The 111910-nt window shown below is 75.4% G+C and carries 104 protein-coding genes, 3 pseudogenes and 1 riboswitch (2 of these 108 running past the window's edge); of the genes and pseudogenes, 47 read left to right on the top strand and 60 right to left on the bottom strand.

The window, feature by feature from the left end:
• Positions 1-667, top strand: partial view of a PucR family transcriptional regulator gene (locus ACZ462_RS24895; protein WP_467808342.1) — the 3' portion only. It extends 530 nt beyond the left edge of the window; only the last 667 of its 1197 coding nucleotides appear in the window; the start codon falls outside the window, past its left edge; the stop codon is at positions 665-667.
• Between the two features lie 48 nt (positions 668-715).
• On the opposite strand, the gene ACZ462_RS24890 is transcribed toward ACZ462_RS24895, so the two are convergent.
• Positions 716-1888 (bottom strand): DUF7847 domain-containing protein, encoded by a 1173-nt coding sequence (locus tag ACZ462_RS24890; RefSeq protein ID WP_467808343.1) that lies wholly within the window; start codon positions 1886-1888, stop codon positions 716-718.
• A 232-nt stretch (positions 1889-2120) separates the two neighbouring features.
• Here ACZ462_RS24890 and ACZ462_RS24885 point away from each other — a divergent pair, with 232 nt between their 5' ends.
• Positions 2121-3350 carry an FAD-dependent oxidoreductase gene (locus ACZ462_RS24885; protein WP_467808344.1) on the top strand — a complete coding sequence of 410 codons (1230 nt, stop codon included), beginning with the start codon at positions 2121-2123 and terminating at the stop codon, positions 3348-3350.
• Between the two features lie 37 nt (positions 3351-3387).
• Here ACZ462_RS24885 and ACZ462_RS24880 read toward each other — a convergent pair whose 3' ends face one another.
• The 8 genes from ACZ462_RS24880 to ACZ462_RS24845 form a co-directional block, all read right to left on the bottom strand.
• Positions 3388-4437 (bottom strand): DUF6083 domain-containing protein, encoded by a 1050-nt coding sequence (locus ACZ462_RS24880; protein ID WP_467808346.1) that lies wholly within the window; start codon positions 4435-4437, stop codon positions 3388-3390.
• Positions 4438-4534: 97 nt separating this feature from the next.
• Entirely contained in the window at positions 4535-4978 is a 444-nt protein-coding gene (locus tag ACZ462_RS24875; protein ID WP_467808348.1) for a DUF2267 domain-containing protein, read from the bottom strand.
• A gap of 112 nt (positions 4979-5090) precedes the next feature.
• The gene (locus ACZ462_RS24870) at positions 5091-5519 is read right to left on the bottom strand and encodes an Hsp20/alpha crystallin family protein (RefSeq protein WP_467808349.1); all 429 of its coding nucleotides are present in this window, start codon (positions 5517-5519) and stop codon (positions 5091-5093) included.
• Between the two features lie 223 nt (positions 5520-5742).
• Complete coding sequence (locus ACZ462_RS24865; protein ID WP_467808351.1) at positions 5743-5922, bottom strand: hypothetical protein; 180 nt, start codon at positions 5920-5922, stop codon at positions 5743-5745.
• Between the two features lie 236 nt (positions 5923-6158).
• Positions 6159-7010 (bottom strand): hypothetical protein, encoded by an 852-nt coding sequence (locus ACZ462_RS24860; RefSeq protein WP_467808352.1) that lies wholly within the window; start codon positions 7008-7010, stop codon positions 6159-6161.
• 216 nt (positions 7011-7226) lie between these two features.
• On the bottom strand, positions 7227-8012 hold the full coding sequence (locus ACZ462_RS24855; protein ID WP_467808354.1) for an ABC transporter ATP-binding protein: 786 nt from the start codon (positions 8010-8012) through the stop codon (positions 7227-7229).
• Positions 8009-9139 (bottom strand): FecCD family ABC transporter permease, encoded by a 1131-nt coding sequence (locus tag ACZ462_RS24850; RefSeq protein WP_467808355.1) that lies wholly within the window; start codon positions 9137-9139, stop codon positions 8009-8011. Before ACZ462_RS24850 ends, ACZ462_RS24855 begins: the two co-directional genes overlap by 4 nt.
• Positions 9136-10185: an ABC transporter substrate-binding protein gene (locus tag ACZ462_RS24845; RefSeq protein ID WP_467808357.1), complete on the bottom strand. Its 1050-nt coding sequence runs from the start codon at positions 10183-10185 to the stop codon at positions 9136-9138. Before ACZ462_RS24845 ends, ACZ462_RS24850 begins: the two co-directional genes overlap by 4 nt.
• Before the next feature lie 30 nt (positions 10186-10215).
• A riboswitch (cobalamin riboswitch) is annotated at positions 10216-10393 on the bottom strand.
• A 345-nt stretch (positions 10394-10738) separates the two neighbouring features.
• On the opposite strand from ACZ462_RS24845, the gene ACZ462_RS24840 reads away from it, so the two are divergent.
• Together ACZ462_RS24840 and ACZ462_RS24835 are read left to right on the top strand one after the other, a co-directional pair.
• Entirely contained in the window at positions 10739-10942 is a 204-nt protein-coding gene (locus ACZ462_RS24840; RefSeq protein WP_467808360.1) for a cold-shock protein, read from the top strand.
• Between the two features lie 74 nt (positions 10943-11016).
• Positions 11017-11241 (top strand): hypothetical protein, encoded by a 225-nt coding sequence (locus ACZ462_RS24835; RefSeq protein WP_467808361.1) that lies wholly within the window; start codon positions 11017-11019, stop codon positions 11239-11241.
• Positions 11242-11277: 36 nt separating this feature from the next.
• Here the strand turns inward: ACZ462_RS24835 and ACZ462_RS24830 are convergent, their stop codons facing one another.
• Positions 11278-12552, bottom strand: coding sequence for an alpha/beta hydrolase (locus ACZ462_RS24830; RefSeq protein WP_467808362.1), 1275 nt, complete (start codon positions 12550-12552; stop codon positions 11278-11280).
• A 403-nt stretch (positions 12553-12955) separates the two neighbouring features.
• On the opposite strand from ACZ462_RS24830, the gene ACZ462_RS24825 reads away from it, so the two are divergent.
• Complete coding sequence (locus ACZ462_RS24825) at positions 12956-13516, top strand: hemerythrin domain-containing protein (protein ID WP_467808363.1); 561 nt, start codon at positions 12956-12958, stop codon at positions 13514-13516.
• A 203-nt stretch (positions 13517-13719) separates the two neighbouring features.
• Here the strand turns inward: ACZ462_RS24825 and ACZ462_RS24820 are convergent, their stop codons facing one another.
• The 4 genes from ACZ462_RS24820 to ACZ462_RS24805 form a co-directional block, all read right to left on the bottom strand.
• Complete coding sequence (locus ACZ462_RS24820; RefSeq protein WP_467808364.1) at positions 13720-15945, bottom strand: catalase; 2226 nt, start codon at positions 15943-15945, stop codon at positions 13720-13722.
• Between the two features lie 116 nt (positions 15946-16061).
• On the bottom strand, positions 16062-17855 hold the full coding sequence (locus ACZ462_RS24815) for a thiamine pyrophosphate-requiring protein (protein WP_467808366.1): 1794 nt from the start codon (positions 17853-17855) through the stop codon (positions 16062-16064).
• A gap of 100 nt (positions 17856-17955) precedes the next feature.
• Positions 17956-18660, bottom strand: a complete 705-nt coding sequence (locus ACZ462_RS24810) for a DUF6766 family protein (protein WP_467808368.1) — start codon at positions 18658-18660, stop codon at positions 17956-17958.
• 82 nt (positions 18661-18742) lie between these two features.
• The gene (locus tag ACZ462_RS24805) at positions 18743-19198 is read right to left on the bottom strand and encodes a hypothetical protein (protein WP_467808369.1); all 456 of its coding nucleotides are present in this window, start codon (positions 19196-19198) and stop codon (positions 18743-18745) included.
• 330 nt (positions 19199-19528) lie between these two features.
• Here ACZ462_RS24805 and ACZ462_RS24800 point away from each other — a divergent pair, with 330 nt between their 5' ends.
• Genes ACZ462_RS24800 through ACZ462_RS24785 form a run of 4 tightly spaced genes read left to right on the top strand, consistent with a single transcriptional unit; the run spans position 19529 to position 24205 of the window.
• Positions 19529-20710, top strand: a complete 1182-nt coding sequence (locus ACZ462_RS24800) for a polyprenyl synthetase family protein (protein ID WP_467808371.1) — start codon at positions 19529-19531, stop codon at positions 20708-20710.
• The gene (gene crtI, locus ACZ462_RS24795; protein WP_467808373.1) at positions 20707-22206 is read left to right on the top strand and encodes a phytoene desaturase family protein; all 1500 of its coding nucleotides are present in this window, start codon (positions 20707-20709) and stop codon (positions 22204-22206) included. Before ACZ462_RS24800 ends, crtI begins: the two co-directional genes overlap by 4 nt.
• Positions 22203-23192 carry a phytoene/squalene synthase family protein gene (locus ACZ462_RS24790; protein ID WP_467808374.1) on the top strand — a complete coding sequence of 330 codons (990 nt, stop codon included), beginning with the start codon at positions 22203-22205 and terminating at the stop codon, positions 23190-23192. Before crtI ends, ACZ462_RS24790 begins: the two co-directional genes overlap by 4 nt.
• Positions 23189-24205: a DUF5914 domain-containing protein gene (locus tag ACZ462_RS24785; RefSeq protein WP_467808375.1), complete on the top strand. Its 1017-nt coding sequence runs from the start codon at positions 23189-23191 to the stop codon at positions 24203-24205. Before ACZ462_RS24790 ends, ACZ462_RS24785 begins: the two co-directional genes overlap by 4 nt.
• Positions 24206-24215: 10 nt before the next feature.
• Here ACZ462_RS24785 and ACZ462_RS24780 read toward each other — a convergent pair whose 3' ends face one another.
• The 3 genes from ACZ462_RS24780 to ACZ462_RS24770 are packed head-to-tail and all read right to left on the bottom strand — an operon-like array spanning position 24216 to position 27767.
• Positions 24216-25802 (bottom strand): FAD-dependent oxidoreductase, encoded by a 1587-nt coding sequence (locus ACZ462_RS24780; RefSeq protein ID WP_467808377.1) that lies wholly within the window; start codon positions 25800-25802, stop codon positions 24216-24218.
• The gene (locus ACZ462_RS24775) at positions 25799-26545 is read right to left on the bottom strand and encodes a class I SAM-dependent methyltransferase (RefSeq protein ID WP_467808379.1); all 747 of its coding nucleotides are present in this window, start codon (positions 26543-26545) and stop codon (positions 25799-25801) included. Before ACZ462_RS24775 ends, ACZ462_RS24780 begins: the two co-directional genes overlap by 4 nt.
• Positions 26511-27767 (bottom strand): lycopene cyclase family protein, encoded by a 1257-nt coding sequence (locus tag ACZ462_RS24770; protein WP_467808381.1) that lies wholly within the window; start codon positions 27765-27767, stop codon positions 26511-26513. Before ACZ462_RS24770 ends, ACZ462_RS24775 begins: the two co-directional genes overlap by 35 nt.
• 226 nt (positions 27768-27993) lie before the next feature.
• Between ACZ462_RS24770 and ACZ462_RS24765 the strand changes: the two genes are divergently transcribed.
• The 3 genes from ACZ462_RS24765 to ACZ462_RS24755 all read left to right on the top strand — a co-directional run bounded on the left by ACZ462_RS24765 (position 27994) and on the right by ACZ462_RS24755 (position 31120).
• The gene (locus tag ACZ462_RS24765; RefSeq protein WP_467808382.1) at positions 27994-29013 is read left to right on the top strand and encodes an SDR family NAD(P)-dependent oxidoreductase; all 1020 of its coding nucleotides are present in this window, start codon (positions 27994-27996) and stop codon (positions 29011-29013) included.
• A gap of 72 nt (positions 29014-29085) precedes the next feature.
• Positions 29086-29532: an SRPBCC domain-containing protein gene (locus ACZ462_RS24760; protein ID WP_467808383.1), complete on the top strand. Its 447-nt coding sequence runs from the start codon at positions 29086-29088 to the stop codon at positions 29530-29532.
• On the top strand, positions 29525-31120 hold the full coding sequence (locus ACZ462_RS24755) for a phytoene desaturase family protein (RefSeq protein WP_467808384.1): 1596 nt from the start codon (positions 29525-29527) through the stop codon (positions 31118-31120). Before ACZ462_RS24760 ends, ACZ462_RS24755 begins: the two co-directional genes overlap by 8 nt.
• Before the next feature lie 15 nt (positions 31121-31135).
• Here ACZ462_RS24755 and ACZ462_RS24750 read toward each other — a convergent pair whose 3' ends face one another.
• Complete coding sequence (locus ACZ462_RS24750; protein WP_467808386.1) at positions 31136-32686, bottom strand: FAD-dependent oxidoreductase; 1551 nt, start codon at positions 32684-32686, stop codon at positions 31136-31138.
• 90 nt (positions 32687-32776) lie between these two features.
• Here ACZ462_RS24750 and ACZ462_RS24745 point away from each other — a divergent pair, with 90 nt between their 5' ends.
• A complete protein-coding gene (locus tag ACZ462_RS24745) occupies positions 32777-34186 on the top strand; it encodes a M20/M25/M40 family metallo-hydrolase (protein WP_467808387.1) in 1410 nt (469 codons plus the stop codon).
• A gap of 149 nt (positions 34187-34335) precedes the next feature.
• On the opposite strand, the gene ACZ462_RS24740 is transcribed toward ACZ462_RS24745, so the two are convergent.
• Positions 34336-35604, bottom strand: coding sequence for a preATP grasp domain-containing protein (locus tag ACZ462_RS24740; RefSeq protein WP_467808388.1), 1269 nt, complete (start codon positions 35602-35604; stop codon positions 34336-34338).
• Positions 35605-35902: 298 nt separating this feature from the next.
• Here ACZ462_RS24740 and ACZ462_RS24735 point away from each other — a divergent pair, with 298 nt between their 5' ends.
• Positions 35903-36514, top strand: coding sequence for a 2'-5' RNA ligase family protein (locus tag ACZ462_RS24735; protein WP_467808389.1), 612 nt, complete (start codon positions 35903-35905; stop codon positions 36512-36514).
• 12 nt (positions 36515-36526) lie between these two features.
• Here the strand turns inward: ACZ462_RS24735 and ACZ462_RS24730 are convergent, their stop codons facing one another.
• Positions 36527-37099 (bottom strand): GNAT family N-acetyltransferase, encoded by a 573-nt coding sequence (locus ACZ462_RS24730; RefSeq protein ID WP_467808390.1) that lies wholly within the window; start codon positions 37097-37099, stop codon positions 36527-36529.
• Positions 37100-37206: 107 nt separating this feature from the next.
• Here ACZ462_RS24730 and ACZ462_RS24725 point away from each other — a divergent pair, with 107 nt between their 5' ends.
• Positions 37207-37878 carry a lipoprotein gene (locus tag ACZ462_RS24725; protein ID WP_467808391.1) on the top strand — a complete coding sequence of 224 codons (672 nt, stop codon included), beginning with the start codon at positions 37207-37209 and terminating at the stop codon, positions 37876-37878.
• 62 nt (positions 37879-37940) lie between these two features.
• Here the strand turns inward: ACZ462_RS24725 and ACZ462_RS24720 are convergent, their stop codons facing one another.
• The 4 genes from ACZ462_RS24720 to ACZ462_RS24705 form a co-directional block, all read right to left on the bottom strand.
• Complete coding sequence (locus tag ACZ462_RS24720; RefSeq protein ID WP_467808392.1) at positions 37941-38351, bottom strand: DUF7144 family membrane protein; 411 nt, start codon at positions 38349-38351, stop codon at positions 37941-37943.
• Positions 38352-38440: 89 nt separating this feature from the next.
• Positions 38441-39193 (bottom strand): ribonuclease BN, encoded by a 753-nt coding sequence (locus ACZ462_RS24715; RefSeq protein ID WP_467808393.1) that lies wholly within the window; start codon positions 39191-39193, stop codon positions 38441-38443.
• Positions 39194-39225: 32 nt separating this feature from the next.
• Entirely contained in the window at positions 39226-40593 is a 1368-nt protein-coding gene (locus tag ACZ462_RS24710) for a hypothetical protein (protein WP_467808395.1), read from the bottom strand.
• Positions 40594-40751: 158 nt separating this feature from the next.
• On the bottom strand, positions 40752-42332 hold the full coding sequence (locus tag ACZ462_RS24705; protein ID WP_467808396.1) for an MFS transporter: 1581 nt from the start codon (positions 42330-42332) through the stop codon (positions 40752-40754).
• Between the two features lie 288 nt (positions 42333-42620).
• Between ACZ462_RS24705 and ACZ462_RS24700 the strand changes: the two genes are divergently transcribed.
• Entirely contained in the window at positions 42621-42848 is a 228-nt protein-coding gene (locus tag ACZ462_RS24700; RefSeq protein ID WP_467808397.1) for a hypothetical protein, read from the top strand.
• Between the two features lie 14 nt (positions 42849-42862).
• Here ACZ462_RS24700 and ACZ462_RS24695 read toward each other — a convergent pair whose 3' ends face one another.
• The 4 genes and pseudogenes from ACZ462_RS24695 to ACZ462_RS24680 all read right to left on the bottom strand — a co-directional run.
• On the bottom strand, positions 42863-43513 hold the full coding sequence (locus ACZ462_RS24695) for a response regulator transcription factor (protein WP_125541021.1): 651 nt from the start codon (positions 43511-43513) through the stop codon (positions 42863-42865).
• The gene (locus ACZ462_RS24690; RefSeq protein WP_467808399.1) at positions 43477-44772 is read right to left on the bottom strand and encodes a sensor histidine kinase; all 1296 of its coding nucleotides are present in this window, start codon (positions 44770-44772) and stop codon (positions 43477-43479) included. Before ACZ462_RS24690 ends, ACZ462_RS24695 begins: the two co-directional genes overlap by 37 nt.
• Entirely contained in the window at positions 44759-45592 is an 834-nt protein-coding gene (locus ACZ462_RS24685) for a CPBP family intramembrane glutamic endopeptidase (protein WP_467808401.1), read from the bottom strand. The genes ACZ462_RS24690 and ACZ462_RS24685 overlap by 14 nt, the downstream gene beginning before the upstream one ends.
• A gap of 108 nt (positions 45593-45700) precedes the next feature.
• Positions 45701-46582: pseudogene (locus tag ACZ462_RS24680) on the bottom strand (carotenoid oxygenase family protein); the annotation flags it as partial.
• Between the two features lie 183 nt (positions 46583-46765).
• Between ACZ462_RS24680 and ACZ462_RS24675 the strand changes: the two are divergent.
• Positions 46766-47707, top strand: a complete 942-nt coding sequence (locus ACZ462_RS24675) for a GNAT family N-acetyltransferase (protein ID WP_467808402.1) — start codon at positions 46766-46768, stop codon at positions 47705-47707.
• Positions 47708-47892: 185 nt separating this feature from the next.
• Here ACZ462_RS24675 and ACZ462_RS24670 read toward each other — a convergent pair whose 3' ends face one another.
• Positions 47893-48084: a hypothetical protein gene (locus ACZ462_RS24670; RefSeq protein ID WP_467808404.1), complete on the bottom strand. Its 192-nt coding sequence runs from the start codon at positions 48082-48084 to the stop codon at positions 47893-47895.
• Positions 48085-48287: 203 nt separating this feature from the next.
• Here ACZ462_RS24670 and ACZ462_RS24665 point away from each other — a divergent pair, with 203 nt between their 5' ends.
• On the top strand, positions 48288-49763 hold the full coding sequence (locus ACZ462_RS24665; RefSeq protein WP_467808406.1) for an aminotransferase class I/II-fold pyridoxal phosphate-dependent enzyme: 1476 nt from the start codon (positions 48288-48290) through the stop codon (positions 49761-49763).
• Between the two features lie 153 nt (positions 49764-49916).
• Complete coding sequence (locus ACZ462_RS24660; RefSeq protein ID WP_467808407.1) at positions 49917-50849, top strand: SigB/SigF/SigG family RNA polymerase sigma factor; 933 nt, start codon at positions 49917-49919, stop codon at positions 50847-50849.
• A 209-nt stretch (positions 50850-51058) separates the two neighbouring features.
• On the opposite strand, the gene ACZ462_RS24655 is transcribed toward ACZ462_RS24660, so the two are convergent.
• The 4 genes from ACZ462_RS24655 to ACZ462_RS24640 form a co-directional block, all read right to left on the bottom strand.
• Positions 51059-51541 (bottom strand): ATP-binding protein, encoded by a 483-nt coding sequence (locus ACZ462_RS24655; protein ID WP_467804178.1) that lies wholly within the window; start codon positions 51539-51541, stop codon positions 51059-51061.
• A 115-nt stretch (positions 51542-51656) separates the two neighbouring features.
• Positions 51657-52049 carry an STAS domain-containing protein gene (locus ACZ462_RS24650; protein ID WP_467804176.1) on the bottom strand — a complete coding sequence of 131 codons (393 nt, stop codon included), beginning with the start codon at positions 52047-52049 and terminating at the stop codon, positions 51657-51659.
• Positions 52050-52260: 211 nt separating this feature from the next.
• Entirely contained in the window at positions 52261-54780 is a 2520-nt protein-coding gene (locus ACZ462_RS24645; protein WP_467804175.1) for a SpoIIE family protein phosphatase, read from the bottom strand.
• Between the two features lie 46 nt (positions 54781-54826).
• A complete protein-coding gene (locus ACZ462_RS24640; protein ID WP_467804174.1) occupies positions 54827-58867 on the bottom strand; it encodes a HAMP domain-containing protein in 4041 nt (1346 codons plus the stop codon).
• A 265-nt stretch (positions 58868-59132) separates the two neighbouring features.
• On the opposite strand from ACZ462_RS24640, the gene ACZ462_RS24635 reads away from it, so the two are divergent.
• The gene (locus ACZ462_RS24635) at positions 59133-59429 is read left to right on the top strand and encodes a WhiB family transcriptional regulator (protein ID WP_467804172.1); all 297 of its coding nucleotides are present in this window, start codon (positions 59133-59135) and stop codon (positions 59427-59429) included.
• A 130-nt stretch (positions 59430-59559) separates the two neighbouring features.
• Here the strand turns inward: ACZ462_RS24635 and ACZ462_RS24630 are convergent, their stop codons facing one another.
• Both ACZ462_RS24630 and ACZ462_RS24625 read right to left on the bottom strand, forming a co-directional pair.
• Positions 59560-61167, bottom strand: a complete 1608-nt coding sequence (locus tag ACZ462_RS24630; protein ID WP_467804171.1) for an ADP-ribosyltransferase domain-containing protein — start codon at positions 61165-61167, stop codon at positions 59560-59562.
• A 55-nt stretch (positions 61168-61222) separates the two neighbouring features.
• Positions 61223-61900: a macro domain-containing protein gene (locus ACZ462_RS24625; protein WP_467804170.1), complete on the bottom strand. Its 678-nt coding sequence runs from the start codon at positions 61898-61900 to the stop codon at positions 61223-61225.
• Positions 61901-62062: 162 nt separating this feature from the next.
• Between ACZ462_RS24625 and ACZ462_RS24620 the strand changes: the two genes are divergently transcribed.
• The 7 genes and pseudogenes from ACZ462_RS24620 to ACZ462_RS24590 all read left to right on the top strand — a co-directional run.
• Positions 62063-62467 (top strand): VOC family protein, encoded by a 405-nt coding sequence (locus ACZ462_RS24620; RefSeq protein ID WP_467804169.1) that lies wholly within the window; start codon positions 62063-62065, stop codon positions 62465-62467.
• A 116-nt stretch (positions 62468-62583) separates the two neighbouring features.
• Entirely contained in the window at positions 62584-63198 is a 615-nt protein-coding gene (locus ACZ462_RS24615; RefSeq protein WP_467804167.1) for a hypothetical protein, read from the top strand.
• Positions 63199-63203: 5 nt separating this feature from the next.
• Positions 63204-63689 (top strand): MSMEG_6728 family protein, encoded by a 486-nt coding sequence (locus ACZ462_RS24610; protein ID WP_467804166.1) that lies wholly within the window; start codon positions 63204-63206, stop codon positions 63687-63689.
• 101 nt (positions 63690-63790) lie between these two features.
• Positions 63791-64213: a hypothetical protein gene (locus tag ACZ462_RS24605; RefSeq protein ID WP_467804165.1), complete on the top strand. Its 423-nt coding sequence runs from the start codon at positions 63791-63793 to the stop codon at positions 64211-64213.
• Positions 64214-64359: 146 nt separating this feature from the next.
• Positions 64360-64521 (top strand): annotated as a pseudogene (locus ACZ462_RS24600) (NF041680 family putative transposase); the annotation flags it as partial.
• 137 nt (positions 64522-64658) lie between these two features.
• Positions 64659-65765 carry a hypothetical protein gene (locus ACZ462_RS24595; RefSeq protein WP_467804164.1) on the top strand — a complete coding sequence of 369 codons (1107 nt, stop codon included), beginning with the start codon at positions 64659-64661 and terminating at the stop codon, positions 65763-65765.
• Between the two features lie 6 nt (positions 65766-65771).
• Positions 65772-66290: pseudogene (locus tag ACZ462_RS24590) on the top strand (NF041680 family putative transposase); the annotation flags it as partial.
• Between the two features lie 8 nt (positions 66291-66298).
• Here the strand turns inward: ACZ462_RS24590 and ACZ462_RS24585 are convergent.
• From ACZ462_RS24585 to ACZ462_RS24575, 3 genes are all read right to left on the bottom strand, one after another.
• The gene (locus ACZ462_RS24585; RefSeq protein ID WP_467804187.1) at positions 66299-67456 is read right to left on the bottom strand and encodes an RNA polymerase sigma factor; all 1158 of its coding nucleotides are present in this window, start codon (positions 67454-67456) and stop codon (positions 66299-66301) included.
• 8 nt (positions 67457-67464) lie between these two features.
• Positions 67465-67872, bottom strand: a complete 408-nt coding sequence (locus ACZ462_RS24580; RefSeq protein WP_467804186.1) for a YciI family protein — start codon at positions 67870-67872, stop codon at positions 67465-67467.
• A gap of 144 nt (positions 67873-68016) precedes the next feature.
• Positions 68017-69282: a cation:proton antiporter domain-containing protein gene (locus ACZ462_RS24575; protein WP_467804163.1), complete on the bottom strand. Its 1266-nt coding sequence runs from the start codon at positions 69280-69282 to the stop codon at positions 68017-68019.
• 71 nt (positions 69283-69353) lie between these two features.
• Between ACZ462_RS24575 and tsaD the strand changes: the two genes are divergently transcribed.
• Entirely contained in the window at positions 69354-70424 is a 1071-nt protein-coding gene (gene tsaD, locus ACZ462_RS24570; RefSeq protein WP_467804185.1) for a tRNA (adenosine(37)-N6)-threonylcarbamoyltransferase complex transferase subunit TsaD, read from the top strand.
• An 11-nt stretch (positions 70425-70435) separates the two neighbouring features.
• Here tsaD and ACZ462_RS24565 read toward each other — a convergent pair whose 3' ends face one another.
• The 6 genes from ACZ462_RS24565 to cutA form a co-directional block, all read right to left on the bottom strand.
• Complete coding sequence (locus tag ACZ462_RS24565) at positions 70436-70957, bottom strand: DUF4142 domain-containing protein (protein WP_467804162.1); 522 nt, start codon at positions 70955-70957, stop codon at positions 70436-70438.
• A 127-nt stretch (positions 70958-71084) separates the two neighbouring features.
• Positions 71085-71300, bottom strand: a complete 216-nt coding sequence (locus tag ACZ462_RS24560) for a hypothetical protein (RefSeq protein ID WP_467804160.1) — start codon at positions 71298-71300, stop codon at positions 71085-71087.
• Positions 71301-71377: 77 nt separating this feature from the next.
• Positions 71378-72622, bottom strand: a complete 1245-nt coding sequence (locus ACZ462_RS24555) for a M20 metallopeptidase family protein (RefSeq protein WP_467804159.1) — start codon at positions 72620-72622, stop codon at positions 71378-71380.
• A 102-nt stretch (positions 72623-72724) separates the two neighbouring features.
• The gene (locus ACZ462_RS24550; RefSeq protein WP_467804158.1) at positions 72725-75136 is read right to left on the bottom strand and encodes a glycoside hydrolase family 65 protein; all 2412 of its coding nucleotides are present in this window, start codon (positions 75134-75136) and stop codon (positions 72725-72727) included.
• The gene (locus tag ACZ462_RS24545) at positions 75133-75876 is read right to left on the bottom strand and encodes a beta-phosphoglucomutase family hydrolase (RefSeq protein WP_467804157.1); all 744 of its coding nucleotides are present in this window, start codon (positions 75874-75876) and stop codon (positions 75133-75135) included. The genes ACZ462_RS24550 and ACZ462_RS24545 overlap by 4 nt, the downstream gene beginning before the upstream one ends.
• Positions 75877-75928: 52 nt before the next feature.
• Entirely contained in the window at positions 75929-76264 is a 336-nt protein-coding gene (gene cutA, locus ACZ462_RS24540) for a divalent-cation tolerance protein CutA (RefSeq protein ID WP_467804155.1), read from the bottom strand.
• A 167-nt stretch (positions 76265-76431) separates the two neighbouring features.
• On the opposite strand from cutA, the gene ACZ462_RS24535 reads away from it, so the two are divergent.
• The 6 genes from ACZ462_RS24535 (at position 76432) to ACZ462_RS24510 (ending at position 84201) form a co-directional block, all read left to right on the top strand.
• On the top strand, positions 76432-77109 hold the full coding sequence (locus tag ACZ462_RS24535; RefSeq protein WP_467804153.1) for an esterase/lipase family protein: 678 nt from the start codon (positions 76432-76434) through the stop codon (positions 77107-77109).
• A gap of 249 nt (positions 77110-77358) precedes the next feature.
• A complete protein-coding gene (gene cseB / locus ACZ462_RS24530; protein ID WP_467804184.1) occupies positions 77359-78045 on the top strand; it encodes a two-component system response regulator CseB in 687 nt (228 codons plus the stop codon).
• Between the two features lie 14 nt (positions 78046-78059).
• Positions 78060-79334: a sensor histidine kinase gene (locus tag ACZ462_RS24525; RefSeq protein WP_467804183.1), complete on the top strand. Its 1275-nt coding sequence runs from the start codon at positions 78060-78062 to the stop codon at positions 79332-79334.
• A gap of 130 nt (positions 79335-79464) precedes the next feature.
• The gene (locus ACZ462_RS24520) at positions 79465-80247 is read left to right on the top strand and encodes an ABC transporter ATP-binding protein (RefSeq protein WP_467804152.1); all 783 of its coding nucleotides are present in this window, start codon (positions 79465-79467) and stop codon (positions 80245-80247) included.
• A 75-nt stretch (positions 80248-80322) separates the two neighbouring features.
• Positions 80323-82884, top strand: coding sequence for an ABC transporter permease (locus tag ACZ462_RS24515; RefSeq protein ID WP_467804151.1), 2562 nt, complete (start codon positions 80323-80325; stop codon positions 82882-82884).
• A 219-nt stretch (positions 82885-83103) separates the two neighbouring features.
• A complete protein-coding gene (locus ACZ462_RS24510) occupies positions 83104-84201 on the top strand; it encodes a translocation protein TolB (RefSeq protein ID WP_467804150.1) in 1098 nt (365 codons plus the stop codon).
• Between the two features lie 171 nt (positions 84202-84372).
• Here the strand turns inward: ACZ462_RS24510 and ACZ462_RS24505 are convergent, their stop codons facing one another.
• The 3 genes from ACZ462_RS24505 to ACZ462_RS24495 form a co-directional block, all read right to left on the bottom strand.
• The gene (locus ACZ462_RS24505; RefSeq protein WP_467804182.1) at positions 84373-84801 is read right to left on the bottom strand and encodes a DUF6098 family protein; all 429 of its coding nucleotides are present in this window, start codon (positions 84799-84801) and stop codon (positions 84373-84375) included.
• A gap of 174 nt (positions 84802-84975) precedes the next feature.
• On the bottom strand, positions 84976-85428 hold the full coding sequence (locus ACZ462_RS24500) for a hypothetical protein (RefSeq protein ID WP_467804149.1): 453 nt from the start codon (positions 85426-85428) through the stop codon (positions 84976-84978).
• Positions 85429-85503: 75 nt separating this feature from the next.
• Positions 85504-85998, bottom strand: a complete 495-nt coding sequence (locus ACZ462_RS24495) for a MarR family winged helix-turn-helix transcriptional regulator (RefSeq protein WP_467804148.1) — start codon at positions 85996-85998, stop codon at positions 85504-85506.
• A 68-nt stretch (positions 85999-86066) separates the two neighbouring features.
• Between ACZ462_RS24495 and ACZ462_RS24490 the strand changes: the two genes are divergently transcribed.
• Positions 86067-88142, top strand: a complete 2076-nt coding sequence (locus tag ACZ462_RS24490; RefSeq protein ID WP_467804146.1) for an MMPL family transporter — start codon at positions 86067-86069, stop codon at positions 88140-88142.
• Positions 88143-88274: 132 nt separating this feature from the next.
• Positions 88275-88589 (top strand): hypothetical protein, encoded by a 315-nt coding sequence (locus ACZ462_RS24485; protein ID WP_467804145.1) that lies wholly within the window; start codon positions 88275-88277, stop codon positions 88587-88589.
• Between the two features lie 37 nt (positions 88590-88626).
• Here the strand turns inward: ACZ462_RS24485 and ACZ462_RS24480 are convergent, their stop codons facing one another.
• Positions 88627-88851: a hypothetical protein gene (locus tag ACZ462_RS24480; RefSeq protein WP_467804144.1), complete on the bottom strand. Its 225-nt coding sequence runs from the start codon at positions 88849-88851 to the stop codon at positions 88627-88629.
• Positions 88852-88954: 103 nt separating this feature from the next.
• Positions 88955-90160 (bottom strand): spore photoproduct lyase family protein, encoded by a 1206-nt coding sequence (locus ACZ462_RS24475; RefSeq protein WP_467804143.1) that lies wholly within the window; start codon positions 90158-90160, stop codon positions 88955-88957.
• 260 nt (positions 90161-90420) lie between these two features.
• Between ACZ462_RS24475 and ACZ462_RS24470 the strand changes: the two genes are divergently transcribed.
• Positions 90421-91812: a helix-turn-helix transcriptional regulator gene (locus ACZ462_RS24470; protein WP_467804142.1), complete on the top strand. Its 1392-nt coding sequence runs from the start codon at positions 90421-90423 to the stop codon at positions 91810-91812.
• Positions 91813-93200: 1388 nt separating this feature from the next.
• Here the strand turns inward: ACZ462_RS24470 and ACZ462_RS24465 are convergent.
• The 3 genes from ACZ462_RS24465 to ACZ462_RS24455 form a co-directional block, all read right to left on the bottom strand.
• Positions 93201-93398 (bottom strand): DUF2795 domain-containing protein, encoded by a 198-nt coding sequence (locus ACZ462_RS24465; RefSeq protein ID WP_467804141.1) that lies wholly within the window; start codon positions 93396-93398, stop codon positions 93201-93203.
• A 119-nt stretch (positions 93399-93517) separates the two neighbouring features.
• Positions 93518-94306, bottom strand: coding sequence for an ANTAR domain-containing protein (locus ACZ462_RS24460; protein WP_467804140.1), 789 nt, complete (start codon positions 94304-94306; stop codon positions 93518-93520).
• 12 nt (positions 94307-94318) lie between these two features.
• The gene (locus ACZ462_RS24455) at positions 94319-94762 is read right to left on the bottom strand and encodes a DUF4383 domain-containing protein (RefSeq protein ID WP_467804139.1); all 444 of its coding nucleotides are present in this window, start codon (positions 94760-94762) and stop codon (positions 94319-94321) included.
• 586 nt (positions 94763-95348) lie between these two features.
• Here ACZ462_RS24455 and ACZ462_RS24450 point away from each other — a divergent pair.
• The 4 genes from ACZ462_RS24450 (at position 95349) to rox (ending at position 100584) form a co-directional block, all read left to right on the top strand.
• Complete coding sequence (locus tag ACZ462_RS24450; protein WP_467804138.1) at positions 95349-96527, top strand: PP2C family protein-serine/threonine phosphatase; 1179 nt, start codon at positions 95349-95351, stop codon at positions 96525-96527.
• A 43-nt stretch (positions 96528-96570) separates the two neighbouring features.
• The gene (locus ACZ462_RS24445) at positions 96571-97527 is read left to right on the top strand and encodes a GlxA family transcriptional regulator (protein WP_467804137.1); all 957 of its coding nucleotides are present in this window, start codon (positions 96571-96573) and stop codon (positions 97525-97527) included.
• Between the two features lie 134 nt (positions 97528-97661).
• Positions 97662-98657 carry a type I glyceraldehyde-3-phosphate dehydrogenase gene (gene gap / locus ACZ462_RS24440; RefSeq protein ID WP_467804136.1) on the top strand — a complete coding sequence of 332 codons (996 nt, stop codon included), beginning with the start codon at positions 97662-97664 and terminating at the stop codon, positions 98655-98657.
• A 457-nt stretch (positions 98658-99114) separates the two neighbouring features.
• Entirely contained in the window at positions 99115-100584 is a 1470-nt protein-coding gene (gene rox / locus ACZ462_RS24435; RefSeq protein WP_467804135.1) for a rifampin monooxygenase, read from the top strand.
• Here the strand turns inward: rox and ACZ462_RS24430 are convergent.
• The 3 genes from ACZ462_RS24430 to ACZ462_RS24420 all read right to left on the bottom strand — a co-directional run bounded on the left by ACZ462_RS24430 (position 100565) and on the right by ACZ462_RS24420 (position 101682).
• The gene (locus ACZ462_RS24430; protein WP_467804134.1) at positions 100565-100942 is read right to left on the bottom strand and encodes a hypothetical protein; all 378 of its coding nucleotides are present in this window, start codon (positions 100940-100942) and stop codon (positions 100565-100567) included. The two genes, rox and ACZ462_RS24430, sit on opposite strands and share 20 nt — an antisense overlap.
• 198 nt (positions 100943-101140) lie before the next feature.
• Complete coding sequence (locus ACZ462_RS24425) at positions 101141-101500, bottom strand: PRC-barrel domain containing protein (protein WP_467804133.1); 360 nt, start codon at positions 101498-101500, stop codon at positions 101141-101143.
• A gap of 56 nt (positions 101501-101556) precedes the next feature.
• Positions 101557-101682: a hypothetical protein gene (locus tag ACZ462_RS24420; RefSeq protein WP_263406993.1), complete on the bottom strand. Its 126-nt coding sequence runs from the start codon at positions 101680-101682 to the stop codon at positions 101557-101559.
• Positions 101683-101846: 164 nt separating this feature from the next.
• Between ACZ462_RS24420 and ACZ462_RS24415 the strand changes: the two genes are divergently transcribed.
• The gene (locus ACZ462_RS24415) at positions 101847-102602 is read left to right on the top strand and encodes a class I SAM-dependent methyltransferase (RefSeq protein ID WP_467804132.1); all 756 of its coding nucleotides are present in this window, start codon (positions 101847-101849) and stop codon (positions 102600-102602) included.
• On the opposite strand, the gene ACZ462_RS24410 is transcribed toward ACZ462_RS24415, so the two are convergent.
• The gene (locus tag ACZ462_RS24410; RefSeq protein ID WP_467804131.1) at positions 102586-104586 is read right to left on the bottom strand and encodes a heavy metal translocating P-type ATPase; all 2001 of its coding nucleotides are present in this window, start codon (positions 104584-104586) and stop codon (positions 102586-102588) included. The genes ACZ462_RS24415 and ACZ462_RS24410 overlap by 17 nt on opposite strands.
• Before the next feature lie 95 nt (positions 104587-104681).
• On the opposite strand from ACZ462_RS24410, the gene ACZ462_RS24405 reads away from it, so the two are divergent.
• The 3 genes from ACZ462_RS24405 (at position 104682) to ACZ462_RS24395 (ending at position 106654) form a co-directional block, all read left to right on the top strand.
• A complete protein-coding gene (locus ACZ462_RS24405) occupies positions 104682-105068 on the top strand; it encodes an ArsR/SmtB family transcription factor (RefSeq protein ID WP_467804130.1) in 387 nt (128 codons plus the stop codon).
• A gap of 105 nt (positions 105069-105173) precedes the next feature.
• Positions 105174-105728: a cysteine hydrolase family protein gene (locus tag ACZ462_RS24400; protein WP_467804129.1), complete on the top strand. Its 555-nt coding sequence runs from the start codon at positions 105174-105176 to the stop codon at positions 105726-105728.
• 110 nt (positions 105729-105838) lie between these two features.
• Positions 105839-106654 carry an SDR family oxidoreductase gene (locus ACZ462_RS24395; RefSeq protein WP_467804128.1) on the top strand — a complete coding sequence of 272 codons (816 nt, stop codon included), beginning with the start codon at positions 105839-105841 and terminating at the stop codon, positions 106652-106654.
• Positions 106655-106705: 51 nt separating this feature from the next.
• Here the strand turns inward: ACZ462_RS24395 and ACZ462_RS24390 are convergent, their stop codons facing one another.
• The 3 genes from ACZ462_RS24390 to ACZ462_RS24380 form a co-directional block, all read right to left on the bottom strand.
• Positions 106706-107182: an Imm21 family immunity protein gene (locus ACZ462_RS24390; protein WP_467804126.1), complete on the bottom strand. Its 477-nt coding sequence runs from the start codon at positions 107180-107182 to the stop codon at positions 106706-106708.
• Positions 107183-107215: 33 nt separating this feature from the next.
• Positions 107216-108160 (bottom strand): RNA polymerase sigma-70 factor, encoded by a 945-nt coding sequence (locus ACZ462_RS24385; protein ID WP_467804125.1) that lies wholly within the window; start codon positions 108158-108160, stop codon positions 107216-107218.
• 260 nt (positions 108161-108420) lie between these two features.
• Positions 108421-109626: an FUSC family protein gene (locus tag ACZ462_RS24380; protein ID WP_467804123.1), complete on the bottom strand. Its 1206-nt coding sequence runs from the start codon at positions 109624-109626 to the stop codon at positions 108421-108423.
• Positions 109627-109831: 205 nt separating this feature from the next.
• Between ACZ462_RS24380 and ppk2 the strand changes: the two genes are divergently transcribed.
• Positions 109832-110878, top strand: coding sequence for a polyphosphate kinase 2 (gene ppk2 / locus ACZ462_RS24375; RefSeq protein ID WP_467804122.1), 1047 nt, complete (start codon positions 109832-109834; stop codon positions 110876-110878).
• A 63-nt stretch (positions 110879-110941) separates the two neighbouring features.
• Positions 110942-111604, top strand: a complete 663-nt coding sequence (locus tag ACZ462_RS24370; protein ID WP_467804121.1) for a carbonic anhydrase — start codon at positions 110942-110944, stop codon at positions 111602-111604.
• A gap of 75 nt (positions 111605-111679) precedes the next feature.
• On the opposite strand, the gene ACZ462_RS24365 is transcribed toward ACZ462_RS24370, so the two are convergent.
• Positions 111680-111910, bottom strand: partial view of a hypothetical protein gene (locus ACZ462_RS24365; protein WP_467804119.1) — the 3' portion only. It continues 669 nt past the right edge of the window; 231 of the gene's 900 nt are visible here — the last part of the coding sequence; its start codon lies beyond the right edge, outside the window; it ends in the stop codon at positions 111680-111682.

Here is a 111910-nt window from a genome sequence, read left to right as displayed (position 1 = left end):
CTGGGAGGCTGCCGACGTGCTCGGACTGCCGACGGGCGGGCCCTACCTGGTGGTCGCCGCCGAGGCGCCGGGCCCCGGCCGGGAGGCGCTGCCCGGGGTGGAGGCCCGCCTCGCCGCCGAGGAACTGCGGTCGGCGTGGCGGCTGCTGCCGGACGTCCACGTCGGCGTGGTCGCCGTCCGGCGGCCCGGTGCCGACGAGGCGGTCCAGCGGGTCCTGGAGCGGTCGCTCGCCGTCCGCGTGGGCGTCAGCCCCGCCTACCGCGACCTGCGCGACACCCCGCGCGCCCTCCGGCTGGCCCGCCTCGCGCTCACCGGCCTACGGGGCCGGCCCGCGGGCATCGCGCGCGTCGACGACAGCCCGGCCGCGCTGCTGGTGGCGGCGGCCCCGGACGAGGCGGGCCGGATCGCACGGGGCGTCCTCCACGGGGTCCTGCTGCTGCCGGCCGACGAGCGGGAGCGGCTGCTGGCCACCCTGGAGTGCTGGTTCGAAACGGCCGGCTCGGCGGCCGACGCGGCGCGGCTGCTCTACTGCCACCGCAACACGGTCCGCTACCGCCTGCGCAGGCTGGAGGAGCTGACGGGCCGCTCGCTGCGCGACCCCCGGGCGGTGGCCGACCTCGCGCTGGCGATGCAGGCGCTGCGCCTGCTGCCCGGCGGGACGGCGTAACCGGGCGCGCCCGCCCTGATGCGGAACGGCCCGCTCCGGCTCGGGCGGCTACCGGCCGTCCTCCGGGGTGTCCCGCCGCGGCGGCTCCTCAGGGGCCTGCGCGCCGGGCTCGCCGGCCGGGGCCGCCGACGGCATGGCCGGCGCGGCCGGGGGCGCCGCACGCCCGGCGAGGAGGGCCTCCGCGAGGCCTTCGCGGCGGATCCGCTGGTCCACGTACAGCAGGCCCGCGACCAGCTGCATGAAGCCGACCTGGAACAGCTGGCCGGCGATCGCGCCGACCAGCGTCAGCAGGAGGACGACTCCGAGCATGGCGATCGCGCCCGCCGGGGAGACGCCGTCCTCGGCGATCGCGAAGACCGGCACGATCCCGAACGACGCGATGAGGTTGAACGGCAGCTGGATCGCGTAGCCGATCGCGAACGCCAGCATGCTGCCGACGAGCGTGATGCCGAAGACCCGCCACCAGTCGCCGCGGACCAGCGAGGCCGACCGGCTCAGTGCGGCGACCGGGCCCGCGTCCTCCAGGACGACGGCGGCAGGGGCCAGCGTGAACCGGACGGAGAGCCAGCACGCGACCGGGAACGCGGCCAGCAGCCCCAGGACGAGGGGCACCAGCAGCGCCCCCGGGGCGGCCTCCGAGGCGGTGGCGACGGCCAGCGGCGCCCACACCGCGAGGACGGCGAGTACCGGGAGGGCGGCGACCAGGGAGCTGAGGACCATCGCGCCCGCCACCGCCGGGGCCCGCCGGAACGCGGCGCGGCGCACCGCCGCGAACGTGGTGGGACTGCCGGACACCGCCTCCCGCAGGGCGGTCATACAGGCGGCGGAGGTCACCGCCATGCCCAGCATGCCCAGCACCATGAGCGCCACCAGCAGCACGGCGCCGGCCACGAGCAGCGGCACGGCGTGCTCGCGCGTCGGAGTCTCGCCGTACGGCGGGTCGAAGACGGGCTCCAGGTGCGGGACCACCGCGGCCACGGCGGCGGCCACGGCGAGGCCCGTGACGAGGACGAGCACCGCCTGGACGAGCAGCGCGACGCCGGCCATCTTCTTCCAGTGGAGGCGGAGGGTGGAGAACGCCCCGTTGACGATGTCCCCGAGGGCGAGGGGCCGCAGGGGTATCACCCCCGGCTGCGGCGGCGGGGGCGGTGCCCAGCCTCCCCAGTGCGGGGTGCCGCCCGTGCTGCCCCCGTGTGCTCCCGGCCAACTGCCTTGCGTCATGAACATGCTCCGTAGCTCGTCCCCGTGCTGAGAGACCAACCTATCCCGGCAGGTCAGGAGCATGACACTCCGTTCGGGCGGGGGCGGGCGCCTCCCCGGCGCGGGCGGCCGGAACGGCACCGGTGCCCGCGTCGACGCCCGGCCGGCTCCGGCCGCCGCCGCCCCGCGTGCGGTATACGTCCTGTGGGCGTCCGGGATCCGCCCGCGACGCCCGCGAAGGGAGTGGTGGCCCGTGGAGCGCACGACCTGCTGCGTGGTGGGCGGCGGCCCGGCCGGCATGGTGCTGGCCCTGCTGCTGGCCCGGGCCGGGGTGGAGGTGACGGTACTGGAGAAGCACGGCGACTTCCTCAGGGACTTCCGCGGCGACACCGTGCACCCGACGACGCTGTCCCTGCTGGAGGACATCGGCCTCGCCGAGCGGTTCGCGCGGCTCCCGCAGCGCCGCGTGACGACCGTCCGGCTGCCCATCGGGCCGGACAGCAGCCTGGTGACCGTCGGCAACATCGGGGCGCTGCACGGAAAGTACAACTACATCGCGATGGTGCCCCAGTGGGACCTGCTCGACCTCCTTGCCGACGAGGCCCGCAAGGAGCCGTCGTTCCGCCTGTGGACGGACACCGAGGCGGAGTCCTTCCTGGTCGAGCGCGGCCGCGTCACGGGCGTCCGCTACCGCACCGCCGACGGCGTCGCCGGCGAACTCCGCGCCCACCTGACGGTGGCCTGCGACGGCCGCGGTTCGCTGGCCCGGAACCTGCCCGAACTGGGCCTGCGGGGCTTCCCCTGCCCCATGGACGCCTGGTGGTTCCGGCTGCCGCGCCGCGAGGACGACCCCAGCGGGCTCGTCGGCGGGCTGGGGGACCGGTTCTTCAGCGCGCTCATCGACCGCGGCGACTACTGGCAGTGCGCGGCCCTCATCCCGAAGGGCGCGGACGCGCGGCTGCGCGCCGAGGGCCTGGAGCCGTTCATGGAGCGCTTCACGGGGGCGGTGCCCTGGCTCGCGGACCGCGCGCACGCGGTCGCCTCCTGGGACGACGTCAAACTCCTCGACGTCCGCCTCGACCGGCTGCGCCGCTGGCACCGCCCCGGGCTGCTGTGCATCGGGGACGCCGCCCACGCCATGTCGCCCGTGTTCGGCATCGGCATCAACCTGGCCGTGCAGGACGCCGTGGCCGCGGCCCGCCACCTGGTCGGCCCGCTGCGCGAGCACCGGGTGGGCCTGCACGACGTACGCCGGGTGCAGCGGCGGCGCTGGCCCACCACCGTGGCCGCGCAGGGCCTCCAGCGGGCCGCCCACGCCAAGGTCATCGGGCCGCTGCTGGCCGGCCGGTCCGCGTTCGACGACCCGCGCCGCGCCGCCCGGCTGGCCTCGCTGCTGACCGAGAGCCGGCTGAACCGGCTCCCGGCCTACTTCCTCGCCTACGGGGCCCTGCGCGAGCGGCCGCCGCGGGAGGCCCTCCGCTGACCGGCCGCGCCGGAACGCCGCCGTCCGCCGCGGCCGGTCAGGGGCGGCGCAGGCGGCGGTGCGTCCGCTCGCGCCGTACGTGCCGGGGACGGCACTGCCAGCACAACCAGCCCACCCCGTCGACCAGTTCGTGCGCCGGGACCGCGCCCTCCTTGCCGTTGACGCACCCCCGGCCCGCGCAGCGGATGCGCGGCGCCGCCGGCGGCCGGTCGTCCGCGCCGCGCCGCGCCGCCCTCGGCCGGTGGGTGAGGATGTACCGCTCGTCGCGGAACGGGGAGAAGCGGACCCATTCCGCGGGCACTGCGTCAGGGGCGGTGCTCACGGTGCCGCCGTGCCCGGGGCACCGCTGGTTCTTCCACCGCGTCCGCTCGGCGTGGTCGAGGCCCTCCAGGACGTACACCCACATCATCCGGCCCGCCCACACGGTCTGCTGCCCGGCGCGGTCGGACGGCACGGGGATCTCCGTCTCCACCCACACGCCCTGGCAGGGGGCGTTCGGGTCGTGCACCGTGGCGGAGCACCGGCCGCCGTCGCCGTCGGCCGCGACGCAGCGGATCCGGTCGATCCCGGCCGGCCCGAGCAGCAGGGCCCCCGCGTACGCCAGGATGTGCCGCTCGCCCGCCTCCGCGGGGCGGGCCGCGCCGCCGCCCTCGCCTCCGCCGGCCTCGTCGGGGGAGACCGGCACAGAGGCGGCGAAGCGCCCTTCGGCGACCGCCTTGCGGGTGCGCCAGGCCAGGGCGCGGCGTGCTTCGGCGAGGCCGTCGCCGTCCCCGCCGTCGTGCTCGATGCCGGGGCAGACCGCGGGGTGGGCGATCCAGCACCGGCCGCGGCCCATGTCGCCGGGCCGGGCGATGCCGCTGTCCACGCTCCAGCGCGCCCGCGGCGGCACGGCGCCGGACGGGAACTCGTAGGGGACGAGCGGGATCCGGCCGCCGTCGTACCGGTCGAAGTACCAGACGTGGTGCCCGCAGAAGGCGCAGGTGTCCGTGTTGGGGCGGCGGAGCGCCTTGGAGGGGCTGTGCGGGTTGAGCCGGAGGCCGGGCAGGCCGCCCGGCGGCTCGTCCCAGGGGGCCGGTGGCGATGTCACGCATCCGTTGTAGGCCCGCCGGCCCCCGCTGCCGCCGCCGCTCACCCCGCCGGGTGAACCGGCTCTGCCGATCGGTTGAGGTCCGGGTGCCGCGGGGTCATGCGGTGCGGCTCGCGTTGAGGTCGATCTGGCCGAAGAGGAGCGCGTAGCCGGCGGGAAGGCTCCGCAGGATGCGGGCGAGGAGGTCGGGGCCGGCGAGGCGGGCGACCACCGAGAGGACGGCGCCGGTGTCCCAGCGGGCGGTGGCCGGGCTGGTGCCGGAGCGGGTCGCGAGGTCCTTGACGAAGCCCCAGCCGGTCAGTTCCTCGTGCGAGGGCACCTGCGCGGTGAAGGCCAGTGCGGCCTGGAGGGGCAGCCGGGCGGCGAGGTCCGCCCGTTCACCGCCGGTCAGCCGGCGGCCGAGCGCGGCCAGTACCCGCTCGACGGTTTCGGCGGCGCGCTCGCTGCTGGGATAGGCGCCCTCGTAGCGCACGGCTTCCAGCATCTGCTCGTAGGTCATGTCCGGGGCCGGCCGGCGGAGGACTGCGGGCTGGTCGAACACGGTGTCTGCCTTCCTTTCGGGTCGCGGGGGATACGGTCCGGAAAGCCGGCCGGCGGCGGGGGGAGGGCCGGCCGGCGAGGGGAGGGCGGGCGGCGCCGCAGGGTTCGGCTGCTCAGCTGCCGAGCTGCTTGGGCTCGCCGCCGCCGATGGCGATCTTCCGCGGCTTGGCGCGCTCGGCGATCGGGATGCGGAGGGTCAGGACACCGGCCTCGTACTCGGCTTCGATGCGCTCGGTGTCGAGGGTGTCCGCCAGCATGATCTGCCGGGAGAAGACGCCGATGGGCCGCTCGGAGAGCTCCATCTGCGCCCGGTCCGACCGGGGCGCGGGCCGCCGCTCGGCCTTGACGGTGAGCATGTTCCGCTCGACGTCGATGTCGATCGCGTCCTTGCCGACGCCCGGGATGTCGAACGCGACCACGTACGCGTCGCCGTCGCGGTAGGCGTCCATCGGCATCACGGACGGCTTGGACCACGTGCCCTGGCCCGTGAGCTGCTGGGTGAGGCGGTCGATCTCACGGAAGGGGTCGGTGCGCATCAGCATGGGGACACCTCCTGGTTGCTCGGTAGCGGCTGCCAGTGCGCTTCGGCCCCTGTTGTAGCATGTCGTCGAAATGATGACAACACGGCGGTTCGCCGAATGGATGACATGGATGATGTCAGCGGGCTGGTGACGCACGGGACGTTGGATGAGGGTACTGACGCGCAGGCGCACGCGGCCGGTGGTGTCCGGCGGCCGCGTGCGTCCTGGTTGCGGGGTGGTCCGGTCAGTGCCGGTGCCTGAGGGCGTCCTTCCCCTTCTCCTTCGCCAGCCGGGCCTTCCCGCGGAGCTGCAGGGCACCGCCCTTCATGGTGGTGGACCTGTCGCCGAGCGCGTGCCCGACCTTCCGCATGGTCTTGCCGACGGCCTGCTCCGTCTTCGCCTTCATCTTCTCGCGGGCGCTCATGCCGGCCCCCTTCTCGTCGGGTCCCGTGCTCATCCCCGGCCCGTCCCGGTGCCCCGGCCGGCTTCCAGGAGCGGCTGCCGGTGGTGCGTCGCGGATCGCCTCGGTGAGCTCTTCGACCAGTGTTGCCGACAGGGGCGTCGGCCGCCCGGCGGGAACCCGTACGGCGAACGCGGGGTCGGGAGACCCGGATGCCCGCGGGCTCTCCGGCCGCGCGGAGCGGGTCCGCAAGCCGCGGGTCAGTGCGGCCGGCGGCCGAGGGCGCCGCGCAGGGTGGTCCCGTACCGGGTGCGCAGCCGCCGCAGCTCCCAGGCCGACAGGGCGGTGACCGAGAGGGGCGCGCCCGCGAGGAAGGCGAACCAGACGGCCTGCGGGGCGTTGACCGGAGGCCCGTCGACGGCCTGGAGCACCGACATCACCAGGACGACGACCGGGGAGAGCAGCGGCGGCAACACCTCGTGGACGTCGCCGGTCCGGAAGGCGTGGTGGACGCACAGCACCGAGGAGGCGAGGAGGAACGGCAGCAGGAAGAGGCTGCCCAGCTGGAACAGCAGGCCGAGGAGGAAGCCGACGTCGCCGGCGCCGGCGAAGAGCGGGTCCCGCAGGTCGGGGCGGAGCGCGAACCACTGGAGGCCGGCCGCCGCGATCAGGCAGCCCCACGCGGCGAGCGGGCCGCCGAGCCGCCGGCGGTAGCGGGCGCGCAGGGGAGGGCGGGCAGCCGCGAGGAAGGCCGCCACCGCGACGGGGCCCACGACCGCGAGCACCGCCGCACTGATCAGCAGGTCGGTGAGCCTGTCGTCGACGACGGCCTTGGCCTCCTCGCGCAGGGTGAACGCGTAGAACAGCCAGGCGGTGGCGGCCAGTCCGACACCGGTCCGGGCGAGCGCAACCCGGCGTATGACCGGGTCGGCGAGCCGGTCCGGCCGCCCGGGGCGGTGTACGCGGGCCGCGAGGGCGAAGGGGGCCGCGATGACGGTCACGCAGCCGTGGCGGCGGTCTCCCGGCCGGCCGGCGGGCATGCCGGGCCCCGCGCCCGCCGCCGGCCCCGGCCCCGCGCCCGTCCGCTGTCCGTACCCGCCCTGCCGTGCCACGTCCTTCTCCCGCCCCCGCCACCGTCAAGATCAACGGCAGACTGTACCGCCCCTTCCGGCCGGCGGTCCGAAGCGCCGGGGAGGCAGGGGGAATCGGCGCGGCGTGCGGTGACCGGATCCGGTGCTGCGGCCGCCATCCTCGCCGTCGCGGCCACGGGCCCGCGACGGCGGGCGGACCCGGCCGGCCGGGCCGAAGCCCGCGCCGGCGCCGCACGTTCACGGGCCGGACTGAACCGGCAGGAAGGTGACCTGCGGCGCCCCCGTCCGCGGGTGCACGGCGACCTCGCCCTCCACCCCGTACACCTCGGCCAGCAGCTCCGCGGTCAGCACCTCCGCCGGTGTGCCCGAGGCGGTCACCCCGCCGCCGCACAGCACGTAGAGCCGGTCGCAGTAGGAGGCGGCGAGGTTCAGGTCGTGCAGGGCCACCAGCACGGTCGCCGGCAGCCGCCGCAGCAGCCCGAGCACCTCCAACTGGTGCCGGATGTCGAGGTGGTTGGTCGGCTCGTCCAGGACCAGCAGAGACGGCTGCTGGGTCAGCGCCCGGGCGATGAGCACCCGCTGGCGCTCGCCCCCGGACAGCTGCCCGAACGGGCGCTCCGCCAGCCCGGCCGCGTCCACCGCCTCCAGCGCCCGGGCGATCAGGCGGGCGTCCTCGGCGGTGTCGGCGTCCAGCAGCCGCTTGTGCGGGGTGCGGCCCATGGCGACCACCTCCCGCACCGTCATCTCGAAGTCGCCGCCGGGCTCCTGCACCACCGCGGCGACGGTGCGGGCGAGTTCCCGCACCGGCAGCGCCCAGGCGTCGGAGCCGTCCACCAGCACCTGCCCGGCCCGGGGGCGCAGCACCCGGTAGACGGAGCGCAGCAGGCTGGACTTGCCGCTGCCGTTCGGCCCGACCAGGCCGACCACCTCGCCGGGCCGGGCCGTCAGTGACACCTCCCGCACCAGCCGGTGCGCGCCGGCGGTGAGGGTGAGCCGCTCCACAGCCAGATCGGTCGCGTTCATGCCGCCCCCCGGGCGTCCCGGCGGCGGGCGTCCCGCCGCATCAGCCACAGGAAGAACGGGCCCCCGCACAGGGCCGTCAGCACGCCGACGGGAATCTCCATCGGTGCGGCGACGGTGCGGGCGGCGATGTCCGCCCAGACCAGGAACACCGCGCCGGCCAGCGCCGCCGTCGGCAGGACCCTGCGGTGGTCGCTGCCGACGAACAGCCGGACGGTGTGCGGCAGGATCAGGCCGACGAACCCGATGGGGCCGGCGGCCGCCACCAGCACCCCGGTGACCAGCGAGAGCAGGACGAACATGCGGGCCCGGAAGCGGGCCACGTCCAGCCCCATGGTGGTCGCCGGCTCCTCGCCGGTCAGCAGCAGGTTCAGCGGCCTGGCCTGGACGAGGAGTACGGCGGTGCCGAGCAGCAGTGCGGCGGCGGGCAGCCACAGGGTGCTCCACTGCACGCCGCCGAGTCCGCCCAGCGTCCAGGCCAGGACCGTGCGGGCCTCGTTGCCGCGGCCGGCGGTCAGCAGCAGCAGGTCCATCACCGCGGTGAGCACCGACGCGAAGGCCACACCGGAGAGCACCAGGCGCACCGGCGTGATCCGGCCCCCGGCGCGCGCCGTGGTGTAGACGAGCAGCAGCGTCACGAGCGCGCCGGCGAAGGCGGCCAGCGACAGCGACACCGCGCCGAACAGCGTGAACCCGAAGACGATCACGGCGACCGCGCCGAGGGAGGCCCCGGAGGACACGCCCAGCAGGTACGGCTCCGCGAGCGGGTTCCGTACGAGGGCCTGCATCGCGGTGCCCACCACCGCGAGCCCGGCCCCGGTGACGGCGCCGAGCAGGACGCGCGGCGCGCGCACGTCCAGCACGATGTGCTCGCGGGCCCGCGACCACGCCGGCTCGGACCGGTCGGCGCCGAGGGCGTGGCCGACGATGCCCCAGACCTCGCCGGGCGGCACGTGCACCGAGCCGATGGCGAGTCCGGCGGTCACGGACAGGAGCAGCAGGACGCCCAGGCCCGCGAGGACGAGCGGGAACCGGGCCCGGCCGGTGCGCCGGGCCGGGGCGCGGCCGTCCTCCCCGGCCCGGCCGGCCGGGGCTTCCTCCCGCGGCCGGGCCGCGGCGGCGGCCGTCACCGGAAGCGCTCGGGGTGCAGGCCGCGGGCCAGGTCCTCGACCGCGTACGGCGGGCGCACGCCGACGAGGGTGGCGGTCAGCGGCACCACCACGAAGCGCTTGTTCCTGATCGCGGGAACGTCGGCGAGGGCGGGCTGGGAGAGCAGGAAGTCCTTCTTCTGCTGCACGCTGCCGGCGCCGGCGTAGTCGTAGATGGCGATGACCTCGGGCCTGCGCTCGACGACCTGCTCCCAGGAGACGTCGCCGAAGACCTCGCCGAGGTCGTCGAAGACGTTGCGCCCGCCGGCCAGCCTGATGATCTCGGTGCCGAGGCTCTTGCCGCCGGCGGTGAACGCCGCCTTGTCGCCGCTGTCGTAGACGAACACGGGCACGGCGGGGGCGCCCTCCACGGCCTTGCCGGTCTTCTCGATGCGGGCCCGCAGGTCGGCGACCAGGGCGTCGGCCCGGTCCCTGACGCCGAAGATGCCGCCGATGGTGCGGATCTCCTCGTAGGCGTCCTCCATGGACACCTGCTTCTTCCCGCAGTACTCGCGGTTGAGGTAGGTGTCGATGCCGGCGTCCGCGAACGCCTTGCGCGACCGTCCCTCCTTCTCCGCGAAGGCGCTGCCGTAGCCGCCGTACACGAAGTCGGGCTCGGCGTTGACGACGGTCTCGAAGGAGGGCTCCTTCGCCGCGAGCTGCTTGATGCCCTTGAAGTCCTGCTCGTGCTGCGGCAGGACGGGCGAGTCGGGGAAGGCGGTGCCCGCCATGCGGTCCTTCAGTCCGAGCGCCAGCATCAGCTCGGCCGGGTGCTGGTGGATGGTGACCGCCCGGGCGGGCGGCCTGTCGTAGGTGGTGCGGGTGCCGCAGTTGTCGACGGTGAGCGGGAAGCCCGCCGCCGGAGCGGCCGCGGGCCTGCCGTCCTCCCCGGCCGGATCGGTGCCGCCGCCGCAGCCGGCGGCCAGCACCGGGACCAGGGCGGCGGCCGCGGCCGCGCGCAGGGCGCGGCGGTGCGACGGGCGGCGGGACGGGGGGAGTTGCAGGGAGCCGGGCATGCCGACGTACACGTAGAGCCTCCTGGGGAGTCCGCGCTCCTCGGAACGGGCCCGCGACAGGCCAGTTTCCTGACTCCCGGATCGGCGTTCCCCCCGCCTTCCCACGCCGTGCGCGCAGTGGCTTCTGAGGGGCTGCTCCCCGGTCACAGTGGCGGGACCGTGCCGGACTTGCACCGGCTTCCTGTCTCCCGTCGCGGCGATGACCTGGAGATATTACATTCCGGTCACTTGGGCGTGAAGGGCGCACATGCCGGGGCTCGCGCCGGGGACGTGCGCCGCTGCGCCGCAACCCGCGCCGACGGGCCCGCCCGTTACCAGCGGCACCCCGACCGCGGCAAGCCGCTGCACGAAGTCCTCACCCGGCGGCGCCCGCCCCCGCCCCTCGGGAGGCGCGGCTCCCCACCCCGTCCGCCTCCCCCTCGGACGGCGCGCCCGCCCCCCGAAAGGACGCCCGGAGCGTGTGACCTGTCGGTGTGGCAGCCGCGCCGCGGGCGCCGTGCGCGGTAGGTCTGGGGGTCGCCGCCCGGAGCAGGGCGGCCGCCCGCAGTTCGCAGCAGGAGGCAAGATGGCCAAGGGCACGGTCAAGTGGTTCAGCGCGGAGAAGGGGTTCGGCTTCATCGCCCAGGACGGGGGAGGACCGGACGTCTTCGCCCACTACTCGGGAATCGCCGGAAACGGCTACCGCGAGCTCATGGAGGGCGAGCAGGTCAGCTTCGACATCACCCAGTCGGACCGGGGCCTTCAGGCGGAGAACATCATCCGCCACTGACGGCCCTCCGGTACCGGCGGCAGGTCTTCCTGGTCACAGCACTAGGCGGGGCGTTCCGTGGGTAGGGGCCTGCCGTGGACAGCGAGCACCGTGCCCTGCAAGCGGCCCGCCTCATCGAGGAGATCCTCCAGGCGGCGCACCGCGGCGACGACCGCCGCATCGACACCCTCCTCGCCCGCCTGGCCCAGGTCGGCAAGATCCGGGACCTCTTCGCCCTGCGCGAGCGGCTCTACGGGCTGCGGCCCGCCCTGCCGCCCGCCCGGCCCCCGGCGGCCCCCGGCGCGCTCCCCGCACGCTGAGCCGCCGGGGAGCCGGACCGGCCCCCGGCGCGCCGGTCAGGGGGCGCACTCCGTGTCGCGGGCGGGCAGTATGCCGTCCCGCAGGTAGTCGTTCGCCGCCTGACGGGCGCACGGGCCGTGCGGCGAGCCGAGGATCCCGTGCGTGCGGACGGGGACGGTCACCAGACGGGAGCCGCGCATCCTGCGGTGCATGCCCAGCCCGCCCTCGTACGGGGTGCGGGTGTCGCCGGCGGCCTGGAGCTGGAGGGCGGGCACGTCGTTGCGGATCTCCGGGAACCCCTCCCGCGGCCTCTCCCGCCAGAAGGCGCACGGCACGGGGCCGTTCACCAGCGGCCCGAACACCGGCTGTTCGGGGCGCGCCCGTTCGACGGCGCGCCGGTACCAGTCGGGGTCGCGCGGGGTCGTGACGTCGCCGCAGACGGTCGCCATGGCGGCGGAGAGGTCCGTGTCGGCCCCCGTGGCGCTCGGCCGCAGCAGGGCCGTCAGTACGGCGCGGAGGTCCTCGGAGGCCTCGACCGGCCGCCCCTCCGCCGCGTCGAGGAGTTGGCGCAGCGCGGCGGCGTACAGCGCGTTGTCGGCCTCGTCCATGCCGTACGCGTGCAGGACGAGCGGCAGTACGTGGTCGTCCACGTGGAAGCCGGCCACGGGTACGGGCCGCTCCGCCGCCTTCCGCACCAGGCCCTCGACGGTGGCGCGGACGGCCGCCGCGGTGGATCCGAGGCCGTGGCCGGGGTGCCGGGCGGCCCAGGCGGCGAAGTCGTCGAGCGCCCGCTCGCCGGCCGGGCCCATGGCCTGCTGTGCCCGCATCCAGTACGCGGCGGGGTCGGGCGCGCTGTCCAGCACCAGCCGGTCGACGCGTCCGGGGAACATCTGCGCGTACACCGCGCCGAGGACGGCGCCGTAGGACTGGCCGAAGAACGACGTCTTCCGCTCGCCCAGCACACTGCGGACGAGGTCCATGTCCCGGGCCGTGTTGCGGGTCGTCAGGTGCGGCAGTACGTCCGGGTGCTTCTTCCAGCAGGCGTCCGCGTCGGCCTTCGCCATCCGCAGGCCCTCCTCGAAGCCCGCCCGGTCCGCGCCCGCGGACCGCAGCCACGTCCCCCGCTCCAGCCCGCAGTCCAGCGGACTGCTGGCGCCGAGGCCGCGGGTGTCCATCCCGATGACGTCGTACGCCGCCGCGGTGTCGGGGGCCATCCAGGACCGCACGTCGGCCGGCACGGCGAGGCCCCGGGTGCCGGGCCCGCCCGGATTGGTCTGGAGGATGCCGCGGCGCTTCGCCGGGTCGGCGGCCCGGATCCGCGAGACCGCCATGCGGAGCGTGCGTCCGCGGGGGCGCGTAGTCCAGGGGCACGGTGACCGCCGTGCACTCCAGCCCTTCGGGGGCACGGTCGAGCCCGGGGCAGGCGGCCCAGGAGAGCGGCTGGCCGCGGAACCGCTCCAGGCCGTCGGCGGGGGCCGCCGAGGCGGCCGGGGCGGCGCCGGGTGCCGGTCCGGCGGCGAGGGAGAGGGCGAGGGCGGCGACGGCCGCGGGGCGCTTCATGGCCCTCACGCTAGGGACGGACCGGGCCGTCCCTCCATGGGGTGCGGCCCCCGCCGCGGGCTGCGGCGGGCCCCCCGCCGCCGGTGGGGTGAACCCCCGCATGGGGACCCGGCGGCGGGGCAGGCGGCGGAGGAGTCCGGACACCCGGTCCGGACTGCGTCCGGGAGGCAGACCATGGGACACGGTGGAGACGTGGTGCAGGAGCTCACCGCCGACCACGACGAGGTGAAGGAGTTCTTCGGCCGGCTGCAGACCGCCGCGGACGGCCGCGAGCGGCGGCGGATCGCCGACCGGCTGACCATCGAACTCGTACGGCACTCGGTCGCGGAGGAGCAGTACCTCTACCCGGCCGTGCGCGAACACCTCGACGGCGGCGACCTGATCGCCGACAAGGAGATCGCCGACCACACCCGCGTCGAGGAGATGCTGAAGGAGCTGGAGGCGATGGACCCGGGCGAGGCGCGGTTCGCGAGCTGCGTGGACGCCCTGCGGACCGAGGTCCTCGCGCACATCCGGGACGAGGAGGAGAACCTCTTCCCGACGCTGCGCCACAACTGCTCCCAGGAGGCGCTCGACGAACTCGGCGACCGCATCCGCCGGGCGAAGAAGACCGCCCCGACCCGCCCGCACCCGGGCAGCCCCTCCACACCCCCCGCGAACAAGCTCCTCGCGCCGGGCATGGGCATGGTGGACCGCGTCCGGGACTTCGTCACCGGCCGGGGCAAGACGGACTGACCGCAGCGCGCCGAGCCCGCCGCCCAGCCGCGCCGCCGACTCCCCGAAGCCGGCGGCGCGGCTGTCGGCGGCAACGCGCGTCCTCCGCGCCCTCCACGGCCCGGCGCCCCGCTGCCGCCGGGCTCCGTCACCGAGGACGTGCAGCGGCCCGCCCCCGGGCGACGTACGCAGCCGGGGGCGGGCCGCAGCGCGGGCAGCGTGCCTCAGCCGGCGCCGAAGCGCCCCCACACGCGGTGCTCGGGCAGCAGCCGGGCCAGCCGGCCGAACGCGTCCGTGCCGTCCGATCCGAGGGCGACGCCCTCGGCGCCGGCCGGCACGCCCGCGGCTTCCAGCAGCCGTTCCGCGCCGTCCCAGCCGCCCAGCGCCTTGCCGTGCCGGTACGCCTCGCCCAGCAGCAGCACCATGCGCGGGTCGGCGCCGTCGGCCTGCGGCAGCGCCGCCTTCGCGTCGAGGGCTCCTGCCGCGTCCGCCGCCGGAGCGGGGACACCGGCGAAAAGCAGGGCGTCGTACTCCACCGAGCGGGCCGTGGCGAAGGTGCGCTGGACGGTCAGCGCGTCCCCGTCGGAGCCGACGGTCCCGCCGGACGGCCCGATGACCAGCGGCAGCATGCCCGCCTCGGTGGCGGCGTCGCGGGCGGCCCGCACCTCGGAGAGGTCCCCCGTCCCGTCGGTGACGATCCCGAGGGTGCGGCCGTCGACCGGCCATGTGGAGCCCACCTGGGAGAGGGCCGGGCTGGGCTCGGGGTCGGCGAGCGGAACGGTCGCTTCGGGCGCCGGCAGGCCGAGCCCCTCCGCGACCCTCGCGCACAGCACCGGGTCGATGTTCGCCAGCACGCCCAGCTGCCGCTCCTTGACGGCCTGCTCGTAGCACTTGCCCAGTTCGAAGGTGTACGCGGCGATGATGTGCTCGCGCTCCGGCTGCGACATGCTCAGCCAGAACTGCCTCGGCTGCGTGAAGTGGTCCGCGTACGACAGCGGCGCCTCGCGGACCTTGCTCGCGGCGGGGACGGTGACGGGCGTCTCCACAAACGCCCCCGCCTCCGCGCCCGCGAGGAACGGGCAGCCCCCGTCCAGGCTGTTGGGGTGGTACGGGGCCACCCCGGTGTGCACGGCGGTCTGGTGCATCCCGTCGCGCAGCATGTCGTTGACGTCCGTGTGCGGGCGGTTGATCGGGAGCTGCGCGAAGTTGGGGCCGCCCAGGCGGGTGATCTGCGTGTCGAGGTAGGAGAAGAGCCGCCCGGCGAGCAGCGGGTCGTCCGTGACGTCGATGCCCGGCACGAGGTGGCCGACGTGGAAGGCGACCTGCTCGGTCTCGGCGAAGAAGTTCTTCGTGTTGGCGGTGAGCGTCAGCAGCCCGATCGGCTGCACCGGCGACAGCTCCTCCGGCACGATCTTGGTGGAGTCCAGCAGGTCGATACCCTCGAACGCCTGTTCGGGTGTGTCGGGGAAGACCTGCACGCCCAGCTCCCACTGCGGGAACGCACCCGCCTCGATCGCGTCGAAGAGGTCCCGGCGGTGGAAGTCCGGATCCACGCCGCCGAGGAGCTGCGCCTCCTCCCACACCAGGGAGTGCACGCCCAGTTTCGGCTTCCAGTGGAACTTCACCAGGGCCGTCCCGCCCGAGGCGTTGACCATGCGGAAGGTGTGGACGCCGAAGCCCTCCATCATCCGGTACGAGCGGGGGATGCCGCGGTCCGACATGTTCCACAGCGTGTGGTGGGCTGCCTCGGTGTGCAGGGAGACGAAGTCCCAGAACGTGTCGTGGGCGCTCTGCGCCTGCGGGATCTCCCGGTCCGGATGCGGCTTCCCGGCGTGGATGACGTCCGGGAACTTGACGGCGTCCTGGATGAAGAACACCGGGATGTTGTTCCCGACGAGGTCGAAGGTGCCCTCCTCGGTGTAGAACTTCGTCGCGAAGCCCCGGGTGTCGCGCACGGTGTCCGCCGACCCGCGGGAGCCCAGCACGGTGGAGAAGCGCACGAAGACGGGCGTCTCGACGTCCTTGGCGAGGAAGCGGGCCTTGCAGATCTCCGTGGCCGTGCCGTAGCCGGTGAAGACGCCGTGGGCGCCCGCGCCGCGGGCGTGCACCACCCGCTCGGGGATCCGCTCGTGGTCGAAGTGCATGATCTTCTCGCGCAGGTGGTGGTCCTGCAGCAGGACCGGGCCGCGCGGGCCCGCCTTCAGCGAGTGGTCCGTGTCGTACAGCCGGGTCCCCTGCGCGGTGGTCAGCCAGGGCCCGCCCTGCGCCCGCCGGTCCTGGCCGGCGCCGGTGGGCTGCCCGGTCGGTCCGACCGTCGCGGGCCCCTCCTGGTCGGGCTTCGGGGGCAGGGGCCCGCCGGGCTCGGTCGGCTCGGGCACCTGCGGCGGGACCGGCCCCGGGCTGCCGGGCACGGGGGCGCCGGCGGCGTTCGCGGGGTTCTTCTCTGCCATGGAGTGCTCCAGACGTCGCGGTGGCATCGGACGGCCGCCGGGGAGATCCCCCGCCGGCCCGGGTCCCCGGGCGCCTGCCCCGGCAGGCCGCCCCGATGCGTCCCCGGCCGCCGGACCTACCTGCGCGTCCCGCCGCCCGGCAGGAACTCCCGGACCTTGGCCTTCAGCCCCTGCCGGACGACGGCCCCGCGGTCGCTGTCACCGCGCAGCACCGCCTCGGCGGCCGCGGTGATCTGGTCCCACGTCGCGTGCGGCGGGATCGGCGGCACGGCCGGGTCGGTGCGGAAGTCGATGACGTACGGCCGGTCCGCGTCCAGGGCCCGGCGCCAGGCCGGCACCACGTCCTGCGGGTCCTCCACCCGCTCGCCGCCCAGCCCGAACAGGGCGGCCGCCTCCGCGTACGGCACGTCCGGGATGCTCTGCGAGGCCTCGAACTGCGGGGCGCCCTGCAGGGCCCGCATCTCCCACGTCACCTGGTTCAGGTCGCCGTTGTTCAGCACCGCGACGACCAGGCGCGGGTCGGACCACTCGCGGTGGTACTTCGCGGCGGTGATCAGCTCGGCCATCCCGTTCATCTGCATCGCCCCGTCGCCGACGAGCGCGATGGCCGGCCGGTCGGGGCAGGCGAACTTCGCGCCGATCGCGTACGGCACCCCCGGGCCCATCGTGGCGAGCGTCCCCGACAGGGAGCCGCGCATCCCGTCGCGCAGCCGCAGGTGCCGGGCGTACCAGTTCGCGGCCGACCCGGAGTCCGCGGTGACGATGGCGCCCTCCGGCAGCAGCCCGTCCAGCGCGTGCACCACGAACTCGGGGTTGAGCGGGTCCGCCGTCGCCTCGGCCCGCCCCTCCATCACCTTCCACCAGCGCGCCGTGCCCTTCTCGATCCCGGACCGCCAGGCCCGGTTGCCGCGGCGGCGGCGCAGCAGCGGCAGCAGGCGCCGCAGCGTCTCCGCGGCGTCCCCGACGACGTTCAGCTCGAACGGGTAGCGCAGGCCGACCATGCCCGGCTCGATGTCGATCTGCACCCCGCGGGCCTGCCCGAACTCGGGCAGGAACTGCGTGTACGGGAAACTGGAGCCGACCACCAGCAGGGTGTCGCAGTCCCGCATCATCTCGTACGACGGGCGCGTGCCCAGCAGGCCGATCGCCCCGGTGACGTACGGCAGGGTGTCCGGCAGGGCGTCCTTGCCGAGCAGCGCCTTCGCGACGCCCGCGCCGAGCACCTCGGCCACCTGCTCGACCTCCGCCCGGGCCCGCCGCGCCCCCTGCCCGATGAGGATGGCCGGCCGCTCGCCGGAGTTGAGGATCTCCGCCGCCCGCTCCAGGTCCTCGTCCGCCGGCACGGGCGCGTAGCGGCCGAGGCCCAGACTGGAGGGGACCTGCTTGAACTCGTGCGCGGGCGGCTCGTAGTCGAGGTCCTGCACGTCGGCGGGGACGATGACCGCCGTGGGCGCGCGCCGGGACGCGGCGATCCGCATGGCCCGGTCCAGGACGCCCGGCAGCTGCTGCGGCACGTTGACCGTCTCGCAGTAGTCGGACGCGACGTCCTTGTACAGGGCCGCCAGATCCACCTCCTGCTGGTACGAGCCGCCCATCGCGGTGCGGTCGGTCTGCCCGACGACGGCCACCACCGGGACGTGGTCGAGCTTCGCGTCGTACAGGCCGTTCAGCAGGTGGATCGCGCCCGGGCCGGAGGTGGCGACGCACACGCCCGTCCGGCCGGAGAACTTGGCGTACCCGACGGCCTGCATCGCCGACATCTCCTCGTGCCGGGACTGCACGAACCGCGGCCTGTCCTCCGCGCGGCCCCAGGCGGCCAGGAGGCCGTTGATGCCGTCCCCCGGATAGCCGAAGACGTACTCGACACCCCACTCCCGCAGGCGCTGCAACAACTGGTCGGCGACCTTCATCGGGCTGCTCCCTCCACGTCCGGTCCCATGGCCCGTCCGGCGCGCCTGCCCCGGGGCGCCCGCCCTACACGGGCCGCCGCGCGCCCGGCACCCGCCCGGCTCAGCCCTCGACGCCGGTCGCGTCGTGCGCCGACCCCACCGGCTTGGACTCCGGCGAACCGCGCTGGCGCAGGTAGACCGAGAGGATGACCATGGCCGCCACGGCCAGCAGCTCCGACTGCCAGTTCTGCAGCGTCCGGTCCCAGAAGTCCGGGGAGACCACGTACGCGCCCCAGCCGATCGGATCCTGGAGCCGGCGCAGCTGCTGCTCGTCGTAGGCCGCCATGCCCGATATCGACTGGGCCGCCCACGACAGCAGGAACACCGCGCCCATGACCAGGCCCAGCGAGCGCGAGTACAGCCCCTGCCGCCAGTCCTTCGTGCCGGCCCAGCGTGGCGAGTCCGCCCGCGCGTGGTCGCCGGCGCGCTGGTCGCGGTCGGACTCGGTGCCGACCTTGTGAAGCTCCTTCGACTCGGGGGAGCCGCGCTGGACCAGCCACACCGTGCCGAAGATGAACAGGAAGAACTGAAGGAACTCCGACTGCCAGTTCTCGCTGACGTCCACGGCGAAGTCCGAGGACGTCAGGTAGTCGCCCAGGCCGATCTGCTGGAGTCCGTCCGCGGCGAGGCCCTCGTTGAACTGGGCGTGCCCGGCCAGCGCCTGGAGGAAGAGGACGACGAGGAACGCCGAACCGAACGCCAGCGTCAGGCTGTTGTCCCGCCAGAAACTCCCGCCCTCCCGGCCCCGGGTGCCGTCCCCGCTCACCGGTGCATCGCCCCGATCGCGATGAAGTACCCCAGCCCGCCCACGATCACCACCAGACAGGCGACGAACAGACCCCGCATCCTCAACCGCCCTTCACTTCGCACGCGTACGGCTGCTCCCCGCGCGGTGTGCAGCCCGCGGCGACCACCCGCCACCCGTCCGCGAACTGCGACAGGAACAGCCGGTCCCGGCCCGCCCGGACCAGGGCCTGCCGCCCGTACACCCGGGGCCCGCCGACCGCAGTGGACACCGGCAGGTCCGCGCCCTCCAGCGCGTCCGGGCAGGGCTTCCGCTCGTCCTGCTCCAACTGCTTCCGGGTCTCGGGGGCGAGCAGGCCGCACGCCGCCGCGTAGTCACCGGAGGCCAGCGCCCGCTCGAAGGCGCGTCCGGCGCCCACAGCCCCGGCCTGGCGGCCTTCGGCCGCGCCGCAGCCCGCCAGCGGCACCACCAGCAGCACCACCAGCAGCCCGGCCGGCGCGGCGGCGCGTACGGCCGCCGCCCGCCGGGCCGCGGGCCCTCGCGTCCCCTGCCCATCCACGCGCGCCTCCCCGGAAGTGGCGGGGGCCGCGGAACGGCGGCCCGCCGTGGGTTCCCCCTACCCGCCGCCCCCCGCGCCCGCCGCCCTCCCCCAGCGGAATCGCCCGCCTGGCCCAGCTCCGTGCGCCCGTCCGCCGCAGCGCCCGCCGCGACACGGCCGGACGGGCCCGCACCTGCGGGCGTACCGGCGGCACAGGTGGTTACCTGGCCTTCCGCCGGGACGGCCCGGCACCGCCCGGCGGGGACGCGGCCACCCCGATCGTGCATCCGTACGGCCCGTTCCTCCGGAAGAGGCAGTGTGCAGGTGGTCGCAACGTCCGGAAGGGGGCCCATGGCCGGCACGCAGGCGGAGGCGGGCGGCAGGCGCACCGCGGACGGGGACGCGGCCGGCGCCCCCGCGACGGAGGCCGACGCGGCCGCGGCCGGCGCCGTCGAGGACGCGCTCCGCGCCCACGTCGCCGAACGGCTCGCCGAAGCGCACGCCACGGACGCGGCGTTCGCCCACGACGTCGCCGGACGCGTACGGGACATCGTCCTGCGCGGCGGCAAGCGGCTGCGGGCCCGGCTGCTGTGGTGGGGATGGCGCGCCTGCGGCGGACCCGCCGCCGGCCCCGGCGCCGACCGGGCCCGGGACCTGGCCGTCGCCCTCGAACTGCTCCAGGTGTGCGCCGTCGTCCACGACGACGTCATGGACCACTCGCCCGTCCGCCGCGGAGGCCCCTCCGCCCACGCCGACTTCGCCCTGCACCACACCCGTTCCGGCCTGCGCGGCTCCGCCGACGCCTACGGCACCGCCGGCGCGATCCTGGTCGGCGACCTCGCCCTCGCCTGGGCCGACGACCTCGCCGCCGCCACCGCGCTGGCCGTCCCCCACGGAACCCGGATCCACCGCGAATGGCGCGCCCTGCGCGCCGAGATGGCCGCCGGCCAGTACCTCGACCTCCGGGCGGCCGCCACCGGCTCCACCGGGCTCGACGAGGCCGTCCGGATCGCCCGCCTCAAGAGCGCCCTCTACACCGTGGAGCGACCGCTCGCGCTCGGGGCGGCGCTCGCCGGCGCCCCCGAGCGGACCACCTCCGTCCTGCGGTCCGCGGGCCGCTGCGCCGGGCTCGCCTTCCAGCTCCGCGACGACCTCCTCGGCGTGTTCGGCGACCCGCGCGACACCGGCAAGCCCGCCGAGGACCTCCGCGCGGGCAAGCTCACCTACCTGCGGGCCCTCGCCGTCCGGCTGGCCGCCCGCTCCGGCGACACCGCCGCCCTGCACGCGCTCACCGCGGCCCCCGGACCGCACACCGGCGGCACCGGGGCCCCCGCGGCGGCCGCCCGGGAGGCCCTCGAACGCACCGGCGCCCGCGAGGTCGTCGAGGCCAGGATCGCCCGCCTCGTCCGCACCGGCGAACGCCGCCTCGCCGAACTCCGCGCCGAACCGGACGCCGTGGCCGCCCTCGCGGGACTCCTCGCCCAGGCCGCAGGAGTCGACACGGCCGCCGCCGCCGCGGGAGGCCGCCGATGAGGACCGTCCCCGGCCGTACGGACCACGTCGTCGTCGTCGGCGCCGGCCTGTCCGGCCTGTCCGCCGCGCTCCACCTGCTCGGCGGCGGCCGCCGCGTCACCGTCGTCGAACGGGAGGACGGGCCCGGCGGCCGCGCCGGCCGCGCACGGCTCGGCGGCTACCTCCTCGACACCGGCCCCACCGTGCTGACCATGCCCCACCTCGCCGACGAGGCGTTCGCCGCCGTCGGCGACTCGCTCGCCGCCCGCGTCGAACTGACCCCGCTGCACCCCGCCTACCGCGCGCGGTTCGCCGACGGGACCGCCCTCGACGTCCACACCGACGCCGACGCCATGGAGGAGGAGGTCCGCGCCTTCGCCGGACCCCGCGAGGCCGCCGGCTACCGCAGCCTGCGCACCTGGCTGACATCCCTCTACCAGGCCCAGATGCGGCGCTTCATCGACACCAACTTCGACTCCCCGCTCCAGCTCCTCCACCCCGACCTCGCCCGGCTCGCCGCCCTGCGCGGCTTCGGACGGCTCGACGCGCAGATCGGGCGCCACCTGGCCGACCCCCGCCTGCGCCGGGTGTTCTCCTTCCAGTCGCTGTACGCGGGCGTGCCGCCCGCCCGCGCCCTCGCCGCGTACGCCGTCATCGCCTACATGGACACCGTTGCCGGCGTCTACTTCCCCAAGGGCGGCATGCACGCCCTGCCGGCCGCGATGGCCGACGCCGCCCGCGCCGCAGGCGCCGAGTTCCGGTACGGCACCGGCGCCGCCGGCCTGCGCACCGCGGCAGGCCGGGCCACCGCCGTGCGGCTCGCGGACGGCGAGGAGATCCCCTGCGACGCCGTCGTCCTCACCCCCGACCTGCCCGTCGCCTACCGGCTGCTGGGCCGCCCCCCGCGCCGCCCGCTCCGGCTGCGGCACGCCCCGTCCGCGGTCGTCCTCCATGCCGGCACCCGCCGCACCTGGACCGGCCTCGGCCACCACACCATCTCCTTCGGCGCCGCCTGGAAGCGCACCTTCGACGAGATCACCCGGACCGGCCGCCTCATGAGCGACCCGTCGCTCCTCATCACCCGGCCCACCGCCCACGACCCCGCGCTCGCCCCGCCGGGCCGCCACCTGCACTACGTGCTCGCGCCCTGCCCCAACACCGCGACCGGCCCCTCCGCCGCCACGTGGCGGGACCTCGGCCCCCGCTACCGCGACAGCCTCGTACGGGAGCTGGAACGCCGCGGCCTGGACGGCTTCGACGCCGCCACCGAGGAGGAACTGCTCGTCACCCCGGCCGACTGGACCGCCCTCGGGCACGCCGCCGGCACGCCGTTCTCCGCCGCCCACACCTTCGCCCAGACCGGCCCGTTCCGCCCCCGCAACCTGGTCGGCGGCGTCGAGAACGCCGTGCTCGCCGGATGCGGAACCACCCCCGGCGTCGGCGTCCCCACCGTGCTGATCAGCGGCAAGCTCGCCGCCCTGCGCATCCTCGGACCCGGGCGGGAGCGCCGCCCGTGACCCGCCGCGAACTCGACGCCGCCGGCATCGCCGACCCGCAGCTGCGCGCCGCCTACCGGCACTGCCGCCGGCTCAACGCCCGGCACGGGCGGACGTACTTCCTCGCGACCCGGCTGCTGCCCGTGCACCACCGCCCCGCCGTGCACGCCCTCTACGGCTTCGCACGCTGGGCCGACGACATCGTCGACGACCTGGCCTGCCGGACCCCGCCGCAGGTCCGCGACGCCCGGCTCGCCCGGCTCGCGGACGCCCTCGACGACGGCCTGCGCACCGGCCGCAGCAGCGAGCCCGTCGTGCGCGCGCTCGCCCACACCGCCGACCGGTACGCGATCCCCGCCGCGCACTTCACCGACTTCATGGCCTCCATGCGCGACGACCTCACCGTCACCGACTACCCCACCTACGCCGAGCTGCGCCGCTACATGCACGGCTCGGCCGCCGTCATCGGACTCCAGATGCTGCCCGTGCTCGGCACCGTCGCCCCGCGCGAGGAAGCCGCCCCGCACGCCGCCGCGCTCGGCGTCGCCTTCCAGCTCACCAACTTCATCCGGGACGTCGGCGAGGACCTCGACCGCGGCCGGGTCTACCTGCCGGGCGACCTCCTCGCCGCACACGGCGCGGACCGAGCCCTCCTGGAGTGGAGCCGGGCCACCGGCCGGCCCGACCCGCGGATCCGCGCCGCCCTGGAGGCCGCGGCCGACCTCACCCGCGGCGTCTACCGGGAGGCGGAGCCGGGCATCGCCATGCTCGACCCCCGCTCCCGCCCCTGCATCCGCACCGCGTACCGGCTGTACGGCGCCATCCTGGACGCCGTCGCGGCCGACGGGTACGCCGTCGTCCACCGCCGGGCGGTCGTACCGCGGCGGCAGCGGGCCCGAGAAGCGGCGGCCGGCCTCGCGGGCGTCGTCGCGGCACGGCTGCGCGCCCGCCGGACGCCCGCGCCGCGGGAGGCAGCCGCCGCAAGGGGAGAGGGTGGGACGGCATGACGGATGCCGGAGGAGCACGGCGCGGGCGGCGCAGGCTGCCGCTGCGGGCGGGTCGGCGCGTGCCCTGGGAGCGGCAGGCCCCCACGTGGCGCGAGGCCAGGCCGGCGCTCATCGCGGACGCCCTCAAGCGGGCGGCGTCCCAGCCGTCCGGCAACTGGTACGTCCTCGGTGCCTCACGGGCCGTCGGCGCCGGCGGCCGGCCGTTCGGGCGGACCATCGCGGGAACGGAGGTCGTCGCCTGGCGCGACGCCTCGGGCGCGCTCCGGGCCGGACCGGGCGCCTGCCCGCACCTGGGGGCCCCGCTGCGCGACAGCCGCGTCGTGTGCGGCGTGCTCGTCTGCCACTGGCACGGACTCGCCCTGCGCGGCGGCGAGCCGTTCGCCGGCTGGGAGCCGCTGCCCGTCCACGACGACGGCGTCCTCGCCTGGGTCCGGCTCGACGAGGCGGGCGGGGAGCCGCCGCTGGACCGGCCCGTCGTCCCGCGGCGGCCGGAACACGGCGCGGTGGACGCCGTGTTCGAGGCGGTGGGCCGGTGCGAGCCCGAGGACGTCGTGGCGAACCGGCTGGACCCCTGGCACGGATCCTGGTTCCACCCGTACTCCTTCACCGACCTCACCGTCGTGGGGATCCCGGACGGGCGCTCCGGCGCGGACGCCTTCACCGTCGATGTCTCGTTCAAGGTCGGCGGCCGGCTGGTCGTCCCCGTACGGGCCGAGTTCACCGCGCCCGAGCCGCGGACCGTCGTCATGCACATCACCGAGGGCGAGGGCGTCTCGTCGGTGGTGGAGACCCACGCGACCCCGCTGGGGCCCGGCCCGGACGGCCGGCCCCGCACGGCGGTGACCGAAGCCGTGGTCGCCGCCTCGGACCGCCGCGGCTTCGCCGCCGCCAGAGCCCTCGCACCGGCCCTGCGCCCCCTGATCCGGTGGACCGCGGGCCGCCTCTGGCGCGACGACCTGGCCTACGCCGAACGCCGCTACCACCTCCGCGCCACGGGCCGCTTCCCCGGCTGAACCCGCGGCGTCAGGAGTCGGCGGCGAGGGAGGCGAGGGTCCGCAGGAGGGGGGAGCGCCCCTTGCGGGGGACCGTCCACAGGGGGTGGCCGCGGACGCCCCATCGCTGTAGGAGCGTGTTCGCCGCCTGGATGCCCGTCGTCGCCGCGCGTTCCATCAGGGCGACGGGGAGGTCGCCGCGGACCAGGTCGCCCGCCGCCACCACGGCCGGGTGCGGGGTGCGTACGCCGGGGCGGGCCGCGTAGCCGCCGACGGGGAACAGGGGGCAGTCCTCGTGCCATTCGTGGCGGGAGTCCACGACGCGGGCCGCGGCCGTCTCCGGGTAGACCTCGTGCAGCCGGTCCAGCAGGCCGCGCTCCACGCCGCCGCGGTCGCGGGCCGCGGGCCCGTCCACGGCGTACGCGTGGAGCTCCACGACGCTGCCGCCGGTGCGCCCGGCCCACCGGGCGGCCTCGCCCTCCCAGCGGTCCAGGACGCTGACGTTGTCCAGCCCGCCGTACCCGCTCGTGCCGAGGAACCCCGGCCGGTCCCGGCGGACGGGCCGGTCCAGCCACAGCCGCGACACGAGGAACGGCGGCGCGGTGCGCTGCGCGGCGATCCCGGCCCGCCACGCTCCGTCGCCCAGGCCGGGGGAGCCGGCCACCAGCGACCGCAGGCCCGGTACGTCCAGGGCGAGCACGACGGCGTCGTGGCGGGCGCCGGCGCCGCCGGACTCGACGCCGAGCGTCCCGTCGGCCTGGGGGACGACCGCGTCGACTGGCGCACCGGTGCGGACGTCCGCGCCCAGCCGGTCGAGGTAGCGGCCGAGCGGCTCCCACAGCGCCTGCGGGAACGGCTCGTCGGGCAGGTCGAACAGCAGCCCCTCGGCGGAGCCGAGGAAGTAGATGTGGAACATCAGCAGCAGCTCGGCCGCCGACAGCTCCCCCGGGTCGGCGAAGAAGCTGCGGGAGAACACCTCGAAGGCCAGGTGGTGGGCGGCCTCCGGGAAGTTGACGGCGGCGAGGAAGTCGCGGGCGCTGACCCCGTCGAACCGCTCGTACACGTCCGGCACCCGGACGTCGAGCAGCGGCAGTGCCGCCCGCGGGTTGAGGGCGGCCAGGTCGCGCCAGCCGAAGGTGGGGCTGAGCGCGACGAAGCCGAGGGCGCTCCACGGAGGGGTGCGGGGGACCCGGGCGAAGCTGTCGGTCAGCCCGCCCCGGTGGCGCAGCGGGTAGTCGGGTACGGGGGTCAGGGCGGAGAGGGCGGGGTCGGCCCGGCGCAGCAGGCCGCGCAGGTTGTAGTACTGGCGGAAGAACGCGTGGAATCCGCGGCTCATCGTCACCGTCGAGCCGTCGGCAAGCTGTGTGGGCCATCCGGCGAGCCGTCCGCCCAGCACCGGCCGGCGCTCGTACAGCGTGACGCGTACGCCGCGTTCCGCGAGGGCGGTGGCGGCGGCCAGGCCGGCGATGCCCCCGCCGACCACCGCGGCCCGCGGGGCTCCCGCCCCGGTGAAGCGGGGCCTGCCGGGCGGCGGCAGCAGGATTTCGGCGCGGCGGTCCCGGCCGCGGCGGGGTGCGCGGGCCGGGCCGGGGGAGGGGCGTACGCCCGCGGCGCTCATGCGGCGCCCCCGTTCGCGGCGGGCACGGGCCGGCTGCCGAGGAAGGTGTGGACGATGCCCGTCTGCCAGCCGGGCACCGGAAGCACCCGTACGCCCGAGAACCCGGCCGCCGCCATCCGCTCCGCGAACCGCGGGGCCGTGTCGAACGCCCGCACGCTGCCGTGGAGATGGCGGTACAGGCCCCGGTTGCCCGTGAGCGACCCGGCCGGGATGACGACCGCCCGGCACACCGCCGACCAGACCGCCCGGTGCGCGGGGGACCCGCTGAGGCTGTAGTCGTGCACCGCGAGCCGCCCCCCGTCGCACAGCAGCGAGCGCACGGAGGCCAGTACGGCGTCGGGGTCGGACACGTTCCGGAAGAGGTAGCCGGCGAACACCGCGTCGAACGGGCCGGTGACCCCTGCCTCGGCGAGCCGCTCCACCGGGGCGTGCACGAAGCGCACCCCCGCCGGCCACCGCTTGGCCGCGGCCCGCCGCAGCATCCCCGCGGACGCGTCGACAGCGGTGATCCGCGCGTACGGCGCGGCGCGCAGCAGCGCCGCGGTGGATGCCCCGGTCCCGCACCCGGCGTCCAGGAGGTGCAGGCCGGCCCCGCCGGCGGGCAGGCGGAGCCGGCGGGCGGAGCGCCGGAGGTCGGCGTGGTAGCCGGCGTTGAGGCCGGTGAGCCGGTCGTAGGTGCCGGACGCCCGGTCGAAGGCGCGGGCGAGGTCAGCGCCCCGCAGCAGTCTCGTCGTCTGGTTCATCGGGCCTCGTTTCACGGGGGGCGGCGGGCGCGGCCTTGCGGGGCAGGAAGGGCAGTTCGGCGACGGTGCGGAGCATGGGTGCGACGGGGGTGGCGCACCCGACGAGCAGGTCCTCCCACAGGGACGTGGTCCCGTCGAGGAAGCGCAGCACCCGTTCGGCGGGCACCCTGCGGAAGAGGTCGGTGAAGAAGCGGGGGCCGTCGATCCGGCCGGTGTCCAGGGCGCGGAGGACGACGGCGTCCATCGCGAGGGCCCGGCGGCGGTGCGGCGCGGGCAGCCGCGGGGCCCGCCCGTCGCGCAGGGCGGCCGCGACGGCCCGGGTCTGCCGCTGGACGGCGGAGAACGTGTAGCCGGTCGAGGGCCGGGTCGCGCCGCCGGCGGCGCCGATGAGGTGGACGCGGGCCCCGGCCCGGCGGCGGTGGCGCGCGTCGGTCATCGGGATCACCCCCGACTCCACCGCCCGCACCTCGAACGGCCCCAGCCGCAGCACCTCGCGGGTGTACTGCTCCAGGGCGGCCGTGTAGGCGTCGCGGGCCAGCGGGGCGCGGGAGAACTGCGTGTACTCGACGAGTGCCTCCGCCGGCCCGAGCGGCAGGACGTAGCCGAAGGCGAGCCCGCGGGCCGGCTGCGGTACCCGGAAGTCCATCAGCTCGACCACGTCCGGGTCGAAGGCCGGGCGGGCGGTGCGGACGAACCAGCCGCGGAAGTGCTGGAGCAGCACGGTCCGGGCCGGCGGGAGCGCGGGCAGCGGACGCGAGTCGAACAGGTGGCGGCCGCGGACCGTGAGGCGGCGGCCGTCGGCGCCGGCGCACACCGCCTCCGCGCCGCCCGCGATGTCGCGGACGGTCTCCGCGGTCGCCGCCACGAGCCGGACGGCGGGCAGAGCGGACAGCCGGGAGCGGACCGACGCCTCGAACGCGTCCGACCGCAGCATCCGGTACCGCAGCTCCCGCAGCTCGCCGTCGACGACACCGCCGTCGCGGCCCCGGACCCGCAGCCGCGCCCAGGACGCGGCCTCGGCCTCGGGGTGGTCGGCCGGACCGGCCTGCCAGAAGCACCACGTGCGGTCGCCGGGGCGCAGCCCGCGCCGGGGCGTCTCCACGACGGCGACGGACAGCTCGCGCCGGGCGCCCGGGAGGGTGAGGGCGTGGGCGAGCGACAGCCCCGCAGCCCCGCCGCCGACGATCACCACATCGACGTCGGCCTCCGCCCCGCGCCCCACGCCCCGCCTCCTTCCCGCACCGCCTGCCGTCGGACCCACTTCTCCGCGCACGGGCGCAGCGGATGCACCCCGCTCCGGCCGGGCCCCCGCGGCAGCCGGGCACCCACGCGCACGGCACTTGTACCGCGCCGACCCGCTGCCGCGGCGCACGCCACGCGGTGGGGATGGCCATCGGCGGGCCGGGCAGGCGCCGGGCGTCGGAGCCGGTGTGCCGGAGGTGGTGCAGATGGGTGGAAGAGCGTCCCTGCGGGGGCGGGTCGTCGTCGTCACCGGGGCCTCCAGCGGGATCGGCCGGGCCACCGCGCTGGCCTGCGCCCGCCGCGGGGCGTGCACCGTGCTGGCCGCCCGCAGCGCCGCGCAGCTGGAGGAGGCCGCCGAGTCGTGCCGCCGTCGAGGCGGTCCCTCACTCGCCGTGCCCACCGATGTCACCGACGAGCGGGCCGTCGCCGGCCTCGCCCGGGCCGCCGTCGACCGGTTCGGGCGGATCGACGTGTGGGTCAACGCCGCCGCGGTCGGGATCCTGGGGCGCTTCGACCAGGTACCGGTGGACGAGGTGCGCCGGCTGCTCGACGTGAACACCGTCGGCGCCCTGAACGGCGCCCGCGCGGCCGTCCCCGTCATGCGCCGCCAGGGCGGCGGCGTCCTCGTCGACGTCGCCTCCCTCCTCGGCGCGTCCGTCGCGGCCCCGTACATGGGCGCCTACGCCATGTCGAAGGCCGCGCTGGCCACCTTCGACGACGTGCTGCGCCGCGAGCTGGCCCTGCGGGGCGACCGCCGGATCTCCGTCTGTACCGTCCTGCCGACCGGCGTCGACACCCCGTTCTTCCTGAGCGCCGCCAACCACAGCGGCCGAGCCCTCCGCTCCCTGCCGCCGCTCGCCACCCCCGAGCGCGTCGCGCGCGCGGTCGTGCGCGCGGCGCGCAGGCCGCGCGACCGGGTGCTGGTGGGCCCGTACGCCCGCTCGATGGCCGCCGCCCACGCGCTCGCGCCCGGCCTGCTGCGGCGGGGCATCGCCCGGCGCACCGACCGGGCCTACCTGCCGCGCGGCAGGCCGCGGCTCCCGCAGCCCGGGAACCTGCACACGCCGACCGGTGCCCGCGCCGCCCTGCACGGCGGTCGCCACGGCGGCGCCCGCACCGCCGCACGCCGGGCGGCCGCGGCCGCCGCCGCGGTGCTGGCCGTACGCGCCGCCCTGTGCGGCCGCCGCACCCCGTTGCCGGGACGGGCCCCCGCGACGGCGCGGTGAGCGCGCGGCCGTGTGGGCCCGCCGCCGCAGGGTAGGCGCGCCCCGCCACCCGCCTTCAGGAAGGGGAGAGCCATGGCAGTCCAGCACCGGCTGGTGCAGTGCCCGCCCGACCGCGTCTGGGACGTCCTGTGCGACGGCGACCGGTACGCGGAGTGGGTCGTCGGCACGTACGACTCCCGGCAGGAGGACGACCGCTGGCCGCAGGAGGGATCCGCCCTCCGCTACCGGCTGAGGATCGGCCCGTGGGACTACGACGGCCGCACCATCGTCCGCATCCACGAGCCGCCCCGCCGCCTCGAACTGGAGGCCAAGGCGGGCCGATACGCCAGCGCCCGGATCGCCATCGAACTGGTGCCGTGGGGCGAGGAGACCCTCGTCGTCCTCGACGAGCACCCGCTGCGCGGCAGGGGGTGGACCTTCCACCACGCGGCCATCGACGCCGTCTCCCAGCTCCGCCACCGCAGCATGCTCGCCCGCCTGGCCCGCACCTGCGAGGAACGGGCCGGCGCCCATGCCTGACCCCGACGCGGTCGTCATCGGCGCCGGCCCCAACGGGCTCGTCGCAGCCAACCTCCTCGCCGACGCCGGCTGGCGGGTCGTCGTCTGCGAGGCCGGTCCCGAACCGGGCGGCGCCGTCCGCAGCGACCGCGGCCTGGACCCCGCCTACGTCCACGACCTCTTCAGCGCCTTCTACCCGCTCGCCGCCGCCTCCCCGGTCATCCGCCGCCTGCACCTGGAACGCCACGGGCTGCGCTGGAGCCGCGCCCCCGCCGCCGTCGCCCACCCTCTCACCGACGGCCGGTGCGCCGTCCTCGGCGGCCGGGTGGAGGAGACGGCGGCCTCCCTGGAGCGCTTCGCCCCCGGCGACGGGGCCGCCTGGGAACGCATGTACGCGATGTGGGACCTGGTCCGGGACGACCTCCTCGACTGCCTCTTCACCCCCTTCCCCCCGGCCCGCGCCGGCCTCCGCCTCGCCGCCCGCCTCCGCTACACCCGGGCCCTGCACCTGGCGCGCACCATGCTGCTGCCCGCCCGCCGGTTCGGCGAGGAGGAGTTCGACGGCGACGGAGGCCGCCTCCTCATCGCCGGGAACGCCCTGCACGCCGACCTCGGCCCCGAATCGGCCCTCGGCGGCGGCTTCGGCTGGCTGATGTGCATGCTCGGCCAGACGTACGGGTTCCCGGTGCCGCAAGGCGGCGCGCAGGCCCTCACCGGCGCCCTGGTCGGCAGGCTGGCGGCCCGCGGCGGCGTCCTGCACTGCGGCCGGCCCGTCACCGAGGTCCTCGTGCGCGGCGGGCGGGCCGCCGCCGTCCGCACGGCCGACGGCACCTGCATCCCGGCCCGGCGGGCCGTCCTCGCGGACGTCCCCGCCCCCCTCCTGTACGAGCGGCTGCTGGCCCCCGAGCACGTCCCCGACCGGGTCCGGGCCGCGCTGCGGCGCTTCCAGTGGGACTTCGCCACCGTCAAGGTCGACTGGGCGCTGTCACGGCCGATCCCCTGGCGGACGGAGGGCCCGGCCTCCGCCGGAACCGTGCACCTGGCCGACGGCCTCGACGAGCTGACCCTGTGGTCCGCGCAGATCGCCATGCACCGCGTGCCGAGCGACCCGTTCACCGTCCTCGGCCAGATGACGACCGCGGACGCCGGCCGCTCGCCCGCGGGCACGGAGTCGGCGTGGGCCTACACGCACGTCCCCCAGTCGGTCACCGCCGACGCGGGCGGCGACGGCATCACCGGCCGGTGGGACGAGCGGGAGAAGGAGGCGTTCGCCCGGCGGCTGGAGGACCAGGTGGAGCGCTGCGCTCCCGGCTTCCGGGACACCGTCCGCAGCCGCCGGATCCTCGCCCCGCCCGACCTGGAGCGGCTGAACCCCGCCCTCGTCGGCGGCTCGGTCAACCAGGGCACGACCAGCCTGCACCAGCAACTGGTATTCCGGCCGCTGCCCGGCACCGGGCGCCCCACCACCCCCGTCCGCGGCCTGTACCTGGCCTCGGCGACCGCGCACCCGGGCGGCGGCGTGCACGGCGCCCCCGGCGCCAACGCGGCCCGCACCGCCCTGCACACGCTCCGCCCGCTGCGCGCACCCCGCCGCCGCCCCCGCGCCTGACGGCGGGGGCGGGCGTCACAGGGTGTCGGGGTCCTTCCGCTCCAGGGGCTCCAGCGCGGGCCCCTGGAGCACCGTCCCGTCGACCGCGAAGCGGGAGCCGTGGCAGGGGCACTCCCAGGTCCGCTCCGCGTTGTTGAACCCGACCAGGCAGCCCATGTGGGTGCACACCGCCGACACGGCGTGCAGCCGGCCGTCGGCGTCCCGGTGGACGGCGTACGGCCGGCCGCCGGAGCGGACGACGGTGCCCTCGCCGGGCTCCAGCTCGGCGACGGGGCCGCGGGTGCCCTCGCCGAGGCTGCGCAGCCGGTCCTGCACCAGATGCCGGCCCACCTCCCACTGCGCCTTCAGGTAGGCGGGCGCCTCGCGGACCACCGGGCCGATCCGGCCGGGGTCGTAGAGCTCCGCCCACGGCTCGGGCGCGCCGGCGACGATCGAGGCGATGAGCCGGCCGGCGAGGACGCCGCCGGTCATGCCCCAGCCGCCGAAGCCGGTGGCCACGTACACCCGCTCGCCCGCGGCGGGCAGCGGACCGATCAGCGGCACGGTGTCGGTCGGCGTGTTGTCCTGCGCCGCCCACCGGTGGGTGACCTCGAGGCCGGGGAAGCGGTCCGCGGCCCAGGCGGCCAGCCGCCGGTAGCGCTCGCCGACATCCGTCTCCGAGCCCGGGGTGAAGGCCTCGCCGGTGACGATGAGCAGCCGCTCGCCGTTCCGGCCGTACGGGGCCGTCCGCACGGAGCGGGTGCCGCCCTCCCGGGTGATGTACATGCCCTGGGGGTCCGCCGCGGCGGGCACCACGCCCGCGACGACGAGGTCGCGGTGCTGGTCGAGCCGGGTGGCCAGCAGCGCGTGGTCGAACAGCGGGTGGTGCGCGGCGACGACGACGGCGTCGGCCGTGACGGTCGCCCCGGACTCGGTGGTCAGGTGGTGCGGCGTCCCCCTGCCGAGCCCCGTGACCCGGGAGTTCTCGAAGATGCGGCCGCCGTGCGCGGCCAGGTCCTCGGCCAGCCCCCGCAGGTAGGCGAGCGGGTGGAACTGTGCCTGCCCGTCGGCCCGTACCGCCCCGGCGACCGGATACGGCAGCCCGGTCTCCGTCACGAACGACACGTCGAGGCCGGCCGCGCGCGCCGCGTCCGCCTCGGCCCGCAGCTCCTCCACACCCTCCTCTTCCGTGCAGTAGGTGTACGCGGCACGGTCCTCGAGGGAGCAGTCGATGCCCAGCGCGGCGGCCGTCTCCCGGACGTGCGCCAGGGCGGCGCTGTGGGACCGCGCGTACAGGGCCGCGGCCTCCTCGCCGCGGCTGTCCCGCAGCTTCCCGTAGACCGACGGGTGCAGGGCGGTGAGCTTGCCGGTGGTGTGCCCCGTCACCCCGCCCGCGGTCCGCAGCGCCTCCAGCACCACCACGCGGTGCCCGGCGCGGGCCAGCTCCCAGGCCGTGCTCAGCCCGGCGATGCCGCTGCCGACGACGGCCACGTCCGTCTCCACCCTCCCTTCGAGGGCGGGGCGCGCAGGCGGAGGCGCGGTCTGCGTCCAGTACGAGGCCCATTCCGGAGCGGAGTCAGCGTTCATGCGCGGCGGCTGCCCCGGAACGGCCGCCGCAATCACGCCCGCAGCAGCCGGCCGGGGTTGCACCCGGCGGCGGGCGGGCAGCCGCCGGCCATGAGCACCACGGGACCTGCGGACGCGGCGGGCCCCGGCCGGGCCGGGGACGGCCCGCCGGGGCCGGCGGACCTGGAGGCCCTCGCCGCCTGGGTGGCTGTACCGTCCGTGTCGTCGGACCCCGGCCGGGCCGGCGATGTACGGCGGTCCGCCCGCTTCCTCGCCGAGGAGATGCGCCGGACCGGCGTCGGCCGGGCGGAGGTGTGGGAGACGCCCGGCCTGCCCGCCGTCTTCGGGCACTGGCCCGCCGCCGACCCGCGGGCTCCCCGGCTGCTGGTCTACAGCCACCACGACGTCCACGCCGCCGACCCCGGCGAGTGGCGGACCACGCGGCCGTTCACTCCGCTGCTGCGCGACGGACGCCTCCACGGTCGGGGCGCATCCGACGCGAAGGGGCAGGTCATGGCCCACCTGTGGGCGCTGCGCGCGCACACCGCCGGCCGGTCCGCCCCCGCCGTGTCCGTCGCCTACCTGGTGGAGGGCGAGGAGGAGACAGGCTCCGGGCACATGGCCGACCTGCTGTCCGAGCACGCCGACGACCTCGCCGCCGACGTCGTCATGGTCTCCGACACCATGCTGTGGTCCCTGTCCGTGCCGGCGGTATGCGCCGCCGTCCGCGGCTCGGTCACCGCGACCCTCACCGTCCGCGGCGCCAACCGCGACCTGCACAGCGGCGCGGTGTCCGGCGCCGCCGCCAACGCGGCCGTGGAGCTGTGCCGCCTGCTCGCCCAGCTGCGGGACGACTCCGGCCGGGTCGCCCTGCCCGGCTTCCTCGACGACGTCGCCGCTCCCGGCCCCGCCCTGCGCGCCTCCCTGGACGCCCTGCCCTTCGACCCCGGCGACTGGCTCGCCCGCACCGGCACCTTCACCGCCGACGGCGAGGACGGGTTCGCCGTGCCCGAGCGCCTGTGGACCCGGCCCGCCTTCGAGGTGGCCCGCCTCACGGCCGGCCGCACCGACACCCCGGCGCTCGGCCTCATCCCCGCCGAGGCCTCCGCCGACCTGCTGTTCCGGCTCGTCCCCGACCAGCGCGCCGACCGGGTCGAGGAACTGCTCCGCGGCTGGCTGGCCGACCGGCGGCGGCCCGGCTTCCGCTACGACCTGGAGATCGCCGGCACCGACTCCGACCCCTACCGGACCCCCGAGGACCATCCGGCGCTCGCCGCCCTCGACCGGGCCGTCGGCCGGGCGTACGGCGCCCCCGCCCTCCGCGTCGGCAACGGCGGCGCCGCCCCCGCCGCCCAGCTCGCGCGCGCCTGCGACGCCCCCGTGCTCTTCTTCGGGACCGGACTGCCCGGGGACGGCTGGCACGGCCGCGACGAGTACGCCGACACGGGCGCGCTCCGGCTCGGCGTCCGGGCGCTGGCCGCGTTCCTCGACGAACTGCCGTCCGCGCTGCGCCGCCCCTGAAGCCGGACCGGCCCCCACGGGCCTGTCCTGCGGACACGGCCGGGGCCGCGGCGTCCGGCACGGCAACCCCGCCGGCGCCTTGCGATGCACCGCACCAGAGGCCGCGGCCCGGCCGACCCTGCTCCCCCCGGACAGACTTGGCCGACCCGTCATCCCGCGGGCTCCCACGCGGCGTGCAGCCGCTCCTCGTACCGCAGCGCCCCGGCGAGATCCGCCGCGAGCACCGCGTAGCGCCAGACGGCGCCCTCCGCCGGCGCCCCCGCGTACAGCACGACGCCCTCGCAGCGCGCGGGATCGTAGGCCAGCCCCTCCGCGTGCAGCCGCGCCACCGCCGCGCCGAAGCGGAGGCCGGGCTCCGCCCGGGCCCGGCCCGTCGCCCAGGCCCGCTGCCCGCACCCGGCGGCCGCGGCGAGGCGGGCCGCCATCGCGTGGGGTGTCGTCGTCGCCGTGCGGCGGACGTTGCTCTCCCCGGCGTACGGGACGCCGTCCGCCGACACCATCGCGTCCAGGCCGAACGGCCCCGCGTACCCCCGCTCCGCCAGGTACCGGCCCAGCGCCCCGCCCCACTCCTCCAGCACCGCCCGCAGGCCGCCGTGCGCCTCCGGCAGCGGCGCCGCATAGCCCGCGAAGGCGCCCTTCGCGGTGCGCATCTCGCCCGTGAACAGGGCGCGCGGCCCGTCCGGCCCCGTCTCCATCTGGACGCTCACCGAGCGGACCGCGTCGATCCGCTCCTCGACCACCCACAGCCCCCGCTCCCCGCCGACCGCTGCCAGGCCGCGCGCGGCCCACGGCCCGGCCGCCGCCGACAGGAACAGCAGGCCGTGGCCGCCGGCCGACCGGTCGGGTTTGACCACCACCTCCCCGTGCGCCCGCAGCATCTCCGCCACCGCCGCGGCCACCCCGGCGCGCGGGCACACCCGGCCGTCCGGCAGCCGCATCCCCAGCGCGCGGCCCGCCTCACGGAACCCGGCCTTCGTGTTGAGCAGCCTCGTCACCCCGACCGCCGCCTCGCCGGCGTCAGCCGTCGCGTACGGGTGGACGGGCACCCCGAGGCCGCGCGCCAGGGCCACCGCGGACGCGTCCAGCGCGGTCGGCAGGACCGCCGCCGCAGGCCGAGCCCCCACGGCTGCGCGGACCGCCGCGACCGCCGGATGCGGCCCGGGCCCCGCGGCCGCCGCCCCGAAGGCACCCGGATCGGCGATCACGGCGAGCGACGCCCGGGGCACCCGGGTCAGGGCACACGCGTACGCGAGGAACTCCTCGCCGATCCCCACCGGGGACACCAGCACGTCCCCGGGGTCCATCAGCCACACCTCGCGCGGGGCCTGCTCCGCCCAGGCGCGCAGCGCCTCGCCCTCGGCGAGGTCGACCGCGAGGTCCGAGACGAGGTTCGCGTAGTGCACCAGGGGGCCGGTCACCGTGTCCCGCCCCGGGGCGGCGGCATCACGGGTCCTGCGCCGGCGGAGCCGGGCTCGGCCATCCGGCGGGGTTCGAGGCCGATGCCGCTCGACGCGCCCGTGACCAGGGCGAGAGGCCTGGCGTCGGTCATCCGAAACACCCCCTTCTCCAGCCATGGGCCTGTCTGCTCCGCATGTGCCCCGGAACGCGGTGCCGATCCCCCCGGAGGCGGCCGCCTCCCGCGCGCACCCGGCCGGTGCGGGCGGGCCGGGCCCCGGGCAGGCTGCGGACCCGGCCGGCGCGGGCCATGATGGCGGCGTGCCCGTACCCCGGCGCCCCGTTCCGGCGGCCGCGCCCGGCCGCCTCGCATCCGCGCCCACACCGCGCACCGCGGTGGCGTGGCTGCCCCCGGCCGCCCTGTGGCCCGCCATCCAGGCGATCCGCGCGGAGCACGACCCGCAGATCCGCCGCTGGCCGCCGCACGTGAACCTGCTCTTCGGCTTCGTCCCGGAGGAGGACTTCCCCGCCGCCCTGCCGCTGCTCGCCGCCGCGGCCGCCGCGTGCGAGCCGTTCGCCGCCCGGCTCGCCGGGGTCCGCTCCTTCCGGCACCGCTCCTCCTCCACCGTGTGGCTCGACCCCGCCGCGGCCGGCAGCACGCCCTGGACGCGCCTCCGGGCCGCGCTGGCCGAGCCCTTCCCCGCCTGCACGGACCGCTTCCCCCGCTTCACCCCGCACCTGTCCCTGGGCCGGACCCGCTCCCCGCAGCCGCTCGCCGCCGAGTGCGCCGCCCGGATCGGCGTGCTCCACGCCCGCGTGGACGAGGTCGCGGTGCTCTCCCGCCGCGGCGACGGGCCGATGCGGACGCGCGCCGTGATCGCCCTGGGCGCCGGCCCCGCGGAGGCCCGGCCAGGGGACCCGGACGGGCGGTGACCGGCCCCGCCGTCAGCGCAAATCGAACCGCATCAGCACGCGCGGATGCCCGGCCAGGACGGAGGAGGTGTCCGCGCGGTACACGAACCCGGCGCGCTCGAAGTTCTTCCGCAGCCCGGGGTACGCCATCGTCAGATCGACCTTGGCGTCGCCGCTGTCAAGGGGATACGCCTCGACGGCCGGCGCGCCCTGCGCACGGGCGAACTCCGCCGCGCCCGCGATCAGGGCGTGCGAGACGCCCTGCCCGCGGTGCCCGGGCCGCACGCGGATGCACCACAGGGACCACACCGGCAGCTCGTCCACGCGCGGGATGGTGCGGCTCCGCGCGAAGGCGGTGTCCGAGCGCGGCGCCACGGCGGCCCACCCCACCGGGACCTCGCCGTCGTAGGCGAGCACCCCCGGCGGCGGCCCCTTCCGGCACAGCTCGGCGACGTACTCGCCGCGGGCAGGACCGCGGAGCCCGTTGTTCACCTTGGACGGGACCCGGTAGCTCAGGCACCAGCAGACGTTGGCATCGGGCGACTTCGGTCCGAGCAGCGCCCGCACGTCCTCGAACACGGACGCGGGACGGACATCGATGGCCATGCCCCCACCTTGCCACGCCGGCGGACCCGCTCCGAACTCCGCGCCCGGGGCTGTTACGTTGGCGCTCCGGACGACCGTTCGGGGCTCACGGCGGGGGAGTGCGGGCAGTGCGAGGCGCAAGGGTGAAGGCGGTCGGGGCGGCCGTCCTGCTGGCGGGGTTGGCGGCCTGCGGGCCGGCGGAACCGGAGGGCGCCGCCGGCGCGGGGGCTTCGGAGGCCTCGGCGGCGGGGACGCCCGCCCCGAGCGCGGGCGCCGGCTCCGCGGCCCCGCCGGCGGGGTCCGTCGGAGCGGCCGGCAGCCCGTGCACGCTGCCCGTCGCCTTCGACCTGGCGCGGGACTGGAAGCCGAAGGCCGTCACGCACGCGGACGACGAGGAGTTCGCCGCCCTGTTCCGCCAGGGCGGCACCACCCTGGCCTGCGAGATCGACGCCAAGCCCGCCGGGCACCTCGGGTTCCTGCGTGTCTGGGTCGCCGATGCGCCCGCGGCGGCCGGCGATGCCCGCCGCGTGCTGGAGGCCTTCATGGCCGGGGAGAGGGCCAAGGGCGCACCCGCCTACGCCGACCTGCGGGCCGGCACCGGGGGCGGCGCGCTGCCTGCGGTGGAGGCCGCCTACGAGACGGCACCGCTGGACGAGCCGAAGAAGGAGCGCGCCCTGGCGGTGGTCACCCCCGGCGGCAGGGCCGTGGTGCTCCAGCTGGGCGGCCTCGACACCGCGGAGCACGACGCGATGCTGCCCGCCTACCGGCAGGCCCTCCGGACGCTCCGGCCGACCGGCTGACCTGCGCGCGCCGCGCCCACCGCGCCGGCCCCACCGCGACCTCGCGGCCCGGGCCCCCGGGGTCACGGGGTGTCCGGGGTCCTCACCACGCACAGGGCCCAGATGACGGCGCAGTACATGGCGATCGCCACGAGCGACCACAGCGGGTAGTACGGCAGGGACAGGAAGTTGACGATGACCAGGATGCCCGCCAGCGCAACGCCGCCGATCCGCGCCCACCGCGACGGCTTCATCAGGCCGAGGCCGATGGCGACCGCGAGGAGGCCGAAGACGAGGTGCAGCCACCCCCAGGCCGTCAGGTCGAACTTGAACATGTAGTTGGGCGTGCTGACGAACACGTCGTTGCGGGCGATGGCCATCAGGCCGCGGAAGAAGTCGAGGATGCCGAAGACGATCAGCATCACGGATGCGAAGACGACCAGACCGCTCGCGAAGGGGTGGTACCCCTCCCGGCCCGTCTGCGTGGTTGTCATGGGTTCCACTCCGATCGTGGGCGTTCCCCGAGACCGGCACCCGCGACGGGCGCCGGATCCGACTGTGCGGCACGGACGGCCCGGCCGGATCACCCGCGGGAGGTGAGCCGCGCGTACCAGGCGGACGTACCGGCCCACTGCCCGAGGGCCAGCCCGGCCACGGCCACCACGAACGCCGCGATCAGCCAGGTCAGCAGCGTGAAGACCGGGCCGAGCATGCCGAACTCGGCATACCCGCGCCTCATCGCGACCGGCATGAGGACCCCCGACGCGTACGCGAAGAGCACCATTGCGGACCCGGTGAGCAGCGCGCCCGGCAGCAGCGGGATCCAGCCGATCCGCGCGCACAGCATCAGGTGCTGCGTCCACCACCACAGCAGGACGGACACCAGCAGCGACAGCAGGAAGCCCGGCGCCGGACCCAGGCCGAATCCGCGGCGCAGCGGCGCCTGCACGAACAGCACCACCAGCCACACCGCGAGCCAGGCCACCCACCGCCACGCCACGCTGAGGATGCTCGCCCTGGGCAGGTGCCAGCACCGCTCGCACACGGCCTGCAGGGCCCGGCTCACCGCGGTCGCCGACAGCATCGCCACGACGATCCCGACGGCTCCCGACGCGTCGCGCACCGCACCGCTCGCGTTGTACGCGGTGCGCACCTCCTGCAGGGTGTCCCCGCTGATGCCGAGCACCGCGCTCAGCGAATCGGACATCAGCTCCTTCAGCGGCGGCGGCGCGAACGCCGCCACCACGAGGAGGAGGGGGATCGCGGCGAGGAAGGTCTGGGCGGCCAGCCGGAACGCGCTGTCCAGGGGGTTCACCTCCAGGAGGCGGCCGGTCAACTGCCGCAGCCGGGCTCGGGCCGCGGGCAGCCTCATCCCGGGCGCAGGCCGGGCCCGTGCCCCGCCCCGTCCCCGTCCCTGCCGCGGTGCGCGTCACCCGTGGCCGCCGCGAGGATGCCGAGGATGACGAGGAGGAGGACGACGATGCCGAACACGAGGGCCACCACTCCCGGTGTGGGGTAGTTCCACAGCAGCAGCGCGACCGCGCCCCCGGCGATGACCAGGCCGGTCGTCCACGCGCGGTGCTCCTGGAGCCAGTGGCCCGTGGAGCCGGTGCGCATCCCCAGGCGTTCGAGGCCGCGGCCGGCCGCGCCGGTGGACCGGACGCCGGCCCTGCGCACGAGCCGGGCGCCGCGTCCGGGCCCGTACAGGTAGGCGGCCAGCGCCGTCACCACCGACAGGACCAGGAGTGTGCGCGTGCTCAGCCGCAGGAAGCGTACGAACGTGTCGTACACGGCGGCCGCGGCGTCCGGCGGAAGGGTCGCCGGAGGGACCGAGTCGAGGTAGATCCGCCGGGCCATGGCCAGGGCGACGAGCAGCAGGAGCATCATCACGAACAGCCCGATGGCGGTCGCCATCAGCCACACCCGGTGCGCGGGAGCGGCCCACACGCCCAGGGCGGCCAGTACCAGTACGGCGATGGGCAGCCACACGCCGAGGGTGTTCAGCAGCCGCATCGCGTCCTGGGCCTCGTTGAGCTTGTCGACCTGGAGCAGCGGCACCTGCTTGTTCACCTCGGGGATGGCGGAGGCCTTCTCGAAACCGGAGTCGACCAGGCGCTGCTTGAGCTCGTCGGTCAGCGTGCCGATGTCCAGCACGATCGTGTCGCCGCTGGCCTGGACGGCGCTCGACCCCTCACCGGTCAGCACCTTCTCCACCGCGGCCTGGGCACGCCGGTTGGCATCCGTCCACACCGTCTCGAACTGGTCGCTGGTGACGACCTTGGACACCACGGTGCGGACCGCGGAGGTCAGGGCGCTCTTCAGCGGTCCTTCCAGCGCCTCGGCCTTCTCCACGACCAGGGGCGGGGCGTCGGCCTGCTGGAGGGCCCGCTGGAGCGCCTCGGTGACGGCCTTGACGTCGACGTTCGCGACCACCGCCGCGGTCAGCTTGTCGGTCACCGCGTTCTGCACGGCGGGGTCCTCCGCGAGCGGGGCGACCGTCTGCACGTACCGGTCCTGGTCGGAGATGGTGTTGTGCAGCCAGGCCGCGATGACCGCGACCGGCGACAGGAGCAGCGCCAGCAGGAGCAGGACCGTGGCGCCGGTGTAGCGCAGGCGCCGGTGGCGCACCGCGGCGGACTTCCGCAGCCGTTCGTACTCCGCGCGCTCCTGCGCGGTCAGCGGGCGTTCCGCGGCGGGGGTCCCGCGCTCGCCGGGGCCCGGTGCGGTGGGGTCCATGCTTCCTCCTCACTGCCGCCCGGCGCGCCGGCGTTCACGGCCGCAGGCCCGGCGGCGGGCCGGTCGGACCTCCACCGTGCCCACCGCCAACCGCCGCCTGCCTCACCCGTCACAGGTGAAGCAGACGGCGGGGACGGCGCGGGCGGGCGCCGGGGACGTCAGGGCCCGGCCGGGGCCTTCTCCGGCCGGCCGGGCCGCTCCGCGGGCAGCCGGCGGCTGAAGGGCAGGCAGACCAGGGTGATGGCCCCGACGGCGAGGACCGCCGTCTTCAGCCCGCGCAGCTGCGCCTGCGCGTACGCGTCCACGTACGCGTCGGCCTCCGCCGCGGGCACCCCGGAGCCCTCCACCGCCGTACGCACCTGGTCGGTGGAGAGGAAGCCGACCCCGCGGTCGATCGCGATGCCGGTCTGCTCGCGCACGGCGTCGGAGATGGCCGGATTGTCCTCGATCTGCCGGACGAAGACGGTGGAGAGCGCGACGACGAGCACCGAGCCGATGAGGGCGGTGCCGAGCGAGGATCCCAGGTTCTGCGCGGTGTACTGCAGGCCGCCGGCCTCGCTGCGCCGGTCCTCCCCGACGCTCGACTGCACGACGTTGCCCAGCTGGGAGGCGAGCAGGCCCATCCCGACGCCGAGCAGGGCCATCGCGCCGGCGAAGGAGGCGTCGCCGAGCTCCGGCCGGATCGCCGCGAGCAGCCACACGATGGCGGCGAGCAGGACGGCGAGGGCGGCCCTCACCACCGTGCGCGGGGCGGCCACCCGGCCCAGCAGCGGGCCGCTCATCGCGGAGAGGAACATCATGACGGACACGGGCAGCAGCCGCAGGCCCGTCTCGAAGGCGTTGAGCCCCTGCACGATCTGCAGGTACAGCGGGATGACGAAGAACAGGCCGAGCAGGATGAGGTTCTGGCCCAGCAGCATCGTGAGCCCCGCCCGCAGCGGCGGGACGCCGAAGAGGGAGAAGTCGACGAGCGCGTCCCGGCCGCGGGACTCGCGCCGCCGCTCCCAGATCCGGAACAGCCACAGCAGGACGCCGCCGGCGGTGACGACGAAGAGGGTGGGGGAGAAGCCGAAGACGGTGAACGGCGCGTCGCGCGGCTCCAGCCACCCCCACGTCCCGCTCTGCAGGATGCCGAGCACCACCCCGCCCAGCCCGAGCGCGGACAGGACCGCGCCCGCCCCGTCGAGGCGGGGCGGCCGGGCGGGCCGCGGCGGCTCCCCCACCCACCGCACCACGCACAGCAGCGCCGCCACGATCACGACCTCGCAGGCGAAGACGACGCGCCAGGTCAGATACGTCGTCACCCAGCCGCCCAGCAGCGGCCCGACCGCGATGCCCGCCCCGGCCAGCCCCCCGATCACCCCGTACGCCACGGCCCGGTCCCGGCCCTGGTAGGCGCCGGCGACGAGGGCCGCCAGAGCCGGGAGGACCAGGGCGGCCCCCAGGCCCTCGACGACCGACCAGCCGATCGTCAGGACCCACAGCTCCGGCGAGACCGCCGTGATGGCCGAGCCCACCCCGTAGACGCACAGCCCCACGGTGAAGGCGCGGCGGCGGCCCACCATGTCGCCGATCTTCCCGCCCGTGATCATCCACGCCGCCATCACCAGCGTGTACAGGGTGATCACGGCCTGGATGGCGGTGACGTCGGTGTCGAAGTCCTCCACCAGCGCACTGATGGATACGTTCATGACCGAGGTGTCCAGGACCATGAGGAACTGCGCGGTACCGAGCACCATCAGAGCCCGCCATCGCCGCACTGCACACCTCCTGGCCCGGGGTCACCCCGGGAGCGTGACGGTCACCACCTGCCCACACCGTACGGACAGCCCGGGCGCGGCCCGCGCATTTGCCGACGCATGTCACCCGTCTCCACCCGCGGCCGGGCCGGCGCCACCGGACGGCAGCACGCGGGGGCGGGTCCGCCGGAGGCACCGCCGAGGCCCGGATCCCGCGTACCGGCCGCCGCGGGCCGGGCCGGGCGATACCGTAAGGGGGCCAGCCAGTTGAACTCCCAGGAGCTCCCGATGAGCGAACAGCCGGCCCCCGCCGCCCGGCAGCAGCTGGACCCCGCGGCCGCCGACGCGGTGCGCGCGTACGCCGCCCGCACCCGGGCCGGCGCCGACCGGTTCGCCGCCGCCCTGGAGGACATCGCCGCCAACGGGCTCCCCGCACCGGAGGACTGCACGCCCTGGGAGGACCTCCGCGAGGCCCACCTGGCCCGCCTGTCCGCCCAGCGGCCGGCCGTCGCCTGACGCGGCGGCGCGGCTCACCGCTTCAGATAGGCCAGCACCGCCAGCACCCGGCGGTTGTCGTCCGCCGACGGCCCGATGCCCAGCTTCGCGAAGATCCCCGCGGTGTGCTTGGCGACCGCGCTTTCGCTGATGTGCAGTCCGCTCGCTATCGCCGCGTTCGACCTGCCCGCCGCCATCAGCTCCAGGACGTCCCGCTCACGCCCCGTCAGGCCGTCGGTCGTCCCGCGGGCCTCCCCGCGCGACAGCAGCCGCGAGATCACCTGCGGGTCCATCACCGTGCCGCCCGCGGCGACCCGGCGCACGGCGTCGACGAACTGCGCGGTGTCGGTGACGCGGTCCTTCAGCAGGTACCCGACGGCACCCTCGCCGCCGGCCAGCAGCTCGTGCGCGTACAGCTGCTCCACGTACTGGGAGAGGACCAGGACGGGCAGGCCCGGCCGCCGGCGGCGCGCTTCGAGGGCCGCCTGGAGGCCCTCGTCGGTGAACGTCGGCGGCAGCCGCACGTCCACCACCGCCACGTCCGGGGCGGGGACCGTCTCGTCGAGCAGGACCTGCCGCAGGGCCGGGCCGTTGTCGACGGCGACGACCTCGCACCCGTGCTCCCGGAGGGTCCGGGTCAGCCCGTCCCTCAGGAGGAAGAGGTCTTCGGCGAGGACAACGCGCACGGTATCTCCAGCGTCACGGTGGTCGGTCCGCCCGGCGGGCTGTGCAGGGCGAGGGTTCCGTCGAAGGTATCCAACCGCCGCCGCAGCCCGGCCAGTCCGGTGCCCCGCGCCGGGTCGGCGCCGCCGCGGCCGTCGTCGGCCACGGCGATGCGGAGCAGGCCCGCCCCGTACGCGAGGGACACGCGCACCTCGCGGGCGCGGGCGTGCTTCGCCGCGTTCGCCAGGGCCTCGCTCACCGCGAAATAGGCCGCGGACTCGACGGGCGCGGGGAGCCGTCCCGGCAGCCCGCCCTCGACACGGACGTCGAGGAAGCTGTCGAGGGCGAGCGACCGGACGGCGTCGCCGAGGCCGCGGTCGGCGAGCACCGGCGGGTGGATGCCGTGCACCAGGTCCCGCAACTCCTGCAGGGCCCGCTCGGAGGTGCTCCGCACCTCCCGCAGCAGTTCGCGCGCTGCCGGCGGATCCGCCTCCAGCAGCCGGCCGGCCCGGTCCAGCGTCATGCCGAGCGCCACCAGCCGCGCCTGCGGTCCGTCGTGCAAATCGCGCTCGATACGCCGCAGTTCGGCGGCCAGCGTGTCGTGGGCGCGGCCGCGGCTGTCGGTCAGCTGCTCGATCCGCCGGGTGAGCCGGGTGCTGCGCGGCGCCGCGAGCAGCCTGCGGCCCAGCCGGGCGTGCAGGCGGAGGACGGCGGGCGCGGCGAGCAGCCCCGCCGCCGCGAACGCCAGCCCGAGCAGCAGGGCGGCGCCGGCGCCGGCGGTGCTGTGGACCGGTACGAACGCGTACCAGTTGCCCTCGCCCAGGCGCCGCCACACGAAGGGCTGGATCAGCGCGCCGAACGCCCCGTACTCGACGAGCGCGAGCGGGACGGCGACCAGGAGCCCGCCCGTTGCCGGCTCCAGCCAGGCCCATGCCAGGTCGCGCCAGAACCCCTCGTCCGCGAGGACGGCCCGCGCCGCCCGCCCGGGCGCGCCCGCCCTGCGCGGGTCGGGCGGCGGCGCGGGCAGCGGGTCCGGCGGGACGATCGCGGTGCCGGTCCAGGCGGCGGCCCGCGCGCGGGAGCGGTCGGACAGCCTCCGCAGGAGCCGTGCGGCCGGCGGCAGCAGCCGGAAGCCGACGCCCACCGGCAGCAGGAGCACGCCGAGCACGACCAGCGAGCCGGCCGCGGACACGGCGATGGCGTGCAGGCTCGCCAACTGGCAGCGGCCCAGGGCGCGGACGGCGCGGGCGAGGGAGGCGCGGGGTCGTCTATCGGACGTCATCGGTGATCACGGGGAGCGTAGCGGCTCCGGGCCCGGAGACGGCGGCCGGGGTGGAGGCCGCCTGCCCGCCCCGCCGGCCGGCGCCGCAGGCGGTCCACACGACCGCGGCGGCCAGGCAGGACAGCCCGAACAGCACCATCGGCAGGACCGCCCCGCCCTCCTCGTCCATGAGGAGCAGCATGCCGAGGTTGACGAGCGCGTGGAACCCGCCCGCGAGCAGCAGCCGCGAGGCACCGGCCCCTTCCAGGGCCCACCCCATCACGACGGACATGGCGACCGCCGCCAGCAGGAACGCCCCCGCGTACACCGGGTGCCGGGCGAAGACCTGGACGTGCCAGACGCCCCAGACGGCGCCCACCAGCACCGACGCCGTCAGCGCGCCGAACCGGCCGCGCAGCAGCGGCTGGAGCAGGCACCGCCACCCGATCTCCTCACCGCACGCGCCGACCAGCTGGGCGGCGGCGATCAGCGCGAACGGCGCCTCGGGCCGCACGGGGCCCGCGTTCCCGCCGAGCACCGCGTACGCGCCGGCACTCGCCGCGACGACCAGCGGCGCGGTCAGGAGCAGCAACCCCCCGGTCCGTCCGGCGCCTCGTCCCGGCCGGCGGGGCCGGTCGGCGCCCGCGAGCAGCGGGCGCACACGCCGCGGCCACAGCAGTGCGGCGGCCGCGACGCCCAGAGCCGGACCGAACTGGGTCAGCTGCACCACCCCGGCCGGCACGCCGGTCGCAGGCTGCACCGCGCCCAGCAGCCCGGCCCCGCAGAAGGCGACAAGAAGAAAACATGCGCCGATCCCGGCGTCCACACGTGTCATTCGCATGCCGCCGACGATCCCGTGCCGGGAGCGCGACGGCACTGGTCCGGGATGCCGAACCGGGGTGTACCCAGGTACACGGTGGCCGGCGGGCGGGCGCCGCCGGCCCGCCGTTCAGCCGCCGTCCGAGGGCAGCCAGCAGCCGTGCAGGCCCAGCGGGACCCGTACGGGGATCCGGGCGCGGGCCACCGGTCCGGACTCCGGGTCCTCGGCCGCGAAGACGAGGAACCAGCTCGTGCCGTCGGTGCGGTCGGTGGCGAAGGTCAGCCAGTACCCGCGCTCCTCGGACCCGCTGCCCGGCTCGGGCGCGAAGACCGGCTCGCCGACCGCGAGGCCGCCCGCCGGCCACACCCGCGACGCGCCGGTGGCGGTGTCGTACCAGCGCACCGCGTCGTACTCGCCCGGCAGCAGGTCCGCCCGGCCCGTCCCGGTGGCGAACGCGGCATAGCGGTGGGGCCGGCCGAGGAGCCGGTCGTCGATGCGCGGGAACTCCACCCGGCAGTCGTCCAGCAGCGTGCGGGACATGGTGCCGGAGCCCGGGTCGATGCGGGCGCGGGCCGGCCCGCCGGTCACCTCTCCCGCGCCGTCCCCGCCCGCCTCCCCGTCGCGGCCGCCCAGGGACAGCCGGCTCCACTCCACGTAGTCCAGGACGACCGCGGCGTCCGCCCCGCCGCCGTCGTCGTAGGCGTTGACGGTGTGCCACATCCAGAAGGCCTCGCCCTCCGCCCACCGCACCGGGCCGCCGTCCCGCGGCACCAGCGCCACGCGCGTGCCCCGCTCGGGCCGCCAGGCGAGGAAGGAGCCCCCGGCCGCGGCCGCGCGCAGGTCGAAGAAGGCGGGCGCGAGGACCAGGACCACGTACCGGCCGGTCAGCGCCATGTCGTGGATCATCACCGGCTCGTCCGCGCCGTCGACGGGCGTCGGCCCGCGGGTGACGGCGCCGTCGCGGCCGATGACCGACCAGGTCAGGTACGGGGGCTCCAGGGCGTAGCAGAAACGCGGACCGCCGGGGCGTGCCAGGCGCACGCGGCCGGAGCCGCGGAGACGCCCGGCCGGGCGTCTCCGATACCGGGGTGCGGACACCCGGCCCCCTCGGTGATCATGGAGCCTCGCGGCCGCGAACAGGCCGCGGCACCACCGTCCGCACACCGCGCCGACCGGCGCCCCCCGGGAGACCGCATGCCGTTCCGCTCCGCCGCCGAAGCCGACATCGACCGCGTCGCCGCGGTGGCCGTCGGAGACCCCGTCGGCTCGATCTCCGCCGACCGCTACCGCGACGAGCTCGCGCAGCGCATGTACCGGCCCGAGTGGTCCTGGATCGCCGAGGACGGCGACCGCATCGTCGGCCGTGCCCTGTGGTGGGGGCGGTCCGACAGCGAACACCCCATAGCCTTGGACTGCCTGCACGTGGACGCCTCCGTACCGGACCGGGCGGCCCTCGCCGCCGGCCTGGTCAAGGCGGGCGTGGCCGCCTTCGCGGCGCAGGGCGCGCCGGCACCCCCGCTGTACAACCTGGCGCTGCCCTCCGACTGGCGCGACCGGCCCGACGTCGCCGCCGCCGCGGCCTGGCGGGCCGCCGCCGCGCGCGCCGCGGGCCTGACCGACGAGGTGGAGCGGCTGCGCCTCGAATGGACCCCGGAGAGCCGGGTGGCGGAGCCCGCCGGGCGGCTCGTCTTCCACGAGGGCTCCGACGAGGAGTTCCTGGACGCGTTCCGGCGCGTCGCGGAGGGCAGCCTGGACGAGGAGACCCGCCGCGGCCTGGCCCGCGACGGGGCCGAGGCGACGGCGCGCGCCGACATGGACTTCTACCTCTCCTGCCCGGGGGAGCGCGCGTGGTGGCGCCTCGCCCGGACCCCCGCCGGCGAACTCGCCGGACTCGCCGTGCCGTCGGCGACCCCGTACCACCGCAACGTCGGCTACCTCGGCGTCGTGCCGGAGATGCGCGGCCGGGGCCACGTCGACGAGATCCTCGCCTGGATCACCCGGTTCCAGGCCGAGGCCGGCGCGGAGCGCATCACGGCCACCACGGACACGGGGAACGCGCCGATGGCGGCCGCCTTCGCCCGCGCCGGATACCGGACCGCGGAGATCCGCCTGATCCACTCGGCGCCGGCACGCTGACGGCGGCCCGCCGGATGCGGCGCCGCCCTCACACGGCGTTCAGGACCTGCGGCGCGCACCCCCGCGTGTCCTGCCGCGCGGGCAACCGCGCGTGCCGCCCGTAGGGGGTGCGGCTGCCCCACGGTTCGGCGATCCTGTCCCCCCGCGTCGCACGGGGGCTCCTGTCCTCGGCGCTCGCGGACGGCTCAGCCGGCCTCGGCGGCGGCCGCGCCGCCGGCGATCTGCTCCTGGGTGATCACCTGGATCTCGCCGGTCGCGTCGTTCCGGATGCGGTACACGGCGTGCGGGCCCTCGTCACGCACCTCCTGGATCCGCCCCCGCTGCGGCTCCTCCCGGCCGTCGCGGTAGACGACGCGGTCGTTCGGGGTGCACGGCATGGCTTCCTCCGGCAGTACGGGACGGCATCGGGCCGACCGCTGCCGCGCCTACCCGCCCGGCCTCACAGCACACCGCCGCCGCCCGAACGGCCCCCCTCCGGTTCGCCCGTGTTTCGCCCGGAAGCGCCGGGCAAGACGCGTGGGGAGCCCGCCGGCCGCACCGCCGCCGGGAACGGCCCGCACCACGACCACCGGGAGGAACCATGGACCATTCGCGTGCTCCGGTACTGGAAGCCCTGGAGGAGTTCCGGCGGCGCGGCGACGTCGTGTACGGCCCGCCCGGCCACAAGCAGGGCCGGGGAACCGACCCCCGGGTCGCGGAGGCGCTCGGCCTCGGCCTCTTCCGCTCCGACGTCCTGCTCCTCAACGGCCTGGACGACCGGCGCGAGTCCCGCGGCGTCCTCGACCGGGCGCAGGAGCTGATGGCCGACGCCGTCGGCGCCGAGCACGCCTTCTTCTCCACCTGCGGCAGCTCCCTGTCCGTGAAGACCGCCATGCTGGCCGCCGCCGGCCCCGGCGAGAAGCTCCTGCTCTCCCGGAACGCCCACAAGTCGGTGATCTCGGCCGTCGTCATCAACGGCGTCGAGCCGGTCTGGGTCCACCCGAAGTTCGACACCGAGCGCCACCTCGCCCACCCGCCCGAAGCGGACGACGTCCGCCGCCGCCTCAAGGAGCACCCCGACGCCAAGGGCATGCTCCTCATCACCCCCACCGACTGGGGCACCTGCGCCGACATCGACGCGGTCGCCCGCACCTGCCACGACGCAGACGTCCCGCTCATCGTCGACGAGGCCTGGGGCGCCCACCTGCCCTTCCACCCCGACCTGCCGCCCTGGGGCATGGACCACGGGGCGGACCTCGTCGTCACCAGCGTCCACAAGATGGGCGGTGCCATCGAGCAGAGCTCCGTCTTCCACCTCCAGTACGACCGGATCTCCCCCGAGGTGCTCGCCCAGCGCGAGGACCTGCTGGCCACCACCAGCGCCTCCACCCTCGTCTACGCCACCCTGGACGGCTGGCGGCGCCAGATGGCCGAGCAGGGCCGCGAACTGCTCGGGACGGCCCTGCGCCGCGTGCAGCGGATCCGCGCAGCCGTCCGCGACATCCCCGGACTGCGGCTCATGGACCGCGAGGTCGTCGACGAGGGGCTCGCCGCCGGCTTCGACCCCCTCAAACTCGTCATCGACGTCCGCGCGCTCGGCATCAGCGGCATGCAGGCCGCCGAATGGCTGCGCACCCACCGGCACGTCGACGTGGGCGGCTCCGACACCTGCCGCATCAGCGCGTCCATCACCCACGCCGACGACGACGCAACCGAGGAGACGCTGATCGCCGCACTCCGGGCCCTGGCCGACCACGCGGACTCCCTCGAACAGCAGCCGCCCGTCCACCTGCCCGCCCCCTCCGACCTGGAGCTGGAACAGGCCATGCTGCCAAGGGACGCGTTCTTCGCCCCGGCCGAGCACGTACCCGCCGAGCGGGCCGCGGGCCGGATCGCGGCCGAGCTGCTCAGCCCCTACCCGCCGGGCGTCCCCGCCGTCGCCCCGGGCGAGGTGATCACCGAGGAGATCGTCGACTACCTGCGCAGCGGCATCGCCCACGGCGTGATCGTCCCGGACGCGGCCGACTCCTCGCTGCGCACGATGCGTGTCGTCGCGGACACCCGGGCGGCCGGCTAGCGCCCCCCGGGAAGGCCCTCGGCGCCCCCAGGGGCGCCGGACATGGCGAAATCCGGCCCCCTCCGCGAGGAAAAGCGGAGCCGGACCGCTTACGGACGCGGATGCGGGGCAGTGGCGCGGAAAGCCGTCCGCCGTCAGCAGAAAGGGCCCACCATGCTTCGCTCCGCAGCAGTTGCCGAGTCCGTCCGCCCGGCCGACCTCGACGAGGCGGTACGGGGAGCGGACCCGGGAGCCGGAGGAACCGCAGGCTCCCTCGACCTGCTGCCGCCCCACACGCAGCCGCGCGAGATGGCGCCGGCCGACGCGCGCGAGCTGTCGAAGCTGTTCCTCGTCCGCCTCCGCTCCCTGGAGGAGGGCACCAGCGAGTACCAGTACGTGCGCGGCACCCTCATCGAGATGAACATCTCGCTGGTCCACTACGCCGCGCGCAGGTTCCGCAACCGCACCGGCCAGGGCCGGGTGGAGCTGGACGACATCGTGCAGGTCGGCACCATCGGGCTCATCAAGGCGATCGACCGGTTCGACCCGGACCGCGGCGTCGAGTTCACGACGCTCGCCCTGCCGTTCATCGTGGGCGAGATCAAGCGGTACTTCCGCGATGCCACCTGGGCCGTGCACGTGCCTCGGCGGCTCCAGGAGCTCCGCACCGAGATCGCCAAGAGCCAGGAGGCGCTCTCGGACCTCCTCGGCCGCTCCCCGACGGTCGCCGAGATCGCCGGCGACCTCGGCATCGGCGAGGAAGACGTGATCGAGGGCATGGTCGCCGCCAACGGCTACACCTCGGAGTCCCTCGACGCCGCCGCGGACTCCGAGGCGCAGCCCGGATCCGCCCGGCCCGGGCGCCGCACCCTCGCCGACACGCTCGGCGAGACCGACCCCGCCATGGAGCTCTTCGAGGACTTCACCACGCTCGCCCCGCTGCTCGCCCGCCTGGACGACCGCGACCGCCGCATCCTCGCCATGCGGTTCGGCAGCGAGATGACCCAGGCCGCGATCGGCGCCGAACTCGGCATATCGCAGATGCAGGTCTCCCGCCTGCTCTCGCGGATCCTCACCCGCCTGCGGGAGGGCATGCTCGCCTCCTGACCGCCTCCCGCGGGCCCCTCACAGCGCACCGGCGCGGTACACGGCGTACCGCGCCGGTGCGCTGCTCTGCGGGGGGGGGGGGGTACGGCGGCGCGCCGCGCCCGGCCGGGAGCTGCACGGTCATGCGAAAGGGCCGACGGGCGGAGTGCGCCCACCGGCCCGCCGCGTCCGCGGCAGCGTGCTCGTACCGTCTGACGGTCCTACAAGGCTCAGCGGCGGCCGGGCGCCAGCCGGGCGACGTCGAACTCCGCCCAGATCGTCTTGCCCATGCCGTGCCGTTCGGCGCCCCAGCGGTCGGAGGTCCGCTGGACTATGAACAGCCCGTGCCCGCCGGGCAGGGCCGGCTGGTGGGGGCGCCGCGGTGCCGGCAGCGCCGGGTCGCCGTCGCTCACCTCCACCCGCAGCCTGGAGGGCGTGGCGTCCAGGACCAGTTCCAGCGGGCCGCCCGCGTGCAGCATGGCGTTGGCGACGAGTTCGGCCACGACGAGGACGATGTCCTCCACCACCCCCTGGTCCACCCCGTACGAGGCCGCGGACCACGACCAGTCGTCGAGCGCCTGCGAGGTGAATCCGCGGGCGCGCGCCACCGGCTTGGGCAGTCCGGCCAGCGGCATGCGGCGTCGCTGGCCGCCCGGAGGCAGCATGCTCTCCTCGGGGCGGCCGTCGTCAAGGGTGCCCGGGCTGGTCGTCATGTGCGGGTACCCCTCCGAGTCAGGCGTGCCGTGATGGCCGTGTTTGCGGTTCGTCCGGTCGGATGCCCCGGCGCGCTCGGATTATGCCCCCCGGGTGCGCGGACGGACGGGCCGGTCATACGGCGAGGGCCGCGTCGACCGAGTCGTGAATGGAGAAGACGGCGCGCGCGCCGGTCAGTTCGAGCACGCGCATGACCGTCGGGGCGACCGCGGCCAGGCGGAAGTCGATGCCCGCCTCCAGGGCCGCCGAGCGCGTCCTGAGCAGCAGGTTCAGGCCGGACGAGTCGCAGAACCCGACCTCCTCGAGGTCGACCACGAGGACGGGCGGCCCCTGCCCGAGCAGCCCCGACAGGGACTCCTGCGCGGGTGCGAGCGTCTCGATGTCGAGGTCCCCCGCGACACGGCACACCGCTTCGCGGCCCTGCGTGTGGCGGACCTGCACCGTGAGCGGTGCCTCCTGCGGGTGTCCGGTCGTCATACCGGCTCCCTGCTTGTTCTCGGCTGGCATGGGTGTCGTTCCTCCAGAGAGTGCCCCTCGACTTTACGCAAGCCGCCCCCGCACGGCCAAGCCCCGGCCGCAGCCGGCTGACGGCAGGGGGCGTCGCGGGGCGCGGCCATACGGGTTCCTCCGGCGGGACGGTGGGCGTTCCGCCCCCGGATACCCCCGAACGGGCGAACGATGCGCGTCCGGGGCGGGAAGTTCGGAGAAGCGGCGGACGTCACTCGGTGCCGGGCCCTTCGCCGTTCTCCCGCTCCCGCACGAACACGCCGACGAGGCACGTGTCGTCGTCGGTGTCCGCGCGGCTGTAGCGCAGCAGGTGGTCCAGGTGGGCCTCCAGGTCCGTGGGGCGGCCGTCCCCGCCGCCCGCCTTCTCCGACAGCGCGATCAGATTGGTCAGCGACGCCTGGAGGGACTGGTCGCGGCGCTCGATCAGCCCGTCCGTGTACAGGACGAGCAGGTCGCCGGGCCGCAGCCGGATCTCGGTCTCCTCGTACTCGGCCTGGTCCAGAACGCCCAGGAGGATCCCGCCGAGTTGGGGCAGCGTCTCCGCCCGGCCGCCGCGCAGCAGGACGGGCGGCAGGTGGCCGGCGCGCGCCCAGCGCAGCCGCCGCGTGGCCGGGTCGTACAGCCCGCACACCGCGGTGGCGGTGAGGTTCTCGGTCAGCTGGTGGGTGATGCTGTTGAGCCACGTCAGCAGCTGCGCGGGGCCCGCGCCCGTCGCGGCGAGCCCGCGCAGGGCATTGCGCAGGGCCACCATGCCGGTCGCGGCCTCGATGCCGTGCCCGGCGACGTCCCCGACGCACAGCAGGATCTCCCCGGACGGCAGGGTGAGGGTGTCATACCAGTCGCCCCCCACGAGGTGGTCCTTCTCGGCGGGCCGGTACCGGACCGCGACGTGCAGGTCGTCCAGGTGCACGGGCCCGCGGACCGGTGGCATGATCGCCTGCTGGAGCTGGCGGGCGAGGCGGCTGCGCTCGGCGGCCTCCTGCTCCGTCTGCGCGAGCTGGTCGCGGGTGGCGGCCAGGGCCACCTCCGTCCAGTGCTGGGAGGAGATGTCCTGGTAGGCGCCGCGGACCACGCTGAGCCGGCTGTCGGGGTCGTGGACGGGCTCGGCCACCACCCGGATGTGGCGGGCGACGCCGTCGGGCCGCTGGAGGCGGAACGCCGTCGAGGCCGGCCGCCGGTGGTGCAGCAGGGTGCGCAGGAAGCGGCCGATGGTGTGCCGGTCGTCGGGGTGGGCGTGGTCGGCGAGCTGTTCCAGCGGGATGGGCAGCGCGGTGGGCGGCAGGCCGTGCAGCTCGTACACCGCCTCGTTCCAGGCGATCTGACGGGTGTGCAGGTTCTCCTCGAAGCCGCCGATGCGGCCGAGGCGCTGGGCGTGCTGGAGCAGCCGGGCGACGCGCGGCGTGCCGTCGTCGAGGCGCCACACCACCAGGAGGTGGCTGCCGTGCCGGCTGATGCTGACCTTGGCGCGGGTGCTCAGCGGCACCCCGCCGACCAGCGCGGAGAGCGTCATGCCCCCGGTCCGGAAGGGCTCCCCGGTGACGAAGACGTGCTCGGCGGCCTCCAGCAGCCCGCCGGCCTCCGCGGCGAGCGGGTACGCCTCCAGCAGCCGCGAGCCCACGATGGCGCTGGTGGGCCGCCCGGCGAAGTCCACGAACGAGGGATTGGCGTGCCGGATGGTGAACTGCAGCGGCACCTCGCCGCCCTCGGGCGCCACCTGCAGGACCAGGCAGGGGTCCAGCAGGCCGTCCGCGAGCGCCCGTACCCCGTCGAGCTGCGCGTCGTGGTGCTCGCGGCCCGCGGGGCCGCTGTCGGCCCACGTCTCCAGGGTCGCCGCGCACAGCTCGGCCAGCGCCTCGAACTGGCGCTGGAGCGGCTGGGACTGCTCGGGCAGCCGGTCGTTCCAGCACACCTCCAGCACACCGGTGAGCCGCCCGCCGATGCCCGCCGGCACGGCGAGGCGGCCGCCGCCGATCGCGTGCTGGCCGATCGAGGGCAGTCCGGCGTCCGCCAGCGCCGGATACGCGACGGGGGCCCGCCGGTCGAGGGCGCGCCGCGCCGGGGTCGGCACGCCCGGCGGCACGTGCCGCCAGCGGTGGGCCTCCTCGGCGCCGAATCCGGCGCTGCCGGCGAGCGACAGGGACTGGTCGGGGTGGGCGGCCCACACGGCGACCGCGGCGGCGCCCAGCGGCCGCAGCGCGTGCTCCAGCATCGAGCGGGCGACCGCCTCGGTGTCCCGCTCCGCGAGGGCGTGCGCCTCGGCGCTGCGCAGGCGGACGCCGACGGAGTCCGCGGCCGGCGCGGCGGCCGAGGCGGTGACGAAGTCCCGGGCGATCGCCGAGATCCGGTCCGAGGCGGCCTGGTTGACGAGGTCCGCGGCGAGGACGAGCGGCGTGACGCCGGCCTTCTCCGCGAGGTCGGCGAGCTGCGCCGAGGCCTCGGAGGGCCCGCAGTGCAGCCGCTCCACCAGCACCCCGACGGCCATCTCGACGAGCGCCCGCCCGGCGGCGTCGGCGTGCGCCTGCTCCAGCTCCCGCCGCAGCCGCTCCACGGTGCTCGCCAGACGGCCGACGGCGCTGCCCTCGGCGCCCTCCCGGGCCTGCGCCGCGGCGGACCCCGGAGCCGGTACGGCAGCCGCCGCGCTGTCCCGCTGCGCCCCGATCCGGATCGCGCCGGGGCTGGGCGAGGTCCTCGCGCGGCCGGCGCCGTCTCGCGGATCCTGGGACTGGTGCACTGCTCGACTCCTCGCGGTCCTTCGGTTGCTGTCGGCCGGCCCGGCGTCAGGAGGCCAGGTGCCGCTTGATCCGGCTGATCAGCTCGCCGGCGTCGACCGGCTTGGTGACGTAGTCGCTGGCGCCCGAGGCGAGGCTCTTCTCCCGGTCGCCGATCATCGCCTTGGCGGTGACGGCGATGATGGGCAGCCCGCTGTGCTCGGGCATGGAGCGGATCGCGGAGGTGGCGGCGTACCCGTCCATCTCCGGCATCATCACGTCCATCAGGATGACGTCGATGCCCGGGTGCGTGGCGAGGGCGTCGAGGGCGGCCCGGCCGTTCTCCGCCTGGAGCACCCGCATGCCGTGCAGTTCGAGGATCCCGGTGATCGCGTACAGGTTGCGGTCGTCGTCGTCGACGACGAGCGCGGTGCGGCCGGCCAGCGAGGGGTCGACCTCGGGGTCCCACGGCGAGCCGGTCTCCGTCCGGCGGGTGAGCGGCAGCACGTCGCCGGGCCGGTCCGCGCCCATGTGCAGGGCGATGCGCTCGCGCAGCTCGTCCAGCCCCGTGATCAGCTCCAGCAGGCCGGAGCCGTCCCGCTCGTGCAGCAGCCGGGCGTCGTGCGCCGCGGTGCCGCGGCTGCTGTGGGCCAGTACGGGCACGCCCTGGAGGGCAGGGTCCCGCTCCATCTCCTCCAGCAGGCCGACGGCCGCCCCGTCGGGCAGGTCCAGTTCGAGGACGACGCAGTGGCAGGGGCTGGTGGCCAGGGTGGCCGCGGCCTCCTGGGCGCCGACCGTGGTGATGATCTCCACCTCCCGGCGGCCCGCCGCGTCCGCGTGGTGCGGCAGGTCGCCGACGGCGTTCTCCGCCACCAGCGACAGCAGGCCCTTGGGGCGCGCCTCGACCACGAGGAGGCGGCGCGGCTGCAGCGGCGTCGGCGCGGAGGCCGGTTCCACCGCGGTCCGGCCCGCCTCCTGGGCGCCATGGTCCGGGCCGCCGGCCTCCAGCTCCCGGGGCGCTCCCGCGTCCACTGCGGCGACCTCGGCGAAGTCGGGCTGGGTGACCGGCAGGTAGAGGGTGAAGGTGCTGCCCTTGCCGAGGGTGCTCTCGGCGGTGATGGCACCGCCGAGGAGGTAGGCGATCTCGCGGCTGATGGACAGGCCGAGGCCCGTTCCGCCGTACTTGCGGCTGGTCGTCCCGTCGGCCTGCTGGAAGGCGCCGAAGACGGTCTCCAGGTGCTGCGGGGCGATGCCGATGCCGGTGTCCGTCACGCGGAACGCGAGGACCGGGCCGCTGCCGCGGCGCACGATCTCCGGGATGCGCGCCTCGTCGGCCGGCTCGATGTGCAGCCCGACACTGCCCTGCTCCGTGAACTTCACCGCGTTCGACAGCAGGTTGCGCAGGATCTGGCGGAGCCGGTAGTCGTCGGTGACCAGCTCGGACGGCACCTCCGGCGAGGTGTGCACGGTGAACGACAGGCTCTTCTGGCCGGTCATCGGCCGGAACGTCGCCTCGACGTAGTCGAGGAGCCTGGCGAGGGGGACCGTCTCCGGGGTGAGGTCCATCTTCCCCGCCTCCACCTTCGACAGGTCGAGGATGTCGTTGATGAGCTGGAGCAGGTCGGAGCCGGCGGAGTGGATGATGCCGGCGTACTCCACCTGCTTGGCCGTCAGGTTCCGCGTCGGGTTCTGCGCGAGCAGCTGCGCCAGGATCAGCAGGCTGTTGAGCGGGGTGCGCAGCTCGTGGCTCATGTTGGCCAGGAACTCCGACTTGTACGTGGAGGCCAGCGACAGCTGGTGCGCCCGCTCCTCCAGCTCCTGGCGGGCCTGCTCGATCTCCAGGTTCTTCGTCTCGATGTCGCGGTTCTGCGCCGCGAGCAGCTCCGCCTTCTCCTCCAGCTCGGCGTTGGAGGCCTGGAGCTCCTCCTGACGGGCCTGGAGCTCCTGCGAGCGGGCCTGCAGTTCGGCGGTCAGCCGCTGGGACTCGCCGAGGAGTTCGTCTGTCCGGGCGTTCGCGATGATCGTGTTGACGTTCACCCCGATCGCCTCCATCAGCTGGTTCAGGAAGTCGCGGTGGACCTGAGTGAACGGCCGCACCGAGGCCAGTTCGATCACGCCGAGGACCTGCCCCTCGACCACGATCGGCAGCACGATCAGCGACAGCGCCTCCGTCTGCCCGAGCCCGGAGGAGACGGCGAGGTAGCCCGCCGGGAGCGCGTCGACCGCGATGGGGCGCTTGCCGCGGGCGGCCTGCCCGACGAAGGACTCGCCGAGCCGGAACCGCGTCGGCCGCGTGCCGTCGGGGAAGGCGTACGAGCCGACGAGCTGCAGGACCGTGCCCTCGCGGCTCTCCTCCGCCAGGTAGAACGCGCCGCACTGCGCCGACACCAGCGGTGTCAGCTCGTCCATGATCGACTCGGCGACGAGCTTCAGGTCGCGCTGCCCCTGGAGCAGGGCCGAGATGCGGGCCAGGTTGGTCTTCAGCCAGTCCTGCTCCTCGTTCGCGCGGGTGGTCTCGCGCAGGGACTCCACCATGAAGTTGATGTTGTCCTTGAGGTCGGCCACCTCGCCCGAGGCGTCGACGGTGATGGAGCGGGTCAGGTCGCCGGCCGCGACGGCGCTGGTGACCTCGGCGATGGCGCGCACCTGGCGGGTGAGGTTCCCGGCCAGCTCGTTGACGTTCTCCGTGAGACGCTTCCAGGTGCCGGAGACGCCCTCCACCTCGGCCTGGCCCCCGAGCCGGCCCTCGCTGCCGACCTCGCGCGCCACGCGCGTCACCTCGGCGGCGAACGAACTGAGCTGGTCCACCATCGTGTTGATGGTGGTCTTGAGCTCCAGGATCTCGCCGCGCGCGTCCACGTCGATCTTGCGGGTGAGGTCGCCGTTCGCGACGGCCGTCGTGACCTGGGCGATGTTGCGCACCTGGCTGGTCAGGTTGTGCGCCATGAAGTTGACGTTGTCGGTGAGGTCCTTCCAGGTCCCCGCCACGTTCGGCACCCGGGCCTGGCCGCCGAGGATGCCCTCGGTGCCGACCTCGCGTGCGACGCGGGTCACCTCGTCGGCGAACGCCGACAGGGTGTCCACCATGGTGTTGATGACGCCCGCGAGGACCGCCACCTCGCCCTTGGCCTCGACCGTGATCTTCTGCGACAGGTCGCCCTTGGCCACGGCTGTCGCCACCTGCGCGATGGAGCGGACCTGCCCCGTCAGGTTGGAGGCCATCACGTTGACGTTGTCCGTGAGGTCCTTCCAGGTCCCCGAGACACCGCGGACGGTGGCCTGCCCGCCCAGGTTGCCGGCGGTGCCGACCTCGCGGGCGACGCGCGTCACCTCGTCGGCGAACGCCGACAGCTGGTCCACCATCGTGTTGATGGTGTCCTTCAGCTCCAGGATCTCGCCGCGCGCCGTCACCGTGATCTTCTGCGACAGGTCGCCCTCGGCGACGGCCGTCGCCACCTGGGCGATCGCCCTGACCTGGCTGGTCAGGTTGCCGGCCATGAAGTTCACCGAGTCGGTCAGGTCCCGCCAGGTGCCCGAGACGCCCTGGACGTCGGCCTGGCCGCCGAGGATGCCCTCGGTGCCGACCTCGCGGGCGACGCGCGTCACCTCGCCGGCGAACGAACTGAGCTGGTCCACCATCGTGTTGACGGTGTCCTTCAGCTCCAGGATCTCCCCGCGCGCGTCCACGGTGATCTTCTGGGAGAGGTCGCCCTTCGCGACGGCGGTGGCCACCTGCGCGATGTCGCGGACCTGGGTGGTGAGGTTCCCGGCCATCGCGTTGACGGAGTCGGTGAGGTCCTCCCAGGTGCCCGAGACGCCCGGCACCTGCGCCTGGCCGCCGAGCCGGCCCTCGGTGCCGACCTCGCGTGCGACGCGCGTCACCTCGGAGGTGAAGAGGGAGAGCTGGTCCACCATGCCGTTGAAGACCGTGGAGATCTCGCCGAGGAGCCCGTCGGCCTCGGCGGGCAGCCGGATCCCGAAGTCGCCGTCGCGTACGGCGGTGAGCCCGGCGAGCAGCAGCCGCAGCTCGGGCTCGCCCACCTGGGAGGGTCCGGTGACGGATCCCTGGGCCAGTTCCGCACCCTCGTCGGGCGGTGTCGCGCCAGCCATCAGAACGTCGCCTCCGTAGAACGCCGGGCCGTTGGCCGGCTGTCGATCCTGTGCGTCCCGCCCGCCCGGCGGCCACCGCCGACCGGACGCGTCAGGGCGCGGGCCCGTACCGAACGGGAGGCTACCCCACCCTCCGGGGGATGGGAAAAGCCCCGGATCACGCCCTGATTTCCCAGGTGCGGCCATGCATGGACGCGCCGGATCCGGTGATACGCGCAACACCGGGCGGCCATGGCGGCCGCCCTCCACCCGAAGGAGCAGCCCTGTGGCCGAGATCGCATCCCTGCCGGTGTCCGGATCGTTCGAGCAGCGGTGCGACCGGCCGCTGGACGGGGCGTGCCGGGGTGCGGAAGGCGGCGTCTTCGCCAGGGTCGCCCGTGAGCCGGCCGCGGTCACGCGGGCCCGCGAGGAGGCCGCGAAGGCCGTCTGCGGCGGCTGCCCCGTCCGCATCCCGTGCCGCCGCCAGGCCCTCGCCGCGCGGATCCCCCACGGGGTCCGGGGCGGGCTGACGGCGGACGAGCGCCACGTCCTGCTGGCGGCCGCCCCGCACCTGCCGGTCTGACCGGGCGCACGGGCCGGGCCCCGGCCGCGGTCACGGGCCGCCGCCGGCGGCGTGACCAGGAACACGGCGGCCCGGGCCGCAGGGCGGGGGAGCCCCCACCCGGCGCGACCACCGCACGACGCCTTCCCTCTCAGGAGACGAGGCTCTGTTCGTCGAGTTCCGTCAGCTTGACCGTGCACAGGCCGCCGCGTTCGGCCTTCACCGACGTCACCTTCAGCTGGGTGCCCGGAGCGAGGATGTACTCCTCCTCGCCGGTGAACGCCGAGAAGCTGCGGATGCCCACCGCCCGGGCGGGCGTGACCTCGAACAGCGTGCGCCTGCCGCGGCTTCCGAGGAACGCCCGCGCGACCCCCGGCTCCGACGTGCACGACGACACGCCCCACCAGGTCACCGTCCGGCCCGGCGGGTACTGCCCGCGCAGGTCCAGCGGCACGCCCCGCCACAGCGGCTCCGTACGGGCCGGAAGCCCGGACACCGCCGAGAACAGCAGCCGCAGGTACGGCAGGTAGGGCGCCACCCTGGAGCGGTCCGGGGAGCGCAGCGCCGCGTTGATCTCGCGGTAGAACGCCGACGGGCAGGTGTACAGGTACAGGGCGGCTATCGCGTCGGCGTCCAGCCCGCCGGCCGCCCCGTCGGCCCGCGCCTTGCCGAACTCGTACGACTGCTCCACGTGCCGGCCGAGGTTCGGCAGCAGCGAGGCGACGGGGCCGACGGCGTCCCGGAAGCCCATGAGGGGCGTGTCGAACACGCCTGTGACCGGCGGGAGGACGAGCCCCTCGTCCTTGACGCTCGCGAGCCGCTCCAGGTACAGCTGGTGCAGCTCCATCGTGGAGGCGATGAAGGCCCCCATCCGCGCGGCCGTGCCGTCGTCCGTGCCGCCGCCCGGCGCGCCCTCGTTCCACCCCTTGCTCGGCAGCCAGTCGACCGGCTCGGCGCCCAGCGACGCCAGCGCCTCGTTCACCACGGCGAAGTGGTCGCCCTCGCAGAAGACGTCGCCCTGTGCGGCCGGGTTGGGGTGGTCGATGTGCCGGACGTCCACGCCGGGGTACTTCTTCTGCAGCCGTGTGACGACCCGCTTCAGCGCGCGGGCGTGGGCGCCCCACCACGCGAACACGACGCCGCGGTCCTCCTCGTCGGCGTCCTGCTTGGCCTTGAGGATCTCCTCCACGATCCGCTCGGCGACCGGACGCCAGAACGCGGTGTGCCAGTCGGTCGGCTTCGCCCCGTCGCTGCTGGCGGTCATCGACGCGTTCAGCAGCAGCACGCCCTGCGTCAGCATCGCCTGGAACCACTCCGGCGGCTGGACGGTGTCCTTCTCCTTCAGCAGCGCCCGCACGTCGGCGATCGGCGTCTTCTTCGGTATCCCGTACTTCCACATCGCCGCCGCCTTGATGATGCAGCGGATGCTGACGACCCGGCCGAACTGGCTGTCCTTCCAGTCGTGGAAGGTGTTGTCGAACATGGCGATGCCGGTGGCGCTCTCCGGCCGCGGGTACGGGTTCTGCCCGAAGACGACGACCTTCCACTTGTGCGGCGGGTGCGGCTTGAGCGCCTGGAAGGTCAGTTCGCGGACGGGGACGATCTCCTGGCTGCGACCCTTGCCTATGTACGAAGCGGCATCGGGCTGGGCCTCGATGACGGGTTTCAGCAGCGGAAGCCACGGCTCACCGCCGCCCTTGAACAGCTCGGTGAGGCCCAGCGGGTCATGGGGGCCGGCAGGGGTGTTGGCGTCGCTCATGGGGGAGGGGCTCCCAGGGTTCGTACCGGACGGGGGAACGGCGGGGGTGTCGGTGTCAGTGGCGAAATCCAGGCCGCGCCGGCGGCACGATCCGCACCCGCGTCGTGGCGGGGGCGCTGTCGATGTCGGTGAGCTGCCCTGTGACGGTGCTGCGCAGGTCGTCCCAGGTGTCGAAGCAGTGGTCGTTGAAGAGCGTGTAGCCGGTCCACATCAGGTTGGCGCACACCTGCGCCGGGACCCGGCCGGTCTGCGCGCCCATCCCGACCAGCGCCACCGACCGGATGCTGCCGGGGCTGACCCGGTTCTGCCGGTGGACCGCCTGGAACGCGGCCGCGCACGCGAGGGCCACGTTCAGCGTGTGGCCGACGTTCTGCGAGGACTGCTCCATGGTGGGCGTGGAGATCAGGAACCGGGGCCTGTCCGCCCCCGACGGCACACAGACGGCGCTGCCGACGGGCAGGCTCCCCGCGAAGCCGTCCCGGATGGCGCGCTGCACGCGCAGCTGGATCCCGGCGCCGAGGTGCCGCTTGATGACGGCGTCGACCCCGCCGTCCATCCGGCCGCGGGAGTTGGTCGGGGTGACCCAGGCGTCGACGTCCTCGTCGAGGATCGAGCCCTGGCGGATCTCGATCTCCGGGGTGTCGGCGAACGCCGCCCGCCACGCCCGGACCACCTGCGCGTTGAGATCGGTCAGCACCACCCTGAGCGGCGGCTGCACACGGTTGACGGTCATGATGGCTCCTCGGGGAGAACGGCCCTTCCAACTCCCTCGAAACTACCTTCGGCCACTGACAACGGGCCCCCGCCGCGGCCCCGCTGACCTGCCGTCACGGCTCCGGCGGCGCTGCTCCGCACACCTGCGTGTGCATCCGCGCACCGCGGGCACACGCGGTCCATGACCGTGCAGAAGACACCCGTACTCGCCCTGGACTGCGCCGAACCCGAGGGCCTGGCGCGGTTCTACGCCGACCTGCTGGGCGGCGAGGTCCGGCCCGGCCCCGGCCCCGACGAGGTGGAGGTGACCGGCCCCGACGGCGTCAGGGTGGCGTGCCGCCGCGACCTCGGGTTCGCCCCGCCGAGCTGGCCCCGGCCGGAGGGCTCGCTCCAGGCGCACCTGCTCATCCGGGTCGCGGCCGCCGACCTCGACGAGGCCGAGCGGGAGGCGGTCTCCCTGGGGGCCCGCCCGGTGGCGACCGGCACCGAGGACGGGTTCCGGCCCGTCCGCCTCCTCTCCGACCCCGCCGGCCACTCGTTCGCCCTCACGGCGGTGGACCCGCCGGCCGGGCGCGACAGCGCGTAGGGCCGCGAGCGGATCACCGCCCGGCCAGGGCGCGGCACCGCGATGGCGCGCCCCCGCCGGGCCCGAGGCAGGCGGAGTACCAGCATGGGCCCCGCTCGCCGGGGTAGCCGCAAGAGGTGGCACGCGAACGGCTGGTGTTCGACGGATGGATCGCCGCCCTCGGGACGGCGTCCGGCACCCGAGTGGTCCTCGGCCACTGGCCCGGCTCGCCCTTCGGGCCGTTCAGCGACGTGATGCTGGAGGACGCCGGCGGGCGGCGGACCCTGCTCGCCCCCACCGCCGACACCGCCGCGTGCATCGCGGGCGTCTACCGCTTCGACGAGGTCCGCACCACCCCGGTCGCAGTGCGCGTCCGCGGCGCCCGCTGGGAGGTCGCCGCCGGGCCCCTGGACCTGCGGTTCTCCGTCGGCCGGCGCGGCCCCCTCGGCCTGGCGCTGCGCGCCGTCCCCCGGCCCCTCGCCCGCCGCCCCGCCTGGGCCGCACTCGCCGCCGGGCCCGCCCGCCTGCTGCCCGGCGTACGCACCCGCGGCAGCACGCGCCCCGGCTGCCGCCAGTGGTACGCGGCCTGCGACCTGCGCCGCATCGCCGGCGCCGCCGCGGCCCTCGACGGGAAGGACCTCGGGCCGCTGCGCCCCGTCCTGCCACCGGTGCGCTTCGGGTTCGGCTCGGCGCCGGCCACCCCGGCCCTCGTACGCGTCGTCTCCACCATCGAAACGCCGCAGAACGGATAGGACCCGTGCAGACCTTCCTCCCGTACCCCGGATTCGCCGAGTCCGCCGCCGCTCTGGACCCGAGGCGCCTCGGCAAGCAGCGGGTGGAAGCCCTCCAGGTCCTCCGCGGGCTCACACTGCCCGGCTACGGCTGGCGCCGGCATCCCGCGGTCCGCATGTGGGCCGGCTACGAGGAGGCCCTCGTCCGGTACGGGCTGGACGTGTGCGGGGTCTGGACCGCCGAGGGCCGCGGCGACACCTGCGCCGCCACGATGCTCGCCGACTTCCGGAACCGGCGCCCCGGCGCCGTGGTGCGCGAGCAGCGGCGGCTCGCGGCGGCCGGGGAGCTGCCGCCCTGGCTCGGCGACCCGGCGTTCCACCGCAGCCACCAGTCCGCCCTGGTCCGCAAGGCGCCGGAGGTGTACCGCGACCGCTTCCCGGGGGTACCCGACGACCTGCCCTACGTGTGGCCGAACTCCGACCGCGGCTCCGACACCGGCGCGCAGGGGTGAAGACGGTCCCATCATGACAGGTCAGAGACGGTTTTCGTAGGACGGAAGGCACAGTCGCCCGCCCTTGTCCTCGCCCCTGTACGGCTTTCAGAATCACCGTCATGAATCACACGGCGAACACCGACCACGACGCGGTGCTGCGAGCCCGGGTTGCCCTTCTGGCATCGGGGACCCTTCCCATCGGGCAGCAGGTCGCGGCCTACCGGCTCCTCGCCGCGGTCAACCCGCTCGCGTACCTGCCCCGACTGTCGATCGCCCTGTACGAGTACAGCCGCCAGGAGTTCGCCCACGACACCGGCATCGCGCTCGCCCTGCGGGCCGAGTGCCTGGAGGCGGCCCGGCGCATACACGCCCTCGAACCGGAGCGCCTGGAACTCCTCGCGGCGGCCCTGGACGCGTACCGCGAACTCCTCGACACCACCGGCGACGCGGAGGACGCCGCGGCCGCGACCGAAGAACTCGCAAGCCTGGGACACCGCCCCGGGATCCCGGACCGGCGTTTCCACAGGCTGGCATACCACTAGAAATCCAGTCTTCTGAGTCAGGAATTCGATTCAGATATGAGGCGAGGCGTTCGAGGGTCTGGTCTGCGGTCTTGGTCCAGACGTATGGCGGCCGGCGACTGGTCTACTCGTTGCGGGCCCGGATCCCTGCAGCGCCGGTAGAAGCCGCGGCACGTGTCCGCCGCGACTTCCGGCACATCCGCCCGACGCTCGTCCGCCCGGCCGGAGCACCGAAACCCACCCGCCCCGGACCGGGACGGCCACCCGGCCGGAAGAACACCCGGCCCACCCCACGCCACGACGTCCACACACCCCGCAACACCCCCTAACGCTTGTTCTCATGGTCTGGTCTGGTCGGGGCCACAGCGCGACTGGCTCTGCTAGCGCTGGAGCTCGGCAAGCACGTACTGCATCCCGAACACCGCTCGCCCCTCCATAGCTGATCATTTGGCCTAGGCTGACGTGCGTGAGCGGAATAGACGTGGGCAACGGAGTGGTCGGCGCCATCCTCGGGGTGGTGTTCGCGACGCTGTTCCAGCAGGGCTTGCAGGACGTGTGGTTCAGGATCCGGCGCCGTTCCGCCGGCGTGGTTCGCAGCATCACCTTCCGGGAAGAGCAGGGCGGGACCTGGTCGGCCTTCTCTCTCGGCCCCCTGCACACCTCCGCCCTGATCGTTGACGGTGACGGGGGCGCGGTGATCCCGCCCGAGTCCGTCCACATCCAGGTGCTGGACGGCGGCATCGAGCTGCCGGCGGAGATGACGGCTTGGCGCGACGAGATCGCGGTGGAGGAGGACCGGGTCCGAGAGGCGGGCGAGCGGGCACCGGTGTGGAACGGGCCCCGCTACGCCGTCGAATCCTTCGAGGTCTCCCGAACCGCCCTCGACGAGCACGCAGAGATCCATCTGCGGCTGCGGCCCACGGACTACTACACCTTCCTTGCGGCCCAGCAGCTGGACCGCCGGCTCGCGGACGGGAGTACGCCCCGGGCCCGCTACCTCGACCCCGACCAGCCGCTGACGGCCCCCGCCTTCCTGCAGTGCAGCTTCGGCGTCAACATCGCCGTGGTCACCGCCGACCACCTGCTCGTCGTGAGCCACCGCAGCGACCGCGTACGCATGGCGCCGGGCGTGTGGAACTCCTCCGTCAACGAGGGGCTTTCCCGGCACATCGACTCGGCTGGCCGCAACGTACCCGACCTGCACGCCGCAGCCCGTCGCGGCATGCGGGAAGAGCTGGCACTGGAGCCCCACGAGTTCTCGCTCTCCCTCCTGGGCTTCGTCCTGGACGTGGAGAAACGCGCCTGGAGCGCCCTTTTCTACGCCCGCCTGAACGACATGACCGGCGAGCAGCTCCGGACGCGCATGAGCAGGGGAGTCGCCGACCGCTGGGAACACCAGGGCATGGAGTACGTCCCGTTCCGCGCCGTCGACGTGACCCGGTACCTGTTGCGTCCCGACCGGATCCACCGCTGGGCGCCGGTGGCACCCGCGCTGTTCCACCTGGCCCTCGTGCACGTGCACGGCCGGGTGTCAGTGGAGCGGGCCGAGGCGCAGGTCGTCCGTCGGCTCTGAGCTTGTTCCTTGATCCGCCTGAAGGTCGACCACCTGCCGGGCGGCGGAGATCCGCTGCCCCTGTGGCTGTGGTCCTCGGCGACGGATATGACCGGTGCTGATGTGGACCTGTGCTGGCAGGCGTTCCTGAGGAGGTTCGACCTGGAACACACCTTCCGGATGATGAAACAGACCCTCGGCTGGACCCGGCCGAAGATCCGCACCGCCGAGGCTGCGTACCGCTGGACCTGGCTGATCATCACCGCTCACACCCAGCTGCGACTGGCCCGTCCGCTGGCCGAGGACCTCCGCTGCCCCTGGGAGAAACCCGCCGTGCCGGGCCGACTCACCCCCGCCCGAGTCCGGCGCGGGTTTGGGAACCTCCGTGCTCACTTGCCTTGCCCGGCCCGTGCTCCAAAGCCGAACCGGCCAGGCCCCGGCAGGCCCCTCGGCTCCGAGAACCAGCGGCCCGCCACCCGCTACGACGTGGGCAAAACCGTCAGGCGACCCGAGACCATCCTCGAACGCGACCAAGCCAGACCATAAAGAACAAGCTAAGGCCTGTCCGCGTCGCGCAGGCGCGTGTTGAGGCGGGCGGCCCGGCGGTTCAGGTGGTCGCGCTCGGCCAGGTCGGCGGCCTTGTGGGCCGCCTCCGCGTACAGGCGTGCCGCGCGCGCCAGGTCGCCGTCGCGTTCGTGCAGGTAGGCCGCCACCGCGGTGTGGCGGGGCAGCGAGCCGTCCACGGCGGCGAGCGCGGCCAGGCCGGCGCGGGGCCCGTCCGCCTCCCCGACGGCGACCGCCCGGTTCAGCAGGACGACCGGGCTGTCGGTCAGCCGGACCAGCTCGTCGTACCACTCGACGATCTGCACCCAGTCGGTCTCCGCGGCGGTGCGCGCGTCCGCGTGGAGCGCCGCGATGGCGGCCTGCGCCTGGTACTCGCCGAGCCGGTCCCGGGCGAGCGCCGCCTGGAGCACCCCGACGCCCTCGGCGATCAGCGCGGTGTCCCACAGGCCGCGGTCCTGCTCGGCGAGCGGCACCAGACTGCCGTCGGGGGCGGTCCGGGCGGCCCGCCGGGCGTGGTGGAGCAGCATGAGGGCGAGCAGCCCGGCCACCTCCGGGTGGTCGGAGAGCGCCGCGAGCTGCCGGGTGAGCCGGATGGCCTCGGCGGCGAGGTCGACGTCCCCCGAGTAGCCCTCGTTGAAGACCAGGTAGAGGACGCGCAGCACGGTGGCGACGTCGCCGGGCCGGTCGAGGCGCATCCCGGAGACGGTGCGCTTGGCCCGGCTGATCCGCTGCGCCATCGTCGCCTCGGGCACCAGGTAGGCGCGGGCGATCTGCCGGGTGGTCAGCCCGCCGACGGCGCGCAGCGTGAGCGCGGCGGCCGACGACGGCGTCAGCGACGGGTGCGCGCACAGGAAGTACAGCCGCAGCGTGTCGTCCGCCGCCGGCGCCGGCCCGGGCGCCGGCTCCTCGCCGGCGCGGTCCTCGCGCCGGCGGCGGGCGGCGTCCGAGCGGGCCGCGTCGAGGAACCTGCGCCAGGCCGCGGTGGTCAGCCAGCCCTTCGCGTCCCGCGGGGGGTCGGCCGGCCAGACGCGCAGCGCCTCGACCAGCGCGTCCTGGACGGCGTCCTCGGCCGCCGCGAAGTCGGCTCCGCGGCGGACGAGGACGGCGATCACACCGGGGGTGAGGCTCCGCAGCAGGGCCTCGTCCATCGGAGAGGTCATTCCGTGACGGTGGGCGGCGCGGCCAGGAACGGGCGGACCTCCAGCCATTCGTGGATCGGCCGGCCGCCCGCCCCGGGCGCGGCCGACAGCTCGCCGGCCAGCTCGACGGCGCGCTCGTAGCCGTCCACGTCGATGACCATCCAGCCGGCGATGAGGTCCTTGGTCTCGGCGAACGGCCCGTCGGTGACGGGCGGGCGGCCCTCGCCGTCGTAGCGGACCCAGGCGCCCTCGGGGGCGAGGGCCTGGCCGTCGACGAACTCGCCGGTCTTCTCCAGCCGGGCCGCGAAGTCGTTCATGTACCGGATGTGCGCCGAGATCTCCTCCGGTGTCCACTGGTCCATCGGCACGTCGTTGACGGCGGCGGGGGCGCCGCGGTAGTGCTTCAGCAGCAGGTACTTGGCCATCGTGTTCTCCCGGGTGCTCGTGCGGCCCATTGTGGCCGCGTCCACCCCGGGGACGGAGCCGGACGCGGCTTCTCGACACCTCCGCCGGATCTTTTTCCGCGCACGCCGCCGGAATGCCGCGGAGCGGAGCTGCGCCGGCGGCCGTCACGGGGGAGCGGGGGAGTCCCGGCGGAGCCGGTCCAGGCGGCGGATGACGGGCGTGGCGGCCGCCCCGTGCAGGAAGACGGACAGCAGCACGGTGAACGCGACCACGGACCACAGGTGCGGCGCCAGCGCGTCGAAGCGGGAGGTCTGCCCCAGCGCGTAGGCGAGGTAGAACAGCGAGCCGATGCCGCGGATGCCGAAGAAGGACGCCGTGAGGCGTTCCCGCGGACCGGCCCCGTGCCCGTACAGGCTCACCCAGCCGGCGAGGGGCCGGACGGCCAGGACGAGCAGCACGGCGACGAGGGCCCCCTGCCAGGTGAGGTGGGGCAGGCCCGCGGCGGCCAGGTAGCCGCCGAGGAGGAACAGCAGGAAGACGGTCAGCAGCCGCTCGACCTGCTCGGTGAACTCGTGGAGCACCTTGTGGTAGCCGTGGTCGCGCTCGGCGGCCCGGATCGTGCAGGCGGTGACGAAGACGGCGAGGAAGCCGTAGCCGTGCAGCAGCTCGGCGGCCCCGTAAGCCACGAAGGTGGCGCCGAGCGCGACGAACCCCTCCATGTGCTCGGAGAGCCGCAGCGCCGACGGCCGCGCCCGGAAGAACATCAGCCCCAGCAGCCGCCCCGTCACGGCGCCGACCGCGACGCCGATGGCGGTCATGGCCAGCACGTCGACGAGGACCCACCGCCCGATCCAGCCCGCGCCGCCGCCCTCGCCGACCGCGGCGGCCAGGCCCAGGGCCCCGAGGACGAAGGGGAACGCCAGCCCGTCGTTCAGGCCGGCCTCCGCGGTCAGCGAGAACCGCACCTCGTCCTCGTCGTCCTCCTCGTCGGTCGGCTCCCCGACACGCACCTCCGCGGCGAGCACCGGGTCGGTCGGCGCCAGGACGGCGGCCAGGAGCAGCGCCGCGGCGAGCGGCCACCCGAGCAGCGGGGCGGCGATCGCGCAGACTCCCGCGACGGTCAGCGGCAGGGCGATGCCGACGAGCCGCCACGGCCCTGCCCAGCGCCGCAGCCCCACCGGCCTGTTCAGGGCGAGGCCCGCGCCCATGAGGGAGACGATGACGCACAGCTCGGTCGCGTGCTCCACCCACAGCCGGTCCCGGACGGGGTCCACCACCGGCACGGGCAGCGGCAGCAGCCCCACCAGCACGCCGGCGGCCGTGAACACCATCGGCATGGACAGCGCCCGCCGGAAGACCAGCCGCGGCACCACGGCGGCACCGAGCGCCCCGACCCCCATGGCGAGGTACACGCCGTCGGAGACCGTCATCCCTTCCACCCCGCGACCTGGATGCACATATATTGCAATTGCCATACACATGCAGAAAGGCGGCCGACGTGGTGGGCGGACCGGTGGTACTGGGGATCGAATCGTCGTGCGACGAGACCGGCGCGGGCATCGTGCAGGACGGCAGGCTGCTGGCGCACGTCGTCGCCTCCAGCATGGACGAGCACGCCCGCTTCGGCGGCGTCGTGCCGGAGATCGCCGCCCGCGCCCACCTCCAGGCCTTCCACCCCGTCGTCCGCGAGGCCCTCGACCGGGCCGGACTGCGCCTCGGGCAGATCGACGCCGTCGCCGTCACCACCGGCCCCGGCCTCTCCGGCGCGCTCCAGGTGGGCCTCGCCGGCGCCAAGACCCTGGCGTACGCGGCCGGGGTCCCCCTGTACGGCGTCCACCACCTCGCCGGGCACGTCGCCGCCGACACCCTCGCCCACGGGCCGCTGCCCCGCCCGTCCGTCGTGCTGATCGTCTCGGGCGGCCACACCTCCCTGCTCCTCGTCCGCGACCTCGTCCGCGAGCCGATCCTGCACCTCGGCGACACCCTCGACGACGCGGCCGGCGAGTGCTTCGACAAGGCCGCCCGGATCCTCGGCCTCCCCTACCCGGGCGGCCCCGCCATCGACCGGGCCGCCCGGGACGGCGACCCGAGGGCGGTCGCGTTCCCGCGGCCGCTGACCCGCCCCGGGGACGACCCGTACGCCTTCTCGTTCTCCGGCCTGAAGACGGCCGCCGCCCGCTGGGTCGAGGACCACCGCGCCCGCGGCGCGCAGGTGCCCGTCGCCGACGGGGCGGCCGCCCTCCAAGAGGCCGTCGCCGACGTCCTGACCCGCAAGGCCCTGGCGGCCTGCGCGGCACACGGCGTGGGCACGCTGGTCGTGGTGGGCGGCGTCGCCGCGAACTCCCGGGTGCGCGCCCTGGCCGAGCGGCGGTGCGCCTCGGCCGGGGTGGAACTGCGCGTCCCTCCGATGACGCTGTGCACCGACAACGGCGCGATGATCGCCGCCGTCGGCGACCTGCTGGTCCGCTCCGGCGCCGAACCGGCACCGCTCGACGTCTCGATCGACCCCTCCGCCCCCCTCGAGTACGCCGCCCTCACCCCGCTCGCCCGCACACCCGCCCGGGTGGTCTGACCCCGTCACCCTCAGCGGTCGTGGCACTGGCCGCCCCGGACCATGTCGAGGTGCGCAGCCACCACCGGGCGGGCTTCGCGCGCCGCGGCCACCACGTCCGAGTCCTGCCCGCGCCGGATCTGCGCGTCGATGACCAGGAGCGTCTTCTTGTGGGCGTTCTCCTGCGCGGCCAGCCACGCCTTGTCGTAGCCGTCGCCGCCCGCCTTCGACTGCAGGCTCTTCAGCTCGGCCTCCTGCTGCGGGGTGACGCCCGCCGCCAGGGTGACGCCCTCCTTCTCCGCGAGGTCGGACAGGGCGGCGTCCAGGTTCTTGTGGTCGCGCACCAGCACCGCCCCGACGTCCTTCACACAGGACGACCCCCCGTGCCGCTGCGCGTCCTGGCCCGCGGCGATCTCCGCCATGTTGGCCTGGTGCACGCTGTTCATGAAGGTCACGTCCTGCCCGCTGACCGCCGCGGACGACGTGCCCGGAACCGCGCCGAGGCCGACGACGGCGATCGTGCAGGCGCTTGCCGCGAAAATGCTCCTCCGCATGGCTCCTCCTCTGCCGCAACCGGCGTTCGCCGGGTGTGCCTCCCCCGCCTACCCGCACGCGCGCCGGCAAACGGGCCCGGCGGTGACGGCCGCCCCGGGAGGAGGGAGGAGCTCTCCGGCCACAGCACTAGCGGCGGGGCTGCCACTCCTCGGGGCCGCCGCCCCGCCACTCGACGAACGCGGGGTCGGTGAGGTCGGCGTCCTCGGCGTTCTCCAGGCCGGCCGCGGCGAGGAAGACGCGGATGTCGGCCGGGCGGTGGGCCACTCCGATGGCGACGCCGTCGTACCGCACCCGGCGCCAGCCGTTCTCGTCGGGCGGGTAGACGACCAGTCTGGCGGACATGGCCCCAGCCTGGCCCCGGCCGGGCCGGGCGGCACTCCGCGGCATCCGAACGGGTGGCACCGCCGCCGGGCGGCGGCTCAGCCGCTCCCGGCGGGCGCCGGGCCGGCCCGCAGCGCCGCGGCCGCGTAGACGGCGGCGCCCGCGGCCAGGGCGTCCTCGTCGAACACGGCGAGGTTCGAGTGCAGGTCCGCGGCCTCCTCCGGCGGGACGCCGGGCGGGCGGGCCCCCAGGAACGCCATCGCGCCGGGCACCTGCCGCAGCACGTACGAGAAGTCCTCGGCGCCCATGAACGGCGCGGCCAGCCGCCCCACCCGGTCCGCGCCGAGGAGCGCGACCGCCGTGCCGTACAGGGCCTCCGTTCGGTCGTCGTCGTTCACGACGGGCGGGTAGCCCTCCTCCAGGTCCACGTCGGCCTCGGCCCCGTGGGCGGCGGCCACGTGCCGTGCGACCCGGTGGATGCCCTCGCGGACCCGCTGCCGGGCGGCGGGGGAGAGGGTGCGGAACGTGCCGCGGACCTCGGCCGTCTCCGGGATCACGTTCGAGGTCGTCCCGGCGTGGATGGAGGCGACCGTGACCACGGCCGGGTCGAACACGTCGACGGTCCGGGTGACCATCGACTGGAGCGCCAGTACGATCTCGCAGGCGACCGGCACCGGATCGAGCGCCCGGTGAGGGGACGAGGCGTGCCCGCCGCGCCCGCGTACGGTCACGTGCAGCCGGTCGGAGGCGGCGAACGTCGGGCCGGACCGCAGGTGCAGGGTGCCGCTGTCGAAGCGGGTCGTGACGTGCAGCGCGAACGCGGCCGCCACGCCGGCCCCGTCGGCGGTCTCCAGCACTCCCTCGTCGATCATGTGGCGGGCGCCGCCGCCGGACTCCTCGCCGGGCTGGAACATGAAGACGACCCGCCCGGCCAGCAGTGCGCGGCGGGCGGTGAGCAGCCGGGCGGCGCCGACCAGCATCGCGGTGTGCGTGTCGTGCCCGCAGGCGTGCATGGCGCCCGGCACCCGGGAGGCGAACTCCAGGCCGGTGCCCTCCTCCAGGGGCAGGGCGTCCATGTCGGCGCGCAGCAGCACCGCCGGGCCGGGCAGGGCGCCCTCCAGGGTGGCGGTGACGGAACTCAGCCGGGAGCCGGTCGCCACCTCCAGCCCGAGCCCGCCCAGCGCCTCCAGCACGGCCTGCTGCGTACGCGGCAGATGGGTGCCCAGCTCGGGGAAGCGGTGGATGCGCCTGCGCAGGGCGACGATGTCGGGCAGCGCGGCGCGCGCGTCGGCGAGGAGGCCCTCCAGGGCGGCCCCTCCGGGCGCGGGGGCGGGGACGGGCAACGCGGTCTCCTCACGGGACGTGCCGGCGCACGGGTACGGGCGGCGACTCCCATCCCTGCCCCGCATCCCGCCCCGCCACGCCGACATGCGCACCGCGTGCGGTCACGTCATCGGGGCGCGGCCCTTCGGCTGGCGCGGCTCGACCGCGTCCGGCGCGGGAGGTACGGGGAGTTCCGCCGGAGTCTCCGGGTCCAGGACCGCGGGCGTTCCGTGGTGCAGCACCGTCAGCGGCGCCCCCTCCAGGAGCGTGTACCGCGCCGCGTCGCGGGCGATGTCGACGCGCAGCCGCCGGTCCCTGATGCGGACGTTGAAGGCGAGCCTGGCCAGCGTCGACGGCAGGCGCGGCGCGAACCGCACGGGCGCCGCCGCCTCCCCGCCGGAGCCGGTCCGCCCGCCCGCGCCCCCGCCCGGCGGCGGGACGGCCGAGTCGGCGCCGTAGCGCCGGCGCAGCCCGCCCAGGCCCTGCACGAGGGCGATCCACGTCCCGGCGAGGGAGGCCATGTGGAGGCCGTCGCGGGTGTTGTGCTCGAGGTCGTTCAGGTCCATCAGCGCCGCCTCCCGGGTGTACGCCCAGGCCAGGTCGAGGTGGCCCGTCTCGGCGGCGAGGGCGGCCTGGCAGCAGGCGGAGAGCGAGGAGTCCCGGACGGTCAGCGGCTCGTAGTAGGCGAAGTTGCGGGCCTTCTCCTCGTCCGTGAACTCGTCCGGGCAGACCAGCATCGCGAGGACCAGGTCGGCCTGCTTGACGACCTGCTTGCGGTAGAGGTCGAAGTACGGGAAGTGCAGCAGCAGCGGGTACTGCTCCTCCGCGGTGCCCTCGAAGTCCCACCGCTGCTGGTCGGTGAACCCGGCGGCCTGCTCGTGCACCCCCAGCCGCCCGCTGTACGGGATCGCGATCCGGCCGGCGGTCTCCCGCCAGTCCGCGGCCTCCGCGGCGCCGACGGCCAGTTCGGCGGCCCGGTCCGGGTGCAGGGCGACCGCGTCCGCGGCGGCCAGCAGGTTCCGCCGGGCCATCACGTTGGTGTACAGGTTGTCGCGGGCCACCGCGCTGTACTCGTCCGGGCCGGTGACCCCGTCGATGTGGAAGGCGCCGCCGTCGTCGAAGTGGCCCAGGGAGCGCCACAGCCGCGCCGTGTGCACCAGCAGGTCGAGCCCGGGGCCGCGGTGGAAGTCGTGGTCGCCGGTGGCGAACACGTACCGCTCGGCGGCCGCCGCGATGTCGGCGTTGACGTGGAAGGCGACCGTCCCGGCGGGCCAGTAGGCGGAGCACTCGGCGCCGTTGATGGTCCGCCAGGGGAACGCGGCTCCCGCGAGGCCGAGTTGGCGTGCCCGCTCCAGCGCGCTGGGCAGGGTGGTGTGCCGCCACCGCAGGACGGGTGCCACGGTGTCCGGCGCCGTGTGGGTGAGCACCGGCAGCACGAAGGACTCGGTGTCCCAGAAGGCGTGCCCGTCGTATCCCGTACCGGTGAGCCCCTTCGCCGGGAGGGCGCGCTCCTCGGCGCGGGCGGCGGCCTGGAAGAGGTGGAACAGGGCGAAGCGCACCGCCTGCTGGACCTGCCGGTCCCCCTCCACCTCGACGTCGCCGTCCGCCCAGAACTCGTCCAGGCAGGCGCGCTGCCCGTCGAGCAGGCCCTGCCAGCCGGTGCTGCGGGCCGCCGCGAGGCCGCCCTCCACCTGGTCGCGCAGGGCGGGCAGCGACCGCTGCGCGGACCACCCGTACGAGACGAACTTGACGAGGGACAGCCGCTCGCCCGGCGCCAGGTTCGCGGTGACGGTCAGCCGGGCCACGTCCGGTTCGCTCTCCGCCGCCCAGCTCGTACCGGCGGGCCCCTCCACCAGGTGGTCGGCGGCGACCGCCACACGCTGGCGGCTGCTGCCGGTGCAGTGGACGAGGCGCAGGCGGGTGCCGTGCGCGTGGTGCTCCTCGGGCCGGAGCGGCGAGTCGATGACGGCCGCCACCCGCGGGTCGCCGGAGGCGGCGGGCAGCTGCTCGTTGGCGACGAGCTCGGACTGCACGGCGATCCCGGCCGGCCCGTCGACGGCCTCGACGGTGTAGGAGATCGCGGCGACGGCGCGCTGGGCGAGGGACACCAGCCGGTGGGACGTCACGCGTACGGTCCGGCCCGACGGGGTGGTCCACTCCGCGGTCCGGCTCAGCACCCCCGTGCGGAAGTCCAGGATCCGCTCGTGGGAGACCAGTTCGCCGTAGCGCAGGTCGAAGGGGTGGTCGTCGACGAGGAGGCGGATCACCTTGCCGTCGGTGACGTTGATGGCGGTCTGCCCGGACTCCGGATAGCCGTAGCCCGCCTCCGCGTACGGCAGGGGGTGCGTCTCGTGCACGCCGTTCAGGTAGGAGCCCGGCAGGCCGTGCGGCTCGCCCTCGTCGAGGTTGCCGCGCCAGCCGAGGTGGCCGTTGGACAGCGCGAAGACGGACTCGCTCTGGGCGAGGACGGCCAGGTCGAGGGCGGTCTCCCGGAGCCGCCAGGGCTCGGTGGCGAAACTCGTGTGCGTGATCATCCGCGGTCCAGGAGTTCGGAGAGGTCGCCCACGACGACGTCGGCGCCGTGGTCGCGGAGCGCGTCCGCCTGCCCGGCGCGGTCCACGCCCACGACGAACCCGAAGCCGCCCGCCCTGCCCGCCGCGACACCCGCCAGCGCGTCCTCGAACACGGCCGCCTCCCCGGGCGCCACGCCGAACAGGCGGGCCGCGGCCAGGTAGCTGTCGGCGGCGGGCTTGCCGCGCAGGTGCTGCTCGGCGATCGTCAGCCCGTCCACGCGCGCCTCGAAGAGGTCCGCGATGCCCGCCGCGGACAGAACGTCGCGGCAGTTGGCGCTGGAGGAGACGACGGCCCGGTGCAGGCCGGCGTCCCGGGCGGCGCGCACGTAGGCCACCGACCCCTCGTACGCCTCCACGCCCTGCTCGCGGATCATCCGCAGCACCAGCCCGTTCTTGCGGGTGCCCAGTCCGTGGACGGTCTCCCGGTCCGGGCCGTCGTCGGCGGCGCCTTCGGGGAGGGTGATGCCGCGGGAGGCGAGGAAGGTGCGGACGCCGTCCTCGCGGGGGCGGCCGTCCACGTACTCGTCGTAGTCCCGCACGGCGTCGAACGGCACGAACGGCGAGCCCGCCTGCTCGACCCGCCCGCGCAGGTAGTCGTCGAACATATGTTTCCACGCGGCGGCGTGGACCTTCGCGGTCCGCGTGAGCACGCCGTCCAGGTCGAACAGGCACGTGCGGACGTGGTCGGGGAGTCCCAGCATGCCGTCGAGGCTAGGCCGTCCCGTCCGGATCGTGCCTGACCCACGCCGTCGGTCAGGCGCCGCGGGTCTCCGCCTGAGCCCACGCCAGATACCCCTCCGCGGCCGCCGACACGGGCAGCACGATCCACTGCGGTACCTCGTACGGGTGCCGCCCGTGCACCCACGCCTCCAGCGCGCCCACCCGGTCCTGCACCGTCTTGAAGGTGAGCCGGTACTCGCGCTCGTGCCGCACCTCGCCCTGCCACCAGTAGAAGGACGTCATCCGCGCCTCCACATGCACCCCGGCCGCCAGCCGCGCCTCGACCGCGGCCCGCCCCAGCTCGTACGCGGTGCCCTCGTCGTCCACCGTGGTCTGCGCGAGCACGACCGGGTTGCCCGGATCCGCCATCTCTCCAACCTCCTCGATCGGGTTCCCCGACCCTAACCGGCCCGGCGCACCGCCCCTTTCACCCGCCTGCCGCCTACGCCCCCCGGGGGGTGAACCTGTCGGCCGTGCGGGTGGACAGGCCGCCCGCGGCGGTCCGCGGGCGGCGCGGGCACGCTACAACCGGGGCCGTGAACTCCCGCAGCCGGCACGCCGCGCCCGCCCTCGCCCTGGGTCTCGCCGCCCTCCTCCTGCCGCAGCGGGCAGCCGCCGCACCCGCTGCCGCCGCACCCGACCCGGTCGTCTTCGTCCACGGCTGGAACAGCAGCGGCTCCACGTGGGACACCATGGCCGCGCGCTTCAGGGCCGCCGGCTGGCCGGCCGGCCGGCTCCACCAGTGGACATACCCGTCCGGCCGGTCCAACGCCGCCACCGCCGTCGCCCTCGCCGCCGAGGTCGACCGGGTCCTCGCCGCCACCGGAGCCGCCCGCGTCGACCTGGTCGCCCACTCCATGGGCTCCCTGTCGTCCCGGCACTACCTGAAGAACCTCGGCGGCACCGCCAAGGTGGATGCCTGGGTCTCCCTGGCCGGCCCCAACCACGGCACCGACCCGGCCCGCCTGTGCGGCGGCCCCGCCTGCACCGAGATGCGCCCCGGCTCGGCGTTCCTCCAGGCGCTCAACACGGGCGACGAAACCCCCGGCGCGACCCGCTACGCGACGTGGGCCTCGCCGTGCGACGCCTTCGTCCGGCCGGCGTCCACCGTCGCCCTGGCCGGGGCGGAGAACCGGACGACGGCCTGCCTCGGCCACACCGAGGTGCACCGCGACGCCGCGGTCCACACGGAGGTCGCCGCCCACATCCGCTGAGGACCTCCGGGAAGGGCGGGCGCCGGCGCGGTCGTGTATCAGCCGCGTATCAGGCAGCGCTCGGTCGCCCATCCGCCGGCCGGCGGGGCTCGCCGAGGGCCGGCCCGGCGCGGGGCCTGTCGTATCGTTCCGGTCGGGGCACGGGCCGGGATGCGGCCCGCCCCGCCGCCCGACCGCCCGAACAGGAGCCGCCCGCCCGTGTCCGCGCCCACCCCGGCCGGGGCCTCCGAGCCCGCCGTCCGTGTGCTGATGGTGGAGGACGACGACCTGATGCGCCGCTCCTTCGCCCTCGCCCTGGAACGCTACGGCTACCGGGTGCAGGCCGCCGCCGACGGGCTCGCGGGGCTCGACCTCTTCCGCGCCGAGCCCTTCGACGTGCTCGTCCTGGACGTGATGCTGCCCGGCCTGGACGGGATCGGGCTGTGCCGCCGCATCCGCGAGACCAGCCTCGTGCCCGTCCTGATGATGTCCGCGCGGGGCGACGGGCTCGACGTCGTGGCCGGCCTGGAGGCCGGAGCCGACGACTACGTCGTCAAGCCCGTCGAGACGTACGTCCTCGTCGCCCGCATCCGCTCGCTCCTGCGGCGGGCGACCTACCCGCCGGCCCCGGCCGGCGGCCCCGCCCCCGAGGCGCCCGGGCCGGCCGCGGCGGACGTCCTGGCCTTCGGCGACCTCGCCATCGACACCGCCGGCATGGAGGTCACCCTTGCGGGCGAGCACGTCGCCCTGACCCCGACCGAGCTGAAGCTGCTCCTGGAGTTCGCCGCCCACCCCGGCGTCGTCCTGGAGCGGCACACCCTGCTGCGCGACGTCTGGGACTACGGCTGGGACGGCGACAGCCGTGTGGTGGACCTGTGCGTGCAGCGGCTGCGCCGCAAGCTCGGCAAGGACCGCATCGAGACCGTCCGCGGCTTCGGCTACAAGCTCAGGCGCTGAGCCCGGTGGCCCCGATCCGCCCGCCCCGGCCGGGCAGGACCTCCCTGCGGTGGAAGATCGCCGCGCTCGCCGCCGCCGCGGCCGCGCTGGTCGCCGCCGCGGTCGGGGTCCTCGTCCACGTGTGGACCGCGCACGACATCCACGACCGCGCCCGCGCCCGGGCGTTCAACGCCGTGTACGCCGCCGCCGACGTCCACCGCCGCACCGGCGCCCTCACCGAAGGCGCCCGGCTCGACCCGCCCGACCTGCCCGCCGCCCTCCGCGCCCCCGCCGACGGCGCGCGGCACACCGCCTACGACCCGCGCACCGAGGGGAACGTCGGCCCGAGCTTCTGGGCCGCCCAGCGCACCGGCGGCCCCGGCAGCCCCGTCCTCGCCGTCCAGATCAACCTCAGCAGCGAACTCCACACCCTGCGGCGGCTCGACGCGACCATGGCGGCGGCCTCCCTCGCCGCGCTGGCCGCCGCCACCCCCCTCGCCTTCTACGGGGCGGGGCTCGTCGCACGCCGGCTGCGGCGGGTATCCGCGACGGCGGCCCGCATCTCCGCCGGCGACCTCGACGCCCGGACCGGGCCGGCCAAGGGGCGGGACGAGGTCGCCGAGATCGCCGCCACCGTCGACCTCATGGCCGACAGCCTCGCCCGACGCCTGCGTACCGAAAGGCAGTTCACCGCCGACGTCGCCCACGAGCTCCGCACGCCCGTCGGGGGACTGCTGGCGGCCGCCGACCTGCTGCCGCCGGGCGAGACGGAGGACCTGGTGCGCGCCCGCGTACGGGACCTGCGCGGCCTGGTCGAGGACCTCCTGGAGATCTCCCGACTCGACGCGGGCGCCGAACGCCCCGTCTGCGTACGGGTACCGCTCGGCGCCGTCGTCGCCGAGGCCGTGGCCCGGACGGGGCTCGGCGCCGAGGTCACGCCCGCCGGGCCCGAGCCGTCGAACAGCGAAACCGCCGCCGCGGACCCGGCGCCGACCGTGGAGACCGATCCGCGCCGCCTGGAGCGGATCGTCGCCAACCTCGTCGTCAACGCCCACCGCCACGGCGCCGCCCCGGTGCAGGTCACGGTCACGGACCGCACCGTCGTCGTACGCGACCACGGGCCCGGCTTCCCGGCCGGCCTGCTGCTCCACGGCCCCCGCCGGTTCCACACCGGCGCCGCCGAGCGCGGCCGCGGCCACGGCCTCGGCCTGACCATCGCCACGGGCCAGGCCCGCCTCCTCGGCGCCGAACTGCACTTCGGCAACGCCCCGGACGGCGGCGCGGTCGCCACCCTCCGCCTGCCCGCCTGAACCCCGCCGGCCGGCGTCGCCGCACGACCGCGACGAAGCGGAGCGTGCACCGATACACCGTCGACCAGGCGCCGATACACGGCCGCGGAACCCTTCGGAGTGCACCGTACGCACCCGAAGAGGAGCCCCCGTGACCGCCGACCCTTTCGCTCCGCACACCGCGGCCACCATCCCCGGCGCCGCCGCCTCCGCGGCCGGCCTGACGAAGGTCCACGGCACCGGCGACGCCCGCGTCACCGCCCTCGACGACGTGAGCATCACCTTCCGGCAGGGCGAGTTCACGGCCGTCATGGGCCCCTCCGGCTGCGGCAAGTCCACGCTCCTGCACTGCGCCGCCGGCCTCGACACACCCACCTCCGGATCCGTCCGCATCGGCACCACCGAACTCGGCACGCTGGACGACCGGGAGCTGACCCGGCTGCGCCGCGACCGCATCGGCTTCGTCTTCCAGGCATTCAACCTGCTGCCGACGCTGACCGCCCTGGAGAACATCACCCTGCCCTCGGCGATCGCCGGGCGCCGCCCCGACCGCGAGTGGCTGGACCGGGTGGTGTCCATGGTCGGCCTCTCCGGGCGCCTCGGCCACCGGCCAGCCCAACTGTCCGGCGGACAGCAGCAGCGCGTCGCCGTGGCCCGCGCGCTCGCCACCCGCCCGGCGATCGTCTTCGCCGACGAGCCCACCGGCAACCTCGACTCCCGGTCCGGGGCCGAAGTCCTCGGCTTCCTGCGCGACTCGGTGCGCGCCCTGGACCAGACGGTCGTCATGGTCACGCACGACCCGGGCGCCGCCGGCTACGCCGACCGCGTGGTGTTCCTCTGCGACGGCCGCCTCGTCGACGAGATGGCGCGCCCCACCCCGGACCGGGTCCTGGACCGGATGAAGGCCTTCGACACCCGCTCGCGCACCAGCTGACCGCCCCTACCGGCACCGCTCCGCCCGCGGCCCGCCCCACACCGCGCCGCCCCCGCACCTCACCGAAAGCCGCCCATGCTGAGAACTGCCCTGCGCAACGCCCTCGCGAACAAAGCCCGCTCGGCCATGACCGCCCTCGCGGTCTGCCTCGGCGTCGCCTTCGTCTGCGGCACCCTCGTGTTCGCCGACTCCACCGCGGCCGCCCACCGTGCCGCCGCCTCCAAGAGCTTCGCCGGCATCGCGGTCACCGTCACCGCGAAGCCGCCCCTGCCGGGCGCCGCGGACCCCGGCCCCGACGTCCTCGACGACGCCCTCGTCCGCACGCTCGCCGCCGTCCCCGGTGTCACCGCCGTCCGCCCCGCCGCCGACGGCTCGGCCGCCCTGAACGCGGCCGACGGCACCCCGCTGCGCACCGGCAAGGCCTGGGCCAACCTGGCCTCCGCCTACGTTCCCGGCCCCGACGGCAAGGACCGCCGCCACCCGCTGGCCGAGGGCCGGGCACCGGCGGGGGCCGGGGAGGTGGCCCTCGACCGCGGCACCGCCGCCGCCGGCCGCTACCGCCTCGGAGACACCGTCACCCTGGCCACAGACGGCCCGGCCCTTCACAAGCGGCTCGTCGGCATCGTCCGCACCACCGACTCCCGGGTGACCGCCGGCGGCACCCTCGCCGTGTTCGACAAGGCGACCGCCCAGGAGCTGTTCGCCGCCCCCGGCCACTACACCGGCATCGACCTGACCGCCGCACCCGGCACCGACCAGGCCGAACTCGCCCGCCGGGTGACCGCCGTCCTGCCCGCCGACCGCGCCGAGGCCACCACCGGCGCCGCCCAGGCCGCCCAGCAGTCCGGGTACGTCGACACCCTGACGCGGGGCCATGAAAAGCTCCCGATGCTCTTCGCCGGAGTATCCCTCTTCATCAGTTCCTTCCTCGTCGTCAACACCTTCACCATGCTCGTCGGCCGGCGCACCCGGGAGATCGCGCTGCTCCGCGCCATCGGCGCCACCCGCCGGCAGGTCGTCCGCTCCGTCCTGCTGGAAGCCGCCCTCGTCGGCCTCGCCGCATCCGCCGCCGGATTCCTCCTCGGCCTCGGCATCGCCGCGGCCCTGCCCGCCGCCCTCGGCACCGACCAGGACGCACTGCCCCGCGGCCCCCTGGTGATCGGGCCGCTGCCCGTCGCCGCCGCACTCGCCGTCGGCGTCGGCGTCACCGTGCCCGCCGCCTGGCTGCCCTCGCGGCGGGCGGCCCGCATCGCCCCGGTGGAGGCCCTGCGCGCGGCCGGGCAGCCACCCCGCACCACCGGCACCCGGGCCCGCGTCCGCGCCGCCGCAGCAGCCGCCCTCCTCACCCTCAGCGCCTTCCTGCTGCTCCCCCTCACTCGCGCCGAGGACGCCTCCGAGGAGAACCTCCGCGACGCGATGGCCGGCTGCGCCCTCCTCGTCGCGGGCGCCGTCGCCCTCACCCCGCTGCTCGCCGCCCCCGCCATCCGGGGCGCCGGCGGCCTGACCCGCAGCCTCGGGATCACCGGCCGCCTCGCACAGGAGAACGCCCTGCGCGACCCCCGGCGCACCGCCGCCACCGCCGCCACCGTGCTGATCAGCACCGCCCTGGTCAGCGGACTCGCCGTCATCGGCCACTCAGGCGCCCGGGCCCTCGACCGCCAGGCCGCGGAAGGCCTCACCGCCGAGTACGTGATCAGCACGCCCACCCCCACCACCGGCGTCGACGACGCCACCCTGCGCCGCGTGGCCGGGACCCCGGGCGTCCGCGCCGCACACGGCGTCGCCGACTCCACCCTCTTTCTCGGCGGCGGCATCCGGAACATCACCGGCACCGAGCCCCGCGCCGTCGACGAAGCCATGCGGCTCGACTTCACCAGCGGCTCCGCCGCCGGCCTCGGACCCGGCCGGATCGCCGTCTCCGCCACCACCGCCCGCGACCACCGCCTCGACACCGGCAGCCGCGTCACCGCCCGCATCGGCCGGGGCGGCCCCGAGACCTCCTACACCGTCGTCGGCGTGTACCGGGACAACCCCACCGCCGGCGACGCCCTCGGCGCCCGTGCCGAAGTCCAGCGGCACCAGTTCCTCCCCGGCACCCTCCAGCGCATCCTCGTCCGCACGGACACCGTCGCCCCCGGCATCCGGAAGGGGCTGCGCACCGCCGTCGGCAACAGCCCCCTGCTGAAGGTGCAGGACCGGGCGGAACTCGTCCGCGAAGCCGCGGGCGTCATGGGCGACCTGCTCACCCTGATGTACGGGCTCCTCGCCCTCGGAGCCGCCATCTCCGGCCTCGGCATCGCCAACACCCTGGCCGTGTCCGTCGGCGAACGCACCCGCGAGATCGGCGTCCTGCGCGCCCTCGGCATGGACCGCGCCGGCATCCGCCGGACGATCCGCCTGGAAGCCGTCACCGTCGCCGCGTACGGCACCCTGCCCGGCCTGGCCTGCGGCCTGTTCGGCGCGTGGGCGGTCGGCTCCCTCGCCAACGGCGCCGTGCAGCAGTACGCCTTCCGGCTGCCCTGGGGGACGCTGCTCCTCGTGTGCCTGGCCCCCCTCGCGATCGCCGCGGCCGCGGCGGCCGCCCCGGCCCGCCGGGCGGCCGCCCTCCGCCCGCTGGAGGCCGCGGCCGAGCAGTAGCGCCGCCGCCACCGGCTCAGACCGAACGGGACGAGGCCGCGGCACCGGACGCACCTGACAGAGCACCACCGGCTCCTCCGGGGCGCCCCGCCTCCTGTGATGAGGATGGCTGCGACCGAAGCGGCGGGGCGCAGGGCCTCGACCACTCCTCGAGTCCTCCTGGACAGCACGTGCCTACAGTCCTGCCGCTCACGACCGACGCAAGGTGAAGGTTCCCTGATGAAGAGAAGAGTCTTCCTCCGCGCCGCCGCGGTCGGCGCCGCGGCCGCCGGGGCCGGCGCCGGGCTCACGGCCGGCACGGCGCACGCCGCGGACGTCGTACCCGGCCCCGGCCCCTACGGCGAACTCCTCCCGCCGGACGCCAACGGCCTGCGCCTGCCGCCCGGTTTCACCAGCCGGGTCGTCGCCCGCGCCGGCCAGACGGTCCCGGGCACCGCGTACACCTGGCACACCGCCCCCGGCCCCGGCGGCGTCGTGCCCGACGGCACCGGCTGGATCTACGTGTCCCACTCCGAGAACGGCGGCGCGAGCGCCGTCCGCTTCTCCTCCGGCGGCACGGTGACCGGCGCCCACCGCGTCGACACCGGCAGCACCGCCCCCACACTCGGCACCGCGATGCCCGGAGGCGGCTGGCTCGTCGGCGAGCGCATCACCGGCGGGTACGCGTACGAGGCGGACCCGCGCGGAGTGAAGGCCCCCGTACGCCGCCCCGAGCACGGCCGGTTCAAGCGCGGCGGCCTGACCTACGACGGCGCGGGCAAGCTGCTCATGACCGAGGACGAGCCCGACGGCGGCGTGTACCAGATGTCCAACACCGCTCTGTACACGTGGACCTCGCCCAACGGCGGCACCCAGCTCGCGACCGCACAGGTGCCCGACCCCTCGGCGGCGACCACTCCGCTCCGCCGGCAGGTGCCCGGCCAGGTCCGGTTCGACCGGCCCGGAACCCCGGCCGCCGCGAACACCGTCTCGTACTTCCTCCCCACCCGCGGCGACAGCCGCATCCACCGCGTCGACACGTATTTCGCGGCGATGCGGACCCACTACGACGCCGCCGCGTCCGGCGGGCCGCTGACGCAGCCGCGCGAGGCCGCCTTCCCGCTCGGGAAATCGGCGGCGGAGGAGCTGTTCGTCACCGAGGGCGCCGGAGGCAACGCCGAAGTCTGCGCCCTCACCAACCAGGACACCATCGCCCCGTTCCTGCGCCTCGACGGCGCGACGGGCCTGGCGGGGCTGGACTTCGCCCCGAACGGCAAGCGCATGTACGTCGCCTCCTCCGCCGCCGTCTACGAGGTGTCGGGCCCGTTCAACGGCTGACGGGCGCGGGCGCGGCATCCGGCCGCGTCCCGCCTGCGGGTCGGCCGCGGACCGGCGGGGGCGGCACGCCGACCGGCAGTCGGCACCCCGCCCGCCGCCGGCAACCGCGGAGGCCGCGGACGGACGCGCCGTACGGCACACAGGGCGGCCGGGGCATCAGCCGAGGCCCGCTCACCGGCGGCGGTCGAGGGAGCCCCAGGTGTCGCTGTGCCGGGCGACCTCGCCCAGGGCCTCCTCGATCACCTCGGCGCCGATCCAGCCGAGCGGCTCCACGTCGGCGACCAGGGGCTCGTTGTCCGGCCCCCGGCCGCACTCCCGGCCGTGCAGCAGCCAGGGACGCACCCGGCGGTTCCTGACGCGCGGGAGGTGCGAGTAGTCGTAGAGGCGGCGGGCCGCCCACGTCGACAGGGGGCGGTCGCCCCACCAGGGCTCCACGTCGAGGGGGTTGGCGGACAGGCCGGGGAGTCGGATGCCGGTGAGGTCGTCGCGGCTGGCCGGCTCGGGCAGGTCCGCCGCGGGCCCCATCGACCAGCGCACGTACAGGCCGGAGCGGCCGGCCAGGATGCCGGCCAGCTCGTCCAGGGAACCGATCGTCGGCATGTTCCGGGGGTCGTTCGCTGCCACGCCCGGCGCCTACCCGGCCTCGCCCGCAGTAGTCGCGCGGGGGCGTCGGGCGGTCTGGGCAGGCCCGCGGCGGACAGCCGCCCCCCTCCCGCGACTACGGGGGTCCGCGGAGCGGCACAGGGTGACGGAGCCCGCGGCCGCCGCGGGGCCTCAGCCCGCCGAAGGCCCCGCGGTGTGGTCGGGGTGGCCGGGGGTGCGGCGGGTCCGCTTGAGCTGGGCCTCGTACAGGTGGTCGCGGCCCCCGGCGAGTTCGTCGACGGCCCGCTGCGCGAGCGCCGCGAACGGCCGGTAGTAGGTGTGGTTGTAGGCCTCGACGATCTGGAAGGTCCAGTGGCCGGGGATGACGTTGCGGCCGAGGATGTCCCGCTCGACGGCCGCGGCCTCGGCGTGGTGCCCGGCCTCCCGGAAGAGGCGTACCGCCTCGTCGAGTTCGAAGTCCGCGGTGCCGGTCAGCTGGTGGAAGGCGTACAGGTGGCCGCGCGCCCGCTCGGTGGTCTCCAGCGCCTTCGACAGGGCGCCGAGGGCGAGCACGGTGGCGTGCGCCACGCCGTGCGGGCGGAGGGGGTCCGTGCGGGGCGGCTGGTCGTGCTCGGGTGCGCTCACCCTTCCTGCATAGCGGTTGCGGCCACCGCGGCCGAGCGGGCGCGCGGGACAGCCATCCGGACGGCGGGAGGGCCGTCAGCGGCCCACGAGGGCGAGCTGGCGGTTCATCTCCTGCAGGAAGCGCACCACCACGTGCAGCTCGTCGGGGTCGAAGGGCGCGCAGGCCGCCTCCGTGCCGCGCGCCAGAGGGCCGAAGAACTCGCGCGCCGCCTCCAGGCCCGACCGGGCGTAGTGGACGTGCACCACGCGGCGGTCGTCGGCCGCCCGGACCCGCCGGACGTGGCCGGCCCTCTCCAGCCTGTCCAGGCAGGCGGTGACGGCCCCCGAGGTGAGGTTCATGCGGGTGCGAAGCCGCCCGGGGGTCATCGGCCCGCCCTCCTCGTCGTGCTCGGCGTCGAGGACGGCGATCAGCGCCTGGACGTCCGTCAGGTGCAGCCCGTGTGCCTGGGCGAACTCCTGGACGATCCGGTTGAACTCCGCGTTCATGCGGCGCAGCAGCACGGCGAAGGACTGCAACCCGATCGGGTCGTCCGGCGGAAGAGAGGGCAGGGGGGCGTCGGCGCTGGGCATCCCCCCAGCATATGATCTCTCAATCGTTGACATACTTTTTGATTGAGAGATCGAGAGGCGGTTCGTCCATGAGGAGTACTCCGCGCCGGGCCCTGTGGCTGGTGCCCCTGGCCCTTCTGGTGGTCTGGCTGGGCGTCGGCGGCGCGCTCGGCCCGTACGCGGGCAGGCTGGGCGAGGTCGCCACCAACGACCAGGCGGCCTTCCTGCCCCGCAGCGCCGAGTCCACCGCGGTCCTCGACGCCCGGCAGCCGTTCGAACGCTCGGAATCGGTGCCCGCGATCGTCGTCTGGGAGGCCCCGGCCGGCACCCGGATCAGCGCGGACCAGCAGGCCGCCGCCACCCGCGCCGTCGCCGGACTCGCCGGCCGGCCCGGCATCGCGGGCGAACCCTCGCCCGCCCTGCCCTCCGAGGACGGCGGGGCACTCCAGGCCGTCGTCCCCCTCCAGCCCGACCTCGGCGACGAACTCCCGGCCGTCCTCGACTCCGTCCGCTCGGCGGCCGCGACCGTACCGGGGGCCGCCCCGCAGATCGCCGGACCCGCCGCCACGCAGGCCGACCTCTCCGACGCCTTCGCCGGGATCGACGGGCTGCTGCTCGGCGTCGCACTCGGCGCCGTCCTGCTGATCCTGCTGCTGGTGTACCGGAGCGTGCTCCTGCCGCTGGTGATCATCGTCGCGGCCGTGTTCGCGCTCTCCCTCGCCTGCGCGATCGTCTACGCCCTCGCCGACCGGGGCACCGTGAGGGTCGACGGCCAGGTCCAGGGAATCCTCTCCATCCTGGTCATCGGGGCGGCCACCGACTACGCCCTCCTCCTCGCGGCCCGCTTCCGGGAGGAGCTCGCCGCCCGCGGCGACCGCATGCGTGCGGCGACCGCCGCCGTCCGACGCTCGGCGGGCGCCATCACCGCCAGCGCGGCCACCGTGGCGCTCGGCCTGCTCGCCCTGCTCGCGAGCGACCTCACCAACAACCGGGCGCTCGGCCCCGTCGGCGCGATCGGCATCCTCTGCGCCGTCCTGACCACCCTGACCTTCCTGCCCGCCGTCCTCGCCCTGCTGGGCCGCACCGCCTACTGGCCGGCCGCGCCCAAGGCCGCCCCGGAGGACGGGCGCGGGGTGTGGCGCCGCATCGCCCGGCTGATCGACCGGGCGCCGAGGCGCGTCTGGGCGTCGACGACGGTGCTGCTGCTCGCCATGGCCGCGTTCGCCCCGGCGCTGTCCTCCAAGGGCGTGCCCCTCGACGAGATCTTCGTCGGAGACGCGCCCTCGGTGAGCGCCCAGAAGGCCCTCGGCCGGCACTTCCCCGGCGGATCCGGCCAGCCCGCGGTGATCATCGCCGACGCGGGCCGGGTGGAGCAGGTGCAGGCGGCTGCCCGCGCGACCGACGGCGTCGCCTCGGTACAGGCCGCCACGGCCGGCGGGCGGCCCGGCGGGGGAGAGCCGCTGGTCGTCGACGGCCGCGTCCGCCTCGACGCCACCCTGGAGGCGGCCGCCGACAGCGACGCCGCCAAAGCCACCGTCGAACGGCTGCGCGCGCAGGTCCACGCCGTGCCCGGCGCCGACGCCGTCGTCGGCGGCTACACCGCCCAGCAGTACGACACCCAGCAGACCGCGGCCCGCGACCGCAACGTCATCGTCCCCATCGTGCTCGGCATCATCCTGCTGATCCTGGTGGTGCTCCTGCGGTCCCTGGTGGTGCCGGTGCTGCTGGTGGCCACGGTCGCCCTCAACTTCCTGGCCACCCTCGGCGTCTCCGCGCTCGTCTTCGGCCTGCTCGGCTTCAGCGGCACCGACGCCTCCGTCCCGCTGTACGGGTTCGTCTTCCTGGTCGCGCTCGGGGTCGACTACAACATCTTCCTGATGTCGCGCGTCCGCGAGGAGACCCTCACGCACGGGGTGCGGCAGGGCGTGCTCCGCGGGCTGACCACGACCGGCGGGGTCATCACCTCCGCCGGGGTGGTCCTGGCGGCCACTTTCGCCGCGCTGATGGTCATCCCGCTGGCCTTCCTCGTCCAGATCGCCTTCATCGTCGCCTTCGGCGTCCTCCTCGACACCCTGGTCGTCCGGTCCCTGCTCGTCCCGGCCCTCGTCGTGGACCTCGGGCCCCGCAGCTGGTGGCCCGGCCGCCTCGCACGCGCCGAGCAGTAGGAGCGGCCGGGCGCGGGGCGGTGCCCTCCGCGCCCGGCCCGGTCGCACCGGGGAAACCGCGGGGCGACGATGGAAAGGCGGCCGGCACCCCCGGCAAGCCCCCCCGGCAAGGCGTCTCGGCAAGGAGGATCCATGAACCGGAGCACCCGCCCCCGCGTCCTCGTACCGCTCGCGGCGGCCGCACTCGGCGCCCTGATCGGCGCAGGGCCGGCAGCCGCGGCCCCGGCCGCCACGTGCTCGGTCTCCGGCGTCCTCGAGAACGGCCGCGTCCACCTCTCCGGCGGCGGCTTCACCCCCGGGCCGGCGTATGTCTTCGGCTCGGCCGGGTTCGGCGGGACGGTGGAGATCGCCCAGAACGGCGGCTTCCAGGTGATGAACGTGCCGAACGCCGAGTACACCGTCCGGCAGGGCGGCGAAGTGACCCAGTGCAGCGGCTTCAAGGGCTGACCCGGCGGCGGCACCGGCCGGCGGCCCTGCACCCCCGTCAGGCCCAGGTGTCCGGGCCGCCCCCCGTCCAGACGATCGTCGGGCTGTCCTGTGCGACCAGCGACTCCGGATCGTTCAGGCCCGCCCGGCGGGCGAACTCCACGACGTCGTCGAGGCCGTAGGCCGTTCCCAGCGGGGCGTCCGTGCCGTGGGTGTGCGCCGTGACCGGCCGGCCGCCCTTGGCGGTCACGGGGTGGACGGTGATGTGCGGAGTGTCCGGCATGCCCCCAGGCTCACCGCACGCGGCCGCCTCCGCATCCCGGCAGACCCGTCCCGCCTCCGTTCGGCACGTCCGCGGGGGCCGCCGGAGGACGGGAACCCGGCGCTCAGAATGCGTAGCGCACCCGCAGCCAGGGCGCGCGCGCCGCGATCAGCCCGCGCAGCGACTCCACAGCCGACGCCTTCTCCGCGTTGCGGTAGCGGACGTTCCAGGCACCGTTCTCGGACTTCTTCGGCTGCTGGAGGTCAGGCCGCCACAGCAGCTCCTCGGCCCGCGGATGCCAGCCCAGGTTGACCTCGTGCAGCTCGCGGTTGTGCGTCAGCATGATCACCTCGGCTGCCGCCTGCTCCTTCACCCGGTGCGGCAGTACGTCGTCCATGGCGCCCAGCAGCTCGCCCCAGGCCTCCTCCCAGCCCGGCCGGATCACCACCGGCGACAGGTTGAAGTGCACCTCGTAGCCGGCGTCGAGGAAGTCGGCCGCCGCGGCGAGGCGGTCGGCGACCGGGCTCGTCCGCACGTCGAGGAGGCGGGAGTCGTCCGGGGGCATCAGCGAGAAGCGGATCCGGGTGCGGCCCTGCGGGTCGAGCCGCAGCAGGTCGGGGTTGACGAACTTGGTGGCGAAGGACGCCTTCGCGGTCGGCCACCGGCGGAAGGCGCGCACCAGGTCCGCGGTGTTGTCGCTGATCAGGTCGTCGACCGAGCAGTCGCCGTTCTCCCCCACGTCGTACACCCACGCCCGGTCGTCGCACTGGTTCGGCTCCGGTTTCGGCCCGGCCGCCGCGACGTGCCGGCCGATGGCGTCCAGTACCCGTTCGACGTTGGTGAAGACGGTGATCGGGTTGGCGAACCCCTTGCGGCGCGGGACGTAGCAGTAGGCGCAGGCCATCGCGCAGCCGTTGGACAGGCCCGGCGCGATCCAGTCGGCCGACCGGCCGTTGGGCCGGATCGTGAAGGACCTCCGCTCGCCGAGGACGAGGGTCTGCCGCTTCACCTGCACCCACCGCTCGGCGTTGCCCTCGTTGCCGTGCAGGTGCGGGATGCGCCAGTGCGACTCCGCCTCGACGAGGCGGGCCCCGGGGAACCGCGCGATGACCTGCCGCCCCCGCCGGGAGGCGGCCGCCGCCGCCTCGGCGTGGATCTCGGTCACCCGCAGCATCCTGCGCGCCTGCGGCCCGTCCCGGAACATCTGCCCCGCCCCGGCCTCGTCCTCCCCGCCGCCGGCCCCGGCCGCCGCCACGAGCTCGCCGAGACCGAACAGCGCGTCCGCCTCGCCGCCCTGCTCCCCTTGCCCGGATTGCCGTTGCCTGCCCACTTCACCCCAGTGTACGGAGCGCGCGACGGCTCCCCTGGGGCCGTCGCCCGCCGCCCGCCGGGCCGCCGCCCACCCGTGCCCGCCCGGGCGCGGAGGCATCCGTTTCGCGAAGTCCCCGGTCCGCGGAGCGAACCCGGGGACGGGTCGCGCTTCGCCCACCGGACGGCGGGGCGTAGCGTCGGCACCGGGGGAGCGAGCCGCGCACGGCGCGGCACCGACACTGGCAGTGGGGGTGAGCGGACGGGGCTGGCGTGGGATTGGTGTTCCGGAGTTCCGATCCGGCCGAGACGGAGGCCTACCTCTCCCGGCAGTACGCCGAGGTGACCGTCCACGCCTCGGCGGACACCCGCACGGAGGTGGTGCGGCACGCCGCCGACCGCTTCTCCGTCGAGGACGTGCGGATCGGCTGGGAGATGTCGTTCACCGCCGACCCGCTGAAAGCCGTCTGCGCCGTCGTCCTCCACACCGGCACCATCGCGCTCCGCGAAAGCGGACTGCCCGACGAGGTCTTCGGACCCGGCGAGGTGTTCCTGCACACCGCCGGGCACCAGCCGTACACAGGAGCGATCTCCGGCGCCCGCTACACCGCGGCCCTCCTCCACCCGGACCTTGTCGCCGATACCCTCCAGGCCGGCGACAAGACCGCCCGGCGGCCCGTCCGGTTCACCGACCGGCGCCCCACGACCGCCGGCGCCGGCCGCCAGCTCGCCGCGACCGTCGCCTTCCTCCGCGACAGCATCCTCGCCCCGCCGCCGCGCCCGCGGTCCCCGATCATCGAGGCGACCTGCGGCCGACTGCTCGCCGCCGCCGTCCTGGCCGCCTTCCCGTACACCACGCCCGGGGCGCGCCCCGCGGCCGCGCCCGGCGACGCCACCCTCCAGCGGGCGATCGCGTTCATCGAGGCCAACGCCCACCTCGACATCACGCTGGCCGACATCGCTGCCTCGATCCCCGTCAGCCCGCGCGCCGTGCAGTACGCCTTCGCCCGCCACGCCGGCACCACCCCCCTGGCCTACCTGCGGGGCGTCCGCCTGGCCCGGGTCCACGAGGAGCTGGCCTCGGCGATGCCGGGGCAGAGCACGGTCACCGAGACCGCGGCCCGGTGGGGCTTCGCCCACCCCGGCCGCTTCGCAGCCGCCTACCGCGACGCGTACGGCACGTCCCCCAGCCGCACCCTCGCGGCCCGCCCGGGCCGCACCGCCCCGCCCGGCCCGACCACCACGGTCCCCGCACCGGCGACGGCGGCGCCGGGCGGCGGCCTGCGGGCGGAGGCGGGGGCGGAGGGGGGCCGGCGGGGGGCGGGGAGGCCCCCGGTCACGCACGTCGTACGCGAGCGGTGCCTCGTCGTCACCCTGTGGAGCCCGCCCGACCCGGACCGGAGCACGGGCCTCGTCCAGCACGTCCAGACACTGCTGGACGAGCACCGCCCGACCTGCGTCGTCGTCGAACTGCCCCCGGCGGCCGCCACGGCGTCGGCCGTGTCCGCGGTCCTCGCCCTGCACCGCCACTGCACCGCGCGCCGGGTCCCCCTGGCGGTGGCGACGGGTCAGTCCGAAACCCACCGCCTGATCAAGGCGGTACAACCGGCGGTACCGGTCCTCCCGGAGACGACGGAAGCCCAGGAGGCGGCCAGGGCGCTGGGGCGGGGGTGAGGGGGCGGGGAGTGGTGGGGCTGCGGCGGAACGGAGCCGGCGGGATGGGGGTGGGCGGGAACCGGTGAGTCGGGGGTCGGAGGCGGTGGGGGTGGTGCAAGGGCGGGAGCCGGTGACTTGGGGTCGGATGTGTGCTGGGGGTGTCCCGGCAGCCCATTGTCCTTCCGGGTCGGGCCGTCCTGTAAAGGGCGCGCCCGTTGGGCGCGTCGCTGCGCGATGGCCCTTGCGGGCCACCCTTGACAAGCCGTCCCGCCCCGGAACGCCAACAAGCTGCCGGGAAGCCCCCAGGGAAACGGCCTGGGGGGAGCTTGGCCTATGGGGCGTGTCAGAGTCCTTGCTCTCCCGCCCCGGCTGCCCCTTTCGTCTCACCGGCATCAGCAGTTCCCGCTCGGCGCCGGAGCCCGGGCCGTATGCCACCCCAAGACCCGGCATCGAGGCGTTCAGGGCGGTCAGGTGGCCGTGCCTGCACGAAACGACGCCCAGAGCATCATCCGGAGACAGGACCGCCCCAGACCGCTACACACCCCCCTCTGTTCGGCGCCCGTCCGCCGTCCTGGGCTGCGAAGCGCCCCGGATCGCTACGGGGGCGCCGTTTGTAGGCGTCTGCGGCTGATCACCGTCGGACGCGAGGAAGTGGGAGCGGGGATGGGGGCGCTTCGCGCCCCGACGGCCTTCAGCCGCCGAGACATGAGGAGCAATCGAGCGGGCTGGGCCGCTTCGCGACCCATGACGAGCGTCAGCCGCCGAAACGACAGGGGTGCGCAGTGGGCTGGGGCGCTTCGCGGCCCAGGACGGCGGCCAGCCGCCGACCCGGCCGAAGCGTGTAGCGATCTGGGGCGCTTCGCAGCCCGGGCGGCGGACGGGCGCTGAACAGGCGGGGGCGTGTAGCGGATCTGGGGCGGTCCTGTCTGCGGATGATGCTCTGGGCGTCGTTTCGTGACGTCACAGCCTGCCTGGCCTCCGTCGACGCGGCTGCTGATGCCGGTGGGGTGGAAGAGGCAGCTGGGGCGGGAGAGCAACGGCTCTGGTCACCCCTCATGGCTGAGGTTCCTCCCGGCCGTTCCTTCCTCTGGGGGCTTCCCGGCAGCTCTTTGTCTTTCCGGTGTTGGGTCGGTCTGTCAAGGGTGACCGTAAGGCCATCGCGCAGCGACGCGACCGGAGGGAGCGCCCTCTACAGGGCGGCCCGCGCCGGAACGACAATGGGCTGACGGGACGCCCCCAGTACGACTCCGACGCCTCGTCATCGGCTCCCGCCCTTCCCCGCTCCCGCCGACGCCCCGCCCCCCCGCGACCGCCCCACCGCCCCATGCCCGAAAATGCTCCGTGCTGTCTCCCGACGGCCCGGGTGCTGCCCGCTGTGGTGCACCGGGCAGCACCCGGACACACGGTCATGAACCGCTGCCGAAGACTGACTTCTGGACGTCGTCGGGGCCGTCGTACTGCTTCGAGCCGGAGCTGCGGAGCTTCTCGACGACCTTGCCGTCGGCCCCGTTGCTCTCGGCCAGGGAGGCCAGGTCTTCGCTGCTGGCGGGGTATTCGGCGCCCTTCAGGGCCTTCTGTACGTCGATGGGGCTGATATCGGCCATGGCGGCCTCCTCTTCGCCTGATCCGGGCTTGCCGCCCTTGGGATCCGTCGCCTGGCCGCTGCCCGGAATCGGGACGCCGATTCACACGGCCCGGGACTTTCCACCGGGCCGCGATCCCCTCAGTCCTTGTCGAAGCGGAGGGCGCCCCGGACGACGTCGTGTGCCACCTCGGCGGCGGTGCGGTCCTCGCGGAAGGCGCGGGCCCGCAGCAAGGCCAGGGCCTCGTCCACGTCGATGCCCCGGACCGCCGTGATCAGGTCTGCGGCCTGGTGGATCTCGTTCTGCCCGAGGGGCGACAGACCGGCGTGGAGCCAGGCCGTGACGTCCCCGCCGCCGTCGCGGTGGCGCAGGGCGTCGAGTACCCGGGCGGAGGCGTCGGCCGCGATGACGGCCGTCGCCAGCTCCGGCGGGGCGGGGATCCCGGGGGCGTCGCGGTACAGGTCCAGGGTGCCGACGACATCCCTGCTGCTGCCGAGGGGGACGGAGTACACCGCGCGGGCCCCCGTCTGCCGGGCCGGGGGAGTGAACAGCGGCCACCGTCGGGCCTCCCTGGCGGACGACAGGTCGGGGGCCAGCACGGGCGCGAACACCTCGGCGGCGGTGATCCCGGGACCGTCGCCCAGGGTGAACTGCACATCGGCGAGCCGCCGGGCCACCGGATCGCTCGCGCACCAGGTGCTGCCCGGCACGCCGCCGGCGGCGAGGAGGCTGATCGCCAGCCCCCGCGCCGACAGCATGGACGCCAGCTCCGCACATAGTCGGCCGGGCACCTCCTCGGGAGCGATCCGCTCCAGGGCCGCCATGATGCGGCGGAACACCGCGGCGCGCCGAGCGCCGGCGGCGCCCGCCGCACCCTCACCGCCGCCGGGGACCGGTCGGCCGCGCCCCTGATCCTCTGCGGGCGGCATACGCGTTCCCGGTCATGCGCGCGGCACGCGGCGGCGGGAGAGCAGCATGCCGAGGAGCACCATGACGACGCCCAGCAGCAAGTGCAGCCAGTTGTCGGCGTCGTTGAGCGGGACGAAGTTGGCGGCGCTGTCGTGGTCGATGACCAGGCCGTAGAGCCACAGCACCAGGTAGATGACGCCGCCGCCCACGAGATAGGCGCGTGCGGATCCGGCGGCGCGGGCCATGGCGAGGCCGGCGGCGCCGAACAGCAGGTGGACGATGTTGTGCAGGACCGACACCTGGAAGACGCCCAGCAGTTTCGCCTCCGAGTGGTGCTCGGCGAACCGCAGGGTGTCGTAGTCGGTGGTGATCCCCGGGATGAACCCGAGGATGCCGATCAGCAGGAAGACGGCACCCACCACGAGCGCGGCGAGCTGTACGGCGGTCCTGGGTTGGGCTCGGGTGTGAAGGGCCATGACGGTGCTCCTTACCGCTGCCGACGGAGACGATGCCGGGGAGGCCAATGGTGGGGGCCGGAAGAGGCCGGGATGCTGCGACGGCGCGCGGACGCCTCGCCTCCCGGCCGCCGTACCGGCCGCCTCCCGCAGGGCGGCTGCCCCGCCGCGGCGGGTGGAAACGGGCCGCTGCCCGGCTCACCCGCACCCAGCAGCCGTCGCCGTGTGCTCCCGGCCCGTCGTACTGCACTGCTGGTCCTGCCGCCCCCGGCCGCGCTCGCCGTCCTGGTCGTGGGCCTGTACGCGGTCCCGCTGCCCGGTCTCGCGGCGTCCCGGGCGACCTGTGCGACGGCGCGGTGCCGCTGCCACCGTCGACAGCCTGCCCCGGTGCGGCTCGGGCGGGTCGCCATCCGGCCCCGGTGGCGCGGCTTCCGCGGGCCGGTTGACCCCGCCCCTCCGTCGGCGCCTGCGGCCGCGGCTGCCGACGGTCCGATGGCGGCCCACCCGGGTGGTGGCACATCCTGGTGGTGCCCCGCCCGGGCCGAGCGGTGTTCCCGGCGGCCCGCAGCGGCGGCGCCAGGGGGCCACCGGAACGAGGGGAGCGGCCGTGACCGGGAGCGACGCCGTTTTCGCCGAGCTGCTGGAGCGCTCGCACCGCGTGGCCGCCCGGGAGGTCCCCGATCTCGTCGAGGCGGCCGGCAGTCGCCTCGGGCTCACCGGCACACGCCTGTACGTGGCGGACCTCCAGCAGGTCCGGCTCGTCTCGATGCCGCAGACGGGCGCCGGTGCGGACGGCCACGCCGAAGCCCTGGACATCGACTACTCCCTCGGCGGCCTCGCCTACCGGACCCGGCAGGTCCAGACGTCCCGCGACGGGGGCACCGCCTGGGTTCCGATGATCGACGGCATCGAGCGGGTCGGCGTCATGCAGGCGACCGCGCCCGCGTTCACCCCGGACCTGCTGGGAGTGAGCCGGGCCCTGGCGTCGTTGGCGACGCTCGTGCTGATGTCGAAGTCGCCGTACAACGACCTGGTGGTGAAGCGGGGACGGCAGCGCCCCATGACCGTCCAGGCGGAGCTGGTGTGGGCGTTCCTGCCGCCGCGGACCATCGGCACCGCCGAGGCGACGTCGTCCGCGGTGCTGGAGCCGGCGTACGACATCGGGGGCGACGCCTTCGACCACAGCTTCACCCGGGGCGGCCTGCACCTGACCCTGCTCGACGCGATGGGCCACGACCTCGCCTCCGGAGGCGCCAGCGCCACGGGCCTCGCCGCCTGCCGTGCCACGCGGCGCGCCGGGGGGAGCCTGACCGACATCGCCCGCACCATCGACCGCACCCTCGAGCAGTGGATCCCCGGCCGCCTGATGACCGCCGTCATCGCCCACCTCGACACGGCGGGCGGGCAGCTCACCTGGGTGAACTGCGGGCACCCGCCGCCGCTGCTGATCCGCGACGGGCGCGTGCTGCCCCGGGTTCTGGAGCGGACCCCGCAGCTGCCGCTCGGGCTGGGCTTCCACCGGGAGTCACCGCCGGTCCTGCACCGCGAACGCCTCCAGCCCGGCGACCGCGTCCTGATCCACAGCGACGGGGTCACCGAGGCCCGCGGGCCCGACGGCAGCATCTTCGGCGAGCAGCGCCTGGCCGACACCGTCATCCGCGCCACCGCCGCCGGGGACACCGCCCCCGAGGCGCTGCGCCGGCTGATCCAGTTCCTGCTCCGGCACCAGGAGCACAAGCTGCGCGACGACGCCACGATCCTCCTCGCCGAGTGGCACCCGGGCTGACCGGGCCGCCGCGCCCGCCCCGTCGGCGCGTACCCTCGGACGGGTGTCGTCCTCCCGTCTGAACCGCGTCGCCGTCCTCGTCCTCGAAGGAGCGAAACCGCTCGACGTCGGCATCCCCGCCCAGGTCTTCACCACCCGCGCGAGCATGCCGTACGAGGTGCGGGTGTGCGGTGCGGCCCCCGGCCTCGTCGCGGGCGGCGACGGCCTGTCCTATCACGTGAACCACGGGCTCGACGCGCTGGCCTGGGCCGATATCGTCTTCGTCCCCGGCTACCGCTTCCCCGACCGGGAGGACCCGCCGCGGGACGTCATCGCGGCGCTGACCGCCGCCCACGAGCGGGGCGCCCGGCTCGCCGCCATCTCGACGGGCGCGTTCGCGCTGGCCGCGACGGGCCTCCTCGACGGAAAGCGCGCCACCACGCACTGGCACTACGCGCGGGCGCTCGCCGCCAGGCATCCGCGGATACGGCTCGACGAGAACGTCCTGTTCGTCGACGAGGGCAGCGTGCTCACCTCCGCGGGCGCCGCGTCGGGCATCGACCTGTGCCTGCACATCCTGCGCGGCGACCTCGGGGTGGCCGCGTCCAACCACGCGGCCCGCCGCCTGGTCGCGGCCCCGTACCGCAGCGGGGGCCAGGCGCAGTACCTGCCCCGCAGCGTGCCCGAACCCCTCGGGGAGCGGTTCGCCGCCACCCGCGAGTGGGCGCTGCGCCGGCTGGCCGAGCCGCTGACCCTGGAGGCGCTCGCCGAGCACGCGGCGGTCTCCTCCCGGACGTTCTCGCGGCGCTTCGCCGACGACACCGGGTACACGCCCATGCAGTGGATCATGCGGGCCCGTATAGACAGGGCCCGGGAGCTGCTCGAACGCTCGGAGCGCAGCGTCGAGCAGGTCGCCGCCGACGTCGGCCTCGGCACCGGGGCGAATCTCCGGCTGCACTTCCAGCGGATCCTCGGCACCACCCCCACCGAGTACCGGCGCACCTTCACCCGAGGCGAGTAGCCGGCGCCCGCCGACCCCGCTCGAAAAAGGGCGGCGACGGGTGGCGAGATCCTTTTGAACCGTGGCGATCACGCCACTGTCCCGTTTCGGGCGCGGCAGGCGAACCTGTTGCCGAACAGAAGGGGACATCGCTCATGACTCGCATCGCCATCAACGGGTTCGGCCGCATCGGACGCAACGTGCTGCGCGCGCTGCTCGAACGCAACACCGACCTCGAGGTCGTCGCCGTGAACGACCTCTCCGAGCCGGCCACCCTCGCGCGGCTGCTCGCGTTCGACTCCACGGCCGGCCGCCTGGGCCGCCCGGTCACCGTCGACGGCGACGTCCTGGTCGTCGACGGCCGCCGCATCAAGGTCCTGGCCGAGCGCGAGCCGGAGCAGCTCCCCTGGGCGGATCTCGGCGTCGACATCGTGCTGGAGGCGACCGGCCGCTTCACGTCCGCCTCCGCGGCCTCCGCCCACATCAAGGCCGGCGCGAAGAAGGTCCTGGTCAGCGCCCCGTCGGACGGTGCGGACGTCACCCTCGCCTACGGTGTGAACACCTCCGCCTACGACCCGGCCGTGCACACGATCGTCTCGAACGCCTCCTGCACCACGAACGCGCTCGCGCCGCTCGCCGCCGTCCTCGACGACCTCGCGGGCATCGAGCACGGCTTCATGACGACGGTGCACGCCTACACGCAGGAGCAGAACCTGCAGGACGGCCCGCACCGCGACCCGCGCCGCGCCCGCGCCGCCGGCGTCAACATCGTGCCCACCACGACGGGTGCCGCCAAGGCGATCGGCCTCGTCCTGCCGAACCTCGACGGCAAGCTGTCCGGCGACTCGATCCGCGTACCGGTCCCGGTCGGCTCCATCGTGGAGCTGAACACGACCGTGTCGCGCGACGTGACCCGCGAGGACGTCCTGGCGGCGTACCGCGCCGCCGCCGACGGCCCCCTCGCCGGCGTGCTGGAGTACTCCGAGGACCCGCTGGTCTCCGCCGACATCGTCGGCAACCCCGCCTCCTCGGTCTTCGACTCGGCGCTCACCCGCGTCGACGGCCGCCACGTCAAGGTGGTCGCCTGGTACGACAACGAGTGGGGCTTCTCGAACCGCGTGATCGACACCCTCACGCTCCTCGCCGGCTGACCCCTCCCGCGCGCAGGCACGCTCCGGCCGCCCGGTTCCCCCGGGCGGCCGGAGCCGTTTCGCGTGCGGCCGTACGCGCGGGCCGTCGGCGCCGTGGAGCCGGATGCCGGGGAAGGTGATCGAGCCGTCCGGGCCTCGAAGCCGACGGCGAGGGTCCCGTACGGCTCGGTGAGGGCGTCGTGCCGGTCGGGAGCCGCGGCCGCGCGCCGTCGCAGCGCAGAGGGCGGGCACAAGCAAAGGCGAGGATCCCTCGGGACTCCTCGCCACTCTCAACTTATAGCGCACGGTGGGGCTTGCGGCAAGGCCCCGGTCCTGCCGCAGAATGACCGGCCGAGGTCGGAAGCTGCGGAAATGCCGTTTCCCTGCCGTATCAACCCCTTTGGTGGGAGCGGTGCGGTGCGGGGTGGGGCGGAGCAGCGGCCGACTGCCGTGTCCCCTCCTTGAAACGGACGTGCTCATGCGTGATGTGATCGTGGTCGGCGGCGGGCCCACCGGCCTGATGCTGGCGGCCGAACTCCGGCTGCACGGCGTGGACGTGACGGTCCTGGAGCGGCTGTCCGAGCCGACCGGGCAGTCCCGCGGCCAGGGCCTGCACGCCCGCAGCGTCGAGATGATGGACCAGCGCGGCCTGCTGGACCGCTTCCTCGCCTCCGCCGAGACGTTCCGGGCGGGCGGCCTGTTCGGCGGCATCGTGAAGCCGTGGCCCGACAGCCTGGACACGGCGCACCCGTACGGCGTCGCCGTCCCGCAGCCCGTCACGGAGCGGCTGCTGGAGGAGCGGGCCCTCGAACTGGGCACCGACATCCGCCGCGGCTGCGCCGTGACCGGGCTCCACCAGGACGGCGACGGCGTGACCGTCGAGCTGGCCGACGGCACCCGCCTGCGCTCGCTCTTCGCCGTCGGCTGCGACGGCGCCCGCAGCGCCGTGCGCAAGCAGCTCGGCGTGCCCTTCCCCGGCGAGCCCGCCAGGGTCGAGACGCTGCTGGGCGAGATGGAGCTCACCGAGGACCCTGCGAGGATCGCCGCCGTCACCGCGGAAGTGCACCGGACCCAGCTGCGGTTCGGGGCGGCACCCCTCGGCGAGGGCCGCTACCGCGTCGTCGTCCCCGCCGAAGGGGTCGCCGCGGAGCGCACCGCCGCACCGACCCTCGAGGAGTTCGCCCGGCAGCTGCGCGCCGTCGCCGGTACGGACTTCGGGGCGCACTCCCCGCGCTGGCTGTCGCGGTTCGGCGACGCGACCCGCCAGGCGGAGCGCTACCGCGTCGGCCGGGTCCTCCTCGCGGGCGACGCCGCGCACATCCACCCCCCGACCGGCGGACAGGGGCTCAACCTCGGAATCCAGGACGCCTTCAACCTCGGCTGGAAACTGGCCGCCGAGGTGGGCGGCCGCGCCCCCGAGGGGCTGCTGGACACCTACCACGCCGAGCGGCACCCCGTGGGCGCCGCCGTCCTGCAGAACACGCGGGCGCAGATCACCCTGCTGGGCACCGACCCCGGGGCGGCCGCGCTGCGGGAGCTGTTCTCGGCGCTCATGGACTTCGAGGAGGTGAACCGTTACGTCACCGGCATGATCACCGCGGTCGGGGTCCGCTACGACCTCGGCGAGGGCCACGACCTGCTCGGCCGGCGCCTGCGCGACGTGCCGCTGCGGCAGGGCCGACTGTACGAGCGGATGCGCACCGCCCGGGGACTGCTCCTCGACCGGACGGGCCTGCTCTCCGCGGACGGCTGGGCGGACCGCGTCGACCAGGTCGTCGACCCGTGCCCCGAGCTGGGGGACCCGGACGACGTGCCCGCCCTGCTGCTGCGGCCCGACGGGCACGTGGCATGGGTCGGCGAACAGCAGGAGGACCTGGACGGCCGGCTCGCCGCCTGGTTCGGCGCGCCCGCCGCCCGTACGCCCGCGGCTACAGGACGGCGACCGTGAAGGCGTTGTCGACGTAGCTGCCGTTCAGGTCGTACGTGTACACCGTCACGGAGTTCGTCCCGCAGACGGCGTTCGGCGCGGTGCCGAAGCTGCGGCGGTTGGAGTTGGGCAGTTCGACCTGGACGATGCTGAACGCCAGGTTCACCTGGTCGGAGATGTTGACGCAGTACCGGCCGCGGTCGATGCGCCGCACCCAGTCGATGTTCTTCGCCCTCCTCAGCGCCCCGGAGGCGCTCACGTCGGCGGCGGCCTGGACGTACGGCGAGGTGATCGGAGCCGGGTCCGCCGCGGCGGCGGGCACGGCGAGCGCCCCCGTCAGTGCGGCGGCGGCGAGGACGACGGGAACAGGACGGCGCATGGTTCACACTCCCGGCGGACGGCGGCCCACGGCGAGCCGCCTGAGGTTCCCCACCCTCCCCGACCCGTGCGGGCCGTGCGGCCGAAACGCCGGGCGGTGATCGGCCACCCGTGACCGAACGTCACCCGGTCGGCCGCGCCCGCGCGTCCCGGTCGGCCCGGTCGGCGCCGCAGCCCCGGGGCGGGCGCCCGGGCGCCGTCAGAAGCGGCCCAGGGGCGCGTCGCCCCAGTAGCCGCCGACCTCGCGGTGGTGGTCGGCGCTGCCCAGGTGCTTCTCCCGGACGAACTCCGGTGCGTCCTTGACCTGCTCCCTGGTCCGGTCGACGTAGATCTTCCGCTCGTTGGCGTCGATGCGGGTGATCGTCCCGGCGGGCAGAAGCACCTGCCGGCCGAAGATCCAGGGCCCCGTGTCGACGACGATCCAGGAGGCGTCGGCCTCGTCGGAGTGCTTGTCGACCTTGCCGATGCCGCCGTCGACGGCCTCGACCTTGTACCCCGTCAGGTCGACGCCCTCCAGGCGGCCGACGGTCAGGCGGTAGACCCAGATGTTCCCGGTCATGGGCTTCGGTTCCTTTCTCGGCGGTTCTCGGGATGCGGCGGCCGGGCCGGAGCGGCTCAACGGCCTCCGGCCAGGCTGTGGATGAGCACGCCCAACGCGAAGGCGAGCAGGAGCAGATGCAGCCAGACCGGCCCCGGCGGGGCCGGTTCGGCGGCCAGTAACGAGAGCTGGTTTCCTGTCATGACCGCTCGCCTGCCCCCGCACGGCCGATTGACGCACCCTTCTTCCCGCGCAGCGCCGCCCGCCGCCGCCCCCGGCCTACGCTGGCCCGGCACGCGGCACCACCGGAGCCCCCCCGCCGCGCGCCGCACCGCCCCGACGGCACCCGGCGAAAGGACGACCCGGCATGGACGACCGCGCATGGCGCGAGCTCGACCCCTCCCACCCCCGCTACCGGCAGGTCTTCCGGACCTACCTCACCCACACCGACGAGAAGGAACGCGCGCGGGAGCACCTCCTCCGCGTGGCGGACGCGCTGCCCCGCCGGGACGTCTTCGTGGACGCCGGGGCCGGCCCGGGCTACTTCACGGCCGCCCTCGCCCCCCGCTTCCGCAGGACCGTCGCCGTCGAACCGGACCCCGCCCTGCGCGGCGAACTGCGGGCGGCCTGCCCCGCGGCCGAGGTCCTGCCGGCGCCGATCTCCGCCGCGGCCGTCCCCGAACCAGCCGACCTTGTGCTGTGCTCGCACGTCCTCTACTACGTCCCCGAGGCCGAGTGGCGCGGGCACCTCGCGGCCCTGCTGTCCTGGGTGCGCCCCGGCGGTGAGCTCGTCCTCGTCCTCCAGCACCCGGGCAGCGACTGCGTGGCCATGGCCCGCCACTTCGGCATCCGCACCCCCGTCCTGGACGGGGCCGCCGCCCTGCTGGAGGACGCGGCGGCGGGCCGGCCGTACAGCGCGCGCCGCCACGTCCAGCCCGCGTCCTTGCGGCTCCCGGACCTCGCCACATCCCTGGAGGTCGCTCAACTCGTCGTCGGCCCGCTCGACACGCCGGCCGCGCGGGCGACCGTCGCCGCCTACCTGCACGAGCACGGCGCGGACCCCTCCGGGGGCTTCTCCCTCAGCTGCGACCAGGAGTTCCTGCACATCAGGTGCGGCGGCTGACCGGCCGCGGCCAGGCGGCCTCACGCAGCAGGCGCAGCCCGTTGAGGCCGACGACGACCGTGGAGCCCTCGTGCCCGGCGACGCCGAGCGGCAGCGGCAGCGTGCCGATCAGGTCCCAGGCCGCCAGGACGGTGATGAAGGCCGCGGCGATCGCCAGGTTCTGCACCACCAGCCGGCGGGCGGTGCGGGAGAGGGCGACGACCGCGGGGACGGCGGCCAGTTCGTCGCGGACGACGATCGCGTCGGCGGTCTCCAGGGCGAGGTCGGAGCCCGCCTTCCCCATGGCGATCCCGCAGTGGGCGGCCGCGAGGGCGGGCGCGTCGTTGACGCCGTCCCCGACGACCAGGACCTTGAGGCCCTCGTCCTCCCATGCCCGGACGGCCGCGGCCTTGTCCTGGGGCAGCAGACCGGCCCGTACGTCGGTGATGCCCAGCTCGGCGGCGAGGCGGCGCGCGGCGCGCTCGTTGTCCCCGGTCAGCAGGACCGGGCTGCGGCCGGTCAGTTCGGCGAGGGCGGCCACGGTCGCCCTCGCGTCGGGCCGCAGCCGGTCCGCGATGCCGAGGACGCCCACGGGTGCGCCGTCGCGCAGGACGACGACCGCGGTCCGCCCGGCCTCCTCCAGTGCGGCCGCCTCCGCCGCGCAGGCGCCGCCGCTCGGCCCCGCTCCGGGGCCGTGGCGGCCGGGCAGGAGCGCGGCCGGGGAGCCCACCTCGATGCGCTGTCCGTCGACGGTGGCCGCCACGCCCCGCCCGGGGAGCGAGGCGAATCCGGTGGCGCCGCCCGGTACGGGCTGCCGCTCGCGGGCGGCGGCGACCACCGCGCGGGCCAGCGGGTGCTCGCTGGGGTGCTCGGCGCGGGCCGCGAGCAGCAGCAGGGCGTCCCGGTCGAGGCCGCTGCCGGGCAGCGGCCGGACGTCGGTCACCTGCGGGGTGCCCTCCGTGAGGGTGCCGGTCTTGTCGAGTGCCGCGAGGCCGGTCTGGCCGAGCCGCTCCATGACGACGGCGGACTTGGCGAGCACGCCGTGGCGGCCGGCGTTCGCGATGGCGGACAGCAGGGGCGGCATGGTGGACAGGACGACCGCGCACGGCGAGGCGACGATCATGAAGGTCATCGCCCGGAGCAGCGCGGAGGAGAGGCCGTCGCCGAAGGCCAGGGGGATCCCGAAGACGGCGAGGGTCGCGACGACCATGCCGGCCGAGTACCGCTGTTCGACCTTCTCGATGAACAGCTGGGTGGGGGCCTTCGTCCCGGAGGCCTCCTCGACCATCCTGACGATCCGTGCGATGACCGAGTCGGCCGGGTCGCGCTCCACCCGTACGCGCAGCGCGCCGGTGCCGTTGACGGTGCCCGCGAACACCTCGTCGCCCGCCTGCTTGGCCACCGGCAGCGGCTCGCCGGTGATGGTGGCCTGGTCGACCTCACCGGCCCCGGCCAGCACCCGCCCGTCGGCGCCGACGCGTTCGCCCGGCCGCACCAGGATCGTGTCCCCGACCTCCAGCCGGGCCGCGTCGACCTCCTCCTCCGTCCCGTCGGCCCGGATCCTGGCCGCGGTCGGCGGGGCGAGGTCGAGCAGTCCGCGCACCGAGTCCGCGGTGCGCGCCGTGGCAAGGGCCTCCAGGGCGCCGGAGGTGGCGAAGATGACGATCAGCAGGGCGCCGTCGAGGACCTGCCCGATCGCGGCGGCGCCGAGCGCGGCGACGACCATCAGCAGGTCCACGTCCAGCGTCCGGTTCCTCAGGGCCCTCAGGCCCTCCCGGCCGGGCTCCCAGCCGCCGGCGGCGTAGCAGGCGGCGAACAGCGGACCCCACAGCCAGGGGGGGCCGTCCAGCAGGTAGGCGGGCAGGGCGAGCAGGAAGAGCACCACCGCCGCCAGCGCCCACCGTGCCTCCGGCAGTGCCAGCACGCGCGTGCGCCGGGCGGGCGGGGCGGCGCGGCGCGTTCCGGCGGAGGCCGGAGCGGTGCGCTGTTCCAGGCCTGAGGACATGGCAGGACGACCCTTCGGGGGCGGACGGGAGGACTCGTCACCACCATACAAGAACATCTGAAGAGGTCTTCAAGTGTCGTCGGTATCATGGGGCCATGGGCCACGGAACCGTCAGCCAGGGCAGGACCACCCGCGAGCGCCTCGACGCGGTCGGCAGCGCCGACGTCGCCGCGACCCTCCAGGCCCTCGCCACCCCCTCGCGGCTGCACATCCTCGCCCGCCTCCAGGAGGGCCCCTGCTCGGTGGGGGACCTCGCCGACGCCGTCGGCATGGAGGCCTCCGCCTGCTCCCACCAGCTCCGCCTGCTGCGCAACCTCGGCCTGGTCGCCGGCGAGCGGCACGGCCGTTCGATCGTCTACGCCCTGTACGACGACCACGTCGCGCACCTCCTCGACCAGGCGCTCTACCACGTCGAACACCTCCGCCTGGGCCTGCGCGACACCCCCGCCCCACCCGCGGAGGACCCGCCCGCCCCCGCCTGAGGGACCCGCCCCGGCCCGGCCCCCCGGAGCCGGACGTGGGCCGAAGGGGCGACGCCTGCGGCGCGGCGGCTGCGCCGGTCCCGCCCGCGCCACAGATTCGACGGCATGGACAACACGGCCGTCGTGGTCATCGACATGCTCAACCCCTACCGGCACGAGGACGCCGACCTTCTGGTCCCGTCCGTCCGCACCGCACTGCCCCGCATCGTGGAGGTGCTCACCGCGGCCCGCGCCGCCCGGGTGCCCGTCATCTACGTCAACGACAACTTCGGGCAGTGGCGCTCCCACCACGGCCAGATCGTCGACGTCGCGATGGCCGGCACGCACCCCGAGCTGGTGGAGCCGGTCCTGCCGGACGAGGACTCCCTCTTCGTCGTCAAGGCCCGCCACTCGGTGTTCTTCGAGACGCCGCTGGCCTACCTGCTGGGCACGATGGACGTCGGCCGCCTGGTGCTCGTCGGGCAGGTGACCGAGCAGTGCGTGCTGTACTCCGCACTGGACGCGCACATCCGCCACCTCGACGTCGTCGTGCCCCGGAACGCGGTCGCCCACATCCACCCGGACCTCGCCGAGGCGGCCCTGCGGATGATGGTGGAGAACATGGGCGCCCGCGTCGTCGACGGCCCGGGCGAACTCTGGCCGCAGCAGCCGGCCGGGTGAGCCGGCCCCGGCCGGCGGCGCGATTGCCGGGCCGGCCGGCGGGCAGGCGCGGACGGCCCCGGAATCCCACGCCCCGGGGGACACACACGCACACGCAGGAGGACAGGCCCATGTCACAGCCCCAGCCCGCCCCCCGGGCGGCCGTGGTCACCGGAGCCGACTCCGGCATCGGCCGGGCGACCGCCGTCCGCCTCGCCGAAGCCGGGATGGACGTCGGCATCACCTGGCACACGGACGAGGCGGGAGCCGAGGAGACGGCCGCCGAGGTCCGCGGCCACGGCAGGAGGGCGGCCGTCGCCCGCCTCGACCTGACCGACCTGCCGACCGCCGCGCAGGTCGTCGACGACCTCGCCGACGAGCTGGGCCGCCTCGACGTCCTGGTCAACAACGCCGGCACCGGCACGGCCACCCCGTTCCTCGACATCGGCCTCGACACCCTCCGCGAGGTCCTCGACGTCGACCTGGTCGGCCCCTTCCTGTGCTCCCAGCACGCCGCCCGCCGCATGATCGCCCAGGGCGGCGGTGGCCGCATCGTCAACGTCACGTCCGTGCACGAGCACCAGCCGCGCGTCGGCTCCGCACCGTACTGCGCGGCCAAGGGCGGCCTCGGCCTGCTCACCCAGGTGATGGCACTCGAACTCGCCGAGCACGGCATCACGGTGAACGCCGTGGCCCCCGGCGAGATCGCCACCCCCATGACCGGACAGGAGGACACGGACGTCCACCTCGAACGCCGCCCCGGCGTCCCCCTCGGCCGCCCCGGCGACGCCCGCGAGGTGGCCGCCGTCATCGCCTTCCTGGCCGGCCCGGACGCCTCCTACGTGACGGGCGCCTCCTGGGCGGTCGACGGCGGCATGCTCCGCATGGGCCCGATGGCCGGCTCCCACCTCGAAAGCGAGGACTGGCGCCGCCCCGGCAGGCGCTGAGGCCGCCTTCCTCCGCCGGCCCGCAGCGCGGGCGGCGCGCTCGCTCAGCCGTCACCGGCCCCGGAGCCGGTGGAGGCGGAACTCCCCCAGCGGCAGGTCGAGGGAGAGCGACTGAACCCGGTAGCGGCCGTGGGGGATGTCGACCCGGATCCTGTACTCCTCTTCGCTCTCCGCACCGGGCACACCGGAATCGATGAGGAAGTAGCGGCCGCCCAGGGCGATGTCGAAGGCGTCCCGCCATCCCGGTGCTCCCATGGCCCGCTCCACCTCCCCGGGGACGTCGACCCCCTCGTCCGATCCGGCGTCCTGGACGAAGACCATGCTCCGCGGCAGGTAGGCCACGGGCAGCGCTTCGCCGCCGATGGTGAGGACGTCCCCGTGGCCACGGAGTGAGATCTTGCCGACGGAGGCTTCGAACACCGCGTCCGCCTCGGTGCCGGCCCACTGGTCGAGACCTCTCGCGGGACACAGCGCGTAGTAGCCGAAGTCCGTCCCGTCGAGCCATGTGACCGCATTGCGCGCAAGCATCGGAGTGCTCCGTTCTGACCGGCGCCCGTCCCCCTAGAACGCGCGCAGCAGTGGATCCCCGTGGGGCCTGGAAGCCCAGGCCTCCGTGGCCCGTTCCAGTTTGTCGGGGTTGACCTGGCTGCGGAGCGCGGCGATGCCGTCCGGGGTGACCTGGAGGCAGATGATGCCGATGACCCGGCCGTCGACGACCGCGACGACGGCCGGTTCGCCGTTCGCGGTCGTCGCGTACATGTCCGCCGCGCCGCCGACCAGCTTCCGCTTCGCCGGTGCCGGCTTGAACAGGCCCCGCATGAACCTGGCGACCGCGATCGCGCCCTCGAACGCCCTCGCCCGGGCCGGGACCTTCCCGCCGCCGTCGCCGACCGCGACGGCGTCGGAGGTGAGCAGCCGCAGCAGCGGCTCCGTCTCCCCGCTCGTCGCGGCCGCGAGGAACTCCTCGACCACCCGCCGGGCCACCGCCTGGTCGATCTCGGTGCGGGCCCTGCCGTCCGCCAGGTGCTTCTTGGCCCGGTGGAAGATCTGCTGGCTGGCCGCCTCGCTCAGGTCGAGGATCTGGGCGATCTCCCGGTGCGGGTAGTCGAAGGCCTGCCGCAGCACGTACACCGCCCGCTCGTTGGGCGACAGCCGCTCCATCAGCACGAGGACCGCGTACGAGACGGACTCGCGCTGCTCCGCGGTGTCCGCCGGGCCGAGCATCGGGTCGCCCTCGAGCAGCGGCTCCGGCAGCCACTGGCCGACGTACGTCTCGCGGCGCGCGCGGGCCGAAGAGAGCTGGTTCAGGCAGAGGTTGGTCAGGACCTTCGTCAGCCAGGCCTCCGGAACCTCGATGAGGGAGAGGTCCGCGGCCTGCCAGCGCAGGAACGTCTCCTGCACGGCATCCTCGGCCTCGGCCGCGGATCCCAGCATGCGGTAGGCGATGGCCTCCAGGCGCGGCCTCGCGGCCTCGAAGCGGTCGACGTCGTCCATGGTCAGCGGCATGCACCCGATCCTAGGGCCTGTATCGGGTTGCCCCGCGGCGTCGCGACGCCCGGCACGCGCCCCCGGCGCACGAGCCGAATGCCCAAGTAGTTCCGCTACGAGGACATTCGTCCTGCACGCCGAGGGCACGCACCGAACGCCGCTCCTTGCTCAACGGGGCAACCCGATGCAGGCCCTGGTGCCGTGAGTGCCGCGCCGCCCGCGGGGGAGTGGCCGCCGACCGCCGTGCACCGCGCGGCAGTTGGCCCGCCGCTCCCGGATCACGCGCTCCGTTCCGCGCCGTCCCGTCGGCGCCGGGCGAAGCGGCCGCCGCCCCGCCGGTCGCGGGTGTGCCGGTCGAGTTCCTCCAGCAGGCGCTGGGAGCGCTTGTCCACGCCCAGCTCGTCGAGCACCCGGTCCAGTTCGGCGAGGAGCGCGCCCAGCAGCTGCCACTCCGAGGGGTCCTCCTGCACCTTCGCCAGCATCAGTTCCGCGAGCCGGTCGCGGCTCGCCCGGGCCACCAGCAGCTCCCCGGCCAGCCGCTCCTCCGCCTTCTCGGCGTTGGCGCTGACCTGCGCGGTGATCAGCTGGGCGAAGCTCTCCACCGCCCGGGCCGTGTGGTCCAGCTGCTCCCGCAGCGCCGCCCTGACCTCGGCGGTGAACAGCGGGCTGTCCGGCCGGGCCTTCGCCAGGTCCGTCAGCGTCCGGCAGGCCACCCGGAGGACCACCGCGCAGATCTCCAGCGTGTCCAGACCGGTCCGCAGCACCAGCCGGAAGAGCAGGCCCTCCTTGACGCGCGGGTTCAGCCGCAGGCTGTCCTCGGCCTGCCGCAGGGCCGCGTCCACCAGAGCGATGTCGTTGTCGAGGCGCCGCGCCTCGTGGAGGCGGGCCGCGGCTTCCTCCACCTTCGCGGCACCGGACGGCCAGTCCTCGGCGAGGTGGCCGAGCAGCCGGCTCATCCGGGCCGCGAGGTCGGTGATGGCGCTGCTCGCCGGGCCGACCCACACCGGAGGCGCGACGAGCAAATTGATCAGCAGTCCGACGGCCGCCCCGATCAGCGTCTCCAGGACCCGGTCCCAGGCGGTGTCCGCCACCTGGGTGACACCGAGCACCAGCATGGCGCTGATCGCCACCTCCGGCACGAACTCGTCGACCCGCACCAGATGGCCCACGAGCAGCGACGCCAGGATGACCAGGCCGAGGCTCCACCAGGTCAGCCCCACCAGCACGCTGAAACCGATCGCGATCAGTACCCCCGCGACCACGGAGTTCACCCGGCGGACGCCGGTGGTCAGCGTCGAGTAGAGGGTGACCTGGACGACGAGCAGCGCGGTCAGCGGGGCGGTCAGCGGGGCCGGCTCGCTGCTCAGCCGCAGCGCGATCACGTAGCTGATGACGGCGGCGGCGGTGGAGCGCAGGGCTTGCACCGCGACCGGTTCGCGGTGCCGGCGGGCGATACGGGAGAGGGTGCTGATCATCTGGGGCATACCTGCGCGCATTCCCCGGCCGGACCGCCGGGTGAACAGGGGCGGCCGGGTTTTTACCTCCTTGGCCGCCTGGGGGCGCCCCGCCGCCGTGCCGCGGCCGCGCCCGGGGCAGCCGCCCCCGTACGCGTACGCCGCGCGCCCGGCACCCGCGCAGAACCCCGCAGGTCGGCGATAGTGCCGCCCGGCCCGGGGGTATACGTCCGCCATGGACGCGCAGGGGCAGGAGCGGCAAGACGACGGGCAGCGCGAGGACGGGCAGCGCCACGACCCGGGACGGCCCGCGCCGGGACCGGAGGGCGCCCTCCTCGAAGGGCTCAGCGTCGACGCCAGCCGGCCCGAGCAGCCGGTCCTGCTCGACGCCGACGGGCAGCCGATCCGCACCTGGCGGGAGAACTACCCGTACACCCGCAAGATCCGCCGGCCCGAGTACGAGCGCGCCAAGCGCATCCTGCAGATCGAGCTGCTCAAGCTCCAGCGCTGGGTCAAGGACACCGGCGCCCGCGTGGTCGTGATCTGCGAGGGCCGCGACGCCGCGGGCAAGGGCGGCACCATCCAGCGCTTCACCGAACGGCTCAACCCCCGCGGCGCCCGCATCGTCGCCCTCGACAAGCCGACCGAGCGCGAGGCCGGCCAGTGGTACTTCCAGCGCTACACCGCCCACCTGCCCGACCGGGGGGAGATCGTCTTCTTCGACCGCTCCTGGTACAACCGCGCCGGCGTCGAGCGGGTCATGGGCTTCTGCACCGACGAGCAGTACGAGCGCTTCCTGCACCAGTGCCCGGCCTTCGAGGCCATGCTGGTCGAGGACGGCATCCTGCTGGTCAAGTTCTGGTTCTCGGTCTCCCGCTCCGAACAGCGCACGCGCTTCGCGATCCGCCAGGTCGACCCGGTGCGCCAGTGGAAGCTCTCGCCGACCGACCTGGCCTCCCTCGACCTGTGGGACGCGTACACCGACGCCAAGGTCGCCATGTTCCGCGCCACCGACACCGAGCACGCGCCCTGGACCGTCGTGAAGAGCAACGACAAGCGGCGCGCGCGGCTGGAAGCGATCCGCAGCCTGCTGTGGCGGATCGACTACGCCAGCAAGGACGAGAAGGCGGTCGGCCACCCCGACCCGCTGATCGTGGGCTCCGCGGACACCCTCCTGGAGGCGGGCGAGGAGCCCGCGGACCTGTCGCCCACCCCGCTCAGCGGGCCGCCCACGGGCCCCGGCCAACACCCCCGGCCGCCGGAAGGCGGACCCCGTACCTGACGCGCGGGGGGAGATCACCGACCCGCCGGTACGGCGGGCGGAAGAGGGCCGTAGTCTGCTCGCATGACCGACGCCAACACCCTCACGCCCTCCACGGCCCTGCAGACCATGCTCGCCGGCAACGAGCGGTTCGTTGCCGGCACGCCGCAGCACCCCAACCAGGACGCCGCCCGCCGCGCGGAGACGGCTCCCGGGCAGCGCCCGTTCGCCGTCGTGTTCGGCTGCTCCGACTCCCGCCTCGCGGCCGAGATCATCTTCGACCAGGGGCTGGGCGACCTGTTCGTGGTCCGCACCGCCGGACACGTCGCCGGCACGGAGGTGCTGGGCAGCATCGAGTACGGGGTCAGCGTGCTCGAAGCCCCGCTCGTCGTGGTCCTGGGCCACGACTCCTGCGGCGCCGTCGCCGCCACCCGCTCCGCGCTCCAGGACGGCGTGACGGCCACCGGGTTCGTCCGCGACGTCATCGAGCGCGTCACGCCCAGCGTCCTGGCCGCCCGCGCCGCGGGCCTCACGTCCGGCGACGACATCGTCGACGAGCACATCCGCCACACGGTCAGCCTGCTGATGGAGCGCTCCCGCGCCCTGGCCGAGCGGGTCGCCGCCGGCCGCACCGCGGTCGTCGGCATGTCCTACCGGCTCGCCGACGGCAGCGCCCGCCTGATCACCACCTGGGGACGCGACCTGTCCGCCTCCGCGGACTCCGGCGCCCCGGTACAGGCAGGCTGACCCGACGCCGCACAAGCCGCCGCCGCGGGCGCCCCTGGGGGCTGCACGCGGCGGCGAGGAGTCGGGGGCCGGGGGTCAGGCGCCCGGCGCGGGCAGCAGGCGCACCGGGCCCTCAGCGGGCGGCTTGCCGCCCGGCTGAGGTGCGGGCTTGGGCACCGGCAGCGGTGCGGGAGCCCCGCCCGCCTCGGCTCCCGCCGCGCCGTCGTCCGACAGCGGCAGCGCGGGCGGCGTCGGCGAGGGGCTCGGGCGCGGCGCGGCCAGGGCCGTCCAGCCGTACGGGCAGACGAGCGTGTCCAGGGTGACGGG

It is taken from the genome of Streptomyces sp. NPDC031121 (genome assembly GCF_055570615.1).
This window is presented reverse-complemented; position numbering and strand designations above follow the sequence as displayed.

Excerpts from the sequence above, each read along its gene's own strand:
- ACZ462_RS24650 (WP_467804176.1), bottom strand. The coding sequence starts at position 52,049 with ATGCCAGCCGAGAACAAGCAGGGAGCCGGTATGACGACCGGACACCCG.
- ACZ462_RS24865 (WP_467808351.1), bottom strand. The coding sequence starts at position 5,922 with ATGAGCGCCCGCGAGAAGATGAAGGCGAAGACGGAGCAGGCCGTCGGC.
- ACZ462_RS24430 (WP_467804134.1), bottom strand. The coding sequence starts at position 100,942 with ATGCGCCGTCCTGTTCCCGTCGTCCTCGCCGCCGCCGCACTGACGGGG.
- ACZ462_RS24420 (WP_263406993.1), bottom strand. The coding sequence starts at position 101,682 with ATGACAGGAAACCAGCTCTCGTTACTGGCCGCCGAACCGGCCCCGCCG.
- ACZ462_RS24410 (WP_467804131.1), bottom strand. The coding sequence starts at position 104,586 with ATGTCCTCAGGCCTGGAACAGCGCACCGCTCCGGCCTCCGCCGGAACG.
- ACZ462_RS24765 (WP_467808382.1), top strand. The coding sequence starts at position 27,994 with ATGGGTGGAAGAGCGTCCCTGCGGGGGCGGGTCGTCGTCGTCACCGGG.
- ACZ462_RS24385 (WP_467804125.1), bottom strand. The coding sequence starts at position 108,160 with ATGCCGCTGACCATGGACGACGTCGACCGCTTCGAGGCCGCGAGGCCG.
- ACZ462_RS24685 (WP_467808401.1), bottom strand. The coding sequence starts at position 45,592 with ATGCGAATGACACGTGTGGACGCCGGGATCGGCGCATGTTTTCTTCTT.
- ppk2 (WP_467804122.1), top strand. The coding sequence starts at position 109,832 with ATGGACGCGCAGGGGCAGGAGCGGCAAGACGACGGGCAGCGCGAGGAC.
- ACZ462_RS24455 (WP_467804139.1), bottom strand. The coding sequence starts at position 94,762 with ATGGCCCTTCACACCCGAGCCCAACCCAGGACCGCCGTACAGCTCGCC.
- ACZ462_RS24505 (WP_467804182.1), bottom strand. The coding sequence starts at position 84,801 with ATGCCGACGATCGGTTCCCTGGACGAGCTGGCCGGCATCCTGGCCGGC.
- ACZ462_RS24720 (WP_467808392.1), bottom strand. The coding sequence starts at position 38,351 with ATGACAACCACGCAGACGGGCCGGGAGGGGTACCACCCCTTCGCGAGC.
- ACZ462_RS24485 (WP_467804145.1), top strand. The coding sequence starts at position 88,275 with ATGAACCGGAGCACCCGCCCCCGCGTCCTCGTACCGCTCGCGGCGGCC.
- ACZ462_RS24395 (WP_467804128.1), top strand. The coding sequence starts at position 105,839 with ATGTCACAGCCCCAGCCCGCCCCCCGGGCGGCCGTGGTCACCGGAGCC.
- ACZ462_RS24775 (WP_467808379.1), bottom strand. The coding sequence starts at position 26,545 with ATGAACCAGACGACGAGACTGCTGCGGGGCGCTGACCTCGCCCGCGCC.
- ACZ462_RS24665 (WP_467808406.1), top strand. The coding sequence starts at position 48,288 with ATGGACCATTCGCGTGCTCCGGTACTGGAAGCCCTGGAGGAGTTCCGG.
- ACZ462_RS24620 (WP_467804169.1), top strand. The coding sequence starts at position 62,063 with ATGACCGTGCAGAAGACACCCGTACTCGCCCTGGACTGCGCCGAACCC.
- ACZ462_RS24870 (WP_467808349.1), bottom strand. The coding sequence starts at position 5,519 with ATGCTGATGCGCACCGACCCCTTCCGTGAGATCGACCGCCTCACCCAG.
- crtI (WP_467808373.1), top strand. The coding sequence starts at position 20,707 with ATGAGGACCGTCCCCGGCCGTACGGACCACGTCGTCGTCGTCGGCGCC.
- ACZ462_RS24660 (WP_467808407.1), top strand. The coding sequence starts at position 49,917 with ATGCTTCGCTCCGCAGCAGTTGCCGAGTCCGTCCGCCCGGCCGACCTC.
- ACZ462_RS24825 (WP_467808363.1), top strand. The coding sequence starts at position 12,956 with ATGGGACACGGTGGAGACGTGGTGCAGGAGCTCACCGCCGACCACGAC.
- ACZ462_RS24495 (WP_467804148.1), bottom strand. The coding sequence starts at position 85,998 with ATGCCCAGCGCCGACGCCCCCCTGCCCTCTCTTCCGCCGGACGACCCG.
- ACZ462_RS24630 (WP_467804171.1), bottom strand. The coding sequence starts at position 61,167 with ATGAGCGACGCCAACACCCCTGCCGGCCCCCATGACCCGCTGGGCCTC.
- ACZ462_RS24820 (WP_467808364.1), bottom strand. The coding sequence starts at position 15,945 with ATGGCAGAGAAGAACCCCGCGAACGCCGCCGGCGCCCCCGTGCCCGGC.
- ACZ462_RS24750 (WP_467808386.1), bottom strand. The coding sequence starts at position 32,686 with ATGAACGCTGACTCCGCTCCGGAATGGGCCTCGTACTGGACGCAGACC.
- cutA (WP_467804155.1), bottom strand. The coding sequence starts at position 76,264 with ATGGCGGATCCGGGCAACCCGGTCGTGCTCGCGCAGACCACGGTGGAC.
- ACZ462_RS24855 (WP_467808354.1), bottom strand. The coding sequence starts at position 8,012 with ATGAACGCGACCGATCTGGCTGTGGAGCGGCTCACCCTCACCGCCGGC.
- ACZ462_RS24405 (WP_467804130.1), top strand. The coding sequence starts at position 104,682 with ATGGGCCACGGAACCGTCAGCCAGGGCAGGACCACCCGCGAGCGCCTC.
- ACZ462_RS24560 (WP_467804160.1), bottom strand. The coding sequence starts at position 71,300 with ATGTCCGCCAGACTGGTCGTCTACCCGCCCGACGAGAACGGCTGGCGC.
- ACZ462_RS24815 (WP_467808366.1), bottom strand. The coding sequence starts at position 17,855 with ATGAAGGTCGCCGACCAGTTGTTGCAGCGCCTGCGGGAGTGGGGTGTC.
- ACZ462_RS24785 (WP_467808375.1), top strand. The coding sequence starts at position 23,189 with ATGACGGATGCCGGAGGAGCACGGCGCGGGCGGCGCAGGCTGCCGCTG.
- ACZ462_RS24710 (WP_467808395.1), bottom strand. The coding sequence starts at position 40,593 with ATGGACCCCACCGCACCGGGCCCCGGCGAGCGCGGGACCCCCGCCGCG.
- ACZ462_RS24830 (WP_467808362.1), bottom strand. The coding sequence starts at position 12,552 with ATGGCGGTCTCGCGGATCCGGGCCGCCGACCCGGCGAAGCGCCGCGGC.
- gap (WP_467804136.1), top strand. The coding sequence starts at position 97,662 with ATGACTCGCATCGCCATCAACGGGTTCGGCCGCATCGGACGCAACGTG.
- ACZ462_RS24625 (WP_467804170.1), bottom strand. The coding sequence starts at position 61,900 with ATGACCGTCAACCGTGTGCAGCCGCCGCTCAGGGTGGTGCTGACCGAT.
- ACZ462_RS24690 (WP_467808399.1), bottom strand. The coding sequence starts at position 44,772 with ATGACGTCCGATAGACGACCCCGCGCCTCCCTCGCCCGCGCCGTCCGC.
- ACZ462_RS24515 (WP_467804151.1), top strand. The coding sequence starts at position 80,323 with ATGCTGAGAACTGCCCTGCGCAACGCCCTCGCGAACAAAGCCCGCTCG.
- ACZ462_RS24465 (WP_467804141.1), bottom strand. The coding sequence starts at position 93,398 with ATGGCCGATATCAGCCCCATCGACGTACAGAAGGCCCTGAAGGGCGCC.
- ACZ462_RS24780 (WP_467808377.1), bottom strand. The coding sequence starts at position 25,802 with ATGAGCGCCGCGGGCGTACGCCCCTCCCCCGGCCCGGCCCGCGCACCC.
- ACZ462_RS24510 (WP_467804150.1), top strand. The coding sequence starts at position 83,104 with ATGAAGAGAAGAGTCTTCCTCCGCGCCGCCGCGGTCGGCGCCGCGGCC.
- ACZ462_RS24545 (WP_467804157.1), bottom strand. The coding sequence starts at position 75,876 with ATGCTGGGACTCCCCGACCACGTCCGCACGTGCCTGTTCGACCTGGAC.
- ACZ462_RS24730 (WP_467808390.1), bottom strand. The coding sequence starts at position 37,099 with ATGGCCATCGATGTCCGTCCCGCGTCCGTGTTCGAGGACGTGCGGGCG.
- ACZ462_RS24460 (WP_467804140.1), bottom strand. The coding sequence starts at position 94,306 with ATGCCGCCCGCAGAGGATCAGGGGCGCGGCCGACCGGTCCCCGGCGGC.
- ACZ462_RS24760 (WP_467808383.1), top strand. The coding sequence starts at position 29,086 with ATGGCAGTCCAGCACCGGCTGGTGCAGTGCCCGCCCGACCGCGTCTGG.
- ACZ462_RS24585 (WP_467804187.1), bottom strand. The coding sequence starts at position 67,456 with ATGGACGAGGCCCTGCTGCGGAGCCTCACCCCCGGTGTGATCGCCGTC.
- ACZ462_RS24840 (WP_467808360.1), top strand. The coding sequence starts at position 10,739 with ATGGCCAAGGGCACGGTCAAGTGGTTCAGCGCGGAGAAGGGGTTCGGC.
- ACZ462_RS24890 (WP_467808343.1), bottom strand. The coding sequence starts at position 1,888 with ATGACGCAAGGCAGTTGGCCGGGAGCACACGGGGGCAGCACGGGCGGC.
- ACZ462_RS24700 (WP_467808397.1), top strand. The coding sequence starts at position 42,621 with ATGAGCGAACAGCCGGCCCCCGCCGCCCGGCAGCAGCTGGACCCCGCG.
- ACZ462_RS24370 (WP_467804121.1), top strand. The coding sequence starts at position 110,942 with ATGACCGACGCCAACACCCTCACGCCCTCCACGGCCCTGCAGACCATG.
- ACZ462_RS24670 (WP_467808404.1), bottom strand. The coding sequence starts at position 48,084 with ATGCCGTGCACCCCGAACGACCGCGTCGTCTACCGCGACGGCCGGGAG.
- ACZ462_RS24640 (WP_467804174.1), bottom strand. The coding sequence starts at position 58,867 with ATGGCTGGCGCGACACCGCCCGACGAGGGTGCGGAACTGGCCCAGGGA.
- ACZ462_RS24390 (WP_467804126.1), bottom strand. The coding sequence starts at position 107,182 with ATGCTTGCGCGCAATGCGGTCACATGGCTCGACGGGACGGACTTCGGC.
- ACZ462_RS24380 (WP_467804123.1), bottom strand. The coding sequence starts at position 109,626 with ATGCCCCAGATGATCAGCACCCTCTCCCGTATCGCCCGCCGGCACCGC.
- ACZ462_RS24575 (WP_467804163.1), bottom strand. The coding sequence starts at position 69,282 with ATGACGGTCTCCGACGGCGTGTACCTCGCCATGGGGGTCGGGGCGCTC.
- ACZ462_RS24605 (WP_467804165.1), top strand. The coding sequence starts at position 63,791 with ATGAATCACACGGCGAACACCGACCACGACGCGGTGCTGCGAGCCCGG.
- ACZ462_RS24565 (WP_467804162.1), bottom strand. The coding sequence starts at position 70,957 with ATGCGGAGGAGCATTTTCGCGGCAAGCGCCTGCACGATCGCCGTCGTC.
- ACZ462_RS24675 (WP_467808402.1), top strand. The coding sequence starts at position 46,766 with ATGCCGTTCCGCTCCGCCGCCGAAGCCGACATCGACCGCGTCGCCGCG.
- ACZ462_RS24800 (WP_467808371.1), top strand. The coding sequence starts at position 19,529 with ATGGCCGGCACGCAGGCGGAGGCGGGCGGCAGGCGCACCGCGGACGGG.
- ACZ462_RS24415 (WP_467804132.1), top strand. The coding sequence starts at position 101,847 with ATGGACGACCGCGCATGGCGCGAGCTCGACCCCTCCCACCCCCGCTAC.
- ACZ462_RS24425 (WP_467804133.1), bottom strand. The coding sequence starts at position 101,500 with ATGACCGGGAACATCTGGGTCTACCGCCTGACCGTCGGCCGCCTGGAG.
- rox (WP_467804135.1), top strand. The coding sequence starts at position 99,115 with ATGCGTGATGTGATCGTGGTCGGCGGCGGGCCCACCGGCCTGATGCTG.
- ACZ462_RS24490 (WP_467804146.1), top strand. The coding sequence starts at position 86,067 with ATGAGGAGTACTCCGCGCCGGGCCCTGTGGCTGGTGCCCCTGGCCCTT.
- ACZ462_RS24745 (WP_467808387.1), top strand. The coding sequence starts at position 32,777 with ATGAGCACCACGGGACCTGCGGACGCGGCGGGCCCCGGCCGGGCCGGG.
- ACZ462_RS24755 (WP_467808384.1), top strand. The coding sequence starts at position 29,525 with ATGCCTGACCCCGACGCGGTCGTCATCGGCGCCGGCCCCAACGGGCTC.
- ACZ462_RS24400 (WP_467804129.1), top strand. The coding sequence starts at position 105,174 with ATGGACAACACGGCCGTCGTGGTCATCGACATGCTCAACCCCTACCGG.
- ACZ462_RS24480 (WP_467804144.1), bottom strand. The coding sequence starts at position 88,851 with ATGCCGGACACTCCGCACATCACCGTCCACCCCGTGACCGCCAAGGGC.
- ACZ462_RS24655 (WP_467804178.1), bottom strand. The coding sequence starts at position 51,541 with ATGACGACCAGCCCGGGCACCCTTGACGACGGCCGCCCCGAGGAGAGC.
- ACZ462_RS24705 (WP_467808396.1), bottom strand. The coding sequence starts at position 42,332 with ATGGTGCTCGGTACCGCGCAGTTCCTCATGGTCCTGGACACCTCGGTC.
- cseB (WP_467804184.1), top strand. The coding sequence starts at position 77,359 with ATGGTGGAGGACGACGACCTGATGCGCCGCTCCTTCGCCCTCGCCCTG.
- ACZ462_RS24550 (WP_467804158.1), bottom strand. The coding sequence starts at position 75,136 with ATGATCACGCACACGAGTTTCGCCACCGAGCCCTGGCGGCTCCGGGAG.
- ACZ462_RS24580 (WP_467804186.1), bottom strand. The coding sequence starts at position 67,872 with ATGGCCAAGTACCTGCTGCTGAAGCACTACCGCGGCGCCCCCGCCGCC.